This is a genomic window from Paraburkholderia bannensis NBRC 103871, from assembly GCF_000685015.1.
Classification (GTDB): Bacteria; Pseudomonadota; Gammaproteobacteria; order Burkholderiales; family Burkholderiaceae; genus Paraburkholderia; species Paraburkholderia bannensis.
In genome coordinates this window covers 1-115,343 of sequence record NZ_BAYA01000007.1, presented here as the reverse complement: position 1 = coordinate 115,343, position 115,343 = coordinate 1, and the positions used below count along the sequence as shown (strand labels likewise).

Sequence of the window (115,343 nt, the reverse complement as noted above, 5' to 3'; positions counted from 1 at the left end):
TGCGGCGCGGCGTCCAGAATGATGTGCACATCCTGGCCCAGCGCCACACGTCCGGCGGCCTGCTCGGGCAGGAAGAACGTCATGTAGACATCCGAAAGATCGACCATGTTGAGCACCTTGCCGCCCGCGCCCAGCACCTCGCCCGGCTGGGCGACGCGATACTGCACGCGGCCCGCGCGCGGCGCCTTCAGGTCGCTGTCGTGGATGTCGGCGTTGATGCGGTCGATGGTGGCCTGCGCGGCGGCAATCGCCGATTCCGCGCCGGTCTGCTGCGCGCGCGCGGCCGTCACCGCTGCCGCGGCGGCGGTGACCTGCGCCTTCGCTGCGGCCACGGCGGCTTGTGCGCTGCGCACGCGCGCACGGTCGTCGTCGAGTTCCTGCATCGACGATGCGCCTTCCTTCGAGAGCGTTTCGGAGCGCGCGAGCCGGCGTTTTGCAGCGTCGAGTTCGCTTTCGCGCTGGGCCACGCCTGCTTCGGCGGCGCGCTGGTCGCTTTCGCGCAGCGCAACTTGCGCCTTCGCGCTCGCGTCCGCGTTGATCGCCTGCTGATGCTGCGCGGTCGCTTCATTGCGTTGCGCCTGCAACGTATCGACCTGCATGTGCGCGAGCGTCTGGCCCGCGCTCACAAAGTCGCCTTCCTGCACGAGCACGTCCTGCACGCGTGCGGCGAGCTTGGTGGCGACGTCGATCTCGGTCGCCTCAATGCGGCCATTGCCGCTCACGAAGCCTTCACCGGGGCCGCGATCCGCGTAATAGCGCCAGCCGAAATAGCCGCCCGCCGCGACGGCAATGACGATAAGCGCGGGAATCCATTTGCGGGCTGAAATCTGCATGATGGGGCCTTTAATCAGGGAGTATTCGGTGTAGTGCCCGAAGCGGGGGCGGGTGCCTGGGCGCTGGAGGCGAAGCCGCCGCCGCCAAGCGCCGCGTAGAGCGACACGCGGCTCGACAACAGGGCGCGGCGCGTTTCCACGAGCTGCTGCTGCACGACCAGCAGGTCGCGTTGCGCATCGAGCACTTCAAGGAACGGCGACGCGCCGTGGTCGTAGCGCAGCTGCGCAAGGCGTGCGCGCTCGGCCTGGGCTTGTTCGGTTGCGCGCAAGGTCTCCACCTGTTCGGCGAGCCATTGACGCGCGGCCAGCGCGTCGGCGACGTCGCGGAATGCCGACTGCACCGAGCGCTCGTACGACGTCACGGCCTGGTCGCGCTGCGACTTTGCGACTTCGAGATTCGCTTCGCGGCGGCCCATGTCGAAGATCGGCAGCGAAATGCCGGGGCCGAAACTCCACGCGCGGCTTGGGCCGGTGAAGAGATCGGAGAGCTGCGTGCTGGCCGTGCCGAGCGAGCCGGTAAGGGTGATCTTGGGGAAGAACTCGGCGCGCGCTGCGCCGATGTTGGCGTTGGCTGCGCGCAACTGGTATTCGGCGGCGACGATGTCGGGACGGTTGGTGAGCAGGTCGGACGGCAGGCCCGCAGGCAGGTCACTCATGACGGACGCATCGTCGAGGCGCAGGTCGGCGTGCGGCAGGTCTACGGGCTTGCCAACAAGCAATTGAAGCGCGTTCACGCGCGTGGCGCGCTCCTGCTGGAGCTGTGCGCCAAGCGCGACAGCCTGGCGCCACAAGGTTTCGACCTGCTTGAGATCGAGCTTTGAAATCGCGCCTACCTCATAGCGGCGCTTGAAAATGCGATACGACTTTTCGCGGCTGGCGATGGTTGCTTGCGCAAGCATGATGCGCTCGTCGAGTTCGCGCAGGCTCAGATAACTGTTGGCGACCTGCTCGACCAGCGTGAGCGTGACGGCCTGGCGCGCGGCGTCGCTCGCCAGATAGTTTTGCAGCGCCGCTTCCTTCAGATTGGACACGCGGCCCCAGAAGTCGAGCTCCCATGTCGCGAGGCCGATGCCGACCTGGTACTGGCTGGCCGTCATGGGGCGGCCAATGCCGGACAGATCGGCGGGCACGCGGGCGCGCGCGAGATCGGCTTCGACGCCGAGCGTCGGGAACTGATCGGCACGGCGGATGCCGTACATCGCGCGTGCTTCCTCGACCCGCTGGATCGCCAGTTGCAGGTCGCGGTTGTATTCGAGCGCTTCGGCGATCAGGCCTTGCAGCGTGGGATCGGTGAAATAGTCCTTCCAGCCGATGGTCGTGGCGCTCAGCGCGCTCGCGCCGGCCTGCTGGGCGGCGGCATCGGGAAAGGTCTGTGCAACTGGCAGCGGCGGTTGCTCGTAGCTGGGCGCAAGTGAAACGCAGCCCGCGAGCATTGCAATCAGCGAAACATAGAGGACAGCCCGCGCAGGGGCGGACGGGCCGTTCGCACCATGATGGACGAAGCGACAAATCATCGATGAGTACTCCTCTCGTGCAGTTGACTGCGGTACGCGAACGCGCGAGCGACGCGTGCACCGCGAAGGTGCGGTGTGAGTCGAGCTTGCTGCGTGCGTTGGTCGAAGAGCGAGACGGGTGGTGATCGGACTATCGAACATCAGCGTGCGCCGCCCCTCGTCACTGTCGCGGTGAATGCCGCGGCAACGACGGGACTCGCGCCCGGCCTAACAATAGATGTGACGCGCCGCCGCGCGACAAGTGCCAGGGGTGCGACGCGGTGCCGCCCTGAAGGGCGCCAATGCTGTCTTGCTGATGTGAGTCGTGGCGCGCCAGACGGGGCGCGTAAGGGGATCTGCGGCGGGGTGTCGCGTGCGGGCGGCTTTCAGGAACGCCCCACGCGGCCGTGCGCCTCGCGATGAGGCGAATGGATCGTTGCGTGGTCATCATCTCGTTGCGCGTGTGGCGAACGAATGCAGGCCGCGGGATGCGGTTCGCATCGCCCGAGAATTACGCACGATGCGCGCGCAACTCTTTTCTGCATCGATCGTGACACAAGCGCAAAAATGGTGACGGCCAGGTGCGCGATTTATCTTTTAGGGCCTGTTTTAAGCATGAAAATCACGCATGACGATAACAAACGTTGGCGATAGCAGCGCTTCAGATGCTGGAGCGCTGCTCGATTCGATCAAGTCGAACTCAGGTCGGCCACACAAAAGCTTCATGTTCGTGTGTCGTCTTGCCGACATCGACCGCGCGCTTGACGGTCTTGCCATCGTGGCTTGCGCTCACCACATAGTGACCATGAGGCAGCGCGACGAGCATGAACGGCCCATGCGTGCGTGTGGATAGCAGCGTGTCGCCGTGGGCGTCGGCGATCGTTACGGGCACGTCGGCCAGATATTCGTTGCCGTTTGCCGATTGACGCGCGAATTCGAGCGAGAGCGGATAGCGCGAGGTCGCGGCCTTGAACGCCGCCGACTGGTCGCTGCCGATGCCGCCCGATACATACGCAATGCCGCCCGCGTGTTGCACAGGCGGCAGGCCGTTCGCGACGTTGTTCATGGTCGCGGCAAATGCGCATTGCGCACCGAGTGCGAGCGTGAGCGTGGCAGCCAGCGAGAGCGCAGCGGTCTTGTATTGAACTGAGCGTGCATTCATTTTCCACCTCTATCGGTTCGTCGATCAGACCCGGCCTGCTGCACCGGACGAATCAAGCGTAGATTTCGTCCCTTAAACGCGGCTTAAAAGTATCGATGAATAAAAATTTAAGGCCGTCGTCCGCGTGTGCGGGCGACGGCCTTTCAAGGGCGATACAAAAGCGTCAGGAGGCTTACTGCGGGATCATGCCCGTCAGGACATACGCCTGGATCAGCGTGACGACGCCCACAATCGCCGCGAAAAAAAGGCTATGACGCAGCGTGAAGCGGAACAGCGAAGACTCCTTGCCGACGAGACCCGTCGCCGCGCAGGCGACGGCGATCGACTGCGGCGAGATCATCTTGCCGCTCACGCCGCCCGAGGTGTTGGCCGCGACGAGCAAGGTGTCCGACACGCCGATCTGGTGCGCCGTGGTGTGCTGCAAGGAGCAGAACAGCGCATTCGATGAGGTATCCGAACCAGTCAGGAACACGCCCAGCCAGCCGAGGAACGGCGAGAAGAACGGGAACGCGGCGCCGGTTCCGGCGAGCGCCAGCGCGAGCGTCGACGACATGCCCGAATAGTTCGCGACGAAAGCGAACGCCAGCACGAGGCCAATCGACAGGACAGGGCGGCGCAGCTCGCCGAGCGTTTCGAAGAAAGCAGCGACGGCGGCGCGCGGCTTCATCTTGAGGATCAGCGCGGAGACGATGGCAGTCAGCATGATCGCGGTGCCCACTGCCGAGAGCCAGTCGAGCTTGAACACGGCGTCATACGGCTTGGCCGAAGCAACGATGGGCGCGGTACGCACGACAAGCTGGTCGAGGCCCGGCACATGGACGCTCAGCACGGTGCCGGCAAGCGGGCCTTTCGCGGCGAACAGCGCCTTGAACGGCTTGACGCTCCAGACCGTGACGATGGCGGTCAGCAGGATGAATGGCGACCAGGCGCGCACGGTTTGCGCGAGGCTATACGGCGAGGCCTGGCGGCTCGCGGACACTGCGTCAGTGCTTCGATTGGCACTGCCGCCAAAGCCGCCGAGCGCGGCCGCGCCGCCGCTCACGCGCACATTCGACGCCGCGCCTTGCGCGGCACGACGCGGCGACCACACCTTGAGGAAGGCGGCGAGCGCAACGAGACTCACGAGGGCCGAGGTGATGTCCGGAAGTTCCGGCCCGATGTGATTCGACGTGAAGTATTGCGTGAGCGCGAAACTGCCGCCCGCGACGAGCGCGGCGGGCCACGTTTCCTTCAGGCCGCGCTTGCCGTCCATGATGAAGACCAGCCAGAACGGCACGAACAGCGACAGCAGCGGCAACTGGCGGCCCGCCATCGCGCCGATCAGGAACGGGTCGATGCCCGTTACCTGGCCTGCGACGATGATCGGAATGCCCATCGCGCCAAACGCGACCGGCGCGGTGTTGGCGATCAGGCACAGACCCGCTGCATACAGCGGCTCGAATCCCAGCCCGACGAGCAGCGCCGACGTGATCGCAACCGGCGCGCCGAAGCCTGCCGCACCTTCCAGGAAGGCTCCAAACGAAAAACCGATCAGCAGCAGTTGCAGGCGCTGGTCGTCGGTGATCGAAAGCACCGAGGCGCGAATGACTTCGAATTGCCCCGTCTTCACGACGATCTTGTAGAGGAACACGGCGGTGACGATGATCCATGCAATCGGCCAGAGACCGTAGGCGAAGCCAAAGCCCGCTGAAACGAGGGCCTGGCGCACCGGCATGCCATATTCGAAGACGGCCACGCCCAGCGCGAGCACGAGCGTAATGGCCGCTGCGACGTGGCCTTTGAGGCGCAGCCCTGCGAGCGCGACGAAGAAGAACAGGATGGGGATGGCCGCCACGAGCGCGGATAGCCACAGACTGCCAAGCGGGGTATAGGTTTGAAGCCAGGGTTGCACTACGGTCTCCTCCGATGATGCGGGTCTAAATGATGTGGAAATCGTCAGGCACGGCTTGGAATATATTTCGCATGCCTGATGATGTTGGCGCGTGCCGCTATTGCGGCTGGTCGCGCTCGCGCAACAGGTCGTGCAAGCTGCGCGGCGCGGGCTTGAGCGGCGTTCGATGCTGCGTCCAGCCCATTTGCTGCGAGGGCGCGAGCGCTCGCAAACGCGTAGCGGCCCAGCGCAGCGCGCGATATGCACGGGGATGCGCGAATGCGCCGCTCCAGAAGCGCCAGATGAACTGTTCGCTGCGGCTATGGTTCGCGCCCTGGCCGCGCAGCGGGTGCGCGACGGCTTCGTCGGGATCGCGGTTCGCTTCGGTGCGCAGGCGCACGAGCAACTGGGGAATCGGAATGCGCACGGGACAGACTTCGCCGCATGCGCCGCACAGGCTCGATGCGGTGGGCAGATCGGCGGTTGCATCGAGGCCCAGCAGATGCGGCGAGATGATCTTGCCGATCGGGCCCGGGTAAGTCGTGCCGTAAGCATGGCCGCCGATGCGCGTGTACACCGGGCAGTGATTCATGCACGCGCCGCAGCGTATGCATTGCAGCGTGGCGCGCAGTTGATCGTCGGCGTAAGCCTGGCTGCGGCCATTGTCGAGCAGCACGAGGTGCACTTCGCGCGGGCCGTCTTTTTCGCCTTCACGGCGCGGGCTGCTGATGAGGTTGAAATACGTGGTGATCGGCTGGCCGGTCGCCGAACGCGTGAGCAGGCTCGACAGCGGCACGATATGTTCGAGCTTCGCAACCACCTTTTCCATGCCCATGATCGCGATATGCACGTCGGGCACTGTGGTCGAGAGGCGGCCATTGCCTTCGTTTTCCACGAGCCAGAGCGTGCCCGTATCCGCGGCGGCGAAGTTCACGCCGGAAAGACCGATCTGCGCATCGACAAAGGCGCGGCGCAGCGCGCGGCGGCCCGTCTGGATCAGCGCATCGACGTCCTCGGTATAGGGCGTGTCGGGGATGTGCTCCTCGAACAGATGCGCGATATCGCCCTTCGTTTTGTGGATCGCGGGCATCACGATATGCGAGGGCTTTTCGCCCGCTAGCTGCACGATGTACTCGCCCATGTCGGACTCGATGCAGGCTATGCCGCGCTCGCCGAGGTAATGATTCAGCTCGATTTCCTCGCTCGCCATCGACTTGCCCTTGATGACGCGCGTGGCCGCGTGGTGCTGTGCGATGGCGTGGACGATGCGGTTGGCGTCGTCGGCGGTTTCGGCCCAGTGGACGTGCACGCCGTTGGCGCGCAACTGCGTTTCGAGTTGTTCGAGCATCTCGGGCAGGCGTGCGAGCGCGTGCTGGCGTACCGCTTCGCCGATATCGCGCAGGGCTTCCAGCTCGTCGGCTTCGGGGAATTGCGCGGCGCGTTTGCCTTGCAGGAAATCCATCGCGCCGCGAAAGCTCTTGCGCAGTTGCGGATCGTCGAGCGCCGTGCGGGCGCGCTCGCGAAATTCGGCGGTGGGGACGAAATGCAGCGGGCTTTCGGCTTTTGCGTGTTCGATGTTTTCGACGCGTTCGGCGTGTGCGGTCGTGCTCATTGCGCGGCTCCGTGGTCGGTCACGACGATGACCCATAGCGCGCGTGGGCCGTGTGCGCCGTAAGCCGTGGTTTGCTGGATGTCCGAGGTCTTGGATGGCCCCGAGATCATCACGAGATTGGTCGGCATGCCGTCGCGCCAGCGTTCGGCCGCGACCGCGGAGTGAAGATCGGCGTGCAGGGTGCTGGCGTGAACCAGCGCGATGTGCAGCGGCGGCACGAGCGACATGGTGCGCGGCGCGTTGGCATCCGGGACGACGACGAGCGTGCCGGTCGCCGCTAGACCCGAGCGGGCCACCGTAAAGCCCGCATCGACCGTGTCGAACAGTTCGGACTTCCAGGTTTCGATCGGCTTGGCGTAGGTGCGGGTCTCGATAGCCGGGGCGCTTTCGCGCAGCGCCGCTGCAAGCGCTGCGCCTTCGCGGCTGGAGGTGTCGAGCAGCAGGCGCTTCACGCCCGTGGCCGCGAGCCGTTGCGCGAGCGCGGCGGGCCATGCCTGTGCGCTCGCACACACCACGTCGGCGTGCGTGGCTTCGAGCATGCGCTGGAACTGCGCGATGCGCGCGGATTGCGTGGCGAGCATCGCCGCGTCGTGTGCGCGGCGCTGCGCGTAGTGCGCGTCGATGCGTTGATCGAGCGTTTCCACATTGGTCGCCGCCGCTGGTGCGTTGGTGCGCAGGCGGCCCAGCATGCGCGCACGCGCGCCCAGGGTATCGACGTGATCGATGCTCATGCGGCCTCCCCGCCGGTGCGGCGCCACAGGAACGAGGCGAGATGTTCGACGGCCAAAGGTGCGCCCTTGCGCTCGGCGGCGTGGCCGATGTTGAGCAGGCAGCCGCAGTCGGCGGAAACCAGCCGGTTGCAGCCCGTCGCGCACGCCGAGGCGATCTTGTCGGCGACCATTGCGCCGGAAATGTCGGGGTGCTTGAGCGAGAACGTGCCGCCAAAGCCGCAGCATTCGGATTCGCGCTCGTGGTCGATGCGGGTGACGCCCGGCAGTGCGTCGACGGCTTCGACGCCATGCACGCGCGTGCCCATTTCACGGCGCGCGCCGCACGAGGTGTGCAGCACCACGCGCTCCTCGGGTTGCTGGCTCGCGGCGTCGCCGTAAGTGCCGTTCAGGCCAAGATCGATGCCCAGCACGCGCACGAGAAATTCGGTCAGTTCGTAGACGCGTCCGGCGATGGATTCGGCGCGTGCGGCGTCGCGGCCGTCGGCTTGATCGTCGCCTTCGAACAGGGCGGGCCAGTGGTGCCGCATCATGCCTGCGCACGAGCCCGACGGTACGATGACCGGCCAGGGCTGCTCGAACAGGCCGAGCTGGGCGCGGGCGACTTCGCGCGCCTGGCGCGGGTTGCCGCTGCTGTACGCGGGTTGGCCGCAGCAGCTCTGGCCGCGCGGGAAGTGCACCGTGAGGCCTTCGCGTTCGAGCAGCTTGACGGCATCCAGGCCCGCCTGGGGCACGAACAGGTCAACGAGGCAGGTCGCGAACAGGTAGACGTCGGTGGGGCGGGGGCCGGTGGGGTAAGTCCGTGGCTTCATGTCTCGCTGTATCTCTGTAGGCGCGGATCGGCTGGTTTGTGGCGCATAATTCCCGCTTCGGGCGAAGGGATCAAACTGGTTGTACCAGTGGGTTTTCGCCTCATCGGATTGAGGCTCGGGGACAGGCAATGAGGGACAGGGCTGGCGCGCATGGGCGCGTCGAAACGGTCATGCGGCGCATGGAGACCGCGCTGCTCGACGGCACGTGGCGCGCGGGCGAGAAGCTGCCGTCCGAGCGCATGCTGGCGCAGGACTACGGCGTCGCCCGCAACACGGTGCGCGAGGCGATCCAGCGCCTCGCCGCGCGCGGTCTTGTTGCGAGCCGTGCGGGCTCGGGCGTGTTCGTCACCGATCAACTGCGCACGGGCTTTGCTTCGCCGTGGGGCCAGCTGGTGGCCGATCATCCGGCGCTGCGTGACGACATCCTCGAATTTCGCCGGGTGCTGGAAGGCGCGACCGCCTATTTCGCAGCGCTGCGCGCGAGCGACGACGACCTCGCGCGCATCCGCGAGTTGATGGACGAACTGGAGCGCACGCGCAACAGCGACGACAAGAGCGCGGAAGCCGACGCCGATGCGAAGCTCCACGAAGTCATCGCCCAGGCGTCGCACAACGCGATGTTCCTGCACTTGCACACGAGCGTGCTGGGCGTGCTGCGCGAACACATCACCATCAACGGCACGGGTCTGCGCGAGCAGACGGAAGACGCGTCCGGCCTGCTGCTGCTGCAACACCGTACGCTGTGCGACGCGATCCTCTCGCGCCGTCCCGAGGAAGCGCGCACGGCGATGCAGACGCATATCGATTTCGTGCGGGCGCGCGTGGGTGAGGAGAGCGGCTTGCTCGAAACTGGCCCTACCAGTGAGCGCGCGACGTGGCCGGTCGGCGCGCCGCCGAAGCCGAGCCCGAAGCGCCGAGCCCGGCGCACCAGTGGCGGCTGAGTGACGACCGGGCGGCGGACAAGCGACGACCAGGCGACGGCCAGGCGGCTTATAGCGGGCAAAGACTGCTAAAGTCGGCAGGAATACGGCCTGAACGAGACGCGATGAGGCGAAGGGGCCGGCACGACAAACCGACAACAAGGAGGCAAGGCCATGAACCCGCCCACCGCGCGTATCGAATCCCTGAGCGCCGTGACGCTCACCGTGAGCGACATGGCGCGTTCGGTGCGCTTTTACGAGGCGCTGGGTTTCGCACACAAACCTGGCCCGTCGATTGCTGGATTTGCGTCGTTCGTGCTGGGCGAGATCGGGCCGGCGTGCTTCCTGAACCTGCTTGAAGGGCCGCACGGCAAGGTCGACGGCTGGGGCCGCGTGATTTTGTATGTCTCGGATGTCGACGCCTTTTACGAGCAGGTCGTCGCAGCGGGCCTCACGCCTGAATTCGCACCGCAGGATGCGCCGTGGGGCGAGCGTTATTTCCATGTGCTCGATCCGGATGGCCATGAATTGAGCTTCGCCAGACCGCTGGGTTGAGGCAGTTTGCAGTCGATCGGGTCGTATGGCCCGCATTCATGCATTTGAAATATGTGTGACACCCGTAGCGCCGATAGTGGCGCGTGGCCGTGTCCGTCTGCGCGCGATACATCCGATGCCGGGATGCACGCGAAGCGCGAGCGCCGCGGGTTGCCATTCATCGAAAGAGGAGAGTCGCCATGAACGAAATGGATCGCGCAGGGCTAGAGGACAGCGCGGAAGCCGAACGCGAGCGCCGTCGCCGTCTCAACGAAGAACTCATCGACGCCTACGACGAAGAGCTCGAAATGGAAATCGACGACCGTCGGCAGGACGGCGGGCTCGAAATCAGCGACGAAGCGCGCGCGCTGCGCCGCGTCTATTTCCGCGAGCTGATCCGCCTGCAAGGCGAACTCGTGAAGATGCAGGACTGGATCGTCAGCACGGGCCACCGGCTCGTCGTGATCTTCGAAGGTCGCGATGCGGCGGGCAAGGGCGGCGTCATCAAGCGCATCACGCAGCGCCTGAACCCGCGGATGTGCCGCGTGGCCGCGCTGCCCGCGCCGAACAACCGCGAGCGCACGCAGTGGTATTTCCAGCGCTATGTCCAGCATCTGCCGGCGGGCGGCGAAATGGTGCTGTTCGACCGTAGCTGGTACAACCGCGCGGGCGTCGAGCGCGTGATGAACTTCTGCTCCGACGACGAGTACGAAGAGTTCTTCCGCTCGGTGCCGGAATTCGAAAAGATGCTGGTGCGCAGCGGCATCCAGATCGTCAAGTACTGGTTCTCGATTACCGACGACGAGCAGGAAGTGCGCTTCCAGAGCCGGATCGACGATCCGCTCAAGCAGTGGAAGCTTTCGCCGATGGATCTCGAAAGCCGTCGCCGCTGGGAAGCGTACACGCACGTCAAGGAAGCGATGCTGCAACGCTCGCATATTCCGGAAGCGCCGTGGTGGGTCGTGCAGGGCGTCGACAAGAAGCGCGCGCGCCTGAACTGCATCAGCCACCTGCTCAGCCAGGTGCCGTATCACGAGATCGAGCATCCGCAGGTGACGCTGCCCGCGCGCGTGCATCATCCGGACTATATTCGCCAGCCGGTGCCGGAAAACATGTTCGTGCCGGAGCTTTACTGATCTCGTTGTCATCGCAACGAAAAAAGCCGCGCCTCCTTAAGAGACGCGGCTTTTTTTATTGCACCGATCCCGGCCGACCTGGCCGACCCGGCCGGGGCAGGTCAGAACACGTGGCGGAACACCCAGTACAGCGCGCCAGCCAGGGCGATCGACACCGGCAGCGTGAGCACCCAGGCGAGCACGAGGCTGCGCACCGTGTTCCATTGCAGGCCCGAGCCGTTCGCGGCCATCGTGCCCGCCACGCCCGAGGACAGGACGTGCGTGGTCGAGACCGGCAGGCCGTAGACGTCGGCGGCGCCAATCGTTGCCATCGCAACGAGTTCGGCGCTCGCGCCCTGGCCGTAGGTCAGGTGCGTCTTGCCGATGCGTTCGCCCACCGTCACGACGATGCGCTTCCAGCCCACCATCGTGCCCAGGCCCAGCGCGATCGCCACCGCCACCTTCACCCACGTCGGGATGAACTTGGTCGCGTGATCGGTTTGCGCCTTGAAGTTGTCGATGGCCTTGGCGTCAGCGGGCGAGAAGGCGGGCTGCTTCGACTTGTCCATCAGGCGGATCGCTTCGGAAGTCAGGTACATGTTGTTGCGCACGTTATCGACCACCGATTGCGGCACCTGCGAGATCGATCCGTAGCCGCCAACCTGTTCGCCCACCTGGTTGGACAGCGCGGCGAGCGCGGGCACCGTGGCGGGCGTTTGCGTGCGCGAGCCGACAAAGCGCTCCACTTCCGCGCGCGCATCGGCGGGGGCGGCCACGCCGTTCGCGTACTTGTTCAGCGTGTTCGCGGCTTCGTGGGCGACGGCGATGAAGGTCTGCGTCTCGGCGGGCGTCACGGCCTTGTTGAGCGCGTAAGCCGTCGGCACCGTGCCAATCAGGATCAGCATGATGAGACCCATGCCCTTCTGGCCGTCGTTCGAGCCATGCGCGAACGAGACGCCCGTGCAGGTGAGGATCAGCAGCGCGCGGATCCAGAACGGCGGCGGCTCGTTGCCCTTGGGCTCGCTATAGAGCGCCGGCACCTTCACGAGCGCCTTGAGCACGAGCAGCAGCAGCGCGGCCAGCAGGAAGCCCACGATCGGCGAGAACAGCAGCGACTTGCCGACGCCCATCGCCTGGCTCCAGTCCACGCCGCTCGTGCCGTTGGCGCCGTGCATCATCTGGTTCATCAGGCCCACGCCGATGATCGAGCCAATCAGCGTGTGCGAGCTCGACGACGGCAGGCCGAAATACCACGTGCCCAGGTTCCAGATGATGGCGGCGATCAGCAGCGCGAACACCATGGCGAAGCCCGCGCTGCTGCCCACTTGCAGGATCAGTTCGACAGGCAGCAACTGCAGGATGCCGAAGGCCACGGCCCCGGTCGAAGTCAGCACGCCGAGGAAGTTCCACGCGCCCGACCAGATCACGGCGAGATTGGGCGACAGCGAATGCGTGTAGATGACGGTCGCAACGGCATTCGCGGTATCGTGGAAGCCGTTCACGAATTCGAAGCCCAGCGCGATCAGCAGGGCAAAGCCGAGCAGCAGCCAGGGCAAGGCGGAGCTTTCGCGCACGGGTGAGAGATCGTCGGCGAGATGCATGCCTACGTAGACGGCGCCGGCGGCGATGACAAGCAGGAAAACGAGCAGGCTCGCGTTACGACCGCGCGCGGGCGCGGCGCCCGGCTGCGGTGACAGGGAAAGATCCGGCATGACGAGCAGGCTCCTGTGTGTAGCGGGTGTGAGAGGACAACAGGGGGATTTGTTCAGTCGAAACCGCTTCGAAAGCGGCGGTGAAAGCAACGCTCCCGATCATGCGGAGCATGCGTGACGGATTGATGACATCGGCGTGCAAGCCGTGCCGAAGGACTGGCGCAAACGGTAAAAAAGGCCGCAACGAGCGGCGTTTTGTCGGAGGATTGCGTACTTGGCGGATCGTCCTATCGATGAACAGGAGGCGGCGCAGGAGCCGTCCGGGCGCGCGTTCGCTGCGGGCTGGCGGCTGCGGGCCCGGCGCTGGCTGTTCGCGCGCGGCAAGGATGTCACCGGGCTGATCGGCGAATATCCTTTTTTTGCGGCGTGGGCCGGCACGATGACCGCCACGGTGATGGCGGGACTGACCTATGCCGCGCTCTACGACGGCCGCGCCGAGGAACTGCGCCATGCCGCCGAGAATTCGTCGAACATCGTGCGGATCGTCTCAAGCGATATCGCGCGCAATGTCGAGCTTTACGATCTCTCGCTGCATGCGGTGGTCTCGGGCGCACAGCAGGCGCAGACCTGGGGGCTGCCCGACGCGCTGCGCCAGCGCATGCTGTTCGACCGTGCGACGGCGGCCTCGTATCTGGGCGGCGCGTATGTGCTGGATGCACAAGGGCATGTGAAGGCTTCGCAAAGCGGCGTGCTGGCGCCCGGCATATCGTTTGCCGATCGCGACTACTTCGTTGCGCAGCAACGCGATCCTCATGCAGGGCTGTTTATTTCGAAGCCCTATCTATCCAGGCTGCGCCAGGGCGTGCTGTCGATCGGACTGTCACGGCGCATCGATGCGCCCGATGGGGCGTTCGCGGGTGCCGCGCTGCTCGGCGTGCGGGTCGAGTATTTCCAGCAACTGGTCGAGCGCATCGACGTGGGGCAGCGTGGCGGCGTCTTCATCATCATGCAGGACGGCACGCTGCTCGCGAGCAAGCCGATGATGCCGCTGGGCATCGGCGCGAATTATGCGAGCTGGCACAACTACCGGGTCATCTCGCAGCACGACGCGGGAACCTTCACGGCCCATTCGGAGGCGGACGGCGTGGAGCGCGTCTATACCTACGCGCACGTGGGCAAGCTGCCGATCATCGTGGGCGTGGCGCCTGCCGTCGACGATATTCTTGCTAGCTGGCGGCGCCGCTCGTGGTTCGCGCTGGCGATGACGACGATGTTTGGCGGCGCGTGGGTCGCGGTGTCATGGATCCTGGCTTTCGCCCTGCGCGACAAGATGCTCGCGCAAGCGGCGTTGCAGCGCCTCGCGCTGACCGACCCGCTAACGGGCCTCGCGAACCGTCGCGCGCTTGATGAACGCCTGATTGGCGAATGGCGGCGCGCAGTGCGCTCGCAACAGCCGCTTGCGGTGCTGTTCTTCGATATCGACCACTTCAAGAACTTCAACGACACCTACGGCCACGCCGCGGGCGACGAAGTGCTCGCGCTAGTGGCCGAACGCATCGCCTCGGGCACGCGGCGCGCATCGGACATGACGGCGCGTTACGGCGGCGAAGAGTTCGCGGTCGTGCTGCCCGGTACGCCGCTGGAAGACGCGCGCAAGATCGCCGAAAAGATCCGGCGTCGCGTGGAGGCGGCCAATCTCTCGCATAGCGGTTCGCGCTATGGCCGGGTCACGGTGAGCGTGGGCTGTGCGAGCTGCGCGCCGCCGGTGCATGGCTCAGCCAGCGACGGCGGCAGCGGCGCGCAATTGCTGGCCGCCGCCGACGTGCTTCTTTACGAAGCGAAGTCGGCGGGGCGCAACCAGGTACGTGCGAAAGAATGGGCCGGCGAGGCGCTCGTGCCGCCTGCGGCCTGAACTGCGCGCCTTTAGCGCGCCGATTTCGACAGGCGGTGCCCCAGCCCCAGGTTCGACACGATCTGCCAGGTATAGACGCGCGAATAATGCACGCCAAATTGCCTGCCGATCAGTTCGCGCACGCGGCTGTTGGTCCAGGCGTCGCTGGGGAAGCCGTGCTCACGGGCGGAGCCGTGCAACGCGCCTGCGATCCAGCCTAATGCGGCCTGGTCGAGTACCGATGGACGGCCGCCCACGCTCATCTGCTGAAGCGCAGTGAGCCCGCCGTCCTCGACGATGGTTTTGTAACGGCGCACCGTCTGGGCGGAGAGGTGCAAGGAGTCGGCCACGGCATTCACCGTCGCACCATCCACCAACATCTGGCCGGCAGCCATTCGGCGCGCGACGCTTGGCAAGTTCTCGGTTCTGGTAAGCATGTGATCACTCGTCAACGAAAGATTCCGGTCATGCGGCTTACGGAAGCGCCGCTCCAGTCAACCCTCTCAGTGCATGCGGGTCTAGTCGCTTGCTACGGTCCTGCACGTCTGTTGCGTAATGCGGGGCCATCGCGGACGGCGAAACGAGGCGCCCACGCGGGGCGCTTGCGGTATTGCCCGGAGTGCTTCACTGGCACGTGGCCCAGGTTGTCCCGCAGCGGATATTAATAATTGTTTTTGTATGGATTGTGTATAGCTGGCGGAAAAATAGTCTGCTTGACTTAGCGTTTTTCCTGGTCTATCGGAAAAAATGATCGTGTCCGGTTCACTCAACAATGCCGGGTTCAGGGGGGTATTTGCGTAATGATCAGACCCAATCGGCAAACTTTATAACGTTTGCAATCCTTTTTAACGTGGCGAATGCACAGCAATGGCACACTTAAAGAGATCGAATCGGAAAATTTGTGCAGAATGCCTTTTCCGAATCGGTATGAATGGAATTAAGCACGCTTGTCGATTCGGATAAACAGGTTTGCCGGATTCGCTTAATTGCGCATTTCGCTATGCGTGTTTATGCGCAGTTATGGCTTGTTATGCAGTCCGGTTATCGTTCAACCGACGGGACGGGCAAGGCCGGTATCGTGATCCCGTGATCCGATCCACGACCTCGCTGCGAACCGCTTGACGGCTATTGGGGATGAACAAGGAACTCGACGACAAGGTTGAACGGATGCTGCGACGGGCGGCTGGCCGGCGCGGGCTCGTGCCCTATGGCGCATTTCACGCGCTGTTCGCGCAGGAGGTGCCGCTGCGCGAGCGCTACGAGATGCTCGAAACCGCGGCGGCTGCATTGTGCGAGCCGCACGTGGCCGATTACGCTTCGTTGCTCGCGACCGATTCGGGCCTGCCCGGCCCCGACTTCTATACACGCTTCAGGCGCCTGCATTCGGAGCGTTATTACGCCACGCTCGGTGCAGACCGGCATCGCATGCTCAAGCTCACGGAGAAGCGCCAGCTCGCCAGCGAGGAGCGCGAGCGCGTGTACGACCACTATCGCAACGCCGTGCTCGCGCCTGCATTGCATGAAGCATGAGTGAAGACGATTTGAGTGCCGGATTCCAGAACTGCTTAATTAGTTAGTTATGCGTGGCAATTATTTGTTTCGACAACATCTATTCCGAGGGAAGCCTGCCATGAGAGCCAGCGATCGTTCCGTTTACATGCTGCGCGTGAGCGCGATGTTGACTGCACTTGCCATTTCGGCGCCGCTTTACGCGCAGACCGCATCGGCGCCCGATGCCGCTGCGAGTGCGCCTGTCGGGGTGCTGCAAACCGGCGAGGTGCAGACCGTTGCGAAAGTGGTGAGCGTGGATCCTGCAACCAATTCCGCGACGTTGCGTGGCCCGCAGGGCAAGCAGGTGACGGTGGCGGTGGATCCGGCCGTCGGCGACGTCAGCAAGCTCGCGCCGGGCGACCAGGTCAACATCGTCTACAAGGAAGCGCTGCTGCTGCGTGCCGACAAGGTCGACACCAAGGGCATTCGCGCGCGCGTTGAAACAACCGCGGAGGTGCCCGCTTCAGGCGGCGTGGTGGCCACCGCGCGCTCTGTCCAGGTGGTGGCGACGGTGCAGAAGATCGATCGCAAACATCGCAAGGTGACGCTGCGCGGCCCGACGCGCACGGTCGTGGTGGGCGTGCCGCAGGACGTGCCGATCGAAAAGCTGAAGGTGGGTGACAACATTCGCGCCGATTATGTGGGCGCGACGGCCGTAGAAGTGACGCGCAACGGCGCACGCGTGGAGTAACACAGGCAGGCGCGCCTCCCAGTGGGCGCGCTTGCGTTATTGGAGCCAGGCGCGAAGCACAACGCCAGGCACTAGTCGACGCGATTGCGGTCGCGCGCCAGTATCGATACGTACACGGCGGTCGAAAAAATAATCACGAGTACGCCCGCCACGACCTTCGCGTGATTGAATTCCACGAGGCCGATCACGGCGATGGCAATGCCGGTTGCCGAGCCCAGCGTGCCAATGGCGGCAACGAGTATGCGCAGTTTGCTCCAGACACGATGGCGTCGTTCTGCGCCGGCGCCGGCTCTCAGTCGATCGAAAATCATGGCGGTTCTTCCCCGTGGACGACAACCGGCAGGCTCGTCATCGCTTGCTGCCCACCGGCCGACTCGAATCAGACTCGAATCGATTATAGCGATCGACGGATTCTGCGCTTTCAGCGAGCACGCGTCACGCGCGGTCAGGGAAGATTTCACGCGCTTTTGCGCGCGTTTAAGTTTGCCTTAATTTTGCGGGGCCATGATGGGTGCGTCGGATCGATTCGATAGTCGATTCGCGGTTGTTCTTCACGTCCCCTGTTAAGCCGTCGATCTTTATCGACGGCTTTTTTTTGCGCGCGCTTTTGCACGCTATCGAACGCTACGTTTGCAAGCGTGGCGAGGCATCGCCCCACAGCCCAGTCGTGCCCAGTCTTGCTCACTCGTGCTCGGGAAAGCCCGCGCGTCCCTGGGTGAGGTCGCGCAGCGCGGCGCGCGCGGCGTCCACGGCGGTCGCGGGCAACTGGATGGTGAGCCGCACGGTCATGGTGTAGCGGCTGTCCACGAGCGTGTATTGCGCCTGCTCGATCCAATGGCGCACATGGGTTTCTTCGGGATAGCCCACTTCCACCGTGAGCCGCGCCTGTGCCACGCGCTCGACGCGCGGCGCGTCTTGTAGCGCGCTCGCAATGGCGTCGGTGTAGGCGCGCACGAGGCCGCCCGCGCCCAGTTTCACGCCGCCGTAATAACGCACCACGGCGGCCAGCACGCCGTCCAGGTCGTGATGGCGCAGCACTTCGAGGATCGGCCGCCCTGCGGTGCCCGAGGGTTCGCCGTCGTCGGACATGCCGGACTGGCCGCCCGCGAGCAGCGCCCAGCAGACATGCGTGGCGGTGGGGTGTTCGTCGCGCAGGCGGCGCAGTTCGAGCATGGCCGCGTCGCGGTCGGCAACCGGGATCGCCAGGCCGATAAAGCGGCTCTTGCGGATATCCAGCTCCGCGCTGACGGTTGAGGCGAGGGTGTAAGTGGGCAAAGCAGGGGAGGCGGCGTGGACGAAACCACCATGTTAGCGGAAGCGGATCCTGCCGCTGCCAGCCGCTAGAACTGCGACCACAGGACGCGTCCCGGCATCTTGACAATATCTGTAATGGATTCTTGCGGCTTGTGCTAATGACGCATCGGAAGCGAGGCCCGATAATGCTGCTTGTGACGGGTCTAGCTCTGGCTGGGGCGATGCCGAACTCCTCATTCGGTGATCCGTCATTTACCGAATTCTTCCCGCTGCGCCCGATTTTCAGGCGGCGCGCGACTCCCCGAAGCATCCAAAAAAAATCCCGGTCGGGACGCCGTCCGTAGACCGGGGTTCATAAGGCTCGCCTGTTCTCAAGAGGCGATTTCACCTTACGCCCATCAAAAATCCGTCGCAACGCGAAAAAAAAGCCCGACTTGCGCCGGGCTCCAAGTGTGACCGCACCCGTTGCCGGGCGCGGCACCTGCAAAAAACGCCTTGCTTACGCTGCCAGCAGCGAGCGCAGCACGAACGGCAGGATGCCGCCGTGCTTGTAGTAGTCGACTTCGATCGGCGTGTCGATGCGCAGCAGCACCTGCACGCGCTGATCCTTGCCGTCCTTGTGGTGGATCACGAGCGTCAGGTCTTGCTGCGGCTTGAAGTCGTCCGTGAGGCCTTCGATGTCGAAGGTTTCCTCGCCGGTCAGGCCGAGCGACTGCACGCTGTCCGAGCCCTTGAACTGCAACGGCAGCACGCCCATGCCGACCAGGTTCGAGCGGTGGATGCGCTCGAAGCTGCGTGCGACCACGGCCTTCACGCCCAGCAGCTGCGTGCCCTTGGCGGCCCAGTCGCGCGACGAGCCCGTGCCGTACTCTTCGCCTGCGAACACCATCGTCGGCGTGCCGGCGTCGATGTACTTCATCGCTGCGTCGTAGATCGAGAGCTGTTCGCCGCTCGGCTGGTGGATCGTCAGGCCGCCTTCGACGCGCGTGCCGTCGGCCTTCGCCGGGATCATCAGGTTCTTGATCCGCACGTTAGCGAACGTGCCGCGCATCATGACGTCGTGGTTGCCGCGGCGCGAGCCGTAGCTGTTGAAATCGGCCTTCTGCACGCCGTTTTCCTTGAGCCACTTGCCTGCGGGCGAGTCTTCCTTGATCGAGCCGGCCGGGCTGATGTGGTCGGTCGTGACCGAGTCGCCGAAGATGCCGAGCGCGCGCGCGCCCTTGACTTCAGCGACTTCCGACGACGGCGTCATCGAGAAGTCCGCGCCGAAGAACGGCGGTTCGGCGATATAGGTCGACTTCGGCCAGTCGTAGACCTGGCCTTCCTCGCCCTCGATCTTGCTCCACAGGTCGCCCTTCTTCGTGAGCTGGCTGTAGTTCTTCTGGTAGACGTCCGCGTCCAGCGCGAACTTGAGCAGCGCGTTGACTTCGTCGCTCGTCGGCCAGATGTCGCCGAGGTAGATGTCGCGGCCGCCCTTGCCCTGGCCGACCGGTTCCGTCATCAGGTCGCGCGTGATGTTGCCCGCGATCGCGTAAGCGACCACCAGCGGCGGCGAAGCCAGGAAGTTCGCACGGATGTTCGGGTGAATACGCGCTTCGAAGTTACGGTTGCCCGAGAGCACCGCAGCCGCGACGACGTCGTTCTTGACGATCGACTCGTTCAGCTCCGGCGTCAGGTCGCCCGCGTTGCCGATACAGGTCGTGCAGCCGTAAGCCGCGAGTTCGAAGCCGAGCTTCGACAGGTAGGGCAGCAGGCCCGTCTTCGTCAGGTATTCCGTGACGATGCGAGACCCCGGCGCGAGCGACGTCTTGATGTGCGGTGCGACCGTCAGGCCCGCTTCCACGGCCTTCTTCGCGAGCAGGCCGGCGGCCAGCAGCACCGACGGGTTCGACGTGTTCGTGCACGACGTGATCGCGGCGATCAGCACGTCGCCGTTATGCAGGTTGACCTTGTCGGTCACTGCGTATTCGGCGGCCAGGTCGTCGGCCTTCTTGTTGAAACCGTTTTCCGCGACCGGCTTCGAGAACAGGTCGGTGAAGGTCGACTTCACGTTGCCGATTTCGATGCGGTCCTGCGGGCGCTTCGGGCCGGCCAGCGACGGCGCAACCGTCGCGAGGTCGAGCACCAGCGTCTTCGTGTAGTCGATCTCGCCGGCCTTCGGGATGCCGAACAGTTCCTGCGCCTTGAAGTAGTTCTCGAAGGCGGAGATTTCGGCTTGCGTGCGGCCCGTGCCCTTGAAGTAGTCGATGGTCTTTTCGTCGACCGGGAAGAAGCCCATCGTCGCGCCGTACTCCGGCGCCATGTTGCCGATCGTCGCGCGGTCCGGCAGCGACAGCGACGCCGTGCCTTCGCCGAAGAACTCGACGAACTTGCCGACGACCTTCTCCTTGCGCAGCATTTCGGTGATGGTCAGCACGAGGTCGGTGGCCGTGCAGCCTTCGCGCAGCTTGCCCTTCAGCTCGACGCCCACCACGTCCGGCGTGAGGAAGTACACCGGCTGGCCGAGCATGCCGGCTTCGGCTTCGATGCCGCCCACGCCCCAGCCCACCACGCCGATGCCGTTGATCATCGTGGTGTGCGAGTCGGTGCCGACCAGCGTGTCCGGGTAGTAGACCGTATCGCCGCCTTCAGCCTTCTTGTGCACGCCGCGCGCGAGGTATTCCAGGTTCACCTGGTGGACGATGCCGATGCCCGGCGGCACGACCTTGAACGTGTCGAACGCCTGCATGCCCCACTTCATGAACTGGTAGCGCTCGTTGTTGCGCTGGAATTCCAGCTTCATGTTCAGGTCGAGCGCGTCCTTCTGGCGGAAGTAGTCGATCTGCACCGAGTGGTCGACGACCAGATCCACCGGCACCAGCGGCTCGATGACCTTCGGATCCTTGCCGACCTGCTTGGCCACGCCGCGCATGGCCGCGATGTCGGCGAGCAGCGGCACGCCGGTGAAATCCTGCAGCACGACGCGGGCGACGACGAACGGGATTTCATCGACGCGCGACGCGTTGGGCTTCCAGTTCGCGAGTTGCTCGATGTGCTCTTCCGCGATCTTCTTGCCGTCGTAGTTGCGCAGCACGGATTCGAGCACGAGACGGATCGAAACCGGCAGGCGATCGATCTTCACGCCGAGCTGCTTGCCGAGTTGCGGCAGCGAGTAGAACTTACCTTTGCCGGAACCGCTGTCGAATTCCTTTAGCGTTTTGTGGAGATTGTGGGCCATGGTGTTTTCCTTCGTTTAATCGCGGAAATGACGCTTTACTCTTTACTACACGTAGCTGCGGTTGCTGAAAGCTGACTGATTGCTCAGATCACATACAAGTCGACGTACTCGTTCACCGGCATGGCGTCGAGCCGTGCCGCATCAAGCGAGACATCGAGAATCGCCTGCTGCTGCTTCGCGGGGAAACGGCGTGCGAGGTTGGCCTTGAACTTCCCGATCAACAGCGGGATACCTTCGTCGCGGCGGCGGCGATGGCCGATCGGGTATTCGACCACAATCTCCGGCAGCGTTGTGCCATCGTTCAGTTCGACGGTGAGCGCATTCGCGATCGAACGCTTCGCGGGGTCGTGGTAATCCTTCGTGAACTGCGGGTCTTCGACGCAGACCGACTTCGCGCGCAGGGCGTCGATGCGCGGGTCGCGGGCGACCTCGTCTTCGTAGTCGGCGGCGCTGAGGCGGCCGAACAGCAGCGGCACGGCGACCATGTACTGGATGCAGTGGTCGCGGTCGGCGGGGTTCGCGAGCGGCCCGGTCTTGTCGATGATGCGCATCGCCGCGGCGTGCGTGCGTATCGTGATCCGCTTGATGTCCTCAGCCGTCTTGCCTTGTTGCGCGAGCTGGCCGTGCAGCGTCATCGCGGCTTCGGCAGCGGTCTGCGCGTGGAATTCGGCGGGGAACGCAATCTTGAACAGCACGTTTTCCATCACGTACGTGCCGTACGGGCGCTGGAACCTGAACGGCTGGCCCTTGAACGAGACGTCGTAGAAGCCCCAGGTCTTCGTCGTGAGCGCCGACGGGTAGCCCATCTCGCCGGTCTTCGCCATCAGCGCGAGCCTCACGCCGCGCGAGGTGGCGTCGCCCGCTGCCCACGACTTGCGCGAGCCGGTGTTGGGGGCGTGGCGATAGGTGCGCAGCGCCTGGCCGTCGACCATCGCGAGCGAGACCGCATTGATGAGTTCGTCGCGTGTGAGACCGAGCATCTGCCCGGCCACGGCGGTCGAGGCGAGCTTGACGAGCAGAACGTGGTCGAGACCGACCTGGTTGAACGAGTTTTCCAGCGCGATGCAGCCCTGGATCTCGTGCGCCTTCACCATGGCTTCAAGCACGTGCCTCATGGTGAGCGGCGGCTTGCCGTGCGCTACGGCCGTGCGCGAGAGCCAGTCGGCGGTCGCGAGGATCGCGCCCAGATTATCCGACGGATGCCCCCACTCGGCGGCAAGCCAGGTGTCGTTGAAGTCGAGCCAACGGATCATCGCGCCGATATTGAAGGCGGCCTGAACCGGGTCGAGCTGGAAGGGTGTGCCGGGCACCTTTGCGCCGTGCGGGACGATCGTGCCAGGCACGATCGGGCCCAGCAGCTTGGTGCAGGCAGGGTAGGAAAGCGCTTCGAGTCCGCAGCCGAGCGTGTCGATCAGGCAATGCCGCGCCGTCGACAGCGCGAGCGCGCTGTCGGTTCCGTCGTCGGCCAGGCCGCTCAGGACGTAGTCGACGATGTCGACGAGAACCTGATCCGGCTGCGGCCTGACGTTGGCGATCGGAGCGGACATCGAGGCGTTCCGCGATCCTTACTGGCCTGCTGCGCCGCTTGCCGGTGCTGCGCGGTTCGCGGGGTTCAGGGCGTTTGCCTGAGTCGGAGCCATGGCGCCTTGCTGCATTGCAGCAGTCTTGCACTCGTCGGCCAGACGCGAGCTGTCCTTATCCGAGAACAGCATGGCCTTGGTCGGGATCACGACCAGGTCGAGGCCGGTGGCGGCGTCGTGGAAGCGGTCTGCGCCCGTCGTCGTCGATTGACGCGGCAGGTTGTAGTTCTTGTTCGCCCAGTGAACAGTGACGATCTGGTCACGCGCCATGTCGCCCTTCAGTTCGAACTGCATGCCTTCTGCGCAGCTCCAGTGTTCCGAGCCTTCCGGCACTGCGTCGACCTTCGCTTCCTTGGCGGGGTTGGCCTTGCGCTTGATGATGCGGTGCTTCGGTGCCGGCTTCGCGGGCTTCTTCGCCGTCGTCGACGTGCCTTGTGCGGCTGCGTCGGTGGCGGCCAGAAGCATCGTCGAGGACAGCGCGCCAATGATGGTAGCGATCAGCAATTTCTTCATGGAGTCGGACCTTTATGTCTCAAATCGGTTGAACAGTGCGCGGCCACAGGTCGTGGCCGCCGGTTGCACTGCGCGCGCCCCGTGAGCGCGCAGCGGACGCTATTTTCACCTATTTAGCGGCACGAAATTCAGTTTTTACGGACTGCAACAAAAATCCGCGGGCCGGTCTTGCGCAACGCATGGATAGCCTGACAGCGTGCGATCCGGTCGGGTTCCCCGCTGCTTTTCCCCGTTCTGTTTGCGCACGCGCCGCCATCATGCCGTGGCGTCCTCGCCGAACAGCGGCGCGGCCTCGGCAGGCACCGCGCGGCCGGTCGAGCGCGCGCGGCGCAGCACCGACCAGTAATACCGGTAGCTCGCGCGGTCGTGCAGCGTGTCGCCGTGGCGGGTCGGGCCCCACTGGGCGTGCTGCGCGGCCAGCAGGATTTCGGCGGCGGTGACGATTTCCTCGTCGCGCGGCGCGAAAGCGGCCACGATCGCCGGGATCTGCGCGGGATGGATGCTCCACATGCGCGTGTAGCCGAACTCGTTGCGCGCGCGCCGGGCGTCGTTCGCGACGATCTCCATGTCACGCACTTCGGTGCTCACGTTGTGTGACGGAACCTTGCCGAAGGCGTGGCAGGCCGCGGAAATTTCGAGCTTGGCGCGGCGCACGAGCGGGTGATCGAACTGACCGGGCGAGCGCATGGCGGTGTCCGGAATCGCGCCGTCGTGCGCGGACACGAAGTCCATCAGCCCGAAACTCAGCGACTGCACGCCGCGCAGCGCGGCCAGATCGAACGCCCGGGCGAGCGCGCCGTGGGTTTCGACCAGCAACTGGACGGGGATGGCTTGCTCGATGCCCAATTCGACGCGCGTGGCTTCGATGAAGGCGGTCATCTCGGCGGCGTCGCCCACGGCGCGGATCTTCGGCAGCATGATGAACGCCGGTGCGCGCTTCGCGGCGCGCAGGATCAGGCGGACGTCGTCGCGCCAGTGCGGGTGGTGGAAATCGTGGATACGCACGCCGACGCGCCCGAAGCGGTCGTGTTCGCCGCCCAGCAGCGAGGCGACGAGTTCCGCGTGTTCGGCCTCGTGGCCGACCTGGGCGCCGTCTTCGCAGTCGAGCGTGATGTCGAAAACCGGGCCCAGCTCCTGCTGCAACGCGAGGGACTTGAGCATCAGCTTCTCGCTGCCGGCGTAGTGATCGCACGCGGGCAGGAGAACAGGGGGGGCTTCGCCGTCAAACAACACTTCCGCGGGGAGGATGGCGCGCATCTTCGGCGTCAGGGGATGAGGGTTGTGGGAATGTTCTGATTCGTACGCGTCCTGCCAGCAGACAAGGCGCGTGCGGATCAGTGCGCGGGACGGGCGGCGTGCGCCGCCTGAACCCGCGCAAGAACCGGAACCCGCCGCATGGCAGCGCAGCCCCGGTTTGCCTGCATCGAGCTTACTTGAGCAGGTGAGCGACGCCTTCGCGCTCTTCGAGCAGCTCGTTGAGCGTGCCCGTCATCTTTTCGCGCGAGAATGCGTCGATTTCCAGGCCTTCGACGCGCTTGTACTCGCCGTTTTCGCAGGTCACCGGCACGCCGTAGATGATGTCTTCCGGGATTTCGTACGAGCCGTCCGACGGAATGCCCATCGTGACCCACTTGCCGTTCGTGCCGAGCACCCAGTCACGCACGTGGTCGATCGCTGCGTTGGCCGCCGAAGCTGCCGACGACAGGCCGCGCGCTTCGATGATCGCCGCGCCGCGCTTGCCGACGGTCGGGATGAAGGTGTCGCGGTTCCACACGTCGTCGTTGATCAGCGCGTTGAGCGACTGGCCTTCGACCGTGGCGAAACGGTAGTCGGGGTACATCGTCGGCGAGTGGTTGCCCCACACGGCGAGCTTTTCGATCGAAGCGACCGGCTTGCCCGACTTCGCTGCGAGCTGCGACAGCGCGCGGTTGTGGTCCAGACGCAGCATGGCGGTGAAGTTCTTCTTCGGCAGATCCGGAGCCGACTTCATTGCGATGTAAGCGTTGGTGTTGGCCGGGTTGCCGACGACCAGCACCTTGACGTCGCGGCTGGCGACGTCGTTGAGCGCCTTGCCCTGAACCGTGAAGATTTCGGCGTTGGCCGAGAGCAGGTCCTTACGCTCCATGCCCTTCGAGCGCGGACGTGCGCCAACCAGCAGGGCGACGTCGGCGTCCTTGAACGCAACCTTCGGGTCGTCCGTGATGACCACGCCCGCGAGCAGCGGGAAGGCGCAGTCGTCGAGTTCCATCACGACGCCCTTGACGGCAGCTTGCGCTTGCGGGAGGTCCAGCAGTTGCAGGATGACGGGCTGATCCTTGCCGAGCAGGTCGCCGTTCGCGATGCGGAACAGCAGGGAGTAAGCGATCTGACCTGCGGCGCCGGTGACGGCAACGCGCTTTGCGGGCTTAGCCATTGAAAATCTCCAGGAAGATGCGTTAGACGCCAGGGTAAAGCGCCATTCTATATGCGCGTTACGCGAAGCGTTCGTGAATCAGACGGCCCTTTTCCCGGCGTGCGTGCGAGGCCTTGCTGGGCCTGTTGCGCGCGCCGGCGGGCGGGCCGCCATGCCGGTAACCTGTACGACGAAGCTCGGGAATGAACGGGAACGCCCTGGACCGGGACGCCTGACGCGGGCCGCTTTGCGTGTGCCGACTCCTGCAACAGCTCGGCTGGGACGGTCCACAGGCGCGCCGCGCGGGGGAGTGCGCGGGCGGGGCGGATCGAAAACCGCTACTGCATGACTGCTAGAAGGAACAGCATGTGCAAGGCGGACTGCGGCGCATTTCACCACGATGTGGTTGCTGCCGGCGGCTCCCGTGTTTGACACGCGGTCGCCCGCAAACCCTTGCTCGATCGGGAGTTTAGGATTCGCAATGGGTAAAGTCAACACTATCTTATGTCTTATATAAGACATATCTGTTGCGACCAAAAGGGTAGATTTCAGCGGGGGTTTATGTTGAAATGCGCGCCATGAATGCGAACCCGGTCAGCAACGCGAATTCTTCCGCTCCCGACAGCGGCGCGCCTGCGTCCGCCTCCGCTTCTTCGACTGCGGCCCCAGCGGCCTCGCCGTCGCCCACCTTTAGTCCGCTCTATCAGCAGATCAAGGGGCTCATTACCCAGAGCCTCGAGACCGGCGAATGGAAGCCCGGCGAAATCATCCCCAGCGAAGTCGAACTGGCTGCCCGTTACAAGGTCAGCCAGGGGACCGTGCGCAAGGCGATCGACGAACTGGCTGCCGACAACCTGCTGGTACGGCGTCAAGGCAAGGGCACGTTTGTTGCGACGCACAACGAAGAACGCGCCCAGTTTCGCTTCCTAAGATTGCTGGCTGATGACGGTGCGGAGCATCCCCACGTCAGCAGGCTGCTGGAGTGCCGCCGCATGCGCGCCTCCGCCGAGATCGCGCGTCAGCTCGACCTCAAGCCCGCCGACCCGGTAGTGCTCATCAAGCGTCTTCTGCAGTTCGATGGCGAGAGTACCGTACTCGACGAAATCTGGCTGCCTGGCGGTATCTTCCGCGGCCTCACGGCCGAGCGTCTGGCGGAGTATAAAGGCCCGCTCTACGCCATGTTCGAAGCCGACTTCGGCACGCGTATGATTCGTGCAACTGAGAAGATCCGCGCCGTGGCCGCCGAGCCTGCCGTCGCCGACCTGCTCAATGTTCCGGCTGGTTTCCCATTGCTTTCCGTCGATCGGGTGTCCTATACCTATGGAGACCGACCGGTCGAGGTGCGCCGTGGATGGTATGTCACAACCGGGTACTACTATCAGAATGACTTGAGTTGAGAGGGCGTCCGCAGGGACATGCGGACACTTCCCCACGCGCCTGTCTTTACGCGCGCGCATCAGCGGTTAGCAGGGCTGATTTCGCTGCAGCGCGAAAAGAAATGGCGGTAAAATTGCGTATTAGTGTTAACACATAGTAGGGGTCTAGCATGGCAGAAGCCGCAAAAAAACCGAGGCCGGAATACCGGAACATCGGCATTGGGCAGATTTTGTTCGCATACCGCCTGCCGTTGGCCGGTCGCGTATCGATCGGCCACCGCATCAGTGGTGTGCTGTTATTCCTGTTCTTGCCTTTCCTGTTGTTCCTGTTGGATCAGAGCCTCACATCGGAGCTTAGCTTCGAAGTCTTCAAGGGCTTCCTTTCCAACATCATCGTCAAGCTCATCGTGCTGGTCCTCGGGTGGGCGTTCCTCTTCCATTTCTGCGCTGGCGTGCGCCACCTGCTCATGGACTTCAACCATGACCTCGCGGCTAAAGAAAAGGGCAAGTCGACGTCGCTCGTCGTTGTTGTCCTCTCCACGATCCTCACGGTTGCCTTCGCGGCAAAACTCTTCGGAGCGTTTTAAGAATGTCGGCTAAAAACGGTATCGGTCCGAAGCGCCTTGTCGTTGGCGCTCACTACGGCCTGCGCGACTGGATTGCCCAGCGCGCGACCGCCGTGCTCATGGCGATCTACACGATCGTGCTGCTCGTGCTGTTCTTCGGCGCACACGACTTTTCTTATGACGGCTGGGCGTCGATTTTCTCCGCCCAGTGGATGAAGCTCGCGACGTTCGTCATGCTGCTCGCGCTGTTCTATCACGCCTGGATTGGCGTGCGCGACATCTGGATGGACTACATCAAGCCCGTCGGCCTGCGCATTGCGCTGGACGTGCTGACGATCGCCTGGCTGCTGGGCAGCCTGGGCTACGCCGCGCAGATTCTCTGGAGAGTGTAAAAGAATGGCTGCAATCAAGAATTCTCTGCCGCGTCGCAAGTTCGACGTGGTCATCGTCGGCGCGGGCGGCTCGGGGATGCGCGCGTCGCTGCAACTGGCGCGTGCTGGCCTGTCGGTCTGCGTGCTGTCGAAAGTGTTCCCGACGCGTTCGCACACGGTCGCTGCTCAAGGCGGCATCGGTGCATCGCTCGGCAACATGAGCGAAGACAACTGGCATTACCACTTCTACGACACGATCAAGGGTTCCGACTGGCTCGGCGACCAGGACGCGATCGAGTTCATGTGCCGCGAAGCACCGAACGCCGTCTACGAACTGGAACACATGGGCATGCCGTTCGACCGCAATGCGGACGGCACGATCTACCAGCGTCCGTTCGGCGGCCACACGGCCAACTACGGCGAAAAGCCGGTGCAACGCGCCTGCGCGGCGGCTGACCGTACCGGTCACGCACTGCTGCACACGCTGTACCAGCAGAACGTCGCAGCGAAGACCACGTTCTTCGTCGAATGGATGGCGCTGGACCTGATCCGCGACGCCGAAGGCGACGTGCTCGGCGTGACCGCGCTCGAAATGGAAACGGGCGACGTCTACATCCTCGAAGGCAAGACCACGCTGTTCGCCACGGGCGGCGCAGGCCGGATCTTCCAGGCATCGACCAACGCGTTCATCAACACCGGTGACGGCCTTGGCATGGCGGCCCGTTCGGGCATCGCGCTGCAGGACATGGAGTTCTGGCAGTTCCACCCGACCGGCGTGGCCGGCGCGGGCGTGCTGATCACGGAAGGCGTGCGCGGCGAAGGCGGCATTCTGCGTAACTCGAACGGCGAGCGCTTCATGGAGCGTTACGCTCCGACGCTGAAGGACCTCGCACCGCGTGACTTCGTTTCGCGTTCGATGGACCAGGAAATCAAGGAAGGCCGCGGTGTCGGCGCGCACAAGGATCACGTGCTGCTCGACCTGTCGCACATCGGCGCAGAGACGATCATGAAGCGTCTGCCGTCGATCCGCGAAATCGCGCTGAAGTTCGCCAACGTGGACTGCATCAAGGAACCGATCCCGGTCGTTCCGACGATTCACTACCAGATGGGCGGCATCCCGACCAACATCAACGGTCAGGTCGTCGGCACGCCGAAGGGCCACGAAGAAGTCGTCAACGGCTTCTACGCTGTCGGCGAATGCTCGTGCGTCTCGGTGCACGGCGCAAACCGTCTGGGCACGAACTCGCTGCTCGACCTCGTGGTGTTCGGCCGCGCTGCCGGCAACCACATCGTCAAGCACGTGAAGGAGCTCAAGGAGCACAAGCCGCTGCCGGCCGATGCTGCTGACTTCTCGCTGGCTCGTCTCGCGAAGCTCGACAACTCGACCTCGGGCGAGTACGCGCAAAGCGTCGCGAACGAAATCCGCGGCTCGATGCAGAAGCACGCTGGCGTGTTCCGTACCTCGGCGCTGCTGGCCGAAGGCGTCAAGGACATCGCGCAGGTCACGGAACAGGCGAAGCACATTCACCTGAAGGACAAGTCGAAGGTGTTCAACACCGCGCGCGTCGAAGCGCTCGAAGTGGCGAACCTCGTGGAAGTTGCGCAGGCAACGATGGTCTCGGCTGAAGCCCGTAAGGAAAGCCGTGGCGCGCACGCACACAGCGACTACGAACACCGCGACGACGAAAACTGGCTGCGCCATACGCTGTGGTTCAGCGAAGGCAACCGTCTTGACTACAAGCCGGTTCACATGAAGCCGCTGACCGTCGAGTCCGTGCCGCCGAAGGCGCGTACGTTCTAAGGCACACGCCAGTCAAAAGGAATTTGGAAATGGCCAAACGTATTTTTGAAGTCTATCGCTACGATCCGGACAAGGACTCGGCGCCGCGCATGCAGACGTACGAGCTGGATCTCACGCACGAGCGCATGCTGCTCGACGCGCTGGTCAAGCTCAAGGAAGTGGACGAGACGCTGTCGTTCCGCCGCTCGTGCCGTGAAGGCGTGTGCGGTTCGGACGCCATGAACATCAACGGCAAGAACGGTCTGGCGTGCCTCACGAACCTGAACGACCTGCCGCAGAAGATCGTGCTGCGCCCGCTGCCGGGCCTGCCCGTCGTGCGCGACCTGATCGTCGACATGACGCACTTCTTCAACCAGTACCACTCGATCAAGCCGTACCTGATCAACGACACGCCGCCGCCCGAGAAAGAGCGCCTGCAGTCGCCTGAACAGCGTGACGAACTCGACGGCGTGTACGAGTGTATTCTGTGCGCGAGCTGCTCGACGTCGTGCCCGAGCTTCTGGTGGAACCCGGACAAGTTCGTCGGCCCGGCTGGCCTGCTGCAAGCGTACCGTTTCATCGCGGACAGCCGCGACGAAGCGACTGGCGAGCGTCTCGACAACCTCGAAGACCCGTATCGTCTGTTCCGTTGCCACACGATCATGAACTGCGTCGACGTCTGCCCGAAGGGCCTGAACCCGACGAAGGCGATCGGCAAGATCAAGGAACTGATGGTCCGCCGCGCGGTTTGACCATAGCGAGATCGAATGGACTCGCACCAGTCTGACCCCCATCGCCGCGCGCGCCTTCGCTGGCGCGCGCGGCGCGGTATGCTCGAAAACGACATTATTTTCGAGCGATTTTTTGACCGCTATGAGCATGACCTCAGCGACGCCGATGTGGGTGCACTTACGCGCCTGCTCGAGCTGAGCGATAACGACCTGATGGACTTGCTGCTCGCACGCAAGGAACCAGAAGGCGACCTTTCCGACCCGGACGTGAAGCGGGTGCTGGAGCTGCTTCGCAACGTCTGAGCCGCGGTGACGTCCTACGGGACGTTAGAAGGCGCCGCGCCAGACCTGCAAACTATCGAATCCCGTGTTTATCTTCGATTGAGGATGTGCTATGACCCCGTCTGATGTAAAAGCCACGCTATCGTTCAGCGACAATTCGCCGAGCGTCGAACTGCCGATCTACAAGGGCACCCAAGGCCCGGATGTGATCGACATCCGCAAACTGTACGGTCAGACCGGCAAGTTCACGTACGACCCGGGCTTCATGTCGACGGCGGCATGTAACTCGGCGATCACGTACATCGACGGGGACAAGGGCGAACTGCTGTACCGCGGTTACCCGATCGACAACCTCGCGCAAAACGCCGACTTCCTGGAAACCTGCTATCTGCTGCTCAAGGGCGAGCTGCCGAACCAGGCGCAAAAGGACGAGTTCGTGAAGACCGTCACGCAGCACACGATGGTTCACGAGCAGATGCAGTTCTTCTTCCGCGGCTTCCGCCGCGACGCGCACCCGATGGCGATCCTGGTCGCTGCAGTCGGCGCGCTGTCGGCGTTCTATCACGACTCGCTCGACATCAACAACGCGAAGCATCGTGAAGTGTCGGCGATCCGCATGATCGCCAAGCTGCCGACGCTGGTCGCCATGGCGTACAAGTACTCGATCGGCCAGCCGTTCGTGTACCCGCAGAACGACCTGTCGTACAGCGCGAACTTCATGCGCATGATGTTCTCGAACCCGTGCGAAGAGTACAAGGTTAACGACGTGCTGGTGCGCGCGCTCGACCGTATCCTGATCCTGCACGCAGACCACGAGCAGAACGCATCGACGTCGACGGTTCGTCTGGCCGGCTCGTCGGGCGCGAACCCGTTTGCGTGTATCGCAGCCGGTATCGCCTGCCTGTGGGGCCCGGCGCACGGCGGCGCGAACGAAGCCGCACTGAACATGCTTGAGGAAATCGGCTCGGTGGAGAACATCCCTGAGTTCATCAAGCAGGTGAAGGACAAGAACTCGGGCGTGAAGCTGATGGGCTTCGGTCACCGCGTGTACAAGAACTACGATCCGCGCGCCAAGCTGATGCGCGAAACGTGCCACGAAGTGCTCAACGAACTGGGCCTGCACGACGATCCGCTGTTCAAGCTCGCGATGGCGCTGGAAAAGATCGCACTGGAAGACGAATACTTCGTGTCGCGCAAGCTGTACCCGAACGTCGACTTCTACTCGGGCATCGTTCAGCGCGCGCTGGGCATCCCGACGTCGATGTTCACGTGTATCTTCGCGATGGCACGTACGGTGGGCTGGATCGCCCAGTGGAACGAAATGATCGCCGACCCCGAGCAAAAGATCGGCCGTCCGCGTCAGCTGTTCATCGGCAACACGCCGCGCGAAGCCAAGCCGATCTCGGCTCGCTAAGCACACGCGGTACGCAATACCTCAAACGCCCCGACGGTTCGCCCGTCGGGGCGTTTGTCTTTGCGGGCCCGGGACTAGACCCAGCCGTCGATCTTCAGGCCGCTGGCTTGCTCGGCCTCCTCGCGCGAGACTTCGCGCGTGGTCTGCCCGAAGCTCCACACGTGGCCTTCCGGGTCGACCGCGGCATAGACGCGATCGCCGTAAAACTGGTCGGACGGCTCGCGCACGATCGTCGCGCCCGCAGCACGCGCGCGGGCGCAATGCTCGTCGAGTCCGCTTTCGAGCTGTACATGAACCGATTGCGTGTTCTTGCCCTCGACGTCTGCCGGGCTGGAGTAGGGCATGCCTGGCCAGCCGCCGCAGATCATGACGTAACCGTCCTGGAAGCGCATTTCCGAATGCGCGAGCTTGCCGTCGGGCGTGGTAATGACGAACTGGCGCGTGAAGCCGAATGCCTTCTCCAGCCAGTCGAGCGCGGCGAAAGGATCGCGATAATAAACGGCGGAACCGAAGGCAGGCCGGGGTGCGGTATTGCTCATAGGCGTCTCCCTGCTGGGTTGGGGCAGTGCGATCAATCAATCTAGCACCTGCGCCACGGCGCTGCGCGCGAACGGTGTGGCACCGGAAAATCGATGCTTTGTTATGCTGAATGTCCGCCGCCCGCGCTCCTGCATGGAAGGACTATCGATGCATCTAACCTTCTCGCCGACGACCCAGGCCGACGCCGACGCCCTCGTTGAAATACGCATTGCCGCGATGCGCGAGAGCCTGGCGCGTATCGGGCGCTTCGATCCTCAACGCGCCCGCGAGCGCTTCCTGGCCGCGTTTGAGCCGGCGCTGTGCCGTTTCATCGAAGCCGATGGCGTGCGTGTCGGCTTCGTGCTGGCGAGGTCGCTGGAAGACCATTGGCTGCTCGATCACCTCTATGTATTGCCGGCGCACCAGGGCAGGGGGATCGGCGCACGCGTCCTGCGCGATATCTTCGCCGACGCGGATCGGCAGCGCTTGCCTGTTCGCGTCGGCGCGCTGCGGGGCAGCGACTCGAATCGCTTTTATCTGCGGCACGGTTTTGCGCAGGTCAATGAGAGCGAATGGGATATCTATTACGAGCGCCAGCCGCTTGCGCAAGGCACACGCGGCTGACAGCCCCTCGCCAATTTCCCCGACCCCGAATCCTTTATCATGGAGCGGCCTGATTCCCCATGAGCCTTTTAAGCCCCTCTCAAGCCGCTCCATGTTCTTCGCTGCGAACTCCCTGCACCGACGCCTGAGCATCGCCATCGGCACGCTGGCATTGCTCGTGGGCGTGCTGGGCTCGCTTGGCACGTTCCTCGTGGTGCGCAGCCTCGCGAGCGAATTCAGCGCGAGCCTGCGCGACGCCGCCGCGCACGTGCAGGCGGGCGTGTCGCACCACGCCGCCGCGGAACCGCACAGCGCGCGCAACGCCTCCGACGATCTCGTCGTGCAGATCTGGTCAGCCGGCGACACCGACGAGCCGAGCCGCACCAGCGATCCCGACATCGCGTTGCCGCGCGCGCAGACGGGCTTCTCGTCGATCGACTTCGATGGGGAGGCGTGGGACGTCTTCGCGCTCGCGGCGGGCGACGAATACATCCAGATCGCCGAGTCCCGCAGCATGCGCAACCGCAATGCCTTGCGCGTCGCGTTCTGGAGCCTGTTGCCGGTGCTGGCGCTGCTGCCGCTGCTCGTGCTGACGATCGCAGTGACGGTGCGCCTGTCGCTGCGTCCCATGGAGCGCGTCGGCCGCCGGGCGGCGAAAGTCGACCTGCACGCGCTCAAGCCGCTCGAAGCCGACAAGGCGCCGGTGGAACTGCGGCCCTTCATCGAGTCGATCAACCGCATGATCGAGCGCCTTTCGGTGCTCGTGAACGCCGAGCGCAAGTTCATCGCCGATGCCGCGCACGAACTGCGCTCGCCCATTTCGGCGATGCAGTTGCAGATCGACAACCTGCGCGATGCGCCGCCCGAACAGTACCGCGAACGCTTCGAAGACCTGCAGCGCGGCGTCGCGCGCACCGGGTCGCTGGTGTCGCAACTGCTGGGCCTCGCGCGCGCGGAAATCGGCGGCGCGCAGCGCGCCGTGGAAACCATCGCGCTCACGCGCATCGTGCCTGACGTGCTCGCGGATCTGCTGCCGCTCGCCGATGCGCGAGGCGTGGATCTGGGCGTCGAGCGGCTTGATGAAGCGAGCGTGCGGGCCACCGAAGGCGACATGCGCGTGCTGGTCAAGAACCTTATCGATAACGCAATCCGCTATGTGCATGCTGGCGGACGCGTCGATGTTTCGATGCTGCGCGACGCGCAGAAGGTGACGATCGAGGTGATCGACGACGGGCCCGGCATCGCCGACAGCGACCTGCCGTACGTGTTCGACCGCTTCTTTCGTGCGGCGAACAACGATGCGCAAGGCAGCGGTCTGGGCCTCGCGATAGCCCAGACGCTGGCGCAGAGCTACGGCGGCCGCGTGACGCTTGCCAATCGCAGCGACGCGCAGAGTGGCATCGTCGCGCACATCGAACTGCCGCTGGCCTGAATCGAAGCGCACGAACAACCTGCAATGTATGGTAAGGAAAACTGAGCGATGCGGATTCTGCTGATCGAAGACGATCTGCTGATCGGGCCCGCGCTGCTGCGCGCGCTGAAGGACGCGTCCTATAGCGTCGACTGGGTGCGTACGGGCGAAAGCGGCCGCACGGCTGTGCGCGACGGTTCGTACACGGCCATCCTGCTCGACCTGGGGCTTGGCGACATGAGCGGGCTGGACGTGCTGCGCGGCCTGCGCGAAGCGAGCGACGCCACGCCGGTCATCATCATCACCGCGCGCGACGACGTGGACACGCGTGTCGAAGGCCTCGATCTGGGCGCGGACGACTATCTCGTCAAGCCGTTCGAGAGCAAGGAGTTGCTTGCGCGCATTCGCGCGGTCGTGCGTCGCAAGGCGGGTTTCGCCTCGGCGACGATGGGCAGCGCGCGCGTGACGCTCGACATGAATGCGCGCCGCTTGAGTTTCGACGGCCAGAGCGACGATCTTTCGGCGCGTGAGTACGCATTGATGCTCGCGCTGCTGGAGCGCCCCGGCGCGATCCTCTCGCGTCAGCAACTGGAGGAGCGGCTATACGGCTGGGGCGAGGAAGTGGAAAGCAATGCCGTCGATGCCGTGATCTATAGCGTGCGCCGAAAATTCGGCCATGCCGTGATTCGCAATGTGCGGGGGCTCGGCTGGGCGGTGTGCGTTTGAGTGCGTGACTGGATGTGCGTCTGGATGAATGGAAAAAACGCGGCGAGCGTGGGGCTCGCCGCGTGGCGTGCAACTCAGGGGGAAGTCCATGTCGCACGCCGGAAAGTGCTGCAAATCAAGAGGCGAGAGGCGACGATGTCAGGAAGCCAGCAGGCGCTGCCAGGGATGCGCCTGCCACGACCTCGACAGCACGGCGAGCAACTGCGCTTCGGCGTCCGAGAGGTGGCGGTCGGCGTGAACCGCGACCAGGCACAGGCTCATCACTTCGGCGCGCAGGTTCGGATCTTCGAGTTCAAGCAGCACTTGCTGCATGACGTCGGAGTCGAGTTTGCAGGCATCGCTCCAGTCCATGTTCGCGTTGGCCAGCAGGAGGTCTTCGCAGAGATCGCGCAGGATCGTGCTGAATTCGCCGGGCGCGAGGCCAAGGCGCTCGGCGATGCGGGCGCGATGCACGGCAGCGAGTTCGCTGCTGTTCAGGTGGCCGTCGGCGAGCAGGGCGATGGCCACGATGCGTCCGGCGGCCTGCGGGCTGTTGCTGGTATAGGTGCGCATGGTCAGGAGTCCTCGATCAATCGTTGCAAAGTGAGCGGCTTGGGTTCAGTCGAAAATGTCTTCGAGCCACGATTTGCGGCGCCGTTCCTGTCCGCCGTGGCGTTGGCCGTAGTCGCGCGAGCGATGCTGCGAGCCGTGTTGTGAGCTATGTTGTGAGCCGTGGCCTTCATAGCCGTCGTCGTATTGCCGCCGCATGTCCGGGCGGCCCTGCGCGGCGCGTTCGATCAGCCTGTCGAGTTCGCCACGATCGAGCCAGACCCCACGGCATTGCGGGCAGTAGTCGAGTTCGACGCCATGACGCTCGGCGATCGCGAGGGTGACGTCAGGGCAGTTCGGGCATTTCATGTTGCACTCCTTTCGGGGGCGGCAGCCGGTGCGGCTGCCGTGGAAACCATCCTCGCAGAGAAAAATGAGCGAAGAATGAGGAGCGCGTTCCAGGCGTTCCAGGTGCTCAAGGCGCTCAGGGAGCCTTCAGGCTGCCGCTTTCGTCACCGGCAGGGCGCGTCTTGACGAGCGACACCACCACGCCGCCGACCAGCAGCGTTGTCGTCACGCCCAGGCTCAGCAGCGCCGGAATCTTGCCGATGATGCCCACCAGGAAGATCTTCGCGCCGATGAACACCAGCACGAGCGCGAGCGCGTGCTTGAGGTAGTAGAAGCGGTGCGCCATCGCCGCGAGCGCGAAGAACAGTGCGCGCAGGCCTAGCACGGCGAAGATGTTGCTTGTGTAGACGATGAACGGGTCGGTCGTGATCGAGAAGATCGCAGGGATCGAATCGACCGCGAAGATCAGGTCGGCGAACTCGATCATCAGCAGCGCGACGAGCAGCGGCGTCGCATAACGCGTGAGCTTGCCGCTGACCGGATGCGCGCGCCGCACCACGAACGCGCCGCCTTCGAGCCGCTCGGTGACGGGCAGAACGCGGCGGATCGTGCGCAGGATCTTGCTGTCTTCGACGCGCGTTTCTTCCTTCGAGCCGAGCAGCATCTTCACGCCGGTGGCGGCAAGAAACAGTCCGAATACGAACAGCATCCATTCGAACTGCGAAACGAGCGCTGCGCCCAGTCCCACCATCAGCGCGCGCAGCACGAGCACGCCGACGATGCCCCAGAACAGCACGCGATGCTGGTAGGCGCGCGGCACCGCGAGCGCGCCGAAGATCGACGCGATCACGAATACGTTGTCGAGCGAGAGCGACTTCTCGATCAGGTAGCCGGTGACGTACTCGGTCGCGGGCTGCGCGCCGAGCTGCCACCAGATGAAGCCGCCGAACAGCAGGCCAATGGTGATGTAGCCAAGCGAGAGCCAGAGGCTTTCGCGAATGCCGATCTCTCGGTCGTCCCGGTGCAGGACGCCGAGATCGAGCGCGAGCAGCACGATCACCACCGCGATGAACGCGGCCCAGAGCCAGACGGGCTGGCCCAGGAAAGTGGTGGCGATAAGCGACTCAAGCGACGCGAGCATGGTGACGATCCTTTGCGTTGAAAGCAGGGAAGCGCGGGTGGGGCGCTATGGGCCTTTGGCCCATAGGGTCAGCTTAGCGGCGCAGAATGAGCCGAAAATGAGGAGCCCGATCAACGGTCACCGGTCACGGAGATCTCGCGGTTTGCAACCGGCGCGACGACGCCGGGCGGGCCTATTACGAGGCCGGTGCCGTTAAATAGTGCTGAAAATAGCGCTTAATTGACACGCTGAGCATAAAATCGCGGCCCACGGGTGCATCGGAAACGCTCGGGTGCTAGATTGTCGATCCTTACAAAAACCTTCAATAAGGACGATAAGAATGGCAAGGATTCAGCTTGGTCTGGCATGTGGGATCGCGGTGGCGTTGAGCGCCTGTTCGGGCATGCAAAGCATCGACCCTACCGCTGCGCTGTCGGCGGGCACGTCGCTTTACAAGGCGGCGTCGCTATCGGACAGCGACATCGTGACGGTCTCGCAGGAAGCCTGTAAGGCCAGCGACGCGCAGTCGAAGGTGGCCGCCCCCAACAGCGCCTACGCCAAGCGCCTCACGCGCGTGATGAGCGGCTTCGGCGACATGACCCTGAACGGCCAGAAGATCGACTACAAGGTCTACATGACGCAGGACATCAACGCGTGGGCGATGGGCAACGGCTGCGTGCGCGTCTACAGCGGCCTGATGGACAAGATGAACGACGACGAACTGCGCGGCGTGATCGGGCACGAGATGGGCCACGTGGCGCTCGGCCATTCGAAGAAGGCGATGCAGACGGCCTATACCGTGAGCGCGGCCCGCACGGCGGCAGGCGCGAGCGGCAACGCGATGGCGTCGTCGTTGAGCTCGTCGCAGCTTGGCGACCTGACCGAGAAGTTCGTCAACGCGCAGTTCTCGCAGACGCAGGAAAGCGCGGCCGACGACTACTCGTTCGATCTCCTAAAGAAGAAAGGCATGAAGCGCGAAGGCCTCGTTACGGCCTTCCAGAAGCTCGCGCAGATCGACGGCGGCCAGAGCTCGATGCTCAGCTCGCATCCGTCGTCGCCGAGCCGTGCACAGCACATCCAGAGCCGCATCAAGAGCGAAGGCTGATGACGCCCTGAGCTGATGGCGCCATCAGCAAGCGGCCAGCGGCGCATCATGCGCGCTGGCCGCTTTTTTTCAGGCGACTTGCCTAGAACTGATAGTTGATCGACAGATCGCAGACGCCTTCGGTCTTGGTCTGGATGATCGGGCTATGCGCAGCGCTGCCCAGCAGGCGCTTGATGGCGCCGTCCGCGCTCACGAACCAGTGCTTGTTGACGAAGTACACCATCGTGATGCCGAAGCCCGCCGATTTAAGGCCCGCGCTCGCGTTGTATTGCCGATAGCCCGACGCCGCGGCCTGCTGGCCGTTCACGCCGAACCAGCTCTGCATGTAGTTCGAATCGGCGAACGTGACCGACGGGCCCGCGAACCAGTAGAACGTCTGGCTGCTGCCCGGCAGCGGCATATATGTGCCCAGATCGGCAGTCCAGCCGTTCGAGCCGCCGAAGCTGCGCGTAAAGGCCGCGCGCACCACCAGCGGGAAATCCTTCGACACCACGTATTCGCCCGCGATCTTCATGAGCGGCGCGGGATTGATGTTGCCCATGCCGTTCAGTCGCGACGGATCGTCGTGGCCGCGCCGCCCGAGGTCGTATGCCGCGGCGATGCTCATGCGCCAGTTCTGGCCTTGCAGGAAATTCACGCCGAAGCCTTCGCCCGTCGAGCCGAACAGGATGTCCTTGTAGCGCAGGTCGATGCTCGGCCCGGCCATCATGTGATAGCGGTCGGAGCCGTCGTAGCGCGGCTCGAAAGTCGAGCCGATGCCAAGGCGCGCTTCGAAGTTCGGGCGATCGGGCTGATAGAGCTTTTCCAGCGGAATGCCCGCCGAATACTGCCATTCGCCGAGCGGCGAGGGCGTCTGCGCCTGGGCGCGCGGCGCGAAGGCTGCAAGCGCGCAGGCCGTGGCCGCGACGGCGATCGAGGACTGGCGCGCGAGTCCGATCGCGGCGCCCTTGATCGAGCGGGCCTGCGCGTGCCGCCCCGAATATTGGCTTGTTGTGATTGTTGTCTTGTACGCAGCGGCGCGAACGAGCGCGCTGCGGGGCGAACGGGTTGCGAATGGCATGAGGCCTCCAGGATTGCCTGATCGTGCCGCGAGTTGTCCGTGTCGGTTCAGTGTGATGCAAGCATATTCCGGACGCTCGTGCGGCGGCGCACGTCTCGCAATCGACGTGCCCGATATGGCACCTTCTATTCGAGCGCGTCCTCGGTTTCCAGCGTTTTACGCTTTCCGTTCAGGCAAAAAAATCATCGGAAAAACAAAGGCTTCGCTTCGCGTCGATCGATTCGGAGTCGAAAAATGCGCCGCGCCATGCGCCGGGTAACTTCGATACAGGTATCGCTACTACCACCCAACTCACTGTTTTTTATCGGTTTTTTTGGTCGGAAGGGGGTGCGGGATGCGGTTTTTGCGTGGCATAATCAATTCACAACGCAAGTCCCCCCGCAGTCAATTTATCCCCGCATATCATGGCAAAGACGCTCTACGACAAATTGTGGGACACCCATGTGGTCCACACGGAAGACGACGGCACGACGATCCTTTATATCGACCGTCATCTGCTGCACGAAGTCACCAGTCCGCAGGCTTTCGAAGGCCTGAAACTGCACGAGCGCCCGGTATGGCGCATCAGCGCGAACCTGGCCGTGTCCGACCATAACGTGCCCACGACGGATCGCAGCCACGGTATCGCCGATCCGGTCTCGAAGCTCCAGGTGGACACGCTCGACACGAACTGCGACGCCTTCGGCATCACGCAGTTCAAGATGAGCGACCAGCGCCAGGGCATCGTGCACATCGTCGGGCCGGAACAGGGTGCGACGCTGCCGGGCATGACGATTGTCTGCGGCGACTCGCATACGTCCACGCACGGCGCGTTCGGCGCGCTCGCGCACGGCATCGGCACCTCGGAAGTCGAGCACGTGCTGGCCACGCAGACGCTCCTGCAAAAGAAGAGCAAGAACATGCTCATCAAGGTGGAAGGCACGCTGCCGCGCGGCTGCACCGCCAAGGACATCGTGCTCGCCATCATCGGCAAGATCGGCACGGCGGGCGGCACGGGCTACGCCATGGAGTTCGGCGGCTCGATGATCCGCGGCCTGACGATGGAAGGTCGCATGACGGTCTGCAACATGGCGATCGAAGGCGGCGCGCGCGCCGGCATGGTCGCCGTGGACGACACCACGATCGAATACCTGAAGGGCCGTCCGTTCTCGCCGCAAGGCGCGGAGTGGGACCAGGCTGTCGAGTACTGGAAGCAGTTCCGTTCGGACGACGGCGCGCACTTCGACCGCGTGGTCGAGCTGACGGCGGCCGATATCGTCCCGCAAGTCACGTGGGGCACCTCGCCGGAAATGGTCGTGTCGATCGACGGTCGCGTGCCGGATCCCGAGCGCGAAAAAGACCCGGTCAAGCGTGACGCGATGGAACGCGCGCTGCAATACATGGCGCTCGAACCGAACATGCCGATCGAGTCGATCAAGCCGGACAAGATCTTCATTGGCTCGTGCACCAACGCGCGCATCGAAGACCTGCGCTCGGCCGCCTACGTCGTGAAGAAGCTCGGTCGCCGCGTCGCTGCGAACGTGCGCCTGGCGATGGTCGTGCCGGGTTCGGGTCTCGTGAAGGCGCAAGCCGAACGCGAAGGCCTCGACAAGGTGTTCACGGAAGCCGGTTTCGAATGGCGCGAGCCGGGTTGCTCGATGTGCCTCGCGATGAACGCCGACCGGCTGGAGCCGGGCGAGCGCTGCGCGTCCACCTCGAACCGCAACTTCGAAGGCCGTCAGGGCGCGGGCGGACGCACGCACCTGGTGAGCCCGGCCATGGCGGCCGCAGCGGCCATCGAAGGCCATTTCGTCGATATTCGCAAGCTCGGTTAATCGGTCAAGGCCACGCATCATGGAAAAATTCATCGTACATACCGGCCTCGTAGCGCCGCTCGATCGCGAAAACGTGGACACGGACGCGATCATTCCGAAGCAGTTCCTCAAGTCGATCAAGCGCACCGGCTTCGGCCCGAACGCCTTCGACGAATGGCGCTATCTGGATCACGGCGAGCCGGGCCAGGACAACTCGAAGCGTCCGCTCAACCCGGACTTCGTGCTGAACCAGCCGCGCTATCAAGGCGCATCCGTGCTGCTCACGCGCAAGAACTTCGGTTGCGGCAGCTCGCGCGAGCACGCACCGTGGGCGCTCGATCAGTACGGTTTCCGCGCGATCATCGCGCCGAGCTTCGCTGACATCTTCTATAACAATTGCTTCAAGAACGGCCTGCTGCCGATCGTGCTGAGCGAAGCGGACGTCGATCATCTGTTCAACGAAACCTACGCGTTCAATGGCTTCGAACTCACGATCGACCTGGAGCAACAGGTTGTGCGCACAACGGACGGCTCGAAATCGTATCCGTTCGAAGTCGCCGCGTTCCGCCGCTACTGCCTCTTGAACGGCTTCGACGATATCGGCCTCACGCTGCGTCACGCCGACAAGATCCGCCAGTACGAAGCCGAGCGCATTGCGCGCCAGCCGTGGCTGAACAACCGCGTCATCTGAACTGGACGGCTAAAGTCCGAATGCGCGGTGGTGCCTGAAACCACCGCGTCCACCGAAATACAGCGAGGAACACCAGGATGAAGATTGCAGTGCTGCCGGGCGACGGCATTGGCCCCGAGATCGTCAAGGAAGCCGTCAAGGTGCTGAACGCGCTCGACGAAAAGTTCGAGCTGGAAGAAGCGCCCGTCGGTGGCGCGGGTTACGAGGCGAGCGGCCATCCGCTGCCCGAGGCGACGCTGGCGCTGGCGAAGTCCGCCGACGCGATCCTGTTCGGCGCCGTGGGCGACTGGAAGTACGACTCGCTCGAACGCGCACTGCGTCCGGAGCAGGCGATTCTGGGTCTGCGCAAGCACCTGGAGCTGTTCGCGAACTTCCGCCCGGCGATCTGCTATCCGCAACTCACGGGCGCGTCGTCGCTGAAGCCGGAAATCGTTTCGGGCCTCGACATCCTGATCGTGCGCGAGCTGAACGGCGACATCTACTTCGGCCAGCCGCGCGGCACGCGTGAAGCGCCGGACGGTCTTTTCAAGGGCGCGCGAGAAGGTTTCGACACGATGCGCTATGCGGAACCCGAAGTGCGCCGCATCGCTCACGTCGCGTTCCAGGCGGCGCAAAAGCGCCAGAAGAAGCTGACGTCGGTGGACAAGGCCAACGTGCTGGAAACGTCGCAGTTCTGGCGCGACATCATGATCGATGTCTCGAAGGAATATCCGGACGTCGAGCTGTCGCACATGTACGTCGATAACGCGGCGATGCAGCTCGTGAAGGCGCCGAAGGCGTTCGACGTGGTGGTCACGGGCAACATGTTCGGCGACATCCTCTCGGACGAAGCCGCCATGCTCACGGGCTCGATCGGCATGCTGCCGTCGGCTTCGCTCGACAAGAACAGCAAGGGCCTGTACGAGCCGTCGCACGGTTCGGCGCCGGACATCGCGGGCAAGGGTGTTGCCAATCCGCTCGCGACGATCCTCTCGGCCGCCATGATGCTGCGTTTCTCGCTGGGCCGTGAAGAGCAGGCTCAGCGCATCGAAAACGCCGTGAAGAAGGTGCTCGAACAGGGTTACCGTACCGGCGACATCGTGACGCCCGACTGCAAGAAGGTCGGCACGGTGGAGATGGGCGACGCCGTGGTTGCGGCGCTGTAAGAGCAGGATGAAAGGGCATGCCTTTGCAGGCGTGCCCTTTTTATTTGGCGCGTGTTTCAGGTGCTTTATTTCGGGCCCTTGAAACGTGGTGGCTACATAGCTGAAAGTGCGGTTTTTGCCGCGCAAATTAACTGTTTCGTGTATATTGCTTCGATGGCGACGATCTCCCCGATCACGACTGTTACGAACATCCACGGCGAAAAAACTGCCCGTGTGATTTCGCTCGCCATCAGCACGAAAACGATTACGAAAACGATCATCACGCGTTGATCGCTCGTCGTGCCCGCTCATCTTCCCCGCGCGGCCACGCCGGGCGAGCGAAGCGGGGAAGTGTCCAAATCAAGGGTTAGTCATGAACGTAGGTCTCGTAGGTTGGCGCGGCATGGTCGGCAGCGTGCTGATGCAGCGCATGCAGGAAGAACGTGATTTCGACCTGATCGAACCGGTGTTTTTCAGCACCAGCAACGCAGGCGGCGCGGCTCCGTCGTTCGCCAAAAACGAGACGAAGCTCAAGGACGCGAACAACGTCGACGAGCTCAAGAAGTGCGATGCCATCATCACCTGCCAGGGCGGCGACTACACCAACGAGGTGTATCCGAAGCTGCGCGCGGCAGGCTGGACTGGCTACTGGATCGATGCGGCGTCGGCGCTGCGCATGAAGGACGACGCGGTCATCATTCTCGACCCGGTCAACCTCGACGTCATCAAGGACGCGCTGGTCAAGGGCCAGAAGGACTTCGTCGGCGGCAACTGCACGGTCAGCCTGATGCTGATGGCGCTGGGCGGCCTGTTCCGCGAGAACCTCGTCGACTGGATGACGGCCATGACGTACCAGGCTGCTTCGGGCGCGGGCGCACAGAACATGCGTGAGCTGCTCTCGCAGATGGGCGCGCTCAACGCGGCGGTGGCGACCGATCTGGCCAACCCGTCGTCGGCGATCCTGGACATCGACCGCAAGGTGCTCGCCACCATGAACAGCGACGCCATGCCGACGAGCCAGTTCGGCGTGCCGCTCGCGGGCTCGCTGATTCCGTGGATCGACAAGGATCTCGGCAACGGCATGTCGAAGGAAGAGTGGAAGGGCGGCGCGGAAACCAACAAGATCCTTGGCAAGCCCGCGATGGGCGAGCCGGGCTCGATCCCGGTCGACGGTCTGTGCGTGCGTATCGGCGCAATGCGCTGCCACTCGCAGGCGCTCACGATCAAGCTGAAGAAGGACGTGCCGCTCGACGAGATCAACGGCATCCTCGCTTCGGCCAACGACTGGGTCAAGGTCGTGCCGAACGAACGTGAGGCTTCGATGCGCGATCTGTCGCCCGCACAGGTCACTGGCACGCTGTCGGTGCCGGTCGGCCGCCTGCGCAAGCTGGCGATGGGCGGCGAGTATCTGTCGGCCTTCACGGTCGGCGACCAGCTGCTGTGGGGCGCTGCTGAGCCGCTGCGTCGCATGCTGCGGATTCTGCTCGACAAGTGAATGAATTAAACTACGCGGCTAATGACGCGTAGACAGGCAAAAAGCGCCGCGCCAGTCGCGGCGCTTTTTTATTTTCGCGGCCCTCGCGCGTGGCCAGCGAGCCCGACCCCATGAATTCCCGATTGATCGACCGCCGCGCGAGCGGCGAGCCAGGGCAACTGATGACCGTTCGACTTGACTCTGTACCCGCTGACCGGGATATCCACAACACGAAGGCGCGACGCGCCATGCAGGCTGTCGCCGCCGCGGCGATGCTGGCGCTGGCTGGTGCGGCCGATGCTGCGACTGCAGCCAGCACTGCTGCGCCTGCGCAGGCTACGAGCGCTGCTGCCGCTGCTTCGGGCGCGTCCGCCGCAGCGCCTGCGCTGCCCGTGATCGGCCAGTACACCGTGCATCCGGGCCAGTCGCTGCATGACGTCGCCGTCGACGTCACCCAGTCGCACGACAAGATGACGCTCGCGCGTGCGAGCCAGGCGCTGTTCGACGCCAATCCCAACGCGTTCATGAAGAACGATCCGAGCCGCCTGAAAGTCGGCGCGACGCTGGAGGTGCCGGGCACGCCGGATATGGCGAGCGGGGCGTCGGGCGTGACGCCGGCTTCGGCTCCGGCTGCTGCTCCGGTGGCGGCGGCCAGCGCTGCTGCGGCGGCGTCTTCCGTGGCGCCTTCGGCCAGCTTGACGGCAGCATCGGCTGTGGCTGTGGCGAACGCCGCAAGCGGCGCAGCGAGCGCCTCCGCGCCCGAAGCGGCTGCGAGTGCGCCGATAGCATCGGCTGCGACTTCCGCGAGCGCGCCCGCCGTGGCTGCGCCGGCCAGCGACGGCCATTCGTGGAGCGGCGCGGTGCAGGCCTCGGCTTCCAGCGCGGCTTCGGCCACCGCTGCGCCGGTCACGGTTTCCAGTCTTCAGCAATTGCTCGCGCTCAAGAATCGTGTGCTGATGGCGCTGCAACATGGCGTCGGCAAGCAGGCGCAGGTCGCTGGCGGTACGGGCGCGGCTGCGGCTGGCGCGCATGGCGCGTCGGCGGGCGGTGCGGTGGGCGCGAACGTCGCGCAACCGGAAGTCTCGCCGGTCACGTGGGGCGTCGTTGCGGCGGTTCTGCTGGCTTTTGTCGCGCTGATCGTGCGTCTCTTGACGCGCAAGCGCCGCAAGGCTGCGCCCGCAGCCGATGAAACCCCGGCTCAGCCGCTCGCGGCCGCTGCGTACGCCGCTGCGCAAGAGGACGCGCATGACGAGCACCACGAAGCCGGGCATCACGAAGCGCCCGTGCTGAGCGAACCGCTCAGTGAGGCTCCGCACCACGACACAGAACTCGACCACGCGGCTGATGCCGCAAGCCTTTCGGCAGCCGCCGAACTCGGCGCGGACGCACTGCCGCCGACGGTCTTCGAAGCCCCGCACGCTGAAGCAGAGAACGGCCTCGCCGAACTGCACGCCGATCGCGTTGAACATGGCATCCATCCGCACGGCGTCGAGTCGGGCGAGCCGCAGTCGCTGGCCGACGCAACCGACGCTGCAAGCCTCTCTGCTGCCGCCGAGCTTGGCGCAGCGGCGCTGCCGACGGAAGGCGTGACGGGCTGGCGCACGACCGGCGAGGCGGAAGAACTCGCACGCGAAGCCGAAGCCACCGCCGAAGCGCAGACCGACGAGCACAACGACGAGCCGCAACTGCCGGCCGCCCCGCATGCCGCGATCGGCGCCGAACTGCGCGCAATCGAGCTGACGATGCCGGGCGACGAGCACGAGCACGAGCACAAGCTGGTGCAGCCCGAAACCGGATCGCACGAAGCCGCACAAGCCGAGCCGACGCTCGCTGCCGTCGCCCCCGTCGCTGAAGTAGCCGAACCGCAACACGCCGCACCCGTAGTTCCGGATGTACCCGCAGTCCCCAAAGAACAAGAAATGACCCAACTGGAAGTACCGAAAGAGTTTCCGAAGTCCGCAGTAGACGCGCTTGGCAGCCTCGACATGCCGCTGCCGCCGCGCGTCGATGTACCCGATTTCCCGCAGACTGCCAGCATGCCGTCGTTCGCCCCGAGCAGCCTGCCGGTCGCCACGCCCGAGACGATCGCGCGCCAGTCGCTGCCGTTCGCCGAGCCGCCCGCGCCGCCGGTCGGCAAGGCCATCGAAGCCGGTACGGCCGGTTTCGGCTCGATCGCGGGCCTGGGCGCCGCCATGGGCACCTCGCCGGTCGGCGCGCCGCCGATGGGCACGCCGCGCTTCGGCACGCTCTCGCTCGATTTCGACCTGAACCTGCCGCCCGATTCCGCCGAGCCGCTGCCTGTCTTCACGCCGGAGCAGCTGGCCCGTATCGCACGCAACAAGCTCGACCTCGCGCATGAATACATCGAGCTGGGCGACCTGGCAGGCGCACGCGCGCTCATCAATGAAGTGATCGAGTCGAACGACCACGCCACGGGCGCCGACGCGCAGGCGCTGCTGTCCACGCTCTCGCCGCTGTCCTGAGCGCCGCCGTCCGTATGCGTATCGCGCTTGGAATCCAGTACGACGGGGCCGCGTTCAACGGCTGGCAATCGCAGCCGCACGGCAAGACCGTGCAGGACGCGCTCGAACGCGCGCTGCGCGAGTTCGCGACCGTGCCGCTGTCCACGGTGGTCGCGGGCCGCACCGACACGGGCGTGCATGGCCTCGGCCAGGTCGTCCACTTCGACACCGACCTCGACCGCACGCCGTTCTCGTGGGTGCGCGGCACCAATGCGTTCCTGCCGTCGACGGTGGCCGTGCAATGGGCGAAGCCGATGCCCGAGGCTTTCCACGCGCGCTTCGCCGCTTTCGAGCGCACCTACTACTACGTGCTCTACGTGAACCCGGTGCGCTCGCCGATGCTGGCGGGGCGCGCGGGCTGGATCCACACGCCGCTCGACGTCGATGCGATGCGCGAAGCGGCGCAATGCCTGATCGGCGAGCACGATTTTTCGGCGTTCCGTTCGTCTGAGTGCCAGTCGAAAACGCCGGTCAAGCATCTCTATCAGATCGACATCCGGCCGCTGGGCGACTTCATCCACTTCCGGTTTCGCGCCAACGCCTTCCTGCATCACATGGTGCGCAACCTGATGGGCTGCCTCGTGGCGGTGGGGCGCGGACGCTATCCGGCAACGTGGATGGCCGAAATCCTGGCGGGGCTCGATCGCGGCAAGGCCGCACCGACCTTCATGCCCGACGGCCTTTATCTCGCCCAGGTAGGTTATCCTGACGAGTTCGCCGTTCCTGCTGCGCATACGGCCAGCGTGCCGTGGAGCACGGTCTGGGCGGACGAGGCGGCCTGAAGGCAGGTTGCGCCTATTTGCCTGCAATGTGCGCCCAACCTCATTGAACGCGCTATCAACCAACACGATCATTTCGAGCCATCAGCCATGACGTCAGTCGAGTCCATCGTCGCCGAGCACCGCACCCGCATCAAGCTGTGTGGGCTTTCGACGCCCGAAGCGGTCGCGCACGCCATCGACCTCGGTGCGGACGCCATCGGCCTCGTGTTCTACCCGCCCAGCGCGCGCTCGGTGAGCGTGGCGCAGGCTGTCGAACTGGCGCACGATATTCCGCCGTTCGTGTCGGTGGTGGGGCTGTTTGTGAATCCCACGCCGCAATGGATCAGCGAAGTCGCGAGCAACGTCTCGCTCACGCTCCTGCAATTCCATGGCGACGAGACGCCGCGCCAGTGCGAGGCGCTGGCGGCCGTTGCCGGTTTGCCCTGGTTGCGGGCGCTGCGAGTGGCGGCGGATACTCAACCGGCCGATTTGATAGAATCGGCGAATAGTTATTCATCAGCCAGCGGCCTGCTTTTCGACACTCATGTCGATGGTTACGGCGGCGGCGGGAAGGTCTTCGATTGGTCACTTATCCCCGCAGGGCTCGCGCGTCGGGCCGTTTTGAGTGGTGGCTTGAACGCGCAAAACGTCGGTGATGCGATTCGCCAGGTGCGTCCGTTCGCCGTCGATGTCTCCAGTGGCATCGAGGCTCCGGGCGCCAGGGGCGTGAAAGATCACGCCCGTATGGCGGCGTTTGTGCGCGCAGTGCGCGAAGCAGACGCGGGATAATTTCTTGGGTCAACCCGCCCTTGCGCAACGCAAGGCGCTCTGGTTGGCCGAGCGAGTGACTTATGTACAATTTGCCCGATGAACGTGGCCATTTCGGCCAATATGGCGGCGTGTTCGCTGCCGAAACCCTGATGCAGGCGATCGAGGAACTGCGCGTGGCTTACGCGAAGTTCAAGGACGATCCCGAATTCGTTGCTGAATATCAGCGCGAGTTGAAGCATTTTGTCGGCCGTCCGTCGCCGATCTATCACGCCCAACGCTGGAGCGAGATGGTGGGCGGCGCGCAGATCTATCTCAAGCGCGAAGACCTGAACCACACGGGCGCCCACAAGGTGAACAACGTGATCGGCCAGGCGCTGCTCGCCCGCCGCATGGGCAAGCCGCGCGTGATCGCCGAAACCGGCGCGGGCCAGCACGGCGTGGCCACGGCCACGATCGCGGCGCGCTTCGGCATGGAATGCGTGGTCTACATGGGCGCGGAAGACGTGCGTCGTCAGGCCGCCAACGTCTACCGCATGAAGTTGCTGGGCGCGACGGTCGTGCCGGTCGAATCCGGCTCGCGTACGCTCAAGGACGCGCTCAACGAAGCGATGCGCGACTGGGTCACCAACGTCGAAAACACCTTCTACATCATCGGTACCGTGGCGGGCCCGCACCCGTACCCGATGATGGTGCGCGACTTCCAGCGCGTGATCGGCGACGAATGCCGCGTGCAAATGCCCGAAATCACGGGCCGTCAGCCTGACGCCGTGATCGCCTGCGTAGGCGGCGGCTCTAACGCGATGGGCATCTTTTACCCGTATATCGACGATAGTTCGGTGCAGTTGATCGGCGTCGAACCGGCTGGCGACGGCATGAAAACGGGCCGTCACGCTGCCTCGCTCGCGGCCGGCACGCCGGGCGTGCTGCACGGCAACCGCACCTATCTGCTCCAGGACGAGAACGGCCAGATCATCGAGACGCATTCGGTTTCGGCGGGTCTCGACTATCCCGGCGTCGGCCCTGAGCACGCGTGGCTCAAGGACAGCGGCCGCGCGCAGTACGTGACCATCGACGACGAGGAAGCGCTCAAGGCGTTCCACGACTGCTGCCGCATCGAAGGCATCATCCCTGCGCTCGAATCGAGCCACGCGCTCGCGTATGCGGCGAAGCTCGCGCCGACGCTGCCCAAGGACAAGGTTCTGCTGGTGAACCTGTCGGGCCGCGGCGACAAGGACATGCACACGGTCGCCGAGCGATCGGGCATTCAGTTCTAGGCGCCCGGAGCGATACGACCGATGCGTGACGAGTTCGACGAGCCGGAAATGCCGGCGCCCGTGAGTGAAGTTGTGAGCATTCCCGCCGCGGAACAAGTGGCGGCGGGGGCGCTCGCCCTGCCTGCGGTGCCCGACACAATCCGGCTCCTGAACCGCGATTTTCTGACCGATGCGGCGAATTTGCCCGATGCCTCGATCGACCTGATCGTCGCCGATCCGCCTTATGGGCTCGGCAAGGACTACGGCAACGACTCCGACATGCGTTCGGGCGAGGACTTCCTCTCCTGGACTTACGCGTGGCTCGACCTGGCGATTCCGAAGCTCAAGCCGAGCGGCTCGCTCTACGTGTTTTGCACCTGGCAGTATGCGCCTGAGATCTTCGTCTATCTGAAGTCGAAAATGACGATGATTAACGAGATCGTCTGGGATCGTCGCGTTCCCAGCATGGGCGGCACGACTCGCCGCTTTACCTCGGTGCATGACAACATCGGTTTCTTCGCGGTGTCGAAGGATTACTACTTCGACCTCGATCCCGTGCGCATCCCGTACGATGCCGTCACGAAGAAGGCGCGTTCGCGCAAGTTGTTTGAAGGCAGCAAGTGGCTGGAGCTCGGCTACAACCCCAAGGACGTCTGGTCGGTTTCGCGGCTGCATCGCCAGCACGCGGAACGCGTCGATCATCCGACCCAGAAGCCCCTGGAAATCGTCGAGCGCATGGTGCTCGCGAGCTGCCCGCCGGGCGGCCGCGTGCTGGACCCGTTCATGGGCAGCGGCACCACGGCAGTCGCCTGCGCGCGTCAGAAGCGCGAATTCGTCGGCTATGAAATCAATGAAAGTTACTGCGCGATCGCGCGCGAACGTGTGAGTCTGGCCGCAGAAGCGGCCCCCGCGTCCGCGACGGTGGCGGCAGGCGTTTGAGTCGAACGCGAGTCGAACTCACGCGTTGCCGCGCTCGTCGACCATTGGCGTCGCGCAGTACCACCGAATGAGGACCCTGAAATGTCCCGTATCAACAGCAAATTCGCGGCGCTTGCCGCCGCCGGCAAGAAAGGCCTGATCCCGTTCATGACGGCGGGCGACCCCGATCCGGCGCGCACCGTCGAGTTCATGCACGCGCTCGCCGCTGGCGGCGCCGACGTGATCGAACTGGGCGTGCCGTTTTCCGATCCGATGGCCGACGGCCCCGTGATCCAGCAGTCGTCGGAGCGTGCGCTCGCCAAGGGCGTGACGCTCAAGAGCGTGCTGGCCGACGTCAAGCGCTTCCGCGAGACCGACAACGAAACGCCCGTCGTGCTGATGGGCTACGCCAATCCGATCGAGCGCATGGGCGCGGAAGCTTTCGCGGCCGCCGCGCAGGCAGCGGGCGTGGACGGCGTGCTGGTGGTCGACTATCCGCCCGAGGAATCGGTGGAATTCGCCGCGAAGATGAAGGCTGCCGACATCGATCCGATCTTCCTGCTCGCGCCCACCTCCACGGACGAGCGCATCGCGGAAGTCGGCCGGATGGCCAGCGGCTATGTCTATTACGTGTCGCTCAAGGGCGTGACGGGCGCGGCGAACCTCGACGTGGCGAGCATCGCGAGTAAAATCCCGGCGATCAAGGCGCGCGTGCCGCTGCCCGTGGGCGTGGGCTTCGGTATTCGCGACGCGCAAACCGCAGCCGCAGTCGCCGAAGTCTCGGACGCCGTGGTGATCGGCAGTCGCATCGTGCAACTGCTTCAGCAGGCGGCGCCCGACACTGCAGCGCAAACGCTCACGCAGTTCATTGCCGATATTCGGACAGCACTCGACGCCGTTTCTGACAAGGCGAGATGATCGCGGTTAGAGACTAGATTCGAGTCTGCTGTAAAATCCACTTTTCGCCATGCGCGGTCGGGGTCGGAACCCGGTCGAAATGACTGCCGTATCAAACCGGCCGCCGCGCCCGCGCATCACGATGAAGGAAGAAACAACAATGAGCTGGCTCGATAAACTGCTGCCGCCCAAGATCAAGCAAACCGATCCGAAAAGCCGCAAGAGCATTCCGGAAGGTCTGTGGATCAAGTGCCCGAAGTGCGAAGCGGTGCTGTACCGCAACGACGTCGAAGCGAACCTCCACGTCTGCCCGAAGTGCGACCACCACATGCGCATCAACGCGCGCGAGCGCCTGGACGGCCTGCTCGATCCGGAAGGTCGCTATGAAATCGGCCAGGAGATCGTGCCGGTCGACGCGCTGAAGTTCAAGGACAGCCGCAAGTACCCGGACCGTATCAAGGAAGCGATGGACGACACCGGCGAAACCGACGCCATGGTCGTCATGGGCGGCGCGATCCACACGCTGCCTTGCGTGGTCGCCTGCTTCGAGTTCTCGTTCATGGGCGGCTCGATGGGTTCGGTGGTCGGCGAGCGTTTTGCCCGTGGCGCGCAAAACGCGCTGGAGCAGCAAGTGCCGTTCATCTGCTTTACCGCTTCGGGCGGCGCGCGCATGCAGGAAAGCCTGCTGTCGCTCATGCAGATGGCCAAGACCACGGCCATGCTGACCAAGCTGTCTGAAGCCAAGCTGCCGTTCATCTCCGTGCTGACCGACCCGACGATGGGCGGCGTGTCGGCGAGCTTCGCGTTCCTGGGCGACGTGGTGATCGCCGAGCCGAAGGCGCTGATCGGCTTTGCCGGCCCGCGCGTGATCGAGCAGACCGTGCGCGAGAAGCTGCCGGAAGGCTTCCAGCGTTCGGAGTTCCTGCTGCAGAAGGGCGCCATCGACATGATCGTCGACCGTCGCAAGCTGCGCGAGGAAATCGCCCAGTTGATGGCGATCATGCAGCGCCAGCCCGCCGACGCAGTGGCCTGACGCAAACAGACGCTAAGGCGCGGAACTTCATGATTCCGCGCCGTGTCAGACGCGCCGCAAGCGAAAGCAAGCGGCGCGTTGTCATTTCCGCGATAATGCCGTGTTTTCGAAGCGTGCGGGTTCGCTTCATCCGGTTTCCATTGAATCGCGCCGCACTTCCTGAATCATTCCGCTAACGTCCCGATGAGTACCTTTCCCACCCTCGACGCGTGGCTCACGCATCTCGAAACCGCGCATCCGGTTGGCATCGACATGGGCCTTGGCCGCATCAGCCAGGTCAAGGACGCGCTGAACCTGCAGTTCGCCTGTCCGATCTTCACGGTCGGCGGCACCAACGGGAAGGGCTCGACCTGCGCGATTCTGGAAACGATCCTGCTGAAGGCCGGCTATCACGTCGGCTGCCACACGTCGCCGCACCTGCTCGCGTTCAACGAGCGCGCGCGCATCGATGGCCAGCAGGCCAGCGACGCCGACCTGCTGCCGCACTTCGAGGCCGTGGAAGCCGCGCGCAATGCGCTCGCCACGCCGGTCTCGCTCACGTACTTCGAATTCACGACGCTGGCGATCATGCATCTGTTCGCCTCGCGCGGGCTTGACGCCGTGATCTTCGAAGTGGGCCTGGGCGGCCGTCTGGACGCCGTGAACATCCTTGACGCCGATTGCGCGATCGTCACCAGCATCGACCTCGATCACACGGAATACCTGGGCGATACGCGCGAGAAGATCGGCTTCGAGAAGGCTGGCATCTTCCGCGCGGGCAAGCCGGCGATCTGCTCGGATCCGCTGCCGCCGCAAACGCTGATCGACCATGCTGAAGCGATCGGCGCCGAACTGTGGCTCTTCGGCCGTGATTTCCGCTATGAAGGCGCGCCCGGCAACGAACGCCAGCAATGGAGCTATGTCGGCCCGACGCAACGCCGCTCGGCGCTCGCGTACCCGGCGCTGCGCGGCGCGAATCAGCTGATCAATACCTCGGCGGCGCTCGCGGCGCTCGAATCGATGCGCGACCGGCTACCGGTGTCGGCGCAGGATATTCGCCTGGGCCTCGCCAATGTCGAGTTGCCGGGCCGCTTCCAGGTGCTGCCGGGCAAGCCCGCGATTATTTTCGATGTGGGTCACAATCCGCATGCGGCGGCCGTGCTCGGGCAAAATCTCGGCAGCATGGGCTATTTTCCCTACACGTACGCGGTTTTTGGCGCCATGCGGGACAAGGACATCGCGGGCGTGATCGGCCACCTGAAGGGCGAGATCGACCACTGGTGCGTGACCGGCCTGCCGGGCCCGCGCGCCGCATCGGCACGCGAACTGGAAGACGTGCTGCGCGAAGCCGGAGTCGAAGACGGCGACGACAGCAGCGTCACCCGCTATGAAACGCCCGCCGAGGCGTTTCAAGATGCGCTAAAACGGGCTACCGAAAATGATAGAATCGTTGTTTTCGGGAGTTTTCTGACAGTCGCCGGCGTCATGGCCTGGCGAAAGTCACAGCAGCACTGATCGCGCGGCACCCTGCAAGCCGCCACGCACAGGCCAAAAGCAGCCATACATGGGAATTTTCTCGTTCGGCAAGAAAGACGACGCGCCCCGCCGACGCGGTGCCGAAGCGGGCTCCACCACCCGGCGGAGCAGTCAGAACACGCGCGTGGAGCGGCGTAGCCGCCGGCCGGACCGCACGCGCGATGCCGAGGCCATGCTCCTCGATCCCACGTTGCCGGAAAAGCAGCGCGCGCGCCGCCGCCTGGTGGGCGCGATTGCGCTCGTGCTGGCCGCCATCGTGATCCTGCCGATGGTGCTCGACTCCCATCCGAAGCCCGTCACGGACGACATCGCCATCGACATTCCGAGCCATCCCGCGCCGAAGAACGCCGCGCGCGACGATGACGAGGATACGCAGGCCGGTGTGGCACCCGACAATCCCGCCGCGCCGGAAGCGGCGCCGGGGGCGTCGGGTCTCGCGGCAGCTAACTCCGCGAACAGCGCTGCAAATAGCACCGCATCCGCCCAGAACACGCAATCGACGAAATCCGCGCAAGCCGCCGCAACCCGACCTGCGCCTGCAGCACAGGCGCAGACGCCGGCCGCGCAATCGTCGCAATCAACTCAAGCAACCCAGACCGCACAAGCGCCCAAGCCCGCCGCGAAACCCGCGCAGCCGGCCGCGAAGCCTGCCCAGTCGACTACAGCTACCGCATCGAACGCACCGAACGCATCGAATGACAGCAGCGACGCGGGCACGCCCGCAGCGCCTGCTGGCGCGCGCTTCGCGGTGCAACTCGGCGCGTTCGCGAACGACGCCGCCGCGAATCGCTGGGTGACCAAGTTGAAAGCTGCGGGTGTACCCGCATATACCGAACAACGCAAGGAAGCCGACGGCTCCACGCGCACCCTGTTGCGCGCCGGGCCGTTCCCCGACCGCGCGGCCGCCTCGGAGGCGATCGCGAAGGTGCGCGGCGCGGGGCTGGCGTCGGGTTCCAACGGCAACGCCGAATAAGCCGTCGATGTTCACGGCATTCGACTACGCTGTAATGGCGGTGATGGGTCTGTCCGCGCTGCGAGGCGCGTGGCGGGGCTTTATCGGCGAGATTTTCGGGCTGATCGGCTGGATCGCGGCATTCATTGTGGGATGCCGTTTCGTGGATCGCGTGGTGCCCTTCATTCCGGCGAACTGGCCGGGCGGGGCGCTGACCCAGTGGCTGATCGCCTTCGCGCTGATCGTGATTGCCGTGGTGCTCGTGGCTGGCGTGGGCAATGCAGTGCTCGGCCGGCTGGTACAGGTGAGCGGCCTGTCGGGAGTGGACCGCTCGCTCGGGATGTTGTTCGGGCTCGCGCGAGGCGTCGTGCTGGTGCTGATTCTCGTCGTCCTTGCGGGACTGACCGAGCTGCCCCAGCAGGACTTCTGGCGCAAGGCGCTGCTGCGGCCCTATGCCGAGCAGGGCGTGCACGAACTGAAACCGCTGTTGCCCGAGACGCTCGCGTCCTACGTTCACGTCTGATCAGAAGCTGATCGCGTGACGCAGGAGCGGCCCGAAGACAAGTACTGCCCCTTCGCGGCGCTTCGCGCCGGCTCTGCCGGCCGCCGTCACCGCGTCGTTACCGATTTCGCTTTTTTGAAGGACCTGCCATGTGCGGCATCGTAGGCGTAGTTTCCCGTTCTCCCGTCAATCAGCTTATCTATGACGCGTTGCTGCTCCTGCAGCACCGTGGTCAGGACGCGGCCGGCATTGCCACCGCGGACGGCAGCACCTTCCACATGCATAAGGCCAACGGCATGGTGCGCGACGTGTTTCGCACGCGCAACATGCGTAGCCTGCCTGGCACCAGCGGTATCGGCCAGGTGCGTTATCCGACGGCCGGCTCGGCGTCGAGCGAGGAAGAAGCCCAGCCGTTCTACGTGAACGCGCCGTTCGGCATCGTGCTCGCGCACAACGGCAATCTCACCAACTGGCAACAGTTGAAGGAAGAGATGTTCCGTGTCGACCGTCGCCACGTGAACACCAACTCCGACACCGAAGTGCTGCTCAACGTGCTCGCGCACGAAGTGCAGCTCGCCACCTCGGGCCTTGAGCTCGACCCGGCGACGCTCTTCAAGGCGGTGTCGGGCGTGCATCGCCGCCTGCGCGGCTCGTACGCGATCGTCTCGCTGATCGCCGGCCACGGCCTGCTCGCGTTCCGCGACCCGTTCGGCATTCGCCCGCTGTGCATCGGCAAGATGGAAACGCCGGAAGGCACCGAGTGGATGCTGGCGTCGGAATCGGTGGCGCTGGAAGGCATCGGCTTCGAATTCGTGCGCGACGTGCGCCCCGGCGAAGCCATCTTCATCGACTTCGACGGCAAGTTCCACTCGCAGCAATGCGCCACGGCGCCCAAGCTGAACCCCTGCATCTTCGAACTCGTGTACCTCGCGCGTCCGGATTCGGTGCTCGACGGCGTGCCGGTCTACAACGCGCGTCTGCGCATGGGCGACTATCTCGCCGAGAAGATCCAGCGCGAACTGCCCGACGTGAAGATCGACGTGGTCATGCCGATTCCCGACTCGTCGCGTCCTGCTGCGATGCAGGTGGCGAACAAGCTGGGCGTGGAATATCGCGAAGGCTTCTTCAAGAACCGCTACGTCGGTCGCACCTTCATCATGCCGGGCCAGGCGATGCGCAAGAAGTCGGTGCGCCAGAAGCTCAACGCCATGGGCATCGAGTTCAAGGGCAAGAACGTCCTGATCATCGACGACTCGATCGTGCGCGGCACCACCTCGCAGGAAATCGTGCAGATGGCGCGCGATGCGGGCGCAACCAAGGTGATCTTCGCTTCGGCGGCGCCGCCCGTGAAGTTCCCGAACGTGTACGGCATCGACATGCCCACGCGCGGCGAACTCGTGGCGCATGGCCGCACGGATGAGGAAGTCGCGCGTATCATCGGCGCGGATTACCTCGTCTATCAGGACGTGGATTCGCTCAAGAAGGCCGTGCGCGACATCAACCCGGAACTGGGCGAATTCGAAGCTTCGTGCTTCGACGGCGACTACATCACCGGCGATATCACGAGCGCTTATCTCGACAACATCGAAGCCGCGCGTCTCGCCCCGCAATCGCAGTCGGATCGCGACGCCGCGAGCGACGCGCAGGACGGCGGCACGCGTTCGCAACTGCACCTGCAACTGTCGGTGGAGTGATCCCCCGGCCAGCGCGAGCATGACGCCCGCGTTCCCGCCGATGCCGAAAGCCCGCTTTTTGCCTGCGCAAAAGCGGGCTTTTTTGCGCGTTTTTTTTGCGCTGGACGGGCAAGATTGAAGCATGATGCTTCAGGACACGGAGAAAACGGAGAACACCGGCATGGACGACAACTTCAACTTCGACACGCTGGCCGTACGCTCGGGCACGCTGCGCAGCGAGTTCAACGAGCATTCGGAAGCGCTCTACCTCACGTCGAGCTTCTGCTTCAACAGCGCCGCCGAAGCTGCCGAGCGCTTCGCGAATTCCGAAACCGGCTACACGTACGCGCGTTTCACCAACCCGACCGTCACGATGTTCCAGGATCGGCTGGCCGCGCTCGAAGGCGGCGAAGCCTGCATGGCGACGGCGTCGGGCATGGCCGCGATCATGTCGGTAGTGATGGCCACGTTGCAGCAGGGCGATCACATCGTCAGTTCGCGCAGCCTGTTCGGCTCGACGCTGGGCATGTTCTCGCAGATTTTCCCGCGCTTCGGCATCACGACGACGTTCGTCGATCCGCACGATCTCGATGCGTGGCAACAAGCGGTGCGCCCTGAAACGAAGCTCTTTTTCCTCGAAACGCCGTCGAACCCGCTCACCGAAGTCGCCGATATCGAAGCCGTGAGCAAGGTCGCCAAAGCCGCCGGTGCGCTCTTTGTCGTCGACAACTGCTTTTGCAGCCCGGCGCTGCAGCAGCCGCTCAAGTTCGGTGCGGATGTGGTGATGCACTCGGCGACCAAGTTTCTCGACGGCCAGGGACGCGTGCTGGGAGGGGCGCTGGTCGGCTCGAAGGCGTTCATTCAGGAGAAGGTGTTTCCATTCGTGCGCAGCGCGGGGCCGACGCTTTCCGCGTTCAACGCGTGGGTGCTGCTCAAGGGCATGGAAACGCTCTCACTGCGCGTGGAGAAGCAATCGGACAACGCGCTCGAAATCGCGCGCTGGCTCGAAGCGCATCCGGCTGTGAAGCGCGTTTTCTATCCGGGCCTCGAATCGCATCCTCAACACGCGCTGGCGATGCGTCAGCAGAAGAAGGGCGGCGCGATTGTCTCGTTCGAGCTGAAAGGCGACACGCCGGAGGCCCAGCGCGCCAACGCCTGGCGCGTGATCGACAACACGAAGGTCTGCTCGATCACCGGTAACCTGGGCGACACGCGCACGACCATCACGCATCCGGCCACGACGACGCATGGCCGCGTCACGCCAGAGGCGCGCGCGGCGGCGGGCATTACCGAAGGGCTGATCCGTCTCGCCGTGGGACTCGAAGATCCGCAGGACGTGCGCCGCGACCTCGCGCGCGGACTCGACGGCGTGCAATAAGACGCCTTGTTTCGGGCGATATTCTAATTATTGGGTGAGTGCATCATGGCGGTGATTCGTGGCTTGTTCGTCTATCCGGTGAAATCGTGCGGCGCGATCGCGCTCGACCGCGCGCAACTCGAATTGCAGGGACTGATGTGGGGTCGTCACTGGATGGTTGTGGACGCAACGGGCCGCTTCGTCTCGCAGCGCGAATACGCAGCAATGGCGCGTATCGTGCCGACCTTTGTCGATGACGGCGTGCGGCTTGCGATGGAGGGTGTCGACGCGCCGCTTCTGCTGCCGTTCGCACCGCGCGGCGATGAGATGCGTGTGCGCGCAACGGTCTGGAAGGACAGCTTCGATGCACTCGACGAAGGTGATGCGGCGGCGCAATGGTTCACGCGTGCATTGGGCGTGCCGGTGCGCCTCGTGCGTTTCGCGCAGGACGTCACGCGTCTGGCCAGCAAGAAGTGGACGCTGGACGAGGACGCACCCACCGAATTCGCCGATGGCTACCCGATCCTGGTCACGAGCGAATCGTCGCTGGCCGACCTCAACGCGCGCCTTGAAGCCAAAGGCGCGTCGCCCGTGCCGATGAGCCGCTTTCGCCCGAATATCGTCGTCGGCGATGCGGGCGAAGCGTTCGACGAGGACTTCATCGACACGCTGTCCATCGAAGGCGACGCGGGCCATGACGACGTGGTGCTGCGTTTCGTGAAGCCGTGCGCGCGCTGTCCGATCACGACCATCGATCAGCAGACTGGCGAGCACGACGCGCAATGGCCGGCCGAGCCGCTCGATACCTTGCAGACGTTTCGCGCCGATGCGCGGGTGGATGGCGGCCTGACCTTCGGGCAGAACGCGATTGTCGTGAGCGGCGCGGGCAGGCGCCTGGCCGTGGGCGCGCAGGCGCAGTGGGACTATCGCTTCGAATGAAGCGCCTGCCTGCGCTCAATGCGCGGGCAATGCGCGCCACTGTCCGGGCGCAAGCCCGAAGCGCCGCGTAAACGCGTGGGTGTACGCGCTCTGGTCGCCGAAGCCCACTTCCAGCGCGATCTGCGTGAGCGAGCGGCGCGGGTCTGCGAGCAGCGCCAGCGAGCTGTCGAGCCGCAGACGTTGCAGGTAGCGATGCGGCGTTTCGCCGAACGCTTCGATAAAAAGCTGATGAAAGCGCCGCATGCCGAAGCCGCAATGCGCGGCGAGATCGGCGATCCGCAATGGCTCCGCGAGATGCGCGCGCAGCCAGCGGTCGATGCGCGCGAAGTCGAGTCCGGCGGCCGCGGCGAAATTCGCGTCGCCGGCAATGCCGGTCTGCGCGATCACGGCGGCGCACAGGCGCGCCGAAGCGTCCCAATGGAAGCGGCGCACGCGTAACGCCGTATCGGCGTCCTGCTGCGCGACCGAGGCGCGTTCTGCAATCTGGCGCACGAGCGCGGTGAGCGCCGGGTCGACGCGTACGGCGCGGGCGCTATCGAACAGTCGCTCGGGCACCGCGAGCGAGGCCGCGGGCAGATCCATCACGAGCTGGCAGTTGTCGCCGATGCCGACATAGTCATGCTGCGCGCCGGCCGGAATCAGCCAGGCGGAGCATTCGTCGATACGCTCGCCCACGCCGTTCACCGACATCTCCATCGACCCGTCGAGCCCCAGCACGATCTGGTGAAAGTCGTGCAGGTCGGTGGCTTCGATCGCGCCATAGCGGCGCAGTTCGACGCCGGGCGCGAGGACGGGAGCGTGGTGATGCGGATTCATGTCGAACGGCTCAGAAGGCGAGCGCAATGAAAAGGCGGTCGCACTGACCGCCTTGTTGCTTAGACGCCGAGCAGTTCCACTTCGAACACGAGCGTCGCGTTCGGCGGAATCACGCCGCCTGCGCCGCGCACGCCGTAGCCGAGTTGCGGCGGGATCGTGAGCTTGCGCACGCCGCCAACCTTCATGCCCTGGACGCCTTCGTCCCAGCCCTTGATGACCATGCCGCCGCCCAGCACGAAGGCGAACGGGTCATTGCGGTCCTTGCTCGAATCGAACTTCTGGCCGTCCGTCAGCCAGCCGGTGTAGTGCACGCTGACCGTCTGGCCGGCGGTGGCTTCTGCGCCGGTGCCTTCGGTCAGGTCCTCGTACTTGAGGCCGGATGCGGTGGTCACGATAGACATGGAACACTCCTGAATCGGATTGGGTAAAAGCGCTATTGTAGGCGCTTTGCAGGCTGCCGAGGCGGCCAGTACAGGACGCGTGCGCCGTTGCCCAGGCGGGCACAGCGCATGCGCCGCGAAGGAGCGCCCGCATGCAAGGCGTTCATGAGGGGCGCAAGACGGGCGCAATGCCGCCGCGGCTTCGCGCCCCTGCCTATAATGGGGCCCTGGCCCAGCCGGAAGGCCAGCCCGCCCAAGCGGGTGAGAGAAGAGGAAACCGATGGCGTCGACCACCACTACCCGTACCGAACGAACGGCCCGCCTGTGTGCCGAAGCCGCGCTTTTCATGCGCGATTACGTGCTTTCGCGCGTGTCGCACGATCTGCGCAGCCCCTTGAATGCAATCCATAGCTGGGCCTACGTGCTCGACCGCAAGATCGACAACGCCGATACGGCCGCGCAGCGCGCGCTCGCCGGCATTCGCACGGGCGTCGAGCAGCAGGTGCACCTGCTCGAAACGCTGGTCGATACGACCCGCGCCGAAACCCGCAAATTGCAGCTCGAACGCGCGCCGTTCGAACTGGACGCCCTGATCGAGGAAGCGGTCGCCGACACGCGCGCGGCACTTGCCGACGCACGCGGCGTGAGCATCGCCGTGGAGGGCGTGCCGAGCGGCGTCACGCTCGATGCCGGACGCGAGCGCGTCGCCCAGGCGCTCTGGCTGCTGCTGGCTTTTGCGGCCGAAACCGGGGTGCGCGGCAGCACCGTGACGCTCGCCGTAAGTGCAACTGGCGCGACAGGCGCGGCGGCGCAGTTCGAAGTGCGCTGGCAAGCCAGCCTCGACGCGCTGACCGACGAAACCCTGCCGCACGTGCTCGAACCGTTCGCCCGCGCGCAAGCGCGCGAGCCGCAGGAAGTGGGCCGTTTCCCGTGGGTGCTCGCGCTCTGCCAGCGCGTGGCGGAAGCCCACGGCGGACGTTTCGAGGCGCAGCCGCTCGTGCAAGGCGAGGCCGCGCTGTTCACGCTGAGCGTGCCGTCGGGCGCCGCCTGAAGCCTGCTGGAACTTTGCCTGAAGGTTGCCTGAAGGCCGCCTGAGGCCCGCCGGATACGTAACGCCCAACACCTTATGAAGCGACGCGCCCGCTCACGCGGGCCGTCGATGCCTTACAGGGTTCTTTCACCCTTATACTGAGCGCTTCGCAAATTCGGAGTTTCAGGTCTTGACTCAGCTCATCGCCTTGATCGGCGCGCTGTTCCTCGTTGCCCTCAACGGTTTTTTCGTCGCGGCGGAGTTCGGCCTCGTCAAGCTGCGCGCGACGCGCGTGCAAAGCCTCGCCGCCGCGCATGGACTGCGCGGCCGCCTGCTCGCCAAGGTTCACGGTCAGCTCGACGCTTATCTGTCGGCTTGCCAGCTCGGCATTACGCTCGCTTCGCTTGGCCTGGGCTGGATCGGCGAGCCGGCATTCGCGCAGTTGCTCGAACCGGTATTCGACCTGGTCGGCGTGAAGTCGCCGGAACTGATCCACGCCATTTCGCTGGTGTTCGCGTTCACGGCGATTTCGTTCCTTCACATTGTGGTGGGCGAACTGGCGCCGAAATCGCTGGCGATCCGCGAGGCCGAAAAGATCTCGCTGTGGGCCGCCACGCCGCTCTACGGTTTCTACTGGACGATGTATCCGGCGATCTGGTTGCTCAATTCCAGCGCCAACGCCGTGCTGCGTCTCGCGGGCCTGTCCGCCGACCACGGCAGCGAAGCGCACTACTCGACGGAAGAACTCAAGCTGATCCTGCGTAGCCGCCGCGCCGCCGCCGCGGCTGAGGCCGAAGCGCAGGCCGCGCTGCACGCTCATGCCGATACCGGCGCACACGAAGGCGCGCAGGGTCGCGCCGCGCGCCGCCGTCCCGCGCGCGAAGCCGCCGCGAGCCTCGCGCAGGGCGCGGCAGGCAGCGCGAGCGCATTGAGCGTCGATGAATGGAACACGCTGGCGCACTCGCTCGACTTTTCGCGCCTGACCGTTTCCGACCTCATGCGCCCCGCGCACGAAATGGTCGGCCTGCGCCGCGACCTGTCGCTGCGCGAAAACATGCAGATCGTCGCGCGCCATCGCTTCAGCCGCTATCCGCTGTTTGAGGACGCGTCCGGCGAACACGTCGCGGGCCTCATCCACTTGAAGGATCTGCTGCTCGCGCGCGAAGCGGGACACACGCTCGACGACCTCGGCAAGTTCGTGCGCCCGGTGCAGTACGTGAAGCCCGAAACGCCCGCGCTCGCGTTGTTCCGCCGCTTTCGCAAGGGCGCGCCGCACTTCGCGCTGGTCGGGCGCAAAGGCATGCGGCCGAGCGGCTTTCTCACGCTCGACAATCTGCTGGGCGCGCTGGTGGGCCAGATTCACGACGAATTCCATCAGGCCGATACCGACTGGACGCGCATGGACGACGGCACGCTGATGGGACGCGGCAGCTTGCCGGTGGTGTCGCTTGAGCAGGCGCTGGGTATCGACATCGACGAAGGGCGCGCGGAATCGGTGGGCGGTCTCGTAATCCACGCGCTCAACGACTTGCCGACCGAAGGACAGCGCGTGTCGTTCGATCGCTTCGATATCGTCGTGAAGAAGATGAAGGGGCCGCGCATCGTGCTCGTGCGCATCTACCCGAAGGATCTTGAGGACGAAGGCGGCTAAGTCCCGGCAGCGTCAGCTTCGCGCGACGTTCGTGAGCACGGCGACGGGCAGCGCCGCGAGTACGTCGCGCAGCGGCAGCCAGGTCGCCTCGTCGTCCTGGGCGGCGTCCTTTTTTGCGGCGTGATCCACGTCGGCGAGCCAGTCGTGCAGCGCCGACGCAGGATAGCCTTTGGGCAACGCGATGGCCGTATCCTCCCAGCGCTCCGGCGCAACGCGCGGCAAGTCTCCATCGAGCCATGCCGCCGCGTGACGTGTACCGACGATCACCGCCCAGTCGTCGCCATGACGCCGCGCGAACGCAATCACATGGGCGGCCAGCGCGCCACGCACTTCCAGCGGCCAATATTCCCCTTCGCGCAGCAAACCCGGCGCGCGCTCACGCAATGCGAGCAGCCGGTGAATCACGGCTTGCTTCACATGCGCATCGCGCCAGTTCGAGAGTTTGGCGGCGGGCGCGACGTTGTCCAGCGAGGCCGCGCGCTGCGCGTAATCCACGGGCCGACGGTTGTCGGGATCGACGAGACTGAAGTCCCAAAGCTCCGTGCCCTGATAGAGATCGGGGACGCCTGGCGAGGTCATGCGCAGCACGGTTTGCAGCAGCGTATTCAACGCGCCTGCGGGCGAGATGCGCGCGACGAACGTGGCCAGCTCGTTCAGGAAGCCCTCGCGCCGCTGCGGCGAGAGTATGTCGAACAAAAATGCCTGGCACTCCGACTCATAGTCTTCATCGGGTGCGATCCAGCTCGTGCGCAGCTTCGCTTCGCGCAGCGCCTTCAATTGCCACTGCGCGACGCGCTCGGCCAGTGCTTGAACGCCCGCAGCATCGGCGGGGTCGAGTTGGGGCGGCCAGCAGCCCACCAGCGTCTGGTAGAGCATCGCTTCGGCGGCGGGGCCGGGCGACCATTGCGCCGGATCGCCGCGCCGATGCGGCTGGTTCGACGTCGACCATGCACGCAGCGTCGCGCTCCACTCGGGCGCAATCTCGCTGAGCACGGCCAGACGCGCGCGCACGTCCTCGCCGCGCTTGTGATCGTGCGTCGCGGTCGCGAGCAGCGCATGGGGCGTGCGGCGCTGGCGTTGGGCGTTGGCGGCGTGAAACGCCGCGACGTCGAGCGAGAAGTCGTCGGGATCGGTGCCCACGTCGTTGCGCGAGAGCAGGCGGCCATAGCGATAAAGCGCGGTGTCTTCGGTCGCTTTCGCTGCGAGCGGCGCGGTGAGTTGCGAGAACAGCGCGAGCGCGGTGCGCTGCGCGATCAGTGCGTGGCTCAAGGGCGCTGGCGGCGGATTCTGTCCGCCGTGCTTGCTCGTGCTGGCATTCGCCGTGCGGGCCGCCTTGCCGCTATTGCTGCTATTGCCGCCACTACCGCCATTGCCGTTAGCCGGATCGGGCGCACGTGCGCCAAGCCAGCCGTCAACCTGTTCGAGTGCCCCCAGATTCGCGCGCGGCGACGTCTTGCGCGCGGCGGCCAGCGCTACGTCGAAGTAGCGGTTGTCGAGTGCACTGCGCACGCCATTGACTGGATAAATCCGATAAACCGGAAAGTGCATCGCCAGTTGTGCGACCGTGCGATGCACGGTCGCGAAGGTGAAGTCGCGCGTGACGGGCTGCTCGCGTGCGATCCGGTGCAGCGCGCGCGCTGCATGATCGAGTTCCGCCGCAAGCGAGGCCGTCAAGATCTCGCGTCGCGCACCGAGCGACACCTCTGCAAACGGCGCGTCATCGCCCGTGATCGCAGCCCATGTTTCAGCGAGTAGCGCGGCGCCAGCGGGATCGTGTAGCAGCGCGCCCACGTCGTTCATGAAGTCGTAGCCGGTCGTGCCCTGCACGGCCCAGTCTTCGCGCAGCGCCTCGCCGCGCGCGAGAATCTTTTCGACCACGATATACGGCTGCCCTGCACGCAATGACGCAAGCCGATGGCGCAGGCGTTCGCAATATTCGCGCGGATCGGCCAGCCCGTCGATATGATCGATGCGCAGGCCGTCGATCACGCCATCGGCGTAGAGGCGAAAAATCAGCTTGTGCACCGCTTCGAAAACATCGTGCCGTTCCACCCGCACGCCCGCGAGCGAGCTGACGTCGAAAAAGCGCCGCCAGTTCACTTCGTCCGTGGCCGTGCGCCACCAGGCAAGGCGGAAATGCTGGCGCTCCAATAGCCGATGCAGGCGCTCGCGCGGCACAGGATCGTCGCTTCGGTAGGATTCCAGAATGAATTCGATGGCGTCCGTGCCTTCACGCTGGACGAAATCGCGCAACGCCGCGCGTGCCGCCGCCGCGCGCACCTGGTCGTCGGGCTGCGTGGTGAGCCCCTGGAACGACGCGGCGAGCGCCGCGAGATCGGCGCGATCGGCTGATTGCAGCATCGCCGCGTAATCGACCGGACAGATCGGGCCCACATGCGGCCCGTATTGCGCGTAAAAGCGTGCATTGGCCGCGTCGAATTTCAGCTCGATGCGGCCCGCCGTGAGTTCCTCGCCGTATTGCGCGCCCAGAAACGGCATCAGCACCTTGCCGCGCAGCGCGGGATCGGGCGAGTGCCAGTCCACGTCGAAATGGCGCGCGAACGCGCTATGCCGCCCCCATTCGAGGATGTCGAGCCACCACGCGTTGTGCGATCCGCCTACGCCCATGTGGTTCGGCACCATATCCACGATCAGGCCCATGCCGCGCGCGTGCACGGCGTCCGCGAGCCGTCGCAGTGCGCCTTCGCCGCCCAGTTCCGCGCTCACCGTGCCGTAATCGACGGTGTCGTAGCCGTGCATCGAGCCGGGCTGTGCCGTCGTGACCGGCGAAAGATACAAGTGGCTCACGCCAAGCGCGGCGAAATAGTCGAGCTGCGCGAGCGCGTCGTCGAAGGTGAAACCGTGATGAAGCTGCAGGCGCAGCGTGGCGCGGGGAGAGGTCATGGCGTCGGCGGCACGGGGGGCGCGGCGGGTTCGGCGCGCGCGCTGGAGTTCGTGTCCCTTGCTGGTGCATGTAGCGTTCCCGCTGCCTCGCGCGCACGCACGATCGTCTCCACGCGCGCGGCGAACGCGGGGTCGGCGAACAGGGCGTCGACGGGCAGCGGCAGGCGCTGGCGCCAGTTCGGATGCTCGTCGATGGAGCCGGGCAGGTTCGGCTGGTCGGCGAGCCCCAGCAGGTCTTCGAGCGGACAGGTCACGAGCGGGCTCGCGCTGGCGGCGACGTAGCCAAGCGCGCCGTTCACGGGAGGATCGTCGGGCGGGGGCTGGGCGGCGTCATGCGGCGCGAAGCCAGTCTGCTGCAGCGCGTGCCAGAGTGCGGCGCGGTCGGTCTCGCGCTGCGCGTGTTCGAGCGCGACGGGATCGCGCCCGTCCGCGCGCGGCAGCGTCTGGCCAATGCGATTGCGCCAGTCGATATCCGCGCCGCGCCACCAGCCCGCAATCGTGGGCAGATCGTGCGTCGTGGTGGTGGCGACGCCATGCGGGTCGTAGCGCGCGGGCGGCAGAAAGCCGTGGCCTTCGCGCTCGAACCAGAGCACGCGAATGCCGTACAGCCCATGCGCGGCCAGACGCTCGCGCAGTCCCGGCGGCACCGTGCCCAGGTCCTCGCCGATCACGATGGCGCGATGGCGCCACGACTCCAGCGCGATGAGCCGCACGAGATCGTCGAACGGATAGCGCAGATACGCGCCGTGCTTCGCGCTTTCGCCTTCAGGCACGAGCCACAGCCTGCGCAGCCCGAGGATGTGGTCGATCCGCACGCCGCCCGCATGCGCGAAAGCCGCGCGCAACATGTCGATGAAGGCGCGAAAGCCGTTGTTGTGCATCGCGCGCGGCGAGAACGTCGTGAGGCCCCAGCTTTGTCCGGCCTGGTTGAAGATGTCGGGCGGTGCACCGACCGACACGCATTGCAACATGTCGTCGGGCAGCGACCAGGCGTGCGAGCCGGCGCCGTCGCATCCCACGGCGAGATCGGCGACCAGGCCGATGCTCATGCCTGCGTCGCGTGCGCTGCGTTGCGCCTGCGTCAGTCCTTCCGCGGCGAGCCATTGCAGGAAGCGATAAAAGTCCACTTCGCGCCGATGCTCCGTCGCGAAGGTCGCGACCGCAGGATTGCGCGGATCGCGCAGCGCTTCGGGCCAGTCGCGCCAGTGACGCAGGCCGCTGGGCTCCGGCCCGCCGCTGAGCATCGCTTCCTGAAGGGCTTCGAAACGCGCGTGATCTTCAAGCGCCTGGCCGCCGCGCGCACAGAACGCGTCGAAAGCGGCGGCGCGCGGCGAACCGCTCGTGCGCTCGGTGGCGTCGAAGCGGTCGAACAGCACGCGCAGCACCTTGAGCTTGAGCGGCACGGCGCGTTGCCAGTCGATCAGCGGCAACGCCTCAAGCTCGCGCCATGCTTCGCCTGCGTGTGCGGCGGCGATGGCCTCTTGCGCGGCCTGCTCGCCGAACACGGCGGCGGGATCGATATGCGTGACGTTGAGCCACAGCCGCGAGGAGGGCGAGTACGGGCTGAAGTGGCCTGGGTCGGCGCTGAACATCGCATGCGTAGGGCTAACCGCGAGCGCCTGCGCGCCATGCCGCGCGCTGTGTGCCGCGAGCGTCGCCAGCGCACTATAGTCGCCGATGCCGCCATCGCCATTACGTCGGAGTCCATATAATTGCGCGGCGACGCCCCACAGCGGCGGCACGCATGGGGCGTCCTGGCCGTGGCGCGCCTGCCAGGCGTCGGCGACGTTGTGGCAACGCGGCGGCGCGACCGCAATCGTCAAGCGGTGATCGTTGACGCTGAGCGTGTGATAACCCGGTTCCGACAGTGGCGCGAGCAGTGCGGGCGCGCCCTTGGGCGACGTGAAGCGGCCTTCGATATGTTCGCCGTTCTCCAGGTCGACGCGATAGTGGCTGCCCGTGCGCACCACCGAAGCAGGCAACTCGATCGCGCTTTCGTATTCGGCGGTGATGAGCGGCGGCAGGCGGCGCGATGATTGTTCGGCGTTGAGCACCGACATGCTGTGGCGCATCTGCGTGCCGTTCGTGCAAGGCAGGCCCATGCATTCGAGCAGCGCTTCGAGTGTGCTGTCCGGCACGCGTTGCGCGACGCCATGCGCGTCCGACCATTCGACCTCGAAGCCCGCGCGCTGTGCGAGATCCGCGAGCGCTTCGCTGCGTCGCGCGCTGCTCGTGCCGCTGGTTCCGTTGTGGCTGCTTTTCATGCGAGCGGCTCCTCGCGCCGCACGTTGCGCGCGTCGTGATGCTGTGCGTACTCGGGCACGTTGCCGGTGGCCCAGACCACGCAAGCGCTTTCGGGCAGCACGCCGTTGTCGGTGCGGTCGCGCGCGCGCGGCGGCGTCTCGAACACCACCATGCCCTGGGGCGGGGCGTCGAGCCGCACGCCGTCACGGCCGAGATTGAGCGCGATCGTCCACGTTTCGCCATCGCCCAGACGCCAGCGCGCGATGAGTGCGCGCGCGCCGTTGCCTTCGTCGTCGGCGAGCACGGTCGCGCCAAGCGCACGCGCGTGATGCAGGCGCGGCATCAGCAGACGCGCGCGCACCACCAGCGCGGACTGATAGAAGTGCATCCAGTCGCGCCGTTCGTCGTCGAGCGGCGCGTCGGCGGGCGGCGACGAGTCGATGAAGGTCTGCACGTCGTTCGGATCGGGAATCCGCGCGCGCTGCTTTTCGTCGTTGAATGCGCTAAAGGCCTTGAATTCGCGGCGGCGTCCTTCGCGTACGGCATCGGCGAGATCGCCTTCGAACGCCGTGAAAAACTGGAACGGTTGCGTCGAGCCGTATTCCTCCTCCATGAACAGCAGCGGAATTTGCGGAGAAAGCAGCAGCAGCGCCGTGGCCGCGCGCAGCGCATCGTCGTCGGCGAGCGTGCGCAGACGGTCGCCGAAGGCACGGTTGCCAATCTGGTCGTGGTTCTGCAGGAACATTACGAACGACGTCGGCGGCAGATGCGCGCTCGGTTCGCCGCGCGGCTTGCCGTCATGCACGGGCGAAGGATCGCCCTGGTACACGAAGCCTTCGCTCAACGCCCGTGCGAGCTTCTGGATCGGATGGTCGGTAAAGCCGCGGTAATAGCCTTCCGATTCGCCGGTAAGCATGACGTGCAGCGCGTGATGGACGTCGTCGTTCCATTGCGCGCTGAAATGCGTCTCCAGCAGGTTGGCTTCGTTGTGCTCGTTTTCCAGCACCAGATGGACGTGGCGGCCAGGCTCCACGCGCGCCTGCACGTGATCGGCAAGCTCGCGCAGCCATTCGGGATTGTCGATCGCATGCACGGCGTCCAGCCGCAGGCCGTCGAAGCGATATTCGGTGAGCCAGTACAGCGCGTTGTCGCTATAGAAGTCGCGTACTTCGGGGCGCCCGAAATCGAGCGCTTCGCCCCAGGGCGTATGCGTGCCGGCCTTGAAAAATGGCTTCGCATACTGACCGAGCCAGTTGCCGTCCGGGCCGAAGTGGTTGTAGACCACGTCGAGAAACACCTGCAATCCCAGCCCATGCGCGGTATCGACGAGTTCCTTGAGTTCGTCGGGCGTGCCGTAGGCCGCGTGCGGCGCATAAGGCAGCACGACGTCGTAACCCCAGCCGCGTTCGCCAGGATAGTCGTTCAGCGGCATCAACTCGATGGCGGTAATGCCGAGATCCGCAAGCGCGGGCAGGCGCTTCATCACGCCGCGATAGCCGCCGAGCGCGCCCACGTGCAACTCGTAGAGCACGGTCTCTTCCCAGGCGCGGCCGCGCCAGTGCGTGTGCTGCCACTTGTAGGCACGCGCGTCGATGACTTCGCTCGGGCCATGCACGCCTTGCGGCTGAAAACGTGAAGCGGGGTCGGGCACGAGTTGAGCGCCGTCGATCCGGTAGCGATAGAGCGTGCCCGCGCCGCATGCCGCTTGCGTCTCGAACCAGCCGTTGTGCGACGGCGTCATGTCGAGCGGCGCGGCGGCGGCATGCTCGCCATCGCTTTCGAATACCACCTGCACGGCGCTGCACGAAGGAGCCCAGAAGCGAAAGCGCGTGTGCGGCTGCGCGAGCGCCGCGCCCGTCAACTGCGCGCCGAACGGCAGGCAGTGCATGTAATGGCGCACGTGCGGTTCGTGAGGATGGTGCGAAGCGTGGGGATCGTTGGGATGCAGGGCCATGTCGGGTTCCTGTGGCTATCCAGCAGCGTGATCGTTGGCGTTGGCGTTAGCGTTGGCGTCCGATGTCGTGGCGGCGGGCTGACGCGGGTCGGGCGGCGGCGGCCCTTTGCCGATGCTTTCAACGCTTGCAGTCGAGTCCTGTCCCGCGTGCCGCGAAGAAGGCCGCGCGCACAGCACGACGAGCGCATGGGCAGCGACCTCGAACGTCACGTCGCAAAGCGCATGCGGCGGCGCGCCGGGGTGCGCGGAATCGAGTAGCACAGACCACGCCAGGCGCGGCGCGGGCGCACGAAACATCACGCCCTGCGCCGACGCATTCAGCATCATCAACAATACTTCGATTTCGCCATCGAGGCCCGCTCCCGCGCGACGCACGGCGAGCACGCGCGCCTCGGGATCCTGCCAGGCTTCGGGCGAAAGACGCTCGCCGTGTTCGTCGAACCAGTCGACGTCGTGCATGCCGGGCAGCACCTCGCGATCACCGAACAGAAAGTGCGTCTCCCGCAGCAAGGGATGATCCCGGCGCAGTGCGATGGCGCGCGCGGCAAACGCCGTCATCGCCTCGCCCTGCGGCGTGGCGGCGAGCGACCAGTCGAGCCAGGAAATCTCGTTGTCCTGGCAGTACGCGTTGTTGTTGCCGTGCTGCGTACGCACGGTTTCGTCGCCGGCCAGCAGCATCGGCGTGCCGATGGCGATGCACAGCGTCGCCAGCATCGAACGCGCGACGCGCGCACGCGTATCGAGAATAGCGGGGTCGTCGGTCGGCCCTTCGACGCCCCAGTTCGCGCTCCAGTTTTCGTTGTGGCCGTCGCGGTTGTCCTCGCCATTTGCTTCGTTATGCTTGCGTTCGTAGGAGACCAGGTCTGCGAGCGTGAAGCCGTCGTGCGAGGTCACGAAATTGATGGACGCCCACGGCCTGCGCGTGCGCTTGTCGAACAGGTCGGCCGACCCCGTGAGACGTGCGGCGAGATCCGCGCGCTGACCCGGCGCACCGCGCCAGTAACGCCGCACGCTGTCACGAAAGCGGTCGTTCCATTCGGCGAATCCCGGGGGATGATTGCCCAGCTGATAGCCGCCGGGGCCCACGTCCCACGGCTCGGAAATCAGCTTCACCTGCGACAGCACCGGATCCTGGCGCAGCACGTCGAAGAAGCCGCTGGCGGGGTCGAAACCATGCGCCTCGCGTCCGAGCGTCACGCCCAGGTCGAAACGAAAGCCGTCGATGCCGTACGACGTGACCCAGTAGCGCAGCGAATCCATCACCATCTGCAGCACGCGTGGATGCGAGAGATTGACCGTATTGCCGCAGCCCGTATCGTTGATGAAGTGGCGCTCGTCGCCCGGCACGCAGCGGTAATAGCAGGCGTTATCCAGGCCGCGCCACGACACGGTCGGGCCGATTTCGCCGCCTTCGCAGGTGTGGTTGTAGACCACGTCGAGCAAGACCTCGATGCCCGCCGCGTGCAACTGGCGCACGGCGATACGCATTTCGTCTGGATCGCAGCCCGAGAGATAGGACGGCTCCGGCGCGAAAAACGCCGCGGTGTTGTAGCCCCAGTAGTTGCGCAGGCCGCGCTCGACGAGGAAGCGCTCGTTGAGAAACGCGTGGACAGGCAGCAGTTCGACGGCGGTGACGCCCAGCTTGTGCAGGTGCTCGATGAAATGCGGCGCGCCGAGCGCAGCGAACGTGCCGCGCGTATGCGAGCGCAGATCCGGGCGCAGCATCGACACGCCGCGCAGATGCGTCTCGTAGATCACGGTCTTGCCCCAAGGGGTGTTGGGGCGCACGTCGCGCGACCAGTCGAAAGTGTCATGGCTGACGACGGCCTTGGGCATGGCGGGCGCGGAGTCGCGCCGGTCGAGCGAAAGATCGACGCGGTTCGAATGCACGCGATAGCCGTAGAGCGTGTCCGACCAGCGAAACTGGCCGACGAGCCTGCGCGCGTAAGGATCGAGCAGCAGCTTGTACGGATTGAAGCGGTGCCCCTGGTGCGGCTGGTAAGGCCCATGCGCGCGCAGCCCGTAGACGGTGCCGGGATGCGCGCCGGGCAGGTAGCCGTGCCAGATTTCGTCGCTGCATTCGGGCAGGGTGTAGCGCGTACGCTCCTTGCGCCCGGTCGGGTCGAACAGGCACAGCTCGATGCGCCAGGCGTGCGCGGAAAACACGGCGAAGTTCGTGCCAAGACCGTCCCACGTCGCGCCCAGCGGATACGGCGAACCGGGCAGCAAGCGCTCGGGAATGCCGTTAGCCATAGCGATGCTCCTTCTCGTGTCGCTTGTATTGAACCGGATTCCTGACGAGTGATGAAATTGCCCAGGTTGATGGGGTGATCCGCCGGTCAGCGCCGTAGCCGCAAGACCAGCGTGCCGAGCGGCGGCAGCACGAGCGCCGCCGATTGCGGCTTGCCGTGGCTCTGCACCGGCTCGGTCGATACGATCCCTCCGTTGCCCATGTTCGACCCGCCGTAGACTTCGGCGTCCGTGTTCAGCGCCTCTTCCCACTGGCCCGGCTGCGGCATGCCGATGCGGTAGCCGTGGCGCGGCACCGGCGTGAAGTTGCAGATCACGACAACCTCGCGACCTGCACCATCCACGCGCCGCCACGCGAGCACGCTGTTCTCGCTGTCGTCGGCGACGAGCCATTCGAAGCCACCCGGTTCCGTATCGAGCGCATAGAGCGCGCTTTCGTCGGCATACAGCTTGTTCAGGTCGCGCACGAGCGTCTGCACGCCGCGATGCAGCGGGTCGTCCAGCAAGTTCCAGTGCGGCGTGCCGTCGTGATCGAATTCGGCCATTTGCCCGAATTCGCCGCCCATGAACAGCAGCTTCTTGCCCGGATGGCCCCACATGAAGCCAAAATACGCGCGCAGGTTCGCGAACTTCTGCCAGCGGTCGCCCGGCATCTTGCCAAGCAGCGAGCCCTTGCCGTGCACGACTTCATCATGCGAGAGCGGCAGCACGAAACGTTCGGAGTACGCATAGACCATCGCGAAGGTCATCAGATGGTGGTGATAGCGGCGGTACATCGGGTCTTCGTGCATGAAGTGCAGCGTGTCGTGCATCCAGCCCATGTTCCACTTGAACTGGAAGCCCAGGCCGCCGTCCTCGGGGCGCGCGGTGACGCCGGGCCAGGCCGTCGATTCCTCGGCGATGGTGATGACGCCAGGGCGCTGCGGTACGTACTGCGTTTCGTGATTGAGGCGCTTGAGAAAGGCAATCGATTCGAGGTTTTCCCGGCCGCCGTAGATATTCGGCACCCATTCGCCCTGGGCGCGCGAGTAGTCGCGATAGAGCATCGACGCCACCGCATCGACGCGCAGGCCGTCCACGTGATAGCGCATCAGCCACGCCAGGCCCGACGCGATCAGGAACGCGCTCACCTCCTTGCGGCCGAGGTTGTAGATCATCGTGTTCCAGTCGGGGTGATAGCCCTCGCGCGGGTCGGCATGCTCGTAGAGCGCGGTGCCGTCGAATTCGATCAGGCCGTGCGCGTCGTTGGGAAAGTGGGCGGGCACCCAGTCCAGAATCACGCCAAGGCCCGCTTCGTGCGCGCGATCGACGAACGCGGCGAAGTCGAGCGGCGATCCCAGTCGCGCCGTTGGCGCGAACTGCGAGAGCGGCTGGTAACCCCACGATCCGCCGAACGGATGCTCGGCCACGGGCAGCAATTCGATGTGCGTGAAGCCCATGCCCCGCGCGTAGGGAACCAGGCGCTCGGCGAGCGCGCGCCAGTCGGGCGTGGCCGCATCGGCGCCCTGCGTGGGCAGCCAGGACGGTGCGTGCACTTCGTAGATCGACATGGGCGCGCGCGCATCCTGCCGTTGCGCACGCCCCTGGAGCCACTCGTGGTCGTGCCACGCGAACTGATCGAGCGCGTCCACGGGCGCGACGATCGACGCCGTCGCGGGTGGCGCTTCGGTCTGGAGCGCGCACGGATCGGACTTGAGCGGCAGCACATTGCCCTGCGCGCCGAGAATCTCGTACTTGTAGCGCGCGCCCGGCGCCACGCGCGGGATGAACAGTTCCCACACGCCCGCTTCGTAACGCAGCCGCATGGGGTGGCGGCGGCCGTCCCAGGCGTTGAAGTCGCCCACCACCGAAACACGCCTTGCATTCGGCGCCCATACCGCGAAGCGCACGCCCGGCACGCCGTCGCACGTAACGGGACGCGCGCCCAGGCATTCGAGCACCGCATAGGGATCGCCGTCGGCGAGACGGCGCAGCGCCTCTTCGCTCAACTGCGCGCCAAATGAATAGGGATCCTCTATTTCCTGGTTCACGCCATGCCAGTCGATGTCGAGCCGGTACGGCACCGCTTCGGCGAGCGGCGCTGCGTACAGGCCCGCCGGATGCACCTGCGTGAGTTCCGCGAGCGTATGGGCGCGGTCGCGCGCGAGCACGCTCACACGCGAGGCGTTCGGCAGCCACGCGCGCACGTAGGGTGCGCCGTCGACCCAGTGCAGCCCGAGCACGGAGAACGGATCGGCATGGCGCGCGTGGATCAGCGCATCGATGTCGTGATGTTGCAGGCCGGCGTCCGGGGCGCGCTCAGGCATGTCCGCTTCCTCCCGCATGAGTGTGTCCTTGAACCTGGTTCGGCGTGAGGCCGAGCACGCTGCTCGCGAGCGCGGCCAGGCCGCGGATCGGCAAGGCGAGCCACGTCGGCCGGTTGGCGGCCTCGTAGCGGATTTCGTAGGCCGCCTTCTCGATCAGGAACAGGTCGAGCAGCGCCTGCTCGTGCGTGGCGCCCACGAGCGAAATGGGCGCGTTCGTGACGGCCGCGCGGTACTGGCTCAGGAAGGTCTCGGCGGCCTGGCCACGGAAGCGCTCGAACAGCGTGCGCTTGCGGTCGGCGAGCTGCTGCGGTGCGCTTTCGGTGGTCGATTGTGCCGCCGCGCCCGCATAGGACAGCGAGCGCAGCAGGCCCGCAACGTCGCGCAGCGAGCATTGCTTGGCGCGCCGGTAGTCGAGCGAGCGCGCGGGTTCCCCCTCGAAGTCGATCAGGTAGGCGTCGCCCTGCGCGAGCAGCACCTGGCCCAGATGGAAGTCGCCATGAATGCGGATCCGCGCCGCCGATGCATCGTCGGGCACGAGCTTTTCGACGGCCTCGATCAGCGCGTCGCGGCGATCGACCAGGCTGCGCGCCAGGTCTTTGGCATCGGCATCGAGCGTGTGGACGTCGTCGCCCACCTGCCGCGCCACGATATCGAGCGCCTCGATCAGCATCTTCTTCGCGTCGGCGACCCATTGGCGCACATCGGCGGGCGTGGCGGCTTCGGGCGCGAAGGCAGGATCGTCGGTCGGCGAGGCGAGCGCGGCGTGCAACTCGCCCAGCCGCTTGCCGATCGCGCCAATCACCGCCGCGTAGTTCTGCATGACCTCTTCTTCATGGGCCGGGTCAGCGCTTTCGCCATCGTCGGCGGCGAGCGCGAGTTCGTCGATCGTGCGGCGCAGATAGTCGAGCGCCCACGACCACGCGTCGCCCTGGTTGTCGATATAGCCTTGCAGGATGGCGAGCGTGTGCGGCACGCCCTCGGGATCGACGCGCACGACTTCGCCGTAAAGCGGTGCGGTGTTCGCGTAGCCGAGCTTCGTCAGGTAGCGGCTCATTTCCGCTTCGGGATGCACGCCCGCCATCAGGCGGCGCACGAGCTTGAGCACGAGCGCTTCCGCGATGATGAGCGAGCTGTTGCTCTGCTCGGCGGCCAGCCAGCGTATTTCGGGTTCGTCGCCCAGTTCGAGTTCGTCCAGTCGCTCGGTCGGCTCGAAGCGGATCGTGCTGCCTTGCACCGTCGGCACGGCGGCGCGTTCGTGCAGCTTGCGCAGCACGCCATAGGCGAACCACGGCAGCGAGAACGCATCCGTGAGATAGCCGATGGTGCGCCCGCGACGCACGCGTGAGAGCGCGAGCTGGATGTGCAGCGGCGTAGTGGTGTCCGCGCCCCATGTGATCGCGATGGGCAGCACGTAGCGCTCGCTCGTGCCGTCCGCGAGTTCGGCTTCGATTTCCGTGAACGCGAAGCCCGCGCCCTGGATCGTCGTGAGCGCGGCCAGCTTCACGCTGCGCAGCGGCTTGTCCTTCGAGGCGAACCAGCGCCGCCGCGAGAGCCAGGACGGCAGCACTTCCGATTCGAGCAGCCGCACATTTTCAGGCGTCGCGCCGGCCTGGCCTTCGCGGATCACCACCGTGACGAACTCGGGCAGTTGCTCCGAAATCGGCTGGCTCCACGATGGCCGCTGGTTGCCCGGGCAAAGTAGGAACCAGAGGAAGCCATAGGGCGGAAACGTCAATAGATAGGGCAACTGACCGATGGGCGGGAATACCGAGTCCGCCGTCATTTCCACGGGCGCGGTGCCTGCGAATTCGGACAGGTCGAGTTCGACGGCTTGCGGCGCGCGCGAGAGGTTCGCCACGCAGAGGATCGACGGCTCACCCGGCATTTCGCGCAGATAGGCGAGTATCTTGCGGTTGGCAGGGCGCAGGAAGCGGATCGTGCCGCGCCCGAAGGCCTGCTTCGCGCGCCGTGTCGCGAGCATGCGCCGCGTCCAGTTGAGCAGCGAATGCGGATCGCGCGTCTGCGCCTCCACGTTGATCGCGTCGTAGCCGTAGAGCGAGCCCATCAACGGCGGCAGCACCAGTTGCTCGGGGTCGGCGCGCGAGAAGCCGCCGTTGCGGTCGGACGACCACTGCATCGGCGTACGCACGCCGTCACGGTCGCCCAGGTGAATGTTGTCGCCCATGCCAAGCTCGTCGCCGTAATAGATCACGGGCGTGCCCGGCATCGACAGCAGCAGCGAATTGATCAGTTCGATGCGGCGGCGGTCGCGCTCCATGAGCGGCGCGAGACGGCGGCGAATCCCCAGGTTCAGGCGCGCGCGCCGGTCGCTCGCATAGGTGTTCCAGAGATAGTCGCGCTCGGAATCGGTGACCATCTCCAGCGTCAGTTCGTCGTGATTGCGCAGGAAAATCGCCCACTGGCAGCTTTCCGGCAAGTCCGGCGTCTGCTTCATGATGTCGATGATCGGAAAGCGGTCTTCGCTCGCAATCGCCATATAAAGGCGCGGCATCAGCGGAAAGTGAAATGCCATATGGCATTCGTCTTCGTTACCGAAGTACTCCTGCACATCTTCCGGCCATTGATTCGCCTCGGCCAGCAGCATGCGGTTGGGGTAATGCTCGTCGATCGTCGCGCGGATCTGCTTGAGGATCGCATGGGTTTCCGGCAGGTTCTCGTTGTTGGTGCCTTCGCGTTCGACGAGGTATGGCACGGCGTCAAGGCGCAGGCCGTCGATCCCCATGTCGAGCCAGAAACGCATGACGTGCAGCACTTCGCGCAGCACGGCGGGATTGTCGAAGTTGAGGTCGGGCTGGTGCGAATAGAAGCGGTGCCAGTAATAGGCGCCCGCGACGGGATCGTGCGTCCAGTTCGACGGCTCGGAATCGATGAAGATGATGCGCGTGCCCTGATAGCGCTGGTCGGTGTCCGACCACACGTAGTAGTTGCGATGGTTCGAACCGGGCTTCGCGCGGCGCGCGCGCTGGAACCACGGATGCTGGTCGGAGGTGTGATTGATGACGAGTTCGGTAATCACGCGCATGCCGCGCGCGTGCGCTTCCTGGATGAAGCGGCGCACGTCGGCCAGTTGCCCGTAGTCGGGGTGCACGTTGCGGTAGTCGGCGATGTCGTAGCCGTCGTCGCGGCGCGGCGACGGATAGAACGGCAGCAGCCAGATCGCCGTCACGCCCAGTCCCGCGATGTAATCGAGCTTGGCGAGCAGGCCCGGAAAGTCGCCGACGCCGTCGTTGTTCGCATCGAAGAACGACTTCACGTGCACCTGGTAAATGATGGCGTCCTTGTACCAGTGCGGATCGTCGGTGAGCAGCGAGGGCTTGCCGCGCTTTTGCGTGGCGTGTTCCCGGTGCGCGCCGTGGTCGTCTTCGGTCGGTGCGGTGGGGTCGTGCGTTACCGAGGGATCGCGTTTCATGTCGCTCCTCCGGGCGGGAAATCCTCGCCCAGTTCGGGGTGGCTTTCGAGTTGCGCGTCGAGTGCGTCGTCGGAATCAAGAGCAGACTCGGGCGGCGTCTCGCGCGGCAGGCCGTCGATGGGCGCGATGCGCCAGATCGCGAACGGCTTCGTATGCGGATCGAGCCGCACATGCTGCCAGCGGCCCTGCCATTCGAAGCGCTCGCCCGTCATTTCGTCGACGACCGCAAGACGCGCATGGTCGTCGATCTGCCACTGCTGGAAGGTGGCCCACGACAGTTCGATATCGGCGCCTTGCTCGTTGTAGGCGTCGAGATTGATGGCGACGACGATCACGTTGTCGCGCGCGGGCGTGGCCTTTTCGAAGCAGAGAATGGCGTCGTTGTGCGCGGCGAGGAAGGTGACGCCCAGATGCGTCTGCAAGGCGGGATTGGCGCGGCGCACGCGGTTGAGCAGGGTAATTTCCGCCATGATGTTGCCGGGGCGGTTCCAGTCCCACGCGCGCAACTGGTATTTTTCGGAGTCCAGATATTCTTCGCTGTTGGGCAGCGGCCGCGCGTCGCACAGTTCGAAGCTGCTATAGACGCCCCAAAGCCCGGAAAGCAGCGCCGCCAGTGCCGCGCGTATCAAGTGCATCGAGCGCGCGCCGTTCTGCAAGTAGCGCGGGTTGATGTCGGGCGTATTGACGAAGAAGTTAGGCCGGTAGAAGTCGCGCACTTCGGTCTGCGTGAGCTCGGTGAGGTAGGCGATGAAGTCACGCTTCGATTCGCGCCACGTGAAGTACGTGTACGACTGCGAAAAGCCGATCTTCGCGAGGCGATACATCAGGCGCGGACGCGTGAAGGCTTCGGAGAGAAAGATCACGTCGGGATGGCGCGAACGCACGTCGGCGATCATCCATTCCCAGAACGGCAGCGGCTTGGTGTGCGGATTGTCGACGCGGAAGATGCGCACGCCCGTATCGACCCAGAACAGGATCACGTCGCGCAGCGCGAGCCAGAGATCGGGCTTGGCGTCGTGCGCATAGAACTCGGGATTGACGATGTCCTGGTACTTCTTCGGCGGGTTTTCCGCATAACGCAGCGTGCCGTCGGGACGCCAGGCGAACCAGCCCGGATGCGCCTTGAGCCACGGATGGTCGGGCGAACATTGAATCGCGAAATCGAGCGCGATTTCCAGGCCGTGATCGTGCGCCGCCTTGAGCATGCGGCAGAAGTCTTCGAGGGTGCCCAGTTGAGGATGCACGGCGGTGTGGCCGCCTTCGGCCGCGCCAATCGCGTACGGGCTGCCCACGTCGCCGGGCTGCGCGTTCAGCGAGTTATTGCGGCCCTTGCGGTTGGCAAGGCCGATGGGGTGAACTGGCGGGAAATACAGCACGTCGAAGCCCATGTCGCGCACGCGCGGCATCTTCGCAATCACGTCGTCCCAGGTGCCGTGGCGCGATTCGTCGTCGCTCATCGAGCGCGGGAAGATCTCGTACCAGCTCGCGAAACGCGCGGCGGGACGCTCGGCGTCCACGCGCTGTACGGTCGCATCGCGCGAGAGGAAAGGCCGGTGATGGGCGGCGCGCACGGCAGCGGCGGTGGCGGGCGCGGCGAGCAGCGCGCAGCGCGTATCGGTATCGGCGCCGATGAAGCGCCTGACGATGTCGTCGAGCGCCGCGCGATTGCGCGCGTGTTCCTCGCCGGGCACGTCCGAGGTTTCTGCCGTGGCGAGCACGAGTGCGAGCAAACGGCTCGCTTCTTCGAGTTCGAGATGGACGGGCTGGTTGGCCGCGCGCTTTTTCTGCAGGTGATCGACGAGCGAGGCGAAATCGTCGCGCCATGCGATCACGACGAATTCGTAGCGGCCCACGCGGTCGAGCGGGAAATGTCCGCTCCACATGTCCGTGCCTGCGGGCGGCACGGGCGACATCGGCGCTTCATGCCACGCGGTTTCGTCGGCGGCGCGCCAGAGGATCGCCCCGTCGATGCGGTCGTGGCCTTCGGCGAAGATCGCCGCGCGCACCTCGCAACGCTCGCCGACGATGCGCTTCGCGACAAAGCGGCCGTGATCGACGGAAGGCGTCACGCTCTCGATGGCGATGCGCGGCGCGGCGATGGCTTCCAGCACGCTCCTGTGGCCGCTTGCGGGTGACTTCGCGAGATCCTCTGGCGGCGCGAGCGCAACCAGCGGCGTCGCCAGTGCGCGAAACAGCCAGCAGGCGCCCGCGGGCAGCGTGAAGCTGTCTGGCACCGCGCTCGCGTCGCGCCGCTCGGGCAGGCGCGCGCCGCGCAGGCTCTGCGCGTCGACCGGCGTGAAGCGCGTGAAGTTGCCGGGCACGCCGTCGAGCAGATGCGCCATGTTCACGCGCACCGGCGCGGCCAGCGCGGGATTGACGAGCATGAGCAGCGCTTCGTCGGCGACGCGCAGGTCGTCGCGGTCGCCGCGCAGCACCGCGGCCACGGGCGCGCCCGCGCCGTTGAGCGCGCGCAGTTCGCCATTGGTTTGCAGGATGAAGGTCTCGCGCTGCAAGGCGTTGGCGTGCGCGATGTCGGCGGAAAAGTCGAAGGGCGCCTGCGCTTTCATGTGCGCCCACGATTGTGCGTTGCCCGGCGCGTCGCGCCCGCCGTGGCTGGTCGCGTCGTGCAGGCCGTATTCGAAGCCCATCGGCACGAGCCAGCCGGTGCCGAGCGCCGCCGCCGTGCGCAGCATGCGCCGGTAGGCGCGCTCGATGGCGCGCGCGTCCGCCGCGCCTTCCAGGTCGTGGGCGAGACGCGTGCCGTAGGGCGCTTCAGGGAACGTGATGGGCGAGCCGACGCGCCGCACGACGGCGTGTTCCTCGATCATCCAGCGCTCGGAGAAGTCCCACCAGCGCAGCGACGTGAAGGCGGCGTCGAAACCCGCGTCCTCAAGCTGGGCGATCTCGTCGCGCGCGAGGCCGGGCGTGGCCGCGAGCCAGCGCGTTTGCGCGTGACTGGCGCGCACGCCGTCGAAGATCGCGCGCAGCACGCCCGCCGGCATGCGATGCGGCGAGTCGACCCGAAAACCGCCCAGACCCGCATCGGCCAGACGCGCGGCAAGCTGCGTCCACCAGACGGCGAGCGCCGCGCCCGCGCGGTCGAAATCGGCATAGGCGACGTTGGCGTCCAGATGGCCGTGGCGGGGGTCGAGGCGCGCGTCCTCGGGCTCGAACGGATGGAACCATTCGGGGTGTTCGGCATAGAGCGCGCCGTCCGCCGCGGTGCGGTCGAGCGTGAGATCGGCGAGCAGCGTGATGCCGCTCGAGCGCGCAGCGGCGACGAGCAGGCGCAACGCGTCGTCCACGCGTTCCTGCGAGCCGAAGGCGGGATGCAAGCGGGTGTGATCGGCGACGATGCGGTCGTCGCCCGACGCGCCAGGCGCGAACAGGCCACCGATCAGGACATGGTCGAAGCCGAGCGACGCGGCATGCGCAAATTGCGCAGGCCACGCGTCAAGCGGCCCAACAAGGACGGAATGGACGAAGTAGATCCGCGGCGCATAGGCGTGGGGAAGTTCCATCGGTCGGATTCCAGGTACGTCGGGCGGCGTGGATGCAAGGCCGATGTGTCACCGGATGCGATCACGTTGCCCGTGGGCTGTGCCGGAGCGGGCCGCGCGGGGCTTGCGGCGCGTCCTGTTCAGAGTAGTGCAAGAGCAGGCCGGAACCAAACCGCGAGCGACGCGTAGCGTCTTGGCCAGGATTTCAGCAAGGCATGTGCCCAGGGGCGGGCTGACGGGCGGCGCAAGGGGAGCGGCGCGGCTGGGTGCGCCGTTGGGGCGTGTTTGGGGGCGTGGCGGGCGCGTGGATGAGCCAGGTGCGCCGGGCGGCTTGCGCACACGCCGAGTGCAAAAACGGCGCGGCGCGATGTATCAGTTGCCGACCATGCTTGCGGCGATGTTGACGCACAGCCCGAGCACCGACACGTTGAAGTAGAACGACAGGATCGACTGCGCGAGCACGCTGCGGCGCGCGCTGCGCCCGCGCATGCCGACATCGGCGGTCTGCGAGGCGCAGGCGATCGTGAACGAGAAGTACAGGAAATCCCAGTAGTTGGGCGTGAGGTGTTTGTCAGGGAAGGCGAGCGCGGGCGCCTGCGGATCGGAGCCGTAGTACACGCGCGCGTAGTGCAGCGTGAAGATGGTCGGAATCAGGAACCACGCGCCGATCAGCGTCATGCCGGTGAGCAGCGAATGCAGCACCTTCGAGGCCGTGCCCAGGTCTTTCGTGGTGCCCAGTTCCAGCACGATGGCGACGATGCTGGCGACCGTCGCCGCACAAACGAGGAAGAGCACCGTGCTCGCGCTTTGATCCTCGTTCTGGGCGTGGGCGCGCACGCTTTCCTCGTCGGTGCGGGCCATGTGTATCCAGATCAGCACGAGATAGCTCCAGATCGCGGCATCCCAGCCGAACAGCACGCGCGCCACCGGCTTGATCGACGCCGGCGTAAGCACGCCGAGCACGATCCCCACCGCGATGCCGATCGTCATATGAGGACGGTTGTGCAGAACCTGCGGAAGAAGTTTCATCGCTGCGATCGCCCCGGTTAAAGCCGCGCCTGTGTGCGCACCTGTTGTGCAGCCTTCAGCACGCGGAGGGTTGTCATGAGTTGAGCCAGACTGCCGATGCGGCATTATTTTACGGATTGAGCCTTACGGTTTGTCGAACGGCGGGTTTGTCGAGGGGCGGCAGCCCGGCAAAAGCTTCGTTGCAAAAGCTTAGACAAAACGCGAGTTGGCACGCATACACGACACACACTCAGGACTATCATGAAGCGATGACGCCCAATCTTGTTCCGGAAGTTGTGCATCACGCGGCCAATGCGGCCGGTCGCGATTTTGTGATCGGCGACCTGCACGGCTGCGTGGATCCCTTGCGCTATCTGTTGCATAAAGTGGCGTTCGACGGGGAGCGCGACCGGCTCTTTTCGGTGGGCGATCTCGTCGATCGCGGCGACCAGTGCGAAGCGGCGCTCGCGCTGCTCGACAAGCCGTGGTTTTTTGCCGTGCTCGGCAATCACGAGGATTCGCTGTGCGCCGTCGTCGAAAAGCGGCTGCCGCGCCATCGCTGGTATGCCATCGGCGGAGCCTGGTCGCAGTCGCTGCCGGAACGCACGCTCGCGGCGCACGCGAAACGGTTGCGCGAACTGCCGCTCGTGCGCACCGTGGGCGAGGGCGCGACGCGCTTCAACGTGCTGCATGCGGAGTTTTTTGGCGACGACGCCGAGCTTGACGCTGGCCAGTTCGACGCCGCTGTGCGCGAGCGGATGCTGTGGGGGCGCGAGCTTGCCCTCAACGCGGGCGCGCCGCCGAGCCACGCGCTTTCGCTCACTTACTGCGGCCATACGCCGGTGCGCGAGCTGCGCCAGATTGGCTCGCAGATGTTCATTGACACGGGTGCGTTCATTCCCGAAGGACGCCTGACGATGGTCGAGGCGATGACGCCGCGGCAGTGGTCGATTTCCGTGCAGGCGGCGCGCGCCATGCACGCTGCGGAGATGGCGCTGCCCTGAATTTTCGCTGGTGCGCGAGCCGGATCTGGCCAATGCGGGTTGGGTATAATCGCCGCCCGGTTGGATCAAGAGAACAACGGCTCATCGACGGAGGCGCGGCGTGCGGGCAGTGGTGGTGATGGTGGCGGCAGGATGGTTCGCGACGGCGACAGTGGCGGCGTGGGCCGCCGCGTCAACGGCGGCGCACGCTGCGAAGGCGCAGACGTCCGCGCACAGGAGGGGTGCTCCGAAAACGGCGCAACACAAGGGGCACAAAGCCCCGCATAAGGCGCACAAGCCGGCCGCGAAAGCGCCCCATGCGAAGCACGATGCAATCATGGCGTCGAAACGCCATCCCGACGAGAAACCTCACGCTGCACACGCGCCGCATCAGGCGAGTGCGCACAAACCAGCTGCTGTGCGTGCGGCGCCACGCCACAAATTGATGGTCGACGCACCTGCGGCGCCTTCCGCATCCGCGGTTTCGGTGAAGCGGGCAAGCCCGCAGCCGCACGAACTTCCGCCGATCCTGAGTTGATTTCGGGTTGATTCGACGGCAGTGCCCGCCAGGTTCAGGCGCTGCCCAGACTCGAAGCGAGCAACTGCAAGGTTGCCGCCGAACGCGGCTCGCGCACGCGCGAATGCAGTGTCACCCGCGACATCGGCAAGGGCGGAAGCCCGTACTTCGCGCCGACATCGACCAGCGTGCGCGGCGCGACCCGCCGCGCGAGCGCCGATACTGCCAGCCCCGCCTCCAGCGCCGCGCCGACCGCGGCCACCCCGCCTCCCACGAACACCTCGTTCCACGCCAGTCCCGCCGCATCGAGCGCGCCAATGGCCGCCGCACGCACCGCGCACGGCCCGGCCAGCAGGGCGAGCGGCAGCGGCGTGCCGGGCGACCATTGCCACTCGGGCGAGGCGAGCCAGATCAGCGGCTCGTCGAAGAGGTGCCGAGCATCGCCGCGCGGCGACTCGTCGGCTTCCTGACGCACGATCACGGCGTCCAGCCGCCGCTCGTCGAATTGCGCGAGCAACTGCGTCGACTGGCCCAGATGCAGCGCGATCACCAGACCCGGATCGTGTGCGCGCAGCAACGCCAGTTGACGCGCGAGTTGCGCATCGGCGACGTGTTCGCTCAGGCCCAGCGCAAGCCGCCTCGTATCGCCTGTCAATGCGCCGAGCGCGCGCTCGTGCGCGCCGAGCAGGTCGCGCGCGGCAGCGAGAAACGTCAGCCCGTCCGGCGCCAGCCGCACGACGCGTGGCGTGCGCTCCAGCAACTGCCGGCCAAGATGGGCTTCCAGACGCTTGAGCTTGAGGCTGACGGCCGACTGGGTGGTGCCCAGCGCGTCGGCCGCGCGCGTGAAGCTGTGCAGTTCGGCGACGAGGACGAAGGCGCGCACGGCGTCCAGGTCGAGTGGTTTCATTTCCATCGTAAATGAATGAAATATCGAGTCATATCTGTTTATTATGATAGACGCGGACTAAGCTGATGTCATGTTCAATCAACCCGATGGAGCCTGACATGCCCTTCACCCGAATCGCCGTGCGCGCCGGCAAGCCCGCAACCTATCGCAAGGCCCTCATGCAGGGCGTGCACCGCGCGCTCATGGACGTGTTCAAGGTGCCGGAGGACGACCAGTTCATGATCGTCACCGAGCATGACGCCGATAACTTTCTGTTCGGCCGTCATTATCTGGGGATCGAGCGCAGCGATGATCTCGTGATGATCCAGATTGCCGTGAACAATACGCGCGGGCAGGATCAGAAGAAGGCGCTGTTCGCGCAGATCGCGGACAACCTCGCGCAGGAACCGGGCGTGAGGCGCGAGGACGTGTTCGTGAACCTCGTCGATGTCGCGCGGGAGAACTGGTCGTTTGGGTATGGGGTGGCGCAGTACGCGACTTGAGTGAAGCGCTCTAGTTGCACGAGGTCAGCCTCACACGCTGGTCTCGTGCTTGCGACAACGCCAGCGCCCAGCGCAGGCCTTGTCGAAAAACCGCCCACTACGAATGCAGATAACGCTTGAGCGCCATAACAGGCGTCGGCCTTGCAAAGAAAAAGCCTTGCAGTTCGTGACAGCGCTCGTCGAGCAAAGCTTGCCGTTGATCTCCCGTTTCGACGCCTTCGGCGGTGATCGGCAGATCGAGACTTCGGCATAGTTCGGTGATCGCGTGAATAATGGCCGCTGATTTCGGGTTGTTGCCCAGTCCATTGACAAAGCCGCGATCGATCTTCACGCGCGTGAAGGGAACACTCTGTAGCAGTCCCAACGACGAGTAGCCCTTGCCGAAATCGTCCATCGCGACGCCCACGCCCATCGCACGAATTTCATTCAGGATGCGCGACGACGTGCCGGACGATTCCAGCAGTACGGTTTCGGTGATTTCGACTTCCAGACGGTGTGCCGGAAGCGCCGCGTTCTTGAGCGCCTTCGCCAGGATGTGCGTAAAGTCCGCGTGAACCAGTTGAGCCGGTGAAACGTTGACGCTCAGGCGGATATGCGCCGGCCAGAGCGCCGCGTCCCGACATGCCTTCTCCAGCACCCACGCCCCGAGTTCCGGCATCAGGCCTCGCTCTTCCGCAACCGGGATGAATTCGGCCGGAGAAATGGGGCCGCGCTTTGGGTGACGCCAGCGCAATAGCGCCTCGCATGCGGTGGTGATGCCGCTATGCGCTTCGACGATCGGCTGATAATGCAATTCCAGTTGATTCGCGCGCAATGCACGCCGCAGGTCGTCCTCAAGTTCGTTGCGCAGTCGAATGGGGTTGTTCATGCCGCTCTCGTACAGGCGAAAGCAGTTGCGGCCATCCCGCTTGGCCGCATACAGCGCAAGATCCGCGCGCTGGAGCACCGTCCCCGCGTCGATTCCCGCGCGCGCATGAATGACGATGCCGACACTTGCACCGACGCTAATTTCATTGCTCGCGATTTCGAACGGCGCGGATAGCGTGTCGATGCATCGTTGCGCGAGTTCCGCCGCGTCATCCACGCTTCGAAACGGCACCTGCAGAATCGCGAATTCATCGCCGCTCAAGCGCGCCAACTGGTCGCTCGCACGCACGGTGCCGGAGAGCCGTCGCGCCACGGCCTTGAGCAGTTCATCGCCGACATGATGGCCAAGCGTGTCGTTGACCGACTTGAATCGATCCAGGTCGAGAAAAAGCAGGGCAAACGGCCGCTCGGCGGATGCGTTGGCTGCCAGCTCGGACAGGCGCTCCTGAAAACGCAGACGATTGGGCAGGTCGGTCAGGTGATCGTGATGGGCGAGATGCGTGATACGGTTTTCCGCGATGCGCCGCTCGGTCATGTCCTCGATCGTGGACACCCAGCCGCCATGCGAAAGCAGCCGTGTCACGACCGAGATGCTGCGGCCCAGACGGGCGACTTCCATCGTCGACTGCTGCTGGTTGCCGTCGAAACGGTGAACTAGTTGCTTGCGCACCTTTCTGGCCCACGCTGCCGATTGATCGTGCGGCATGCCCGCGCGCTCGCCGATGCGCCGTAGCATCGCGCCCAGCCGCATCCCTTCGCACAAGTCACCGTCGGGGAGCGACAGGATGTGGGCGAACTGGTCGTTGGACAGCACGAGGCGTCCGCGTCGATTGAACAGACACAATCCTTGCGACATGTTGTCGAGCGCAAGATCCAGATTGCGTGTGGTTTCTTCGAGCGCGAGCGCGATCTCGCGCTGTTCGCTGCAGTCGCGCGTAATTTTTGCGAAGCCGAACAGGACGCCTGCGTCGTCGTAGATCGGCTGGATGACCACATGTGCCCAGAACCGGCGTCCGTCCTTGCGAACGCGCCAGCCTTCCGCCTCGAATTTTCCGGTTTGACGAGCCGTTTCGAGTCCGTATTGCGGCAGGCCGCGCTCGCGATCCGCGGGTTCGTAAAAGCAGGAGAAATGCTTGCCGACGATCTCGGCGGCCCGATAGCCTTTCGCCCGTTGTGCACCGGCGTTCCAGTTCGAGACGATGCCGTTCGTGTCGAGCATGTAGATCGCGTAGTCGGTGACGCCTTCCACCAGCAACCTGAAACTCCGCTCATGGTCGCGCGTCTGCTTGTCCAGCGAGCGCTCTTCGGTGCGATCGCGCATCAGCTTGACGAACCCAAGCAGTTCGCCATTGCCGTCGTAGACAGGTTCGATGAAGACGTGTGCCCAGAATTGCGTGCCGTCCTTGCGAACGCGCCAGCCTTCGGCTTCGAATTTTCCTGTCGTTTTCGCGAATTCCAGGTTTTGTGCAGGTACTTCGGCTATTTGCTCCTCAACGGAGTACAAACATGAGAAGTGCTGAGCGGGGATTTTGTCTGCGGAAATACCGTCGGCTTTCGAGGCAGCGGCGTTCCACGTCCGGATCAAGCCGTCTGCATCGAGCAGATGAATGGAGTAGCCCGTGTTCTGGGCAGATTCCCGGTCGACCAGGTTGCTCGATGCTTCCGTCTGAGAGGCATGCCGGGAGAGGCTGGATTCGGAATTCGTTACCCCGATTTGCTCAGTTTTCATTTTTTTCGAGTTTCTGATCGGCTTCGCGAGATGCCCGCTCAGAATATATGCGGCATAGCCGGGCGCGCAATGGCAAAAAAGCAATTGTTGCCACGCAAACGTTTTACTTGTCGCCGCGCTGGTTTGGTTCAAGCAGCGTCTGCGCCGAATCGCACACTCTATTGCAGGGTGGACACGGATACCGAACCATTGAGCGCCGTATTGGCAGCTTCCTGTACACCTTTCTTCCAGCTTGAAACGGTCATGCCAAACTGCTTTCTGAACCAGAAGGCGAAAGCACTGGAGCTGGAGAATCCGAGCAGATCGGCAAGCTCTGCCAGAGAGCGGTCGCTGTCGAGTATCTGGCGCGCGGCGAGTTCGGCCCGGATCGACTGGTGCAGCGCGAAATAGCTCGTGCCTTCGGCTGCCAGATGGCGATGCAGCGTTCGACGATCCACGCCCAGGTGTTTGGCCACCTGATCCGAGGTGCATCTGCCTCCAGGCAACATCGCAATCACGACCTGCCGGACGGTATGCGTCACGCTTTCGGCGGATCCCGACAGTGCGTGGTCGAGCAGGCGACGCACGTGAGGCGTCATGTGATAGTCGTCGGCGGCAATCGGCGCGTCGAGATCCCTGGCTGTACAGACAATGCCGTTAAAAGCGGCATTGAATTCGACTGACGCGCGAAACAACGCTTTGTGGCGTGTGGCGCCGTACGGTTGCCGATGCTTGAATCCGATCGATCGGGCGCGCCAGGCTGGCCCCAGTAACTCGACGATCGCGCGATACATCACGCCTACCGCCATCTCGACGGACTGACGCACCGAGCGTTTGCCGGTCACGAGCAGCTCCACGCGAATCAATACGGTGTCGCCGAAGTCCTCGATGCTGGTGAAAAGCGCCGCGTTGATGAGGCGCATATAGCGGCACAGGTTGTCCAGCGCCAGCCGGGCGCTGGGTGCTTCGCGCATCACCAGACTGATCGGGCCAAGGTTTGCCAGCTGGCGGTGCTCGGCCAGCTGCAGGCCAAAATCTTCCACACCTGCCGACGCAGCGCTGTCCTCAAGCAACTGGCTGACCGCCGTGGGGCTGATCGGCATGTCGGGGTCGACCAGGCTGCGGGACGTGAGCCCCACCTTGCGCATCATCGTCTCCGGATTGAGGCCGTGATGACGGGCCAGCTCGGCGTACCCGGTCAGGCTGGCGCTGCGGATCAGTGGCGTGAAGCCATTCTTTGCGGGCATTGGCGTGTCCCAATTTAGACATCGAATGTCCCAAATAATACATCGCGTTCGAAGCCGCAGGGATAGTCTTCTGTCGAAGTACAGACCATTCCATTCCAACACGCGGAGACACGCCATGAATTTTCTCGACGGACACCTTTTCCCTGAAAACCAGCAACCGCTGATCATCACCGCTGCTCCGTACGCGCCGTCCTATGTTCCTTCCGATTTCCCGGAAGACATCCCGGTGACGATGGAGGCGCAGATACAGAAGGCCGTGGACTGCTACAACGCGGGCGCTACGGTGTTGCATCTGCATGTGCGCGAACTCGACGGACGCGGCTCCAAACGTCTGTCGAAATTCAACGAACTGGTGGCCGGCGTGCGCAACGCCGTGCCGGAAATGATTATCCAGGTGGGCGGTTCGATCTCGTTTGCGCCGGAAAGCGATGGCGCCGCTGCCAAATGGCTTTCCGACGATACGCGCCACATGCTGGCCGATCTCGACCCCAAACCCGACCAGGTCACGGTGACGGTGAATACGTCGCAGATGAACGTGCTGGAGCATTTCGACTTCGAAGACGTGCGCGGCACGTCCATGGAAGATCCGGCTGTTTATCAGGCCTACAAGGAAATGACGGTGCCGTCCCAGCCCGGCTGGGTCGAGGAGCATATCCGCCGCCTGTCCGCCGCAGGCATCCAGAGCGCTTTCCAGTGCTACAACATCAATAGCTTCGAGTCCGTCGAGCGACTGATGCGCAGGGGGATTTATCAAGGCCCGCTGGTGATGAACTGGGTGGCGATCAGCGGCGGCATGGACGCGCCGAACATCTACAACATGGCCAACATGGTTCGCGCGGTTCCGGACGGCGCGGTGCTGACGGTGGAGAGTTCTGTGCTGAATGTGCTGCCAATCAACATGATGGGCATTGCCATGGGACTGCACGTGCGCTGTGGCATCGAAGACAATCTGTGGAACCAGCAACGCACCGGCAAATTCAGCACCGTTCAGCAGATCGAACAACTGGTGCGGATCTCTCGCGAGTTTGGCCGACCGATTGCGACCGCACAGCAGGCGCGCGAAATTTCCCGTATCGGCGTGTTCTACGACACGGTGGAAGAGTCCCTCGCGGCCAATGGTTTTGCGCCCAACCGGCCAGGGCGGCAGCAGGGCCATCTGCGCAAGGCTGCCTGAGTGCCAGCGTCGGTAACACAAAGATGTGAAAACATAAAAAGCAGTCCATGAAGGAGACACACTCATGCTCACGCATGCCGAGCCCGCAACGGGCCATGAATCGACGGCGCAAGGCGATGTCGGTGCCTATGCGTGGGTAGTCTTCGCACTGACCGTCGGCTTGCTGCTCTCCGACTATATGTCGCGTCAGGTGCTGAACGCCGTATTCCCCATGCTCAGGACGGCGTGGCACCTCTCCGATACGCACCTGGGCTCGTTGAGCAGCGTGGTTGCGCTGATGGTCGGGGTGCTTACGTTCCCGCTATCCGTGCTGGCCGATCGTTGGGGGCGAATCAAAAGCATCGCATTGATGGCCGCGATGTGGAGCATTGCCACGCTGGGCTGTGCGTTTTCCACGAACTATCACGAGATGCTGCTCGCTCGTGCGTTCGTCGGTGCAGGCGAAGCCGCCTATGGCAGCGTGGGTATCGCGCTGGTTCTCAGCATCTTTCCGGCTCGCCTGCGTGCAACGCTGACTGCCGCGTTCATGGCGGGAGGCGCATTCGGTTCGGTGCTGGGCATGGCGATTGGCGGCATAGTCGCGGCCCATCTGGGTTGGCGCGCAGCATTTGGCGCGATGGCGGCGCTCGGGATTGTTCTGCTGGCAGGGTACGGGTTGGTCGTGACGGAAAGGCAGGTCGCGAAACTGCAGCCTGCAGATTCGCTCCCTCACGCGCGTGCCCATAGCGTGCGCATGAACTTCCGTGCCGTAATCAAAGGGCTTTTTTCGACGAAGTCGGTTGTGTGCGCCTATGTCGGCAGCGGAATTCATCTGCTGGTTCCCGCAGCCGTATGGGCATGGATGCCGAGTTTCCTGAACCGCTACTACGCCATGTCCACCGGCAACGCAGCCATGTGCGCCGCGTTATTCGTACTCGCGACCGCTGTTGGCATGGTCGTGTGCGGCAATCTGGCCGATCGTCTCAGCAAGCATCGGCGGGAGCGCAAATGGAGCGTCGCGGTAGCCTTCTGCGTGACGTGTTTTGTCCTGCTGGCGGTTGGCTTCCGCATGCCGGCGGGAGTGGCGCAACTTGGCGTGATCGGTGCTGGCATGTTTTTCTGCGCGGGATCGACGGGCCCTTCGGGCGCGATGGTGGCCAACCTCACGCCGCCGTCGATTCACGCCTCGGCATTTGCGACGCTGACGCTTGCCAACAATCTGCTGGGACTGGCTCCGGCTGCGATTCTGACCGGCATTGTTGCTGACCGCATTGGGTTGCTCGGCGCGCTGCAACTCGTGCCGTTTGCACCGCTTGTCGCGGCGCTCGCGTTCTTCATTGGCAAACGCAGCTATCGCGCCGACCTTCATAGCGTGAACGTGTTGCGCGAACAGGCCGGACACTAGTCGATGCGCTGTGGCATGAAGGCTGGCTCGTTCGAATATCAATAGGTAGTGCGAATTAACAAGGAGTCAATAATGGCGAAAGCAGTGCGTTTCTACGAAGCAGGCGGCCCCGAAGTCCTGCGATACGAAACGGTGGAAGTGGGCGATCCCGGGCCAGGTCAGGTTCGCCTGCGCCACGAGGCAGTGGGGCTGAATTTCGCCGATACGTATTTCCGCAGCGGTCTGTATCCCGTGCCGCTGCCTGCGGGCATGGGCGTCGAGGCGGCGGGGGTGGTCGAGGCAATCGGCCCGGACGTAAGCGCTTTTGCCGTCGGCGATCGCGTCACCTACACCGGCTTTCTGAATACGCTTGGTGCGTACAGCACCGAACGGCTGGTTCCCGCCGCACCGCTCATCAAACTTCCGGCCGCTATCTCCTGCGAAACGGCCGCCGGGATGACGATGAGAGGCTTGACGGCGGCCTACCTGATGCGCCGCATTCACGACTTCAAGGCGGGCGACACCATCTTGCTGCATGCCGCCGCGGGCGGTGTCGGCCTGATCGTGTCGCAATGGGCGAAACTGCTGGGGCTGACAGTAATCGGCACCGTGTCGAGCGAGGTCAAGGGCGCACTGGCTCGCTCTCACGGCTGCGATCACATCATCGACTACAGCCGGGAAGACGTCGCGAAGCGCGTGCGCGAACTGACAAACGGCGTCGGCGTCGATGTGGTGTTCGATAGTGTCGGCAAGGATACGTTCGAGTCTTCTCTGGACTCGCTCAGGCGCCGCGGCCTGATGGTCTGCGTGGGCACGGCTTCCGGGCCGATCCCGCCATTCAACCCTCAGATGCTGGCGATGAAAGGATCGCTGTATCTGACGCGCCCGGCGCTGGCAGACTATATCGCCGATCCGGCTGACAAGGATGCGCTCGCAGGCGAGTTGTTCGGACATGTCGCTGCGGGCCGCATCAGGATCGAACTGAATCAGCGCTATGCACTGGAAGACGCAGCCCAGGCCCACCGCGACCTGGAGTCGCGCAAGACCACGGGTTCGTCGGTTTTCGTCATCTGAGGGGTACGCGATGAGAGTCGAACCATTGACGTGCGCTATCGGCGCTGAACTGGTTGGCGTGAAGCTTTCCGCGGCCATCCATGATGACGGCCTGTTTGCCGCGATCCGTTCGGCGCTGCTCGAACATCGGGTGCTGTTCCTGCGCGACCAGGAAATTTCGCGTGGCGAGCACGTTGCATTTGCGCGCCGCTTCGGCGAACTGGAAGACCATCCGGTTGCCGGCAGCGACCCGGAATATCCCGGTCTCGTACGCATCTACAAAAATCCCGGGCAGCCCAACGACCGGTATGAGAACGCTTGGCACGCGGACGCCACCTGGCGCGAAGCGCCACAGTTCGGCGCCGTCCTGCGCTGTGTGGAGTGCCCGCCTGTCGGTGGCGACACGATGTGGGCAAACATGGTTCTCGCGTATGAAAGGCTGCCGGACTACATCAAGACCCAGATCGCGGAATTGCGCGCGCGTCACAGCATCGAAGCCAGCTTCGGCGCGGCCATGCCGATTGAAAAACGCCTTGCATTGAAGGCGCAATTTCCCGACGCAGAGCATCCGGTCGTGCGCACCCATCCGGAGTCCGGTGAAAAGGTGCTGTTTGTCAGTGCGTTCGCGACGCACTTCACCAATTACCACACTCCGGAGCGCGTGCGTTTTGGGCAAGACGCCAATCCGGGGGCAGGGGAACTGCTGCGCTATCTGATCAGCCAGGCCTATATCCCCGAGTATCAGGTTCGCTGGCGCTGGAAACCCAACAGCGTGGCGATCTGGGACAACCGCAGCACGCAGCACTACGCCGTGATGGATTACCTGCCGTGCCATCGCAAGATGGAGCGCGCGGGCATTATCGGCGACAGACCGTACTGACGCGCGAGGAGACCGCTTCATGACGTTCGATACGACGCCTGTTGTTCTCATGGTGCCGGGCCTGCGCGACTACGTAGCGCAGCATTGGCAAACGCTGCTAGAGCAAAGGCTGGCCAAGGTGGCGTCGGTGCCGCCACTTGAGCAGGACAGACTCAGTCTCGCTGCAAGAGTTGATGCGCTCGACGCAGCGCTTGCAAGGATCGATGGCCCGGTGATTCTGGTCGCGCATAGCGCGGGCGTGATGATTACCGTGCACTGGGCTCAACAGCACAAACGCGAGATTCATGGCGCGCTGCTAGCCGCTCCCGCCGACCTGGAAGTGCCGCTGCCGGAAGGATATCCGGCTCTTTCAACGCTTGAACGGGCGGGCTGGCTGCCGGTTCCACGAAGGCCGCTGCCGTTTCCCAGTATCGTCGGGGCGAGCCGAAACGATCCGCTTGCGAAATTCGAGCGGGTCGAAACGATGGCGAAATGCTGGGGAAGCCGGCTCGTCGACCTTGGCGAAGTCGGTCACCTGAACCCGGCAGCAGGATTTGGCGAATGGCCGATGGCGCAATCGCTGATTCGCGAGCTTTACTGAAGCAAGAAGTCCGTTGTATTCAAGCTTGAGACCATAAGCAGCCGGGTCAACCCGGCGCACCGGAGATCGGAGGAGACGAAATGAAAGTCGGTCAATTTAGTTATGCAGTGCTGATCGTTTTGGCGCCGGCCGCCTATGCGCAGTCGTCGGTTACGCTCTATGGCGTGCTCGATAGCGGCGTGCTGTACCAAACGACTGCGGCAGCCTCGTTCGCGCCGACTGCGCGCAATCTGGGGCATACCTGGCAACTCAAGGACGGTGGCATCTTCTCCAGTCTGTGGGGACTCAAGGGCAGCGAGGACATCGGCGGGGGCTACAAGATCAACTTCAGGCTGCAAGGCTCGTTCACTTCCACCAACGGCAAGCCGGGCCTGTCCGACACACCGGGGGTGACGGCGCTCTTCAACCAGTACGCGAGCATCGGCGTGTCCGGGCCGTTCGGCACGATCGACGCCGGGCGGCAGATCGTCCCGATGATCTACGCGATGGCGGACACCGACGCACGCGGCGCGCAATATTTCGGCAGCATCCTGACCGCGTGGCTCGGGCTCAACCAGGCGGCCGGCTGGCCTGGGACGAATACGAATGCGCCAATCGGCGCCCTCTACGACAGCAACGCGCTGGTCTACGTATCGCCGAAATTCTATGGGGCATCCGTTTCGCTTGAGTTCGCGCCGGGCGGAACACCAGGGCACTTCCAGGGCGGTACGCGCGAATCGGCGGTACTCAAGTATTCGAATGGCGGATTGAACCTGGCTGCGGTGTACTACAACGGGCACGATACCAACCCCTACCCAGCCAACTATCCGGCCGCAGCGGCCGTACCGGCGACAGGCGTGGCCAATAACCGCTTTTATTATTTAGGAGCGTTGTATACGGTCAATGGATTCTCGCTGTCCGCGTCGTACGGCATCGGCAGGAATCCGGCGAAGAGCGACAGTGTCGACTTCGAAATGATTTCGGGCGGGCTTGGATACCAGGTCAATCCGTTCTTCAAGATCACGTCCGGCTACTATTACCTGAAAGACCGTAATCATTCGGAGAACAAATCGAGTGAAATCGCTTTAGGCGTGGAATACAGCCTTTCAAAGGCAACCCGGGCGTATGCCCAGGTCGGTTACGTCAACAACAAGGGAACCATGAACCAGACGATCGTCTATGGCACACCGGTTGCGCCTGGCGTCTCCACCACGGCAGCAATGGTTGGCATCCGTCACACGTTCTGATCGGGTTCCTTGTAGTCACCAGGTTTCACCTTCCGGGAATGACTGGGAGCAGGTGCTTCACCTGCGTTTCCCGGAAGGCAAAAAGCCCTTCTTCGACGCCTGGCGCGCGGCCGTTTTAGCTCTTCAACCGCTCGCTAGCGCAGGTGTTCGAGCATCTGGTAGTACCACATGCCGGCTGCGAGCAGCGGATTGCCAATCAGGTCGCCCATCGGGACTCGCACGTGGCGGCACGCGGCGAAAGTATCGAAATGTCCAAGCGTCCCGGTAATCGCCTCGGCCATGATTTCGCCCATGATGTGACTCGTGGCGACGCCGTGTCCCGAGTAGCCCTGGCAATACCAGACATTGTCCGAAAGCTTGCCGAGCTGGGGAATGCGGTTGACGACAATGCCCATCGCGCAAGTCCACTGATAGTCGATGCGCACGCCCTTGAGTTTCGGGAAGGTTTCCTCGATACAGGGCAGCAATTCGGCGGCGACGTCGCGCGAGCTGTGCCCCGAGTAATTCGCGCCGCCGCCAAACAGCAACCGACCGTCGGCAGTGGGCCGGTAGTAATCGAGCACAAAACGGCAGTCATACACGGCAAGCTGTTGCGGATTGATCTGCAGGGCGAGATCGCCGAGCGGTTCCGTCGCCACCAGCCCGCCCATGGCGGGAAATATCTTGCCGCTCAGTTGCGTGCGTGCGAGCCGGTGATAGACGTCGCCCGCGAGCAGCACCTGGTTGGCGCGGATTCGCCCCTTCGTGGTGACGATCGTGGGCGTGGCGCCGTGAACGATGTCGATAACTTCGGAGTGCTCGAAAATCGACGTGCCCAGCCCGTGTGCCGCGCGCGCCTCGCCTATGCACAGGTTCAGCGGGTGGACATGCATGTTGCGCAGGTTCTTGAGTGCGCCGCTATACAGATCCGAGTCCAGGTGCGTCCGCAGGGCGGCGCGATCGAGCAGTTCGACCTCTTCGCCCATGCCGCGGCGCTGGGCTTCCGCGTAACTCGCTTCGAGCTCGCGCAGGTGCGACGGCTTCATGGCCGCATGCAGGTGGCCGTTGCGCAGGTCGCAGTCGATGCCGTAACGCGCCACGCGCGTGCGAATGATGTCGTGGCCGCGCCAGCGCAGCCACCAGATGAAATCGTCCACGTCGTCGCCGAGCGTCGCGCGCATCTGTTTGCGCATGGCGGCGTCGCCCGAGAGGCTGCCCGTGATCTGGCCGCCGTTGCGCCCGCTCGCGCCCCAGCCGATCTTGTGCGTTTCGACGAGCGCCACCGAGAGGCCGCGTTCGGCCAGTTCCAGCGCCGTGGCGACGCCCGTGAAGCCGCCGCCGATGATGGCGACATCGGCGCGATGCTCGCCTTCGAGCGTCGGGTAATCGGTTTCAATGCCGATGGTCGCCGTGTAATAGGACGGCTCGCGCTCCGGCGCGGCCCGCTGAAGGGGAATGGCTGCATTCATAAGGAATCCTGTTCGATAATGAGTGTTCTGGCTGCGGCCGAAGCTCCGGCCACAGCGGCATGGCGCATCAGGCCTGGTGCAAATACCAGCGCCAGTCCTGCTCGCCCACTTCACCCATGAATTGACGGTATTCCGCGCGCTTGATCGCGAGGAAGACCTTCAGGAAACCCGCTCCAAACACGTCGCGCGCCCACGCCGAACGTTCGAGCGCATCCAGCGCGCTCAGCCAGTCGGTCGGCAGATACGAGCTTGCCTGCGCATAGCCGTTGCCTTCGATCGGTGCGCCCGGATCGAGCTTTTCGCGCACGCCATAGTGCGAGGCCGCCAGGATTGCCGCTGCGGCGAGATACGGGTTCGCGTCGGCGCCGCAGACGCGATGCTCGACGTGCCGGCTGGCCGCCGGGCCGCCCGGTATGCGCAGGCTCACCGTGCGGTTGTCGACGCCCCAGGTGGGCGTGAACGGCGCGTAGCTGTTCGCCTGAAAGCGGCGATACGAATTGGCGTTGGGGCAGAACATCAGCATCGAATCGAGCAGGCCGTGCAGCATGCCGCCCACCGCCTGGCGCAGCATCGGCGTGCCGGCCTTGTCCTCGGATGCAAAGAGATTTTCGCCGCGCGCGTTGGCGAGGCTCACATGCATGTGCATGCCCGAGCCCGCGATATCGGCGAACGGCTTGGCCATGAAGCACGCGCTCATACCGTGTGCGTTGGCCACGCCCTTGACGATGCGCTTGTAGCGCACGGCGTGATCCATCGCTTCGAGCGCGGGGCCGTGTTCGAGCGTGATCTCGACCTGGCCCGGCGCGTATTCGGAGATGGCCGTGCGCACCGGAATGCCCTGGTCGCGGCAGGCATCGTAGAGATCCTTGAGGAAGGGCTCGATCTGTTCGAGTTCGCGCAGGCCATAGACCTGGGTCGTGCGCGGGCGGCGCCCGTCGGTGTCGAGCGCGGGCTGGGGGCGGCCCTGCGCGTCCGGCCGCGCATCGAGCAGGTAGAACTCCAGCTCGCACGCCATCACGGGATACAGACCGTCGGCCTGGAGCTGATCGACGATGCGCGCGAGCAGCTGGCGCGGGTCGGCGACACCGGCGGGCAGGCCCTGCTCGGGATGCATCTGCACCTGCACGGCAGCGGTGGGCAGCTTGCGCCACGGCAGGCGCACGAGGCTGCCGGGCAGCGGATAGGCGCGGCAGTCGATATCGCCGACATCCCAGACAAGGCCGCTGTCTTCCGTGTCGTCGCCGTTGATCGTGAGGTTCATGATGGCGCTCGGCAGCGGGCGGCCGTCGCGATAGACGGCGAGCAGCTCGTCGCGATGCAGCAGCTTGCCGCGCGGAACGCCCGCGGCATCGACGATGAAGAGCTCGAACAGCTCGATGTCGGGATGGCGGGCGAGAAAGTCGAGGGCTTCCTGTTCGGGGGCGAAAGTCGTGGTCATGGCGGTCTCATTGCGCGCCGCTCGTGAGTGCGCGCGTGCGTGACCCGCCGCGCGGCGCGGACGGGCCGAAGGTATCGGTCGAAAAGCGTGGAGTGCGTCAGACGACGCGAATCGGCATCAGCCGATCAGGCGCGCGAGAGGGCCGGAGGGCGGGCGTGGCGGCAATGAAACTGCGCCCAGAACGCGAGGATCACATTCAGCAGCGGATTGAGACGAGCCGCCACGGCGCGCGCGCACAGGCTCGCCGGATCGGGCGAGCAGCGGGTGCGGAAAGGGCGCGGGGCGGTGGGCATGGTGTCTCGTGTTTCGTCGTAGTTTGAAGCTGTCTCGAAGTGGCTGTGTTGCGGCATCGCGTTGCGCATTGCGCAGCAGGAGCGATCCAATCTTGCGCAATACCGGCCGATCGACGGCTTGCATCGGCGCACAGGCTGCTGTCAAGACGGCCGGTTTGCGCATTCAATCTACCAAGGAAGTTTTTGCTTTGCAATGCGTTAAAATTCCAGGCTGATTCTGCGCACCCCTTCGCCAAGACACCGACCATGCCGAATTCCGTCCTCGATACCCTCGATTACCAGATCGTCCGTGAGTTGCAGGAAGACGGGCGGCGCGCGTTCCGGGAGATCGCGCGCAACGTCAATGTCCCCGAAGCGACGGTGCGCACGCGCGTCAAGCGCCTCCAGGACCTGGGCATCCTGCAGATCCTGGCCTTCACCAACCCGTCGAAGCTCGGCCAGGCGAAGCTTGCGCTGCTGTTCGTCGAGGTCGATCCGCAGGATCACGACCGCACCGTCGATAACCTCGGCCGCTGGTCGGAGGTGAGTTATCTGTCGACGATCCTTGGCGGCGCCGATCTGTGCGTGCAGGTGCTTTGCCGCGACGACGAAGGACTGTTCGCGCTCCGGCAGCGTATCCGCGCGCTGCCCGGCGTGCGCGAGGTGCGCATGATGCACGAGGTCAAGGTGCACAAGATCCGCTTCACGCTGCCGCCCGCCGAAGCTGAAACGGAGTGATGGAGGCGGCGCGCAGCGCGCCGCCTGATCCACACAGACCGCTTTCCTGCTCCCTGTTGCGTAAAAAACACGCGACTTTTCTGCGCGTTGCGTCGCCCAGAATGCCCCGAACTGGCGCATTTCAACGGGCTGCGCCGCGCTTTCTGCTCTGCTTTTCCTCCCCCGCCGGCGTGGTGCAAACCGCATTGCGTCGCGCCTGCTCGCGTCTGTGTCCGTGTTCCCCAGGCCCGTAACGTCGATGTAAGCGCGTTTGCGCGAATTCGGTGCATCGCGCACGAATTCTGCGCATAGATGTTTTAAATGATCTGCAAAATACGCAATGCGCAGTTATTAGGGTTAAAAAGTATACACATGCGCAATTTGCTCGCTTAGGATTCGCTCATCGCGTGCTAGCCGCCGTTCAACCCCGACACGAGAGAGAATCCATGCGAACTACGTATTCGAGCCGCGCCCTGGCGCGCGGTCTCTGCATTGATGGTCTGCGTACGGGACGGCGCAACCTGGCCGCCCGCCCGATCCAGAACGCTCACGCCGTGCGGCGCGTAGCGCAACCGGGAGCGTCGCGATGAATGCCCATGACGATCTGATGGCGGGCGCTCCGCTGGCGTCTGCACGCGCAGAAGCCGATGCGACTATTTCAGCCGCGGCTGGCGCGCAAGGCCACGAACTCCATCGCAACCTCAGCTGGAAAGACGCGTTCTGGGTCACGAGCGGCGTGCCCGTGGGCGTGCTGTTCACGATCGGCGGCGTGGCCGCGACGATCGGCCAGCCCGCCTGGTTCATCTGGGTGCTGGCGATCCTGATTGGCTTCGCGCAGTGCTTCACCTACGCCGAGATCTCTGGCCTCTATCCGCACAAGTCGGGCGGCGCTTCGGTGTATGGCGCGCTGGGCTGGGTGCGCTACAGCAAGTTCGTCGCGCCGGTCTCGGTCTGGTGCAACCGGATTGCGTGGTCGCCGATGCTCGCACTCGGCACGAGTCTCGCCGCGGGCTACACGCTCAGTTGCCTGTTCCCGGCCAACGCCGCGATCAACACCTGGCATCTGACGCTGCTCGACCTGGGCTTCATCACCAAAGGCCTGACACTGCGCGTCAACGCGACCTTCGTGCTGGCGCTCGGGTTCCTGCTGATCGCGTTCAAGTTGCAGCACGCGGGGGCATCGGCTGCGGCGCGCACGCAGCGCATCCTGGGTATCGCCTCGCTCGCACCGCTGGTGCTGGTGTCGCTCGTGCCCATCTTTACGGGCGATATGCCCTCGACCAACTTCCTGCCGATGCTGCCGCTCACGCACGACGCCACCGGCGCGGCCGTGATGGGGCACTGGAACGCGGCGGGCATCAGCACGGCGATGGGCGCGATGTTCCTCGCGTGCTGGTCGACCTTCGCGTTCGAAACGGCCGTCTGCTACACGCGTGAATTCCGCGACCCGAAGAAGGACACGTTCAAGGCGATCTTCAGCTCGGGCGTGCTGTGCCTGTTCATGTTCATCGTCGTGCCGATCGCGTTCCAGGGCGAACTCGGGCTCAAGGGCATGCTGGCGCCCAGCGTGGTCGACGGCTCCGGCGTGGGCGCCGTGATGGCCGGCTTCGTGCACGGCGGCGCGGTGGTGTTCAACGTGATCGTCGTGATGATGGTGCTGTCGATCCTGCTGCTCGTCATGACGTCGATGATGGGATCGTCGCGCACGCTCTATCAGGCTTCCGTCGATGGCTGGCTGCCGAAGTACCTCTCGCATGTGAACGGACACGGCGCACCGACGCGCGCGATGTGGACTGACCTGGCGTTCAACGTGGTGCTGCTGCTGATGTCGGACTACATGACGGTGCTGGCGCTCTCGAACGTCTGCTACATGATCTTCGTATTCCTGAATTTGCAGTCGGGCTGGATTCACCGGCTCGACCGCGCCGACTGGCCGCGTCCGTATCGCTGCCGCAACTGGGTGCTCGGCCTGGGCGCGCTGTGTGGCTTCGTCGACCTCGCCTTCGTGGGTGCGGGCGCGAACTTTCAGGGCGAAAACACCTTGCGCAATGGCCTGATCGCCATGCTGCTGATCGTGCCGGTGTTCTGCTACCGCCATTACGTTCAGGACAAGGGCCGCTTTCCCGAGTCGATGCGCCGCGACATCGAACTCAAGCATCCACGTGCCGGCATCCTGCCTTATCTCGCTCTCGCTGCGGCTGTTGCCGTGGTCTGGATCGGCGCGAAGCTGACCGTGATTACCTGACGCGCCAGGCGTCCTCCGCTGCCCGCTCTGTCTGCCATGTCCGCGCGTTCCGGCGCGCGGCGGGGGAGCGCTTGCGCCTTCACTTTCGTAACCTGCGAGTTTTGACGATGACGACTCATCCGATCGCCACGCCCAAGTGGCCCGACACGAAATCGACTGCCGTGTCGCTGACCTTCGACGTCGATGCCGAAGCGGGCTATCTCGGCGAAAGCCCGAGCTACGCGCGCCGCCTGACCAGTCTTTCGGAAGGGCGCTTCGGCGTGGTGCGCGGCGTGCCGCGCATCCTCGAACTGCTGCGCCGCCACCATATCGCCGCGACTTTCTTCGTGCCTGGCCACACGGCGCAGCGGCACCCTGGTCTGGTCGCGCAGTTGCTCGACGAGGGCCACGAAATCGGGCACCACGGCCATATGCACCTGCGCAGCGACAAGTGCACGCCGCAGCAGCAGGCCGAGGAAATGCACGCCGGTCTTGAGGCGCTCGCGAAAGCGGGCGCGCCGAAGCCGGCGGGCTATCGTTCCTCGTCGTGGGAACTGACGCCCGAAACCTTCGAACTCCTGATCGAATCCGGGTTTCGCTACGACTCCAGCTGCATGGGCGACGACCGCCCGTACCGTGAGACGTGGGAGGGGCGCTCGATCCTGGAGCTGCCGGTGCACTGGTCGCTCGACGATTACCCGATGTTTGGCTGGAGCATCGACAACGGCGGCAACTTCAGCGCGCCGCGCACGCTGGTGGATACGTGGCTGGCCGAATACGAATCGGCGCGCCGCGATGGCCGCCACACGACCTTCACGATGCACCCCGAAGTCATCGGACGCGGTGCACGCTTCGATCAACTGGAGCGCTTCGTCGAGCGCCTCGTCGCGGACGGCGATGTCTGGTTCGCACGCCTCGACAAGGTCGCGCAATGGGTCGAGCCGCGTCTGGCGAAGGAGGCCGCATGACCATCGTGTTCCGTTCGACGGCGCTCGAACCCGCCGCGCGTGGCCGCGAATTCGGCGCCGCGCACGCCGCGAAAGTGCGCGGCAGCATCGCCCGCTATCGCGCGCTGTTCGAGCGCGCCGCGCAGCGCCCCTTCGACATGGCCGAGCTTGGCGCGGCAGCGCTCGCGCAGATTCGCGCCTTCGCGCCGCCGCTGTTTGAGGAGATCGCCGGGATTGCCGACGGTGCGGACGTGGATGTGCGGCTCGTCGGCGCGATCAATGCGCGCACGGAAATTCTCGCCTATGTGGGTGCGCCGCTGCGCGGCGAGTGCTCGACGGTCGTGCAGGTCGATGCCAATGGCGCGCGTCCCGTCGCGGTGCAAACGTGGGACTGGTACGCCGAATTCGCTGAGCAATGGCTCACCTGGGAGATCCCGCACGCCAACGGCCACATGACGACGACGGTGACCGAATACGGCATCGTCGGCAAGGCGGGGGTGAACACGCGCGGCCTCGGCGTGCATTTCAACATCCTGCATCACGAACGCGATGGCGCGAGCATCGGCTTGCCGGTGCATGTGGCGTCGCGCTGGATGCTCGATACCTGTGGCGCGCTCGACGACGCATTGCGGCTGCTGACGTCGGCGCCGGTGTCGGCTTCGTCGTCGCTCACGGTGGTCGCCAGTGCGGACGACAGCAGCGCGGCTGTTTCTGTCGAGCTTTATCCGGGCGGCCCGGGCCTCGTCTTTCCCGATGCGCATGGGCTGCTCGTGCATACGAATCACTTCCTCGCACCCGCCGCGCAACCCGGCGACACCGAACCGCGCCAGTACCCGGATACGCTCCTGCGCCACGATCTGCTGACGCGCCGACTCGCCCAGCGTGCGCGTTTGAGCCCGCTGCAGGTGATCGGCGCGATGAACAATCACTTTGGCGCGACCACGGCCGTGTGTTGCCATCCCGATGCTCAAGCACCCGAGAGCGGCCAGTACGCGACGCTTGTGACCATCGTGCTGGATGTCGCGGCGGGTCGTCTCGACGCGCTGCCTGGCGGCCCGTGCGCTCATCCCCGTTTGCCCAACCATTTGCCCACCGCTGCCTGATTTATTTAATTGATGAGGATTGCAAAGATGTTGAAACTCAAACGACTCGACAATATGGACATCCTGACGCCCGACGTCCAGCGCCTGGTTGACTTCTACCACGGCACGCTCGGGCTGGGCTTTTTCCTGCCCTATGAAGCCGAGGAGCACTGGGCCGCGATCGAACTGGGCAACGTCACGCTCTATATTTTCCGCACGGAAAGCACCGCGCCGGTCGAGCGCCGCACCGCGATCAATCTCAAGGACAAGCCAGGCTTCGACTCGTTTGCATTCGAGGTCGAGAACCTGGACGACGCCATTCGCGCGCTCGACGGCAAGGTTCAATGGGTGACGGACGAGCCGATCGAATGGCAGCATCCAAACGGTACGCATTACCGCTATCGCCCGATGTTCGACCCCGACGGCAACATGCTTTACGTGACCGAACCGCACAAGGTGCACGCATGAGCGCCGCGGCACGCACGGCGCCGGCAACGGTGCTGTCGCTCGATGCGCAGGCGGGCCGGCTGGCGGGACGCGTCGCTTTCGTGACCGGCGCTGGCCGGGGCGCGGGCCGCGCGCACGCGCGCCTGCTCGCGCGGCGCGGGGCGGCGGTTGCCGTGGTGGATATCGACGCGGACGTTGCGCAGGCAACGGCCGCCGAAATCGAAAGTGAAGGCGGCCGCGCGATTGCGATAGCCGCCGACATCACGCGCCGCGAACTTGCGGAACAGGCGATTCACGAAACGGCCGACCGTCTGGGCGCACTCGACATCGTCGTGCACAACGCCGGGCGCATGTATTCGCTCACGGGTCTCGAAGCCACTGACGACGCCGACTTCGACGCGCTGCTTGAAATCAACGTGCATGCACCGCTCTTTCTCACACGCGCAGCGCTGCCGTATCTACGCCGCAGCGCTGCGCCGCGCGTCATCTTCATCAACTCGCAGTGGGGCCAGGTGCCCGACGGCCACTCGTACGCTTACATGGTGGCGAAGGCCGCGCAGCTTGGCCTGATGAAGACGATGGCGAAGGAGTTTGCGCGCGAGGGCATTCTCGTGAATGCCGTCACGCCCGGCGCGATCCTCACGCGCATGGTTCCCGATGACTGCGTCGCGGGCGAGCAGGCCGCGATTCCGCTTGGACGCCTCGCGCATCCCGAGGAAATCGCCAGCACGGTGGCCTTTCTCGCCTCCGACGAAGCGGCCTTCATCACCGGCCAGTCGATTGCAGTCAATGGCGGCGCGCTCGTCGTCGGCGCCTGATTTATCCCTTGTTTCAAGAGGTTTTCATGTCCACGCAAGCTTCTCTTCGTACTCAGGCCGAACGCGCGCTGCGCCGGCAATGGTTCCCGGTCGCACGCTCGGCCGATCTGGCGACGCCGCAAAGCGCCACGCTGCTCGGCGAGCGGCTCGTGGTCTGGCGTACGGCATCGGGCCAGGCCGTCGTGCAGGACGCGCGTTGTCCGCATCGTGGCGCGGACTTTGCACTCGGCAAGGTGCACGGCGACAGCATCGCGTGCCCGTATCACGGCTGGCAGTTCGCAGCCGAGGGCGGCAAGTGCTCGCATATTCCGTCGCTGGAGGATCAATGCAAGATTCCGCCCAATGCGGCGATTCACACGTATCCCGTGATCGAGCGCTTCGCTCACGTCTGGACGGTGCTGGAGACGCCCGCGACCGAGCTCTACGATCCCGAGCATTGGCGCGATCTCGAACTCGACTGGCTGGCAGCCACGCCACTCGAATCGCCGACGGGCGTTGCCGTCGCCATCGAGAACTTCCGTGACGTGGCGCACTTTCCCTTCGTTCACGAAGTGTCGATGGGGCCGTCCAAACAGGTGGTCGAAGCGCTCAACGTGCGCCGCGAAGGGCTCGATGTCTGGATGGAGCGCAAGCTCGATGCGGGCGAAGGCGACTGGGCCAATGACGGCGATTGCCTGATGCAGTACCACTGCGGCGCGCCCGGTTTCGCTTCCATCACCTACCACTACGAGCGGCTGGGCAAGCGCATCGTCGCGGGCTTTCCGTCGCCGGTGGCCTATGACGAAGTGCGCATCTTCTGGGGCGTGGCGAACGAGCGCGGCTATCGTGGCGCCGATCTGGAGGAATGCCTGCGTATCGAGGAAATGGTCTACCTCGAAGACATGCCGGTGGCCGCGACCATCCGGCCGCGCGAGATCGATTGGGACGCACGCGTCGTCGAACATTCGGTGCCTGCTGACCTTTTCACGCTCAATTACCGGCGCGCTTTCCGCGAGTTCATCGAGCGTGCAAAGCCGCTTGCGCCCGTGTTCCCCGTCGACGTGAAGGCGGCGGTATGAACGCGCGCGCCGCGGCTTTCGAGGCGCGCATCGTGGCGATGCGCCTGGAAGCCGACAACGTGATGTCGGTCGAACTTCGCGCGCAGGGCGACGACACGCTGCCCGAGTGGCAGCCCGGCGCGCACGTCGATCTCGTGCTGCCTTCCGGCCTCGTGCGCCAGTATTCGCTGTGCGGCGATCCGCAGGAGCGCCGCGTCCTGCGCATCGCGGTGCTGCGCGAAGCAGCGGGGCGGGGCGGTTCACGCGAAGTGCACGACGCGCTGCGTGTGGGGCAGAGCGTCACGTTGCGTGGGCCGCGCAATGCGTTCGAGCTTGCGCCCGCCGACGACTTCCTGTTTGTCGCGGGCGGCATCGGCATCACGCCGCTCATGCCGATGCTGCGCGCGGCGCAGCGCGCCAATGCACGCTGGCGGCTGCTCTACGGCGGTCGCACGCGCGCGTCGATGGCGTTTGTCGACGAGTTGCTGGCATGGGGCGGCGAACGCGTATCGATCCTGCCCGCCGACGAGACAGGGCTGCTCGATCTCGATGCGGTCGTTGCCGCTGCGCGAGCCGGTGCGCAGGTTTATAGCTGCGGGCCGGGCGCGCTGCTCGACGCGCTGGGCGCGCGCTTCGACGCAGCAGGACTCGCGTCGCAACTGCATATCGAGCGTTTCTCCGCTGCACCGCTTGCGCCTGTTGCGCAAACCGAGGGCACGCTGCGTGTGTTCCTCGCGCGCAGCGGCGCGCAGGTGGACGTGCCGCCCGATTGCTCGGTGATGCACGCCTTGCGCGCGGCAGGCCACGAAGTGCCGTCGTCGTGCGAGCAGGGTGTGTGCGGCATGTGCGAAACCCGCGTGCTGGACGGCGTGCCAGACCATCGCGATCAGCTGCTCACGCAAAGCGAGCGCGAGCGCGGCAACGTGATGATGCTGTGCGTCTCGCGCGCCCAGACGCCCACGTTGACGCTCGATCTCTGATCGTCCGGGACGGAATCGTCGATGTATTCGAAATCGAGGTAATCAGGAATGCAAACAGATGTTGTCGTGGGTGTCGTCGCGGATCGCACGAAGATAGGGCAGCACTGGGCTCATGCGACGCACGACAAGTACGTCGCGCCGGTGGTCGACGGATTGGGCGCGCTGGCGGTGCTGTTGCCCGCATGCGGGGCACGCCAGCAGCCGGAGGCGATTTTGCGCTGCGTAGATGGTCTGCTGTTCACGGGCAGCTATTCGAACGTCGAGCCGCATCTCTATGGTGGCGCGCCCAGCGCACCTGGCACGCTGCACGACCCGCAGCGCGACGCCACGGCGCTGCCGTTGCTGCGCGCCGCGATTGCGCGCGGCGTGCCGCTGCTCGCGATCTGCCGCGGGTTTCAGGAACTCAACGTTGCGTTCGGCGGCACGTTGCATCAGGCGGTGCATGCCGTCGACGGCTACGCCGATCATCGCGAGAACCGCGAAGCGTCGCTCGATGCGCAATACGCGCCGGCCCACGCATTGTCGATCGAGCCAGGCGGCGTGCTGGCGGCTTGTGCGGGCGGCGTGCTGGAGACGCGCGTGAACTCGCTGCATGGACAGGGCATAGCGCGGCTGGGCGCGGGGCTGCGTGTGGAAGCCCGTGCACACGATGGCCTGATCGAGGCCGTGAGCGTCCCGGAGGCCCGCGCGTTCGCACTCGGCGTGCAGTGGCATCCCGAGTGGCAATACGCGGATCAGGCGCTATCGCAGGCAATCTTCGCGGCTTTCGGCGCGGCATGCCGAGAAGCTCGCGAGGCCAAAGAAGCGAAAGAGGCAGCGCATGCTTGCCTCACGCATTGAGGAGGGCGGCGCAATGGAATGGCGTGTGCTGCTGCGCATGACGATCGAGACCGCGATCGCAAACAGGACAAACCGATGGACACGCGTATGGAAACGACATTGAACGCCCGCAGCAGCCTGGCGGACTGGCTCGCACTGCGCGAGACGCTCGCGATCGAGACGCGCCTTTTTATCGACGGCGCGTATCGCGAGTCCGCGAACGGGCAGCGGTTCGACTGCATCAGCCCGATTGACAGCCGCAAACTCTGCGAGGTCGCTTACGCGGGCGCGGCGGACGTCGATGCCGCGGTCGCCGCGGCGCGGCGCGCATTCGACACGGGCGTCTGGGCCGATCGCAACCCGCGCGAACGCAAGGCCGTCCTGCTGCGCTTCGCGGCGGCGCTGCGTGCGCATCAGGACGAACTCGCGCTGCTGGAGACCCTCGACGCCGGCAAGCCGATTGCCGATACGACTACCGTCGACATCCCAGGCGCGGCCTATTGCCTCGAATGGTTTGCGGAAGCAATCGACAAGACCGGTGGCGAAGTTGCCGCGGCGGATCACCATTTGCTTGGCCTCGTCACGCGCGAACCGGTTGGCGTGGTGAGCGCAATCGTGCCGTGGAATTTTCCGTTGCTCATGGCTGCCTGGAAGTTCGCGCCCGCGCTCGCGGCGGGCAACAGCGTCGTGCTCAAGCCCTCTGAGAAGTCGCCGCTCAGCGCTGTGCGCGTCGCGCAGCTGGCGCATGAAGCGGGCATTCCGGCGGGGGTGTTCAACGTCGTGCCGGGCGATGGCGAGACGGGCAAGCGCCTTGCGTTGCATCAGGACGTGGATTGCGTGGCGTTCACGGGATCGACGGGCGTGGGCAAGCAGATCATGCAATACGCGGCGCAATCGAATCTCAAACGCGTGTGGCTCGAACTGGGCGGCAAGTCGCCCAACATCGTGCTGCCCGATTGCGCCGATCTCGACCGGGCGGCGCGCACGGCCGCATCCGCGATCTTTTACAACATGGGCGAGATGTGCACCGCCGGATCGCGCCTGCTCGTGCACCGCTCGATACGCGAGCGCTTCATGGCGAAACTGCTGGAGGCGGCGCGCGCATGGCAGCCCGGCAATCCGCTGGATCCGGCCACGACGATGGGCGCGATCATCGACCGCGCGCAGCAGGAGCGTGTACTCGCGCTGATCGGGAGCGGTCGCGTCGAAGCCACGTTGCTCACGGGAGGCAAGACGGCGCGCGAGGAAACCGGCGGCTTCTATATCGAACCGACGATATTCGAAACGACGCCTGCCTCGCGCATCGCACGCGAGGAAATTTTCGGGCCGGTGCTTGCAGTGATGACCTTCGATACCCTCGATGAGGCAATCAGGATGGCTAACGATAGCGAGTACGGTCTAGCCGCTGCCGTATGGACAGCCGACCTTGCCACGGCGCATGACGTCTCCCGCCGTCTGCGCGCGGGCACCGTCTGGGTCAATTGCTACGACGAGGGCGGCGACATGAATTTCCCGTTCGGCGGTTATCGGCAGTCGGGCAACGGGCGGGACAAGTCGCTGCACGCGCTGGAGAAGTACACCGAACTCAAATCGACGCTGCTGCGGCTGCGTTGAACCACACGATAGGGGCAAGCAATGAAGGCGAAAGTTGGAGTGCTGGCGGGATTGCTATGCGCGTCGCTGGGCGCGCAGGCGCAGAGCAGCGTGACCTTGTTCGGCGTACTGGACGAGGGCTTGAACTTCACGAGCAATGCAGGCGGGCATCGCGCGTGGCAAACCTCAAGTGTTGACCTGGCGACGAGCCGCTGGGGCATCAAGGGCAGTGAGGATCTGGGCGGCGGCCTGCATGCCATCTTCGACCTGGAAAGCGGCTTCACGATGGACGACGGCAAGCTCTATTACGGCGGCCGTCTGTTTGGCTACCAGTCGTATGCGGGGCTGCAATCGGATCGTTTCGGCACGCTCACCTTCGGACGCCAGTTCGACTCCATCACCGACGTGATCGGCGCGATGACGGCCAACGGCAACTGGGCGGGCTTCCTGTTCTCGCATCCGCTCGATAACGACAACACCGATGCGACCTACCACGCCAGCAATGCGGTCAAGTTCACATCGGCGAACTACGGCGGCTTGAGCACCACCGCGCTCTATGGCTTCAGCAACCAGGCGGGCAACTTCGCGGGCAACCGGATATTCAGTGCGGGCCTGAATTACGCCATCGGTACGCTCACGCTGGGCGCGGTATATGAAGACCTGTCGTCGCCGGGCACGACCACGGTTGGCAGCGTTGCTGCCGACGACGCCAATTTCACCGCCGCGAATCAGAAGACCTACGGTCTGGGCGCGAGCTACGGCATCGGTGCAGCGGTGCTGGGTCTCGTCTATACGCACGTCGCGATCGAGCAACCGGCTTCGTCGCTTTACGTCGGCGATTTCGGTACGGACATTTCGAAGCTCAATTTCGATAACGTCGAGCTGAATGCGCGCTATAACCTGAGCGACGCCGTGCTGGTGGGCGCAATGTACACCTATACGCGCGCGCATCTGGGGCGCAGCAATTCAGACGCATCGCGGCACTGGAATCAGGTCGGCGTGATGGGCCAGTACCTGCTCTCGAAGCGCACGTCGGTGTACGCTCAGGCGGTCTATCAGAAACTCAGCGGCGGCGATGGCAGCACGCCGCTCGATACGGCCTATATTCCCGGTGCGGCGGGGCCTTCGTCGAACGGACATCAGTTCGTCGCGCGCGTGGGCGTCTCGCACTCGTTCTGAGCCAGGCTTGAATGAAGCGTGTCGCGCGGTTCGTTGAGCACCGAAGCTCAATGCGCCGCGCGATTTTTATGGTTAGCCGAGATTTTTCCAGAACGTTTCGGCAAGGCTCTGGCCGGCGCTCAGGAAACTGTCGGTTTTGCCCTGGTCGAGATTGCCGTCCGAATCGCGTGTATAGGAATCCATAAGATCGTTGAACACCTGGTTTCCGCTCGAAATGCTCCTGCTTACGCCGGTCACGAACTCGGTAAGCGATACCAGGCCGTCGTCGGACGTGTCGAAGCTGCTGAAAAGCTGCCTGGCGTCGTCTGCGCCTACGCCGACGCGAGAGAGTTGGGCCTGGAATTCGTCGAGCGACAGGGCGTCGTCGTTGTTCTTGTCGCCCTGCACGAACATCTGGGGCGCCCATGCAACCGCCATCGGCGTTGCGCGCAGTGTCTGTGTTTCGGCCGCACCGGTGCTCGTATTGATGGCCGTAACCGTTTGCTGGGTCGAAAAGCTGTTCAGCGTGGCGCGATCGGGCGAGTCCGACGAAGCTGACTGCTTTTGCGCGAAGTTGAAATAGGCGTCGTATGCAGAGGCCGAGCCGTTGACTGAGGACATGGACATCGCGGAATCCTTTGATGAGATGTGTGGGGTAGGCCGCAAATTGCCGGGCGGCCGTGCAGACATTCAATCGGGATTACGGTTGCATTTCATCCGGCTTTAGGTGTTGTACAAAACTCTACAAATCTCTTGTTCATGCGTGACCGCTCGTGCGCGTTTCGCATGAAATAGGCTGATGACGTCGCACGGCAGTCAGTGTTGTATTGCGGGGCGCTCACGCTGAGTCCCATCAAGCGATCAAACGAGAGTCAATACGGACACGCGCGAGCGCCAGACTCACTCGATCGCCGCTTCCTGTATCGCCTCGATAAGGTCAGCGTTGCTGTGGGCGCGGCCCGCGATTCCCCATGAGCCGTCCGCTGCATAGACGATGTTCGTCCAGATGCGATCCCGCGCAAGACGCCCGCCTGCCGCCTGTTCGAGGATCGCTGTCGCCTTTTCGGTGAAAGCCTGTTTGGCCTCGGGCGTGGCGAGCGCGATCTGCGGCAAGGTGAGTTCGACGAACGCGGCGGCGGCGGGCTTGCCGGCTGAGAACACGCGCGTGGCCGGAATGACGTTCACCGTCCCGATCACATTGGGCGTCATGAACGCGTTGCCTTCTAGCTGTGCAACGCTCAACAGCGCTTGCGTCAAGGCGGCGAAGGTCTGGCCTTCGGCTTCGGCGGACAACACTCCCTCAGATACGGTCAGCGTGATAGGCATGGCAGATCCTCATAGATGAGTGACAGCGGGTAGTGATATATATATAGCGACTGCTCTCTATGTATAGACACTGGTCACTCTTTAAGCAAGAAGAAGAGTGGTCGCTCTGAATGTGAGATCCGATGCGTTACTCCGCCGAGCACAAAATCGAAACCCGCAAACGCATCGTCGATGCTGCGAGCCGCCTGTTTCGCCGCGATGGCTATGGCGGATCCGGCATCGACGGCCTGACGAAAGAGGCGGGCGTCACCAATGGCGCGTTCTATGGACACTTCAAGTCGAAGAGCGAAGCCTTCCGCACCGTCGTGCTGGCGGGCATGGAACAGTTACGGCTTGCCGTCGCCGATCTGAAAACGAGCCAGGGCAAACGCTGGATCAAGACCTTCATAGGGTTTTACCTGGGCCCGAAGCGCACCTGTGACATCGGCGAAAGCTGCGCGCTGCCCAGTTTTTCGCCCGAGATGGTGCGCGCCGACGACGAGACCCGCGAGGCCTACGAGGCGGAACTACTTCGCTTGATCGACGAGGTTTCGGCGGGGCTGATCGACGAAGCCGGTGCTGCGCGCGACGACAAGGCGATCGCGCTGCTGGCGATGTTGTCGGGCGGGGTCACGCTGGCGCGGGCGGTGCCGGATCCGGCGCTGTCCAGGCGGATCGCCGGTGCTGTCGAGCGTTCGGCGCTCGCGTTGACTGCGGCGCCGCGCAAGCACGGTTGAGGGCGCGTTGATGAGGCGGTATCAGGCCAGTGCGTATAAGGGAAATCTGGGCTGGGCGCAAGGGCATCAAACTAGATTTACTTATATCAAACAATTTTTGACGCCAATTTGTGTTCCTGATATGGTCTCGACACGTGGAAAGCAGGCCCAGGCTGCGTAGGCGTTCGGAGAAAAAATCCGCACACTGCGCCAGCGGTGGAACCTGAAAGACAGGATGTTTGTGCCGCAATCAGGAGACTCGGCACATTATCAGTCCACTGCGCTGCATGGCTGGGGCAGCAACGGAGGCAAGCAGGCAGTCGTCGTCCAGGGAAGGGCGCCGCGTTTGTCCTGATCGGAGTAATGCCGGGCAGGTCGAGAAGCACGGCCCGACCCTGCAGAGGATTGTAAGGATGACGAAGTGACAGGCTTCATCTGCTGCTGGCGCGAGCACGACGCCGGGTGATGTTGGCGGATGCTGGCGGAAGCGGGTCATTGCGGTTCGAGACGCCGCGCGGGCCCTGCACCGTCGTCTGCTTTCCAATGAAACAAGCCCCATTCCAATCAATCCAAAAAATTACACGTGGACGTGAATTACAGATGAAAAACAACAATATCAAGGCCAGCGTCATCGCTGTTGCCGCTTTCGCAGCATCCTCGGCCGCCATGGCACAGTCGTCCGTCACGCTGTACGGCATGCTCGACGCAGGTATCGGCTATACCTCGAACGTCGGTGGCCACAGCAAGTTCAGCCAGGACGGCGGCGCCGCTGGTTCGAACAAGTGGGGCGTCAAGGGTCAGGAAGATCTCGGCGGCGGCCTCTCGGCTGTCTTCAAGCTCGAAAATGGTTTCAATATTGGCACCGGCAAAATTAACGGCCAGGGCCCGATTGGTTCCACGCGTTCGTTGTTCAACCGTCAAGCCTACGTAGGCCTCTCTTCGGATCAGTACGGTACGGTGCGTCTGGGTCGCCAGATCGATGCCGTGACGGAAATGGTTCAAGGCCTGACCGGCGACGGCATTTCGGCCTCGGCATTCTCGACCCCGGGCGACGTCGACAACAACGACAACACGACCAACCAGAACAACGCCGTTAAATACCTTTCGCCGATCTATCACGGCTTCCAGGTTGAAGGCGCTTACTCGTTCGGCGGCGTTGCCGGCGCTACGGGTTCGGGTCAATCGTGGTCGGTGGCCGCAGACTATAACCAGGGTGGCCTGACCGCGGCTGGCGGCTACTTCCGTGCCGTCAATCAAGGCGAGAACGGCTGGGAAAACGCAACGGCACAGCCGTCGTTCGGCGGCGCGCTGGGCTACGCGAGCTCGGGCTACTACGGTGGCAACGCGTACAAGAGCGCGGGCATTGCTCAAATCGCTGGCCAATACCAGTTTGGTCAGTACACCGCCGGCCTGCGCTACTCGAACGCGCAGTACCAGGGTTTCAACGGCCAACCGTCGATCCACTTCAACGTGTTCGCTGGCCTGCTGCAGTATCAAGTCACCCCGGCGCTTTCGCTGGCGACCGAATACACGTACGTGTACGGTTCGGCGGCCACGCCTGACCAGACCGACAAGGGCCGCACGATGGCGTCGATCAACCAGGTGTCGCTGGGCGCGACGTACGCGCTGTCGAAGACCACCTCGGTCTACGTCATGGGCGCCTACGTCCACGCGCTGGGCGCGCAGGCTTCGGTTGCTGACTTCGGTAACACCGCATCGGGCGGCAACCAGGTTCAAGCCAACATTGGCATGTACCACGCCTTCTAATCGCAGGTTCAGGATTCCGGAGCAATGCGTGCATTGCTCCGGAAAAGAAGCCCTCCGCGATTGAACTGCAGCGCAAGTTACCGGCACATCATTGCCAGCCGTTCTCCGGTTGCGGCGATGAGGTGACCGGGATTGCGCGCATACCTCGATAGTCCCGACTGGCATCGACCCGGAAAAACC

The 115,343-nt window shown here is 64.6% G+C and carries 96 protein-coding genes (1 of these 96 running past the window's edge); 57 read left to right on the top strand and 39 right to left on the bottom strand.

All coding sequences use genetic code 11. The features are described 5' to 3' along the window. The 7 genes from BBA01S_RS13805 to BBA01S_RS13775 form a co-directional block, all read right to left on the bottom strand. Positions 1-833, bottom strand: partial view of an HlyD family secretion protein gene (locus tag BBA01S_RS13805; protein ID WP_042297073.1) — the 5' portion only. The gene continues 235 nt to the left of window position 1, outside the view; only the first 833 of its 1,068 coding nucleotides appear in the window; the start codon lies at positions 831-833; its stop codon lies beyond the left edge, outside the window. A gap of 14 nt (positions 834-847) precedes the next feature. Next, positions 848-2,347 carry an efflux transporter outer membrane subunit gene (locus tag BBA01S_RS13800; protein ID WP_042297071.1) on the bottom strand — a complete coding sequence of 500 codons (1,500 nt, stop codon included), beginning with the start codon at positions 2,345-2,347 and terminating at the stop codon, positions 848-850. 679 nt (positions 2,348-3,026) lie between these two features. Beyond that, the gene (locus tag BBA01S_RS13795) at positions 3,027-3,488 is read right to left on the bottom strand and encodes a hypothetical protein (protein ID WP_027816972.1); all 462 of its coding nucleotides are present in this window, start codon (positions 3,486-3,488) and stop codon (positions 3,027-3,029) included. Between the two features lie 172 nt (positions 3,489-3,660). Continuing rightward, the gene (locus BBA01S_RS13790; RefSeq protein ID WP_027816971.1) at positions 3,661-5,379 is read right to left on the bottom strand and encodes a lactate permease LctP family transporter; all 1,719 of its coding nucleotides are present in this window, start codon (positions 5,377-5,379) and stop codon (positions 3,661-3,663) included. A gap of 97 nt (positions 5,380-5,476) precedes the next feature. After that, positions 5,477-6,970 (bottom strand): LutB/LldF family L-lactate oxidation iron-sulfur protein, encoded by a 1,494-nt coding sequence (locus BBA01S_RS13785; RefSeq protein WP_042297069.1) that lies wholly within the window; start codon positions 6,968-6,970, stop codon positions 5,477-5,479. Continuing rightward, entirely contained in the window at positions 6,967-7,701 is a 735-nt protein-coding gene (locus tag BBA01S_RS13780) for a LutC/YkgG family protein (RefSeq protein ID WP_042297067.1), read from the bottom strand. Before BBA01S_RS13780 ends, BBA01S_RS13785 begins: the two co-directional genes overlap by 4 nt. Further along, positions 7,698-8,510, bottom strand: coding sequence for a (Fe-S)-binding protein (locus tag BBA01S_RS13775; RefSeq protein WP_027816968.1), 813 nt, complete (start codon positions 8,508-8,510; stop codon positions 7,698-7,700). Before BBA01S_RS13775 ends, BBA01S_RS13780 begins: the two co-directional genes overlap by 4 nt. Positions 8,511-8,680: 170 nt before the next feature. Here BBA01S_RS13775 and BBA01S_RS41160 point away from each other — a divergent pair, with 170 nt between their 5' ends. The 3 genes from BBA01S_RS41160 (at position 8,681) to ppk2 (ending at position 11,100) form a co-directional block, all read left to right on the top strand. Next, a complete protein-coding gene (locus tag BBA01S_RS41160; RefSeq protein ID WP_084162137.1) occupies positions 8,681-9,451 on the top strand; it encodes a FadR/GntR family transcriptional regulator in 771 nt (256 codons plus the stop codon). 153 nt (positions 9,452-9,604) lie between these two features. Continuing rightward, positions 9,605-9,985 carry a VOC family protein gene (locus BBA01S_RS13765; protein ID WP_027816967.1) on the top strand — a complete coding sequence of 127 codons (381 nt, stop codon included), beginning with the start codon at positions 9,605-9,607 and terminating at the stop codon, positions 9,983-9,985. A gap of 188 nt (positions 9,986-10,173) precedes the next feature. Beyond that, entirely contained in the window at positions 10,174-11,100 is a 927-nt protein-coding gene (gene ppk2 / locus BBA01S_RS13760; RefSeq protein WP_027816966.1) for a polyphosphate kinase 2, read from the top strand. A 101-nt stretch (positions 11,101-11,201) separates the two neighbouring features. Here ppk2 and BBA01S_RS13755 read toward each other — a convergent pair whose 3' ends face one another. Continuing rightward, positions 11,202-12,791, bottom strand: coding sequence for an inorganic phosphate transporter (locus BBA01S_RS13755; RefSeq protein WP_027816965.1), 1,590 nt, complete (start codon positions 12,789-12,791; stop codon positions 11,202-11,204). A gap of 214 nt (positions 12,792-13,005) precedes the next feature. Between BBA01S_RS13755 and BBA01S_RS13750 the strand changes: the two genes are divergently transcribed. Beyond that, positions 13,006-14,643, top strand: coding sequence for a GGDEF domain-containing protein (locus BBA01S_RS13750; protein WP_245641495.1), 1,638 nt, complete (start codon positions 13,006-13,008; stop codon positions 14,641-14,643). 11 nt (positions 14,644-14,654) lie between these two features. Here BBA01S_RS13750 and BBA01S_RS13745 read toward each other — a convergent pair whose 3' ends face one another. Continuing rightward, complete coding sequence (locus tag BBA01S_RS13745) at positions 14,655-15,059, bottom strand: helix-turn-helix domain-containing protein (protein ID WP_027816963.1); 405 nt, start codon at positions 15,057-15,059, stop codon at positions 14,655-14,657. A 697-nt stretch (positions 15,060-15,756) separates the two neighbouring features. Here BBA01S_RS13745 and BBA01S_RS41155 point away from each other — a divergent pair. Both BBA01S_RS41155 and BBA01S_RS13735 read left to right on the top strand, forming a co-directional pair. After that, positions 15,757-16,152: a hypothetical protein gene (locus tag BBA01S_RS41155; protein ID WP_042297064.1), complete on the top strand. Its 396-nt coding sequence runs from the start codon at positions 15,757-15,759 to the stop codon at positions 16,150-16,152. A 100-nt stretch (positions 16,153-16,252) separates the two neighbouring features. Continuing rightward, positions 16,253-16,864 carry a hypothetical protein gene (locus tag BBA01S_RS13735; RefSeq protein ID WP_027816962.1) on the top strand — a complete coding sequence of 204 codons (612 nt, stop codon included), beginning with the start codon at positions 16,253-16,255 and terminating at the stop codon, positions 16,862-16,864. 71 nt (positions 16,865-16,935) lie between these two features. On the opposite strand, the gene BBA01S_RS48085 is transcribed toward BBA01S_RS13735, so the two are convergent. The 7 genes from BBA01S_RS48085 to BBA01S_RS13700 form a co-directional block, all read right to left on the bottom strand. Beyond that, positions 16,936-17,325 (bottom strand): hypothetical protein, encoded by a 390-nt coding sequence (locus tag BBA01S_RS48085; RefSeq protein ID WP_245641494.1) that lies wholly within the window; start codon positions 17,323-17,325, stop codon positions 16,936-16,938. 220 nt (positions 17,326-17,545) lie between these two features. Beyond that, positions 17,546-18,139, bottom strand: coding sequence for an IMPACT family protein (locus tag BBA01S_RS13725; protein WP_027816960.1), 594 nt, complete (start codon positions 18,137-18,139; stop codon positions 17,546-17,548). A 478-nt stretch (positions 18,140-18,617) separates the two neighbouring features. Then, positions 18,618-21,335 (bottom strand): aconitate hydratase AcnA, encoded by a 2,718-nt coding sequence (gene acnA / locus BBA01S_RS13720; RefSeq protein ID WP_027816959.1) that lies wholly within the window; start codon positions 21,333-21,335, stop codon positions 18,618-18,620. An 83-nt stretch (positions 21,336-21,418) separates the two neighbouring features. Then, positions 21,419-22,882, bottom strand: a complete 1,464-nt coding sequence (locus BBA01S_RS13715; RefSeq protein ID WP_027816958.1) for a bifunctional 2-methylcitrate dehydratase/aconitate hydratase — start codon at positions 22,880-22,882, stop codon at positions 21,419-21,421. An 18-nt stretch (positions 22,883-22,900) separates the two neighbouring features. After that, positions 22,901-23,428, bottom strand: coding sequence for a hypothetical protein (locus tag BBA01S_RS41150; RefSeq protein ID WP_042297060.1), 528 nt, complete (start codon positions 23,426-23,428; stop codon positions 22,901-22,903). 255 nt (positions 23,429-23,683) lie between these two features. Beyond that, positions 23,684-24,685: an HpcH/HpaI aldolase/citrate lyase family protein gene (locus BBA01S_RS13705; protein WP_027816957.1), complete on the bottom strand. Its 1,002-nt coding sequence runs from the start codon at positions 24,683-24,685 to the stop codon at positions 23,684-23,686. 172 nt (positions 24,686-24,857) lie between these two features. Beyond that, complete coding sequence (locus tag BBA01S_RS13700) at positions 24,858-25,841, bottom strand: malate dehydrogenase (protein WP_027816956.1); 984 nt, start codon at positions 25,839-25,841, stop codon at positions 24,858-24,860. A 557-nt stretch (positions 25,842-26,398) separates the two neighbouring features. On the opposite strand from BBA01S_RS13700, the gene BBA01S_RS13695 reads away from it, so the two are divergent. The 7 genes from BBA01S_RS13695 (at position 26,399) to gltA (ending at position 32,340) form a co-directional block, all read left to right on the top strand. Beyond that, positions 26,399-27,217, top strand: coding sequence for a GntR family transcriptional regulator (locus tag BBA01S_RS13695; RefSeq protein ID WP_027816955.1), 819 nt, complete (start codon positions 26,399-26,401; stop codon positions 27,215-27,217). 149 nt (positions 27,218-27,366) lie between these two features. Further along, entirely contained in the window at positions 27,367-27,783 is a 417-nt protein-coding gene (gene sdhC / locus BBA01S_RS13690) for a succinate dehydrogenase, cytochrome b556 subunit (RefSeq protein ID WP_027816954.1), read from the top strand. Positions 27,784-27,785: 2 nt separating this feature from the next. Continuing rightward, positions 27,786-28,154: a succinate dehydrogenase, hydrophobic membrane anchor protein gene (gene sdhD, locus BBA01S_RS13685; RefSeq protein ID WP_027816953.1), complete on the top strand. Its 369-nt coding sequence runs from the start codon at positions 27,786-27,788 to the stop codon at positions 28,152-28,154. 4 nt (positions 28,155-28,158) lie between these two features. Continuing rightward, positions 28,159-29,934, top strand: a complete 1,776-nt coding sequence (gene sdhA, locus BBA01S_RS13680) for a succinate dehydrogenase flavoprotein subunit (RefSeq protein ID WP_027816952.1) — start codon at positions 28,159-28,161, stop codon at positions 29,932-29,934. A 29-nt stretch (positions 29,935-29,963) separates the two neighbouring features. Next, positions 29,964-30,665: a succinate dehydrogenase iron-sulfur subunit gene (locus BBA01S_RS13675; RefSeq protein WP_027816951.1), complete on the top strand. Its 702-nt coding sequence runs from the start codon at positions 29,964-29,966 to the stop codon at positions 30,663-30,665. A 15-nt stretch (positions 30,666-30,680) separates the two neighbouring features. Continuing rightward, positions 30,681-30,947, top strand: a complete 267-nt coding sequence (locus tag BBA01S_RS13670; protein ID WP_027816950.1) for an FAD assembly factor SdhE — start codon at positions 30,681-30,683, stop codon at positions 30,945-30,947. 91 nt (positions 30,948-31,038) lie between these two features. Beyond that, positions 31,039-32,340 (top strand): citrate synthase, encoded by a 1,302-nt coding sequence (gltA, locus tag BBA01S_RS13665; protein ID WP_027816949.1) that lies wholly within the window; start codon positions 31,039-31,041, stop codon positions 32,338-32,340. 74 nt (positions 32,341-32,414) lie between these two features. Here gltA and BBA01S_RS13660 read toward each other — a convergent pair whose 3' ends face one another. Next, positions 32,415-32,879: a VOC family protein gene (locus BBA01S_RS13660; RefSeq protein ID WP_027816948.1), complete on the bottom strand. Its 465-nt coding sequence runs from the start codon at positions 32,877-32,879 to the stop codon at positions 32,415-32,417. A gap of 148 nt (positions 32,880-33,027) precedes the next feature. Here BBA01S_RS13660 and BBA01S_RS13655 point away from each other — a divergent pair, with 148 nt between their 5' ends. The 3 genes from BBA01S_RS13655 to BBA01S_RS13645 all read left to right on the top strand — a co-directional run bounded on the left by BBA01S_RS13655 (position 33,028) and on the right by BBA01S_RS13645 (position 35,599). After that, positions 33,028-33,483, top strand: coding sequence for a GNAT family N-acetyltransferase (locus BBA01S_RS13655; protein WP_027816947.1), 456 nt, complete (start codon positions 33,028-33,030; stop codon positions 33,481-33,483). 91 nt (positions 33,484-33,574) lie between these two features. Continuing rightward, on the top strand, positions 33,575-34,894 hold the full coding sequence (locus BBA01S_RS13650; RefSeq protein WP_027816946.1) for a sensor histidine kinase: 1,320 nt from the start codon (positions 33,575-33,577) through the stop codon (positions 34,892-34,894). Between the two features lie 48 nt (positions 34,895-34,942). Continuing rightward, positions 34,943-35,599, top strand: a complete 657-nt coding sequence (locus tag BBA01S_RS13645) for a response regulator transcription factor (RefSeq protein WP_027816945.1) — start codon at positions 34,943-34,945, stop codon at positions 35,597-35,599. A 138-nt stretch (positions 35,600-35,737) separates the two neighbouring features. On the opposite strand, the gene BBA01S_RS13640 is transcribed toward BBA01S_RS13645, so the two are convergent. The 3 genes from BBA01S_RS13640 to BBA01S_RS13630 form a co-directional block, all read right to left on the bottom strand. Continuing rightward, positions 35,738-36,151, bottom strand: coding sequence for a tellurite resistance TerB family protein (locus BBA01S_RS13640; protein WP_027816944.1), 414 nt, complete (start codon positions 36,149-36,151; stop codon positions 35,738-35,740). Positions 36,152-36,196: 45 nt separating this feature from the next. Continuing rightward, on the bottom strand, positions 36,197-36,496 hold the full coding sequence (locus BBA01S_RS13635) for a TFIIB-type zinc ribbon-containing protein (RefSeq protein WP_027816943.1): 300 nt from the start codon (positions 36,494-36,496) through the stop codon (positions 36,197-36,199). Positions 36,497-36,611: 115 nt separating this feature from the next. Further along, complete coding sequence (locus tag BBA01S_RS13630) at positions 36,612-37,616, bottom strand: TerC family protein (RefSeq protein ID WP_042297055.1); 1,005 nt, start codon at positions 37,614-37,616, stop codon at positions 36,612-36,614. A gap of 319 nt (positions 37,617-37,935) precedes the next feature. Here BBA01S_RS13630 and loiP point away from each other — a divergent pair, with 319 nt between their 5' ends. Further along, positions 37,936-38,700 (top strand): metalloprotease LoiP, encoded by a 765-nt coding sequence (gene loiP, locus BBA01S_RS13625; protein ID WP_027816941.1) that lies wholly within the window; start codon positions 37,936-37,938, stop codon positions 38,698-38,700. 82 nt (positions 38,701-38,782) lie between these two features. Here loiP and BBA01S_RS13620 read toward each other — a convergent pair whose 3' ends face one another. Further along, complete coding sequence (locus BBA01S_RS13620) at positions 38,783-39,760, bottom strand: MipA/OmpV family protein (protein WP_084162133.1); 978 nt, start codon at positions 39,758-39,760, stop codon at positions 38,783-38,785. A gap of 404 nt (positions 39,761-40,164) precedes the next feature. On the opposite strand from BBA01S_RS13620, the gene leuC reads away from it, so the two are divergent. The 17 genes from leuC (at position 40,165) to BBA01S_RS13530 (ending at position 59,935) form a co-directional block, all read left to right on the top strand. Further along, complete coding sequence (gene leuC, locus BBA01S_RS13615) at positions 40,165-41,574, top strand: 3-isopropylmalate dehydratase large subunit (RefSeq protein WP_027816939.1); 1,410 nt, start codon at positions 40,165-40,167, stop codon at positions 41,572-41,574. Between the two features lie 19 nt (positions 41,575-41,593). Beyond that, entirely contained in the window at positions 41,594-42,244 is a 651-nt protein-coding gene (gene leuD, locus BBA01S_RS13610; protein ID WP_027816938.1) for a 3-isopropylmalate dehydratase small subunit, read from the top strand. 77 nt (positions 42,245-42,321) lie between these two features. Next, complete coding sequence (gene leuB, locus BBA01S_RS13605) at positions 42,322-43,389, top strand: 3-isopropylmalate dehydrogenase (RefSeq protein WP_027816937.1); 1,068 nt, start codon at positions 42,322-42,324, stop codon at positions 43,387-43,389. Between the two features lie 352 nt (positions 43,390-43,741). Beyond that, positions 43,742-44,863, top strand: a complete 1,122-nt coding sequence (gene asd / locus BBA01S_RS13595; RefSeq protein WP_027816936.1) for an aspartate-semialdehyde dehydrogenase — start codon at positions 43,742-43,744, stop codon at positions 44,861-44,863. A gap of 110 nt (positions 44,864-44,973) precedes the next feature. After that, entirely contained in the window at positions 44,974-47,325 is a 2,352-nt protein-coding gene (locus BBA01S_RS41140) for a FimV/HubP family polar landmark protein (protein WP_084162131.1), read from the top strand. Between the two features lie 14 nt (positions 47,326-47,339). After that, a complete protein-coding gene (gene truA, locus BBA01S_RS13585) occupies positions 47,340-48,146 on the top strand; it encodes a tRNA pseudouridine(38-40) synthase TruA (RefSeq protein ID WP_027816934.1) in 807 nt (268 codons plus the stop codon). Positions 48,147-48,233: 87 nt separating this feature from the next. Then, entirely contained in the window at positions 48,234-48,914 is a 681-nt protein-coding gene (locus BBA01S_RS13580; protein ID WP_027816933.1) for a phosphoribosylanthranilate isomerase, read from the top strand. 62 nt (positions 48,915-48,976) lie between these two features. Then, positions 48,977-50,170, top strand: a complete 1,194-nt coding sequence (gene trpB, locus BBA01S_RS13575; RefSeq protein ID WP_027816932.1) for a tryptophan synthase subunit beta — start codon at positions 48,977-48,979, stop codon at positions 50,168-50,170. 21 nt (positions 50,171-50,191) lie between these two features. Then, the gene (locus BBA01S_RS13570) at positions 50,192-51,088 is read left to right on the top strand and encodes a DNA-methyltransferase (protein ID WP_027816931.1); all 897 of its coding nucleotides are present in this window, start codon (positions 50,192-50,194) and stop codon (positions 51,086-51,088) included. Positions 51,089-51,169: 81 nt separating this feature from the next. Then, a complete protein-coding gene (trpA, locus tag BBA01S_RS13565) occupies positions 51,170-51,985 on the top strand; it encodes a tryptophan synthase subunit alpha (protein ID WP_027816930.1) in 816 nt (271 codons plus the stop codon). Between the two features lie 139 nt (positions 51,986-52,124). Continuing rightward, positions 52,125-52,997: an acetyl-CoA carboxylase, carboxyltransferase subunit beta gene (gene accD / locus BBA01S_RS13560; protein WP_027816929.1), complete on the top strand. Its 873-nt coding sequence runs from the start codon at positions 52,125-52,127 to the stop codon at positions 52,995-52,997. A 183-nt stretch (positions 52,998-53,180) separates the two neighbouring features. Then, a complete protein-coding gene (folC, locus tag BBA01S_RS13555) occupies positions 53,181-54,491 on the top strand; it encodes a bifunctional tetrahydrofolate synthase/dihydrofolate synthase (protein WP_027816928.1) in 1,311 nt (436 codons plus the stop codon). Positions 54,492-54,540: 49 nt separating this feature from the next. Continuing rightward, entirely contained in the window at positions 54,541-55,485 is a 945-nt protein-coding gene (locus BBA01S_RS13550; protein ID WP_027816927.1) for an SPOR domain-containing protein, read from the top strand. A 7-nt stretch (positions 55,486-55,492) separates the two neighbouring features. Continuing rightward, the gene (locus BBA01S_RS13545; protein ID WP_027816926.1) at positions 55,493-55,987 is read left to right on the top strand and encodes a CvpA family protein; all 495 of its coding nucleotides are present in this window, start codon (positions 55,493-55,495) and stop codon (positions 55,985-55,987) included. A gap of 128 nt (positions 55,988-56,115) precedes the next feature. Continuing rightward, the gene (gene purF / locus BBA01S_RS13540) at positions 56,116-57,660 is read left to right on the top strand and encodes an amidophosphoribosyltransferase (RefSeq protein ID WP_027816925.1); all 1,545 of its coding nucleotides are present in this window, start codon (positions 56,116-56,118) and stop codon (positions 57,658-57,660) included. Between the two features lie 160 nt (positions 57,661-57,820). After that, positions 57,821-59,017, top strand: coding sequence for an O-succinylhomoserine sulfhydrylase (locus BBA01S_RS13535; RefSeq protein ID WP_027816924.1), 1,197 nt, complete (start codon positions 57,821-57,823; stop codon positions 59,015-59,017). Positions 59,018-59,062: 45 nt separating this feature from the next. Next, positions 59,063-59,935 carry an MOSC domain-containing protein gene (locus BBA01S_RS13530; protein WP_027816923.1) on the top strand — a complete coding sequence of 291 codons (873 nt, stop codon included), beginning with the start codon at positions 59,063-59,065 and terminating at the stop codon, positions 59,933-59,935. Between the two features lie 15 nt (positions 59,936-59,950). Here BBA01S_RS13530 and BBA01S_RS13525 read toward each other — a convergent pair whose 3' ends face one another. Together BBA01S_RS13525 and BBA01S_RS13520 are read right to left on the bottom strand one after the other, a co-directional pair. Further along, positions 59,951-60,751, bottom strand: a complete 801-nt coding sequence (locus tag BBA01S_RS13525; protein ID WP_027816922.1) for an AraC family transcriptional regulator — start codon at positions 60,749-60,751, stop codon at positions 59,951-59,953. Between the two features lie 59 nt (positions 60,752-60,810). Continuing rightward, a complete protein-coding gene (locus BBA01S_RS13520; RefSeq protein WP_027816921.1) occupies positions 60,811-61,152 on the bottom strand; it encodes an FKBP-type peptidyl-prolyl cis-trans isomerase in 342 nt (113 codons plus the stop codon). A gap of 259 nt (positions 61,153-61,411) precedes the next feature. Between BBA01S_RS13520 and BBA01S_RS41135 the strand changes: the two genes are divergently transcribed. Beyond that, positions 61,412-62,182, top strand: a complete 771-nt coding sequence (locus BBA01S_RS41135) for a sensor histidine kinase (RefSeq protein ID WP_042297048.1) — start codon at positions 61,412-61,414, stop codon at positions 62,180-62,182. 169 nt (positions 62,183-62,351) lie between these two features. Next, positions 62,352-63,812, top strand: a complete 1,461-nt coding sequence (locus BBA01S_RS13510) for a hemolysin family protein (RefSeq protein ID WP_027816920.1) — start codon at positions 62,352-62,354, stop codon at positions 63,810-63,812. A 12-nt stretch (positions 63,813-63,824) separates the two neighbouring features. On the opposite strand, the gene treY is transcribed toward BBA01S_RS13510, so the two are convergent. The 8 genes from treY to BBA01S_RS13470 all read right to left on the bottom strand — a co-directional run bounded on the left by treY (position 63,825) and on the right by BBA01S_RS13470 (position 83,429). After that, a complete protein-coding gene (gene treY / locus BBA01S_RS13505) occupies positions 63,825-66,716 on the bottom strand; it encodes a malto-oligosyltrehalose synthase (RefSeq protein WP_027816919.1) in 2,892 nt (963 codons plus the stop codon). Next, the gene (malQ, locus tag BBA01S_RS13500) at positions 66,713-68,980 is read right to left on the bottom strand and encodes a 4-alpha-glucanotransferase (protein ID WP_027816918.1); all 2,268 of its coding nucleotides are present in this window, start codon (positions 68,978-68,980) and stop codon (positions 66,713-66,715) included. Before malQ ends, treY begins: the two co-directional genes overlap by 4 nt. Then, complete coding sequence (treZ, locus tag BBA01S_RS13495) at positions 68,977-70,914, bottom strand: malto-oligosyltrehalose trehalohydrolase (protein WP_042297045.1); 1,938 nt, start codon at positions 70,912-70,914, stop codon at positions 68,977-68,979. Before treZ ends, malQ begins: the two co-directional genes overlap by 4 nt. Positions 70,915-70,929: 15 nt before the next feature. Then, positions 70,930-73,167, bottom strand: a complete 2,238-nt coding sequence (gene glgX / locus BBA01S_RS41130; protein WP_084162129.1) for a glycogen debranching protein GlgX — start codon at positions 73,165-73,167, stop codon at positions 70,930-70,932. A gap of 86 nt (positions 73,168-73,253) precedes the next feature. Next, on the bottom strand, positions 73,254-75,470 hold the full coding sequence (gene glgB, locus BBA01S_RS13485) for a 1,4-alpha-glucan branching protein GlgB (RefSeq protein ID WP_027816916.1): 2,217 nt from the start codon (positions 75,468-75,470) through the stop codon (positions 73,254-73,256). Next, positions 75,463-78,900 (bottom strand): maltose alpha-D-glucosyltransferase, encoded by a 3,438-nt coding sequence (gene treS, locus BBA01S_RS41125; protein WP_042297042.1) that lies wholly within the window; start codon positions 78,898-78,900, stop codon positions 75,463-75,465. The genes glgB and treS overlap by 8 nt, the downstream gene beginning before the upstream one ends. Then, positions 78,897-82,421, bottom strand: coding sequence for a maltotransferase domain-containing protein (locus tag BBA01S_RS41120; RefSeq protein WP_063750541.1), 3,525 nt, complete (start codon positions 82,419-82,421; stop codon positions 78,897-78,899). Before BBA01S_RS41120 ends, treS begins: the two co-directional genes overlap by 4 nt. A 351-nt stretch (positions 82,422-82,772) precedes the next feature. Beyond that, entirely contained in the window at positions 82,773-83,429 is a 657-nt protein-coding gene (locus tag BBA01S_RS13470; RefSeq protein ID WP_027816915.1) for a DUF1345 domain-containing protein, read from the bottom strand. 248 nt (positions 83,430-83,677) lie between these two features. Between BBA01S_RS13470 and BBA01S_RS13465 the strand changes: the two genes are divergently transcribed. Then, positions 83,678-84,412, top strand: a complete 735-nt coding sequence (locus BBA01S_RS13465) for a metallophosphoesterase (RefSeq protein ID WP_027816914.1) — start codon at positions 83,678-83,680, stop codon at positions 84,410-84,412. 551 nt (positions 84,413-84,963) lie between these two features. Here BBA01S_RS13465 and BBA01S_RS13455 read toward each other — a convergent pair. Continuing rightward, a complete protein-coding gene (locus tag BBA01S_RS13455; protein WP_027816912.1) occupies positions 84,964-85,815 on the bottom strand; it encodes a LysR family transcriptional regulator in 852 nt (283 codons plus the stop codon). A 98-nt stretch (positions 85,816-85,913) separates the two neighbouring features. On the opposite strand from BBA01S_RS13455, the gene BBA01S_RS13450 reads away from it, so the two are divergent. After that, positions 85,914-86,297, top strand: a complete 384-nt coding sequence (locus tag BBA01S_RS13450; protein ID WP_027816911.1) for a tautomerase family protein — start codon at positions 85,914-85,916, stop codon at positions 86,295-86,297. A 97-nt stretch (positions 86,298-86,394) separates the two neighbouring features. Here the strand turns inward: BBA01S_RS13450 and BBA01S_RS13445 are convergent, their stop codons facing one another. Together BBA01S_RS13445 and BBA01S_RS48080 are read right to left on the bottom strand one after the other, a co-directional pair. After that, a complete protein-coding gene (locus tag BBA01S_RS13445) occupies positions 86,395-88,893 on the bottom strand; it encodes a sensor domain-containing protein (RefSeq protein ID WP_084162127.1) in 2,499 nt (832 codons plus the stop codon). A gap of 158 nt (positions 88,894-89,051) precedes the next feature. Then, entirely contained in the window at positions 89,052-90,119 is a 1,068-nt protein-coding gene (locus tag BBA01S_RS48080; RefSeq protein WP_042297039.1) for an AraC family transcriptional regulator, read from the bottom strand. 115 nt (positions 90,120-90,234) lie between these two features. Here BBA01S_RS48080 and BBA01S_RS13435 point away from each other — a divergent pair, with 115 nt between their 5' ends. From BBA01S_RS13435 to BBA01S_RS13410, 6 genes are all read left to right on the top strand, one after another. Further along, the gene (locus BBA01S_RS13435; protein WP_027816909.1) at positions 90,235-91,293 is read left to right on the top strand and encodes a BKACE family enzyme; all 1,059 of its coding nucleotides are present in this window, start codon (positions 90,235-90,237) and stop codon (positions 91,291-91,293) included. A 64-nt stretch (positions 91,294-91,357) separates the two neighbouring features. Then, positions 91,358-92,677 carry an MFS transporter gene (locus BBA01S_RS13430; protein WP_027816908.1) on the top strand — a complete coding sequence of 440 codons (1,320 nt, stop codon included), beginning with the start codon at positions 91,358-91,360 and terminating at the stop codon, positions 92,675-92,677. Positions 92,678-92,749: 72 nt separating this feature from the next. Next, on the top strand, positions 92,750-93,730 hold the full coding sequence (locus BBA01S_RS13425; RefSeq protein WP_027816907.1) for a quinone oxidoreductase family protein: 981 nt from the start codon (positions 92,750-92,752) through the stop codon (positions 93,728-93,730). A 10-nt stretch (positions 93,731-93,740) separates the two neighbouring features. Next, positions 93,741-94,589 carry a TauD/TfdA dioxygenase family protein gene (locus tag BBA01S_RS13420; RefSeq protein WP_027816906.1) on the top strand — a complete coding sequence of 283 codons (849 nt, stop codon included), beginning with the start codon at positions 93,741-93,743 and terminating at the stop codon, positions 94,587-94,589. A 19-nt stretch (positions 94,590-94,608) separates the two neighbouring features. Then, on the top strand, positions 94,609-95,169 hold the full coding sequence (locus BBA01S_RS13415) for an RBBP9/YdeN family alpha/beta hydrolase (RefSeq protein ID WP_027816905.1): 561 nt from the start codon (positions 94,609-94,611) through the stop codon (positions 95,167-95,169). 80 nt (positions 95,170-95,249) lie between these two features. Continuing rightward, entirely contained in the window at positions 95,250-96,395 is a 1,146-nt protein-coding gene (locus BBA01S_RS13410) for a porin (protein ID WP_027816904.1), read from the top strand. A gap of 134 nt (positions 96,396-96,529) precedes the next feature. Here the strand turns inward: BBA01S_RS13410 and BBA01S_RS13405 are convergent, their stop codons facing one another. From BBA01S_RS13405 to BBA01S_RS47540, 3 genes are all read right to left on the bottom strand, one after another. Next, on the bottom strand, positions 96,530-97,843 hold the full coding sequence (locus BBA01S_RS13405) for an NAD(P)/FAD-dependent oxidoreductase (RefSeq protein WP_027816903.1): 1,314 nt from the start codon (positions 97,841-97,843) through the stop codon (positions 96,530-96,532). Positions 97,844-97,910: 67 nt separating this feature from the next. Next, positions 97,911-99,281, bottom strand: a complete 1,371-nt coding sequence (locus BBA01S_RS13400; RefSeq protein WP_027816902.1) for a glutamine synthetase family protein — start codon at positions 99,279-99,281, stop codon at positions 97,911-97,913. A gap of 125 nt (positions 99,282-99,406) precedes the next feature. After that, complete coding sequence (locus BBA01S_RS47540; RefSeq protein WP_167336014.1) at positions 99,407-99,574, bottom strand: hypothetical protein; 168 nt, start codon at positions 99,572-99,574, stop codon at positions 99,407-99,409. Between the two features lie 246 nt (positions 99,575-99,820). Between BBA01S_RS47540 and BBA01S_RS13390 the strand changes: the two genes are divergently transcribed. The 11 genes from BBA01S_RS13390 to BBA01S_RS13340 all read left to right on the top strand — a co-directional run bounded on the left by BBA01S_RS13390 (position 99,821) and on the right by BBA01S_RS13340 (position 111,396). After that, positions 99,821-100,291 (top strand): Lrp/AsnC family transcriptional regulator, encoded by a 471-nt coding sequence (locus tag BBA01S_RS13390; RefSeq protein ID WP_027816901.1) that lies wholly within the window; start codon positions 99,821-99,823, stop codon positions 100,289-100,291. 565 nt (positions 100,292-100,856) lie between these two features. Further along, a complete protein-coding gene (locus BBA01S_RS13385) occupies positions 100,857-102,515 on the top strand; it encodes an APC family permease (RefSeq protein ID WP_027816900.1) in 1,659 nt (552 codons plus the stop codon). Between the two features lie 107 nt (positions 102,516-102,622). Next, a complete protein-coding gene (locus BBA01S_RS13380) occupies positions 102,623-103,462 on the top strand; it encodes a polysaccharide deacetylase family protein (protein ID WP_027816899.1) in 840 nt (279 codons plus the stop codon). Further along, a complete protein-coding gene (locus BBA01S_RS13375) occupies positions 103,459-104,544 on the top strand; it encodes a C45 family autoproteolytic acyltransferase/hydolase (protein WP_027816898.1) in 1,086 nt (361 codons plus the stop codon). Before BBA01S_RS13380 ends, BBA01S_RS13375 begins: the two co-directional genes overlap by 4 nt. A 27-nt stretch (positions 104,545-104,571) precedes the next feature. Continuing rightward, positions 104,572-104,991: a VOC family protein gene (locus BBA01S_RS47865; protein ID WP_027816897.1), complete on the top strand. Its 420-nt coding sequence runs from the start codon at positions 104,572-104,574 to the stop codon at positions 104,989-104,991. Next, positions 104,988-105,788, top strand: a complete 801-nt coding sequence (locus tag BBA01S_RS13365; RefSeq protein WP_042297034.1) for an SDR family NAD(P)-dependent oxidoreductase — start codon at positions 104,988-104,990, stop codon at positions 105,786-105,788. Before BBA01S_RS47865 ends, BBA01S_RS13365 begins: the two co-directional genes overlap by 4 nt. 26 nt (positions 105,789-105,814) lie before the next feature. Next, positions 105,815-106,846 (top strand): Rieske 2Fe-2S domain-containing protein, encoded by a 1,032-nt coding sequence (locus BBA01S_RS13360; protein ID WP_027816895.1) that lies wholly within the window; start codon positions 105,815-105,817, stop codon positions 106,844-106,846. Beyond that, positions 106,843-107,805, top strand: a complete 963-nt coding sequence (locus BBA01S_RS13355; protein ID WP_027816894.1) for a PDR/VanB family oxidoreductase — start codon at positions 106,843-106,845, stop codon at positions 107,803-107,805. Before BBA01S_RS13360 ends, BBA01S_RS13355 begins: the two co-directional genes overlap by 4 nt. Positions 107,806-107,853: 48 nt before the next feature. Then, the gene (locus BBA01S_RS13350) at positions 107,854-108,645 is read left to right on the top strand and encodes a gamma-glutamyl-gamma-aminobutyrate hydrolase family protein (RefSeq protein WP_027816893.1); all 792 of its coding nucleotides are present in this window, start codon (positions 107,854-107,856) and stop codon (positions 108,643-108,645) included. 87 nt (positions 108,646-108,732) lie between these two features. After that, positions 108,733-110,238, top strand: a complete 1,506-nt coding sequence (locus BBA01S_RS13345) for an aldehyde dehydrogenase (RefSeq protein WP_042297156.1) — start codon at positions 108,733-108,735, stop codon at positions 110,236-110,238. A 21-nt stretch (positions 110,239-110,259) separates the two neighbouring features. After that, positions 110,260-111,396, top strand: a complete 1,137-nt coding sequence (locus tag BBA01S_RS13340; protein WP_027816891.1) for a porin — start codon at positions 110,260-110,262, stop codon at positions 111,394-111,396. Positions 111,397-111,468: 72 nt separating this feature from the next. On the opposite strand, the gene BBA01S_RS13335 is transcribed toward BBA01S_RS13340, so the two are convergent. Further along, complete coding sequence (locus BBA01S_RS13335; RefSeq protein WP_156965936.1) at positions 111,469-112,065, bottom strand: EF-hand domain-containing protein; 597 nt, start codon at positions 112,063-112,065, stop codon at positions 111,469-111,471. 210 nt (positions 112,066-112,275) lie between these two features. Continuing rightward, positions 112,276-112,701: a tautomerase family protein gene (locus BBA01S_RS13330; RefSeq protein ID WP_027816889.1), complete on the bottom strand. Its 426-nt coding sequence runs from the start codon at positions 112,699-112,701 to the stop codon at positions 112,276-112,278. A 122-nt stretch (positions 112,702-112,823) separates the two neighbouring features. Here BBA01S_RS13330 and BBA01S_RS13325 point away from each other — a divergent pair, with 122 nt between their 5' ends. After that, the gene (locus BBA01S_RS13325; protein WP_027816888.1) at positions 112,824-113,417 is read left to right on the top strand and encodes a TetR/AcrR family transcriptional regulator; all 594 of its coding nucleotides are present in this window, start codon (positions 112,824-112,826) and stop codon (positions 113,415-113,417) included. Positions 113,418-113,996: 579 nt separating this feature from the next. Then, complete coding sequence (locus BBA01S_RS13320; protein WP_027816887.1) at positions 113,997-115,163, top strand: porin; 1,167 nt, start codon at positions 113,997-113,999, stop codon at positions 115,161-115,163. Positions 115,164-115,343: the final 180 nt, after the last annotated feature.

Coding starts and splice junctions, on each gene's coding strand:
- BBA01S_RS13800 (WP_042297071.1), bottom strand. CDS start 2,347: ATGATTTGTCGCTTCGTCCATCATGGTGCGAACGGCCCGTCCGCCCCT.
- BBA01S_RS13795 (WP_027816972.1), bottom strand. CDS start 3,488: ATGAATGCACGCTCAGTTCAATACAAGACCGCTGCGCTCTCGCTGGCT.
- BBA01S_RS13785 (WP_042297069.1), bottom strand. CDS start 6,970: ATGAGCACGACCGCACACGCCGAACGCGTCGAAAACATCGAACACGCA.
- BBA01S_RS13780 (WP_042297067.1), bottom strand. CDS start 7,701: ATGAGCATCGATCACGTCGATACCCTGGGCGCGCGTGCGCGCATGCTG.
- BBA01S_RS13775 (WP_027816968.1), bottom strand. CDS start 8,510: ATGAAGCCACGGACTTACCCCACCGGCCCCCGCCCCACCGACGTCTAC.
- BBA01S_RS41160 (WP_084162137.1), top strand. CDS start 8,681: ATGCGGCGCATGGAGACCGCGCTGCTCGACGGCACGTGGCGCGCGGGC.
- BBA01S_RS13765 (WP_027816967.1), top strand. CDS start 9,605: ATGAACCCGCCCACCGCGCGTATCGAATCCCTGAGCGCCGTGACGCTC.
- ppk2 (WP_027816966.1), top strand. CDS start 10,174: ATGGATCGCGCAGGGCTAGAGGACAGCGCGGAAGCCGAACGCGAGCGC.
- BBA01S_RS13755 (WP_027816965.1), bottom strand. CDS start 12,791: ATGCCGGATCTTTCCCTGTCACCGCAGCCGGGCGCCGCGCCCGCGCGC.
- BBA01S_RS13745 (WP_027816963.1), bottom strand. CDS start 15,059: ATGCTTACCAGAACCGAGAACTTGCCAAGCGTCGCGCGCCGAATGGCT.
- BBA01S_RS41155 (WP_042297064.1), top strand. CDS start 15,757: ATGAACAAGGAACTCGACGACAAGGTTGAACGGATGCTGCGACGGGCG.
- BBA01S_RS13735 (WP_027816962.1), top strand. CDS start 16,253: ATGAGAGCCAGCGATCGTTCCGTTTACATGCTGCGCGTGAGCGCGATG.
- acnA (WP_027816959.1), bottom strand. CDS start 21,335: ATGGCCCACAATCTCCACAAAACGCTAAAGGAATTCGACAGCGGTTCC.
- BBA01S_RS13715 (WP_027816958.1), bottom strand. CDS start 22,882: ATGTCCGCTCCGATCGCCAACGTCAGGCCGCAGCCGGATCAGGTTCTC.
- BBA01S_RS41150 (WP_042297060.1), bottom strand. CDS start 23,428: ATGAAGAAATTGCTGATCGCTACCATCATTGGCGCGCTGTCCTCGACG.
- BBA01S_RS13705 (WP_027816957.1), bottom strand. CDS start 24,685: ATGCGCGCCATCCTCCCCGCGGAAGTGTTGTTTGACGGCGAAGCCCCC.
- BBA01S_RS13700 (WP_027816956.1), bottom strand. CDS start 25,841: ATGGCTAAGCCCGCAAAGCGCGTTGCCGTCACCGGCGCCGCAGGTCAG.
- BBA01S_RS13695 (WP_027816955.1), top strand. CDS start 26,399: ATGAATGCGAACCCGGTCAGCAACGCGAATTCTTCCGCTCCCGACAGC.
- sdhC (WP_027816954.1), top strand. CDS start 27,367: ATGGCAGAAGCCGCAAAAAAACCGAGGCCGGAATACCGGAACATCGGC.
- sdhD (WP_027816953.1), top strand. CDS start 27,786: ATGTCGGCTAAAAACGGTATCGGTCCGAAGCGCCTTGTCGTTGGCGCT.
- sdhA (WP_027816952.1), top strand. CDS start 28,159: ATGGCTGCAATCAAGAATTCTCTGCCGCGTCGCAAGTTCGACGTGGTC.
- BBA01S_RS13675 (WP_027816951.1), top strand. CDS start 29,964: ATGGCCAAACGTATTTTTGAAGTCTATCGCTACGATCCGGACAAGGAC.
- BBA01S_RS13670 (WP_027816950.1), top strand. CDS start 30,681: ATGGACTCGCACCAGTCTGACCCCCATCGCCGCGCGCGCCTTCGCTGG.
- gltA (WP_027816949.1), top strand. CDS start 31,039: ATGACCCCGTCTGATGTAAAAGCCACGCTATCGTTCAGCGACAATTCG.
- BBA01S_RS13660 (WP_027816948.1), bottom strand. CDS start 32,879: ATGAGCAATACCGCACCCCGGCCTGCCTTCGGTTCCGCCGTTTATTAT.
- BBA01S_RS13655 (WP_027816947.1), top strand. CDS start 33,028: ATGCATCTAACCTTCTCGCCGACGACCCAGGCCGACGCCGACGCCCTC.
- BBA01S_RS13650 (WP_027816946.1), top strand. CDS start 33,575: ATGTTCTTCGCTGCGAACTCCCTGCACCGACGCCTGAGCATCGCCATC.
- BBA01S_RS13645 (WP_027816945.1), top strand. CDS start 34,943: ATGCGGATTCTGCTGATCGAAGACGATCTGCTGATCGGGCCCGCGCTG.
- BBA01S_RS13640 (WP_027816944.1), bottom strand. CDS start 36,151: ATGCGCACCTATACCAGCAACAGCCCGCAGGCCGCCGGACGCATCGTG.
- BBA01S_RS13635 (WP_027816943.1), bottom strand. CDS start 36,496: ATGAAATGCCCGAACTGCCCTGACGTCACCCTCGCGATCGCCGAGCGT.
- BBA01S_RS13630 (WP_042297055.1), bottom strand. CDS start 37,616: ATGCTCGCGTCGCTTGAGTCGCTTATCGCCACCACTTTCCTGGGCCAG.
- loiP (WP_027816941.1), top strand. CDS start 37,936: ATGGCAAGGATTCAGCTTGGTCTGGCATGTGGGATCGCGGTGGCGTTG.
- BBA01S_RS13620 (WP_084162133.1), bottom strand. CDS start 39,760: ATGCCATTCGCAACCCGTTCGCCCCGCAGCGCGCTCGTTCGCGCCGCT.
- leuC (WP_027816939.1), top strand. CDS start 40,165: ATGGCAAAGACGCTCTACGACAAATTGTGGGACACCCATGTGGTCCAC.
- leuD (WP_027816938.1), top strand. CDS start 41,594: ATGGAAAAATTCATCGTACATACCGGCCTCGTAGCGCCGCTCGATCGC.
- leuB (WP_027816937.1), top strand. CDS start 42,322: ATGAAGATTGCAGTGCTGCCGGGCGACGGCATTGGCCCCGAGATCGTC.
- asd (WP_027816936.1), top strand. CDS start 43,742: ATGAACGTAGGTCTCGTAGGTTGGCGCGGCATGGTCGGCAGCGTGCTG.
- BBA01S_RS41140 (WP_084162131.1), top strand. CDS start 44,974: ATGAATTCCCGATTGATCGACCGCCGCGCGAGCGGCGAGCCAGGGCAA.
- truA (WP_027816934.1), top strand. CDS start 47,340: ATGCGTATCGCGCTTGGAATCCAGTACGACGGGGCCGCGTTCAACGGC.
- BBA01S_RS13580 (WP_027816933.1), top strand. CDS start 48,234: ATGACGTCAGTCGAGTCCATCGTCGCCGAGCACCGCACCCGCATCAAG.
- trpB (WP_027816932.1), top strand. CDS start 48,977: ATGTACAATTTGCCCGATGAACGTGGCCATTTCGGCCAATATGGCGGC.
- BBA01S_RS13570 (WP_027816931.1), top strand. CDS start 50,192: ATGCGTGACGAGTTCGACGAGCCGGAAATGCCGGCGCCCGTGAGTGAA.
- trpA (WP_027816930.1), top strand. CDS start 51,170: ATGTCCCGTATCAACAGCAAATTCGCGGCGCTTGCCGCCGCCGGCAAG.
- accD (WP_027816929.1), top strand. CDS start 52,125: ATGAGCTGGCTCGATAAACTGCTGCCGCCCAAGATCAAGCAAACCGAT.
- folC (WP_027816928.1), top strand. CDS start 53,181: ATGAGTACCTTTCCCACCCTCGACGCGTGGCTCACGCATCTCGAAACC.
- BBA01S_RS13550 (WP_027816927.1), top strand. CDS start 54,541: ATGGGAATTTTCTCGTTCGGCAAGAAAGACGACGCGCCCCGCCGACGC.
- BBA01S_RS13545 (WP_027816926.1), top strand. CDS start 55,493: ATGTTCACGGCATTCGACTACGCTGTAATGGCGGTGATGGGTCTGTCC.
- purF (WP_027816925.1), top strand. CDS start 56,116: ATGTGCGGCATCGTAGGCGTAGTTTCCCGTTCTCCCGTCAATCAGCTT.
- BBA01S_RS13535 (WP_027816924.1), top strand. CDS start 57,821: ATGGACGACAACTTCAACTTCGACACGCTGGCCGTACGCTCGGGCACG.
- BBA01S_RS13530 (WP_027816923.1), top strand. CDS start 59,063: ATGGCGGTGATTCGTGGCTTGTTCGTCTATCCGGTGAAATCGTGCGGC.
- BBA01S_RS13525 (WP_027816922.1), bottom strand. CDS start 60,751: ATGAATCCGCATCACCACGCTCCCGTCCTCGCGCCCGGCGTCGAACTG.
- BBA01S_RS13520 (WP_027816921.1), bottom strand. CDS start 61,152: ATGTCTATCGTGACCACCGCATCCGGCCTCAAGTACGAGGACCTGACC.
- BBA01S_RS41135 (WP_042297048.1), top strand. CDS start 61,412: ATGGCGTCGACCACCACTACCCGTACCGAACGAACGGCCCGCCTGTGT.
- treY (WP_027816919.1), bottom strand. CDS start 66,716: ATGACCTCTCCCCGCGCCACGCTGCGCCTGCAGCTTCATCACGGTTTC.
- malQ (WP_027816918.1), bottom strand. CDS start 68,980: ATGAAAAGCAGCCACAACGGAACCAGCGGCACGAGCAGCGCGCGACGC.
- treZ (WP_042297045.1), bottom strand. CDS start 70,914: ATGGCCCTGCATCCCAACGATCCCCACGCTTCGCACCATCCTCACGAA.
- glgX (WP_084162129.1), bottom strand. CDS start 73,167: ATGGCTAACGGCATTCCCGAGCGCTTGCTGCCCGGTTCGCCGTATCCG.
- glgB (WP_027816916.1), bottom strand. CDS start 75,470: ATGCCTGAGCGCGCCCCGGACGCCGGCCTGCAACATCACGACATCGAT.
- treS (WP_042297042.1), bottom strand. CDS start 78,900: ATGAAACGCGATCCCTCGGTAACGCACGACCCCACCGCACCGACCGAA.
- BBA01S_RS41120 (WP_063750541.1), bottom strand. CDS start 82,421: ATGGAACTTCCCCACGCCTATGCGCCGCGGATCTACTTCGTCCATTCC.
- BBA01S_RS13470 (WP_027816915.1), bottom strand. CDS start 83,429: ATGAAACTTCTTCCGCAGGTTCTGCACAACCGTCCTCATATGACGATC.
- BBA01S_RS13465 (WP_027816914.1), top strand. CDS start 83,678: ATGACGCCCAATCTTGTTCCGGAAGTTGTGCATCACGCGGCCAATGCG.
- BBA01S_RS13455 (WP_027816912.1), bottom strand. CDS start 85,815: ATGAAACCACTCGACCTGGACGCCGTGCGCGCCTTCGTCCTCGTCGCC.
- BBA01S_RS13450 (WP_027816911.1), top strand. CDS start 85,914: ATGCCCTTCACCCGAATCGCCGTGCGCGCCGGCAAGCCCGCAACCTAT.
- BBA01S_RS13445 (WP_084162127.1), bottom strand. CDS start 88,893: ATGAAAACTGAGCAAATCGGGGTAACGAATTCCGAATCCAGCCTCTCC.
- BBA01S_RS48080 (WP_042297039.1), bottom strand. CDS start 90,119: ATGCCCGCAAAGAATGGCTTCACGCCACTGATCCGCAGCGCCAGCCTG.
- BBA01S_RS13435 (WP_027816909.1), top strand. CDS start 90,235: ATGAATTTTCTCGACGGACACCTTTTCCCTGAAAACCAGCAACCGCTG.
- BBA01S_RS13430 (WP_027816908.1), top strand. CDS start 91,358: ATGCTCACGCATGCCGAGCCCGCAACGGGCCATGAATCGACGGCGCAA.
- BBA01S_RS13425 (WP_027816907.1), top strand. CDS start 92,750: ATGGCGAAAGCAGTGCGTTTCTACGAAGCAGGCGGCCCCGAAGTCCTG.
- BBA01S_RS13420 (WP_027816906.1), top strand. CDS start 93,741: ATGAGAGTCGAACCATTGACGTGCGCTATCGGCGCTGAACTGGTTGGC.
- BBA01S_RS13415 (WP_027816905.1), top strand. CDS start 94,609: ATGACGTTCGATACGACGCCTGTTGTTCTCATGGTGCCGGGCCTGCGC.
- BBA01S_RS13410 (WP_027816904.1), top strand. CDS start 95,250: ATGAAAGTCGGTCAATTTAGTTATGCAGTGCTGATCGTTTTGGCGCCG.
- BBA01S_RS13405 (WP_027816903.1), bottom strand. CDS start 97,843: ATGAATGCAGCCATTCCCCTTCAGCGGGCCGCGCCGGAGCGCGAGCCG.
- BBA01S_RS13400 (WP_027816902.1), bottom strand. CDS start 99,281: ATGACCACGACTTTCGCCCCCGAACAGGAAGCCCTCGACTTTCTCGCC.
- BBA01S_RS47540 (WP_167336014.1), bottom strand. CDS start 99,574: ATGCCCACCGCCCCGCGCCCTTTCCGCACCCGCTGCTCGCCCGATCCG.
- BBA01S_RS13390 (WP_027816901.1), top strand. CDS start 99,821: ATGCCGAATTCCGTCCTCGATACCCTCGATTACCAGATCGTCCGTGAG.
- BBA01S_RS13385 (WP_027816900.1), top strand. CDS start 100,857: ATGAATGCCCATGACGATCTGATGGCGGGCGCTCCGCTGGCGTCTGCA.
- BBA01S_RS13380 (WP_027816899.1), top strand. CDS start 102,623: ATGACGACTCATCCGATCGCCACGCCCAAGTGGCCCGACACGAAATCG.
- BBA01S_RS13375 (WP_027816898.1), top strand. CDS start 103,459: ATGACCATCGTGTTCCGTTCGACGGCGCTCGAACCCGCCGCGCGTGGC.
- BBA01S_RS47865 (WP_027816897.1), top strand. CDS start 104,572: ATGTTGAAACTCAAACGACTCGACAATATGGACATCCTGACGCCCGAC.
- BBA01S_RS13365 (WP_042297034.1), top strand. CDS start 104,988: ATGAGCGCCGCGGCACGCACGGCGCCGGCAACGGTGCTGTCGCTCGAT.
- BBA01S_RS13360 (WP_027816895.1), top strand. CDS start 105,815: ATGTCCACGCAAGCTTCTCTTCGTACTCAGGCCGAACGCGCGCTGCGC.
- BBA01S_RS13355 (WP_027816894.1), top strand. CDS start 106,843: ATGAACGCGCGCGCCGCGGCTTTCGAGGCGCGCATCGTGGCGATGCGC.
- BBA01S_RS13350 (WP_027816893.1), top strand. CDS start 107,854: ATGCAAACAGATGTTGTCGTGGGTGTCGTCGCGGATCGCACGAAGATA.
- BBA01S_RS13345 (WP_042297156.1), top strand. CDS start 108,733: ATGGAAACGACATTGAACGCCCGCAGCAGCCTGGCGGACTGGCTCGCA.
- BBA01S_RS13340 (WP_027816891.1), top strand. CDS start 110,260: ATGAAGGCGAAAGTTGGAGTGCTGGCGGGATTGCTATGCGCGTCGCTG.
- BBA01S_RS13335 (WP_156965936.1), bottom strand. CDS start 112,065: ATGTCTGCACGGCCGCCCGGCAATTTGCGGCCTACCCCACACATCTCA.
- BBA01S_RS13330 (WP_027816889.1), bottom strand. CDS start 112,701: ATGCCTATCACGCTGACCGTATCTGAGGGAGTGTTGTCCGCCGAAGCC.
- BBA01S_RS13325 (WP_027816888.1), top strand. CDS start 112,824: ATGCGTTACTCCGCCGAGCACAAAATCGAAACCCGCAAACGCATCGTC.
- BBA01S_RS13320 (WP_027816887.1), top strand. CDS start 113,997: ATGAAAAACAACAATATCAAGGCCAGCGTCATCGCTGTTGCCGCTTTC.